The 115,343-nt window shown below is 62.7% G+C and carries 82 protein-coding genes, 4 tRNA genes and 1 pseudogene (2 of these 87 only partly in view); 36 read left to right on the forward strand and 51 right to left on the reverse strand.

Features of this window, described 5'->3' with window-relative positions:
• The 4 genes from BMZ10_RS06845 to BMZ10_RS06860 form a co-directional block, all read right to left on the reverse strand.
• A protein-coding gene (locus tag BMZ10_RS06845) for an MFS transporter (RefSeq protein ID WP_093459238.1) crosses the window boundary here: on the reverse strand, positions 1-1,006 show its 5' portion. The gene continues 308 nt to the left of window position 1, outside the view; the window shows 1,006 of its 1,314 coding nt (coding positions 1-1,006); the start codon lies at positions 1,004-1,006; the stop codon falls past the left edge of the window.
• 238 nt (positions 1,007-1,244) lie between these two features.
• Positions 1,245-2,393 (reverse strand): galactonate dehydratase, encoded by a 1,149-nt coding sequence (gene dgoD, locus BMZ10_RS06850; RefSeq protein ID WP_093459239.1) that lies wholly within the window; start codon positions 2,391-2,393, stop codon positions 1,245-1,247.
• Between the two features lie 53 nt (positions 2,394-2,446).
• A complete protein-coding gene (locus BMZ10_RS06855; protein ID WP_093459240.1) occupies positions 2,447-3,082 on the reverse strand; it encodes a 2-dehydro-3-deoxy-6-phosphogalactonate aldolase in 636 nt (211 codons plus the stop codon).
• A 1-nt stretch (position 3,083) separates the two neighbouring features.
• A complete protein-coding gene (locus tag BMZ10_RS06860) occupies positions 3,084-4,100 on the reverse strand; it encodes a 2-dehydro-3-deoxygalactonokinase (RefSeq protein ID WP_093459241.1) in 1,017 nt (338 codons plus the stop codon).
• Between the two features lie 444 nt (positions 4,101-4,544).
• Here BMZ10_RS06860 and BMZ10_RS06870 point away from each other — a divergent pair, with 444 nt between their 5' ends.
• Positions 4,545-5,705 (forward strand): acyltransferase family protein, encoded by a 1,161-nt coding sequence (locus tag BMZ10_RS06870; RefSeq protein WP_093459243.1) that lies wholly within the window; start codon positions 4,545-4,547, stop codon positions 5,703-5,705.
• A gap of 97 nt (positions 5,706-5,802) precedes the next feature.
• Here the strand turns inward: BMZ10_RS06870 and asd are convergent, their stop codons facing one another.
• From asd to leuC, 4 genes are all read right to left on the reverse strand, one after another.
• Positions 5,803-6,915, reverse strand: coding sequence for an aspartate-semialdehyde dehydrogenase (asd, locus tag BMZ10_RS06875; RefSeq protein WP_093459244.1), 1,113 nt, complete (start codon positions 6,913-6,915; stop codon positions 5,803-5,805).
• Between the two features lie 81 nt (positions 6,916-6,996).
• Positions 6,997-8,079, reverse strand: a complete 1,083-nt coding sequence (gene leuB / locus BMZ10_RS06880) for a 3-isopropylmalate dehydrogenase (protein ID WP_093459245.1) — start codon at positions 8,077-8,079, stop codon at positions 6,997-6,999.
• 138 nt (positions 8,080-8,217) lie between these two features.
• Positions 8,218-8,856, reverse strand: a complete 639-nt coding sequence (leuD, locus tag BMZ10_RS06885; RefSeq protein WP_093459246.1) for a 3-isopropylmalate dehydratase small subunit — start codon at positions 8,854-8,856, stop codon at positions 8,218-8,220.
• 10 nt (positions 8,857-8,866) lie between these two features.
• The gene (gene leuC, locus BMZ10_RS06890; RefSeq protein ID WP_093459247.1) at positions 8,867-10,291 is read right to left on the reverse strand and encodes a 3-isopropylmalate dehydratase large subunit; all 1,425 of its coding nucleotides are present in this window, start codon (positions 10,289-10,291) and stop codon (positions 8,867-8,869) included.
• Between the two features lie 156 nt (positions 10,292-10,447).
• Here leuC and BMZ10_RS06895 point away from each other — a divergent pair, with 156 nt between their 5' ends.
• On the forward strand, positions 10,448-11,326 hold the full coding sequence (locus BMZ10_RS06895; RefSeq protein ID WP_093459248.1) for a LysR family transcriptional regulator: 879 nt from the start codon (positions 10,448-10,450) through the stop codon (positions 11,324-11,326).
• Between the two features lie 99 nt (positions 11,327-11,425).
• Here the strand turns inward: BMZ10_RS06895 and BMZ10_RS06900 are convergent, their stop codons facing one another.
• The 9 genes from BMZ10_RS06900 to gltX all read right to left on the reverse strand — a co-directional run bounded on the left by BMZ10_RS06900 (position 11,426) and on the right by gltX (position 16,554).
• Positions 11,426-11,869: an Hsp20 family protein gene (locus tag BMZ10_RS06900; RefSeq protein WP_093460111.1), complete on the reverse strand. Its 444-nt coding sequence runs from the start codon at positions 11,867-11,869 to the stop codon at positions 11,426-11,428.
• A gap of 113 nt (positions 11,870-11,982) precedes the next feature.
• Positions 11,983-12,942: a tRNA dihydrouridine synthase gene (locus BMZ10_RS06905; RefSeq protein WP_093459249.1), complete on the reverse strand. Its 960-nt coding sequence runs from the start codon at positions 12,940-12,942 to the stop codon at positions 11,983-11,985.
• A gap of 75 nt (positions 12,943-13,017) precedes the next feature.
• On the reverse strand, positions 13,018-13,458 hold the full coding sequence (locus BMZ10_RS06910) for an acyl-CoA thioesterase (protein WP_093459250.1): 441 nt from the start codon (positions 13,456-13,458) through the stop codon (positions 13,018-13,020).
• 147 nt (positions 13,459-13,605) lie between these two features.
• Positions 13,606-14,145, reverse strand: a complete 540-nt coding sequence (locus BMZ10_RS06915; RefSeq protein ID WP_093459251.1) for a TetR/AcrR family transcriptional regulator — start codon at positions 14,143-14,145, stop codon at positions 13,606-13,608.
• A gap of 213 nt (positions 14,146-14,358) precedes the next feature.
• A tRNA-Glu gene (locus tag BMZ10_RS06920) sits at positions 14,359-14,434 on the reverse strand.
• A gap of 53 nt (positions 14,435-14,487) precedes the next feature.
• Positions 14,488-14,563, reverse strand: a tRNA-Ala gene (locus BMZ10_RS06925).
• Between the two features lie 51 nt (positions 14,564-14,614).
• Positions 14,615-14,690, reverse strand: a tRNA-Glu gene (locus BMZ10_RS06930).
• Between the two features lie 85 nt (positions 14,691-14,775).
• Positions 14,776-14,851 (reverse strand) — tRNA-Ala (locus BMZ10_RS06935).
• A gap of 221 nt (positions 14,852-15,072) precedes the next feature.
• Positions 15,073-16,554, reverse strand: a complete 1,482-nt coding sequence (gene gltX, locus BMZ10_RS06940; protein WP_093459252.1) for a glutamate--tRNA ligase — start codon at positions 16,552-16,554, stop codon at positions 15,073-15,075.
• A gap of 239 nt (positions 16,555-16,793) precedes the next feature.
• On the opposite strand from gltX, the gene BMZ10_RS06945 reads away from it, so the two are divergent.
• Complete coding sequence (locus BMZ10_RS06945) at positions 16,794-17,849, forward strand: HlyD family secretion protein (RefSeq protein ID WP_093459253.1); 1,056 nt, start codon at positions 16,794-16,796, stop codon at positions 17,847-17,849.
• Positions 17,850-17,898: 49 nt separating this feature from the next.
• A complete protein-coding gene (locus tag BMZ10_RS06950) occupies positions 17,899-19,389 on the forward strand; it encodes an MDR family MFS transporter (protein WP_177182080.1) in 1,491 nt (496 codons plus the stop codon).
• A 60-nt stretch (positions 19,390-19,449) separates the two neighbouring features.
• Here BMZ10_RS06950 and uvrB read toward each other — a convergent pair whose 3' ends face one another.
• Positions 19,450-21,465 (reverse strand): excinuclease ABC subunit UvrB, encoded by a 2,016-nt coding sequence (gene uvrB, locus BMZ10_RS06955; protein ID WP_093459255.1) that lies wholly within the window; start codon positions 21,463-21,465, stop codon positions 19,450-19,452.
• A gap of 337 nt (positions 21,466-21,802) precedes the next feature.
• On the opposite strand from uvrB, the gene BMZ10_RS06960 reads away from it, so the two are divergent.
• Entirely contained in the window at positions 21,803-22,999 is a 1,197-nt protein-coding gene (locus BMZ10_RS06960; protein ID WP_093459256.1) for an amino acid aminotransferase, read from the forward strand.
• A 214-nt stretch (positions 23,000-23,213) separates the two neighbouring features.
• On the opposite strand, the gene BMZ10_RS06965 is transcribed toward BMZ10_RS06960, so the two are convergent.
• Positions 23,214-24,194 (reverse strand): isopenicillin N synthase family dioxygenase, encoded by a 981-nt coding sequence (locus tag BMZ10_RS06965; protein ID WP_093459257.1) that lies wholly within the window; start codon positions 24,192-24,194, stop codon positions 23,214-23,216.
• A 368-nt stretch (positions 24,195-24,562) separates the two neighbouring features.
• Between BMZ10_RS06965 and BMZ10_RS06970 the strand changes: the two genes are divergently transcribed.
• The 10 genes from BMZ10_RS06970 to BMZ10_RS07015 all read left to right on the forward strand — a co-directional run bounded on the left by BMZ10_RS06970 (position 24,563) and on the right by BMZ10_RS07015 (position 34,527).
• The gene (locus BMZ10_RS06970) at positions 24,563-25,750 is read left to right on the forward strand and encodes an alpha-hydroxy acid oxidase (protein WP_093459258.1); all 1,188 of its coding nucleotides are present in this window, start codon (positions 24,563-24,565) and stop codon (positions 25,748-25,750) included.
• Positions 25,751-25,754: 4 nt separating this feature from the next.
• Positions 25,755-27,131: an FAD-binding oxidoreductase gene (locus BMZ10_RS06975; protein WP_093459259.1), complete on the forward strand. Its 1,377-nt coding sequence runs from the start codon at positions 25,755-25,757 to the stop codon at positions 27,129-27,131.
• Positions 27,132-27,235: 104 nt separating this feature from the next.
• Entirely contained in the window at positions 27,236-28,072 is an 837-nt protein-coding gene (locus BMZ10_RS06980; protein ID WP_093459260.1) for a transporter substrate-binding domain-containing protein, read from the forward strand.
• A gap of 204 nt (positions 28,073-28,276) precedes the next feature.
• On the forward strand, positions 28,277-28,936 hold the full coding sequence (locus BMZ10_RS06985; RefSeq protein ID WP_218147172.1) for an amino acid ABC transporter permease: 660 nt from the start codon (positions 28,277-28,279) through the stop codon (positions 28,934-28,936).
• Complete coding sequence (locus BMZ10_RS06990) at positions 28,933-29,604, forward strand: amino acid ABC transporter permease (RefSeq protein ID WP_093459262.1); 672 nt, start codon at positions 28,933-28,935, stop codon at positions 29,602-29,604. Before BMZ10_RS06985 ends, BMZ10_RS06990 begins: the two co-directional genes overlap by 4 nt.
• Before the next feature lie 62 nt (positions 29,605-29,666).
• Positions 29,667-30,506, forward strand: coding sequence for an amino acid ABC transporter ATP-binding protein (locus BMZ10_RS06995; protein WP_218147174.1), 840 nt, complete (start codon positions 29,667-29,669; stop codon positions 30,504-30,506).
• A gap of 132 nt (positions 30,507-30,638) precedes the next feature.
• Positions 30,639-31,376, forward strand: a complete 738-nt coding sequence (gene hutC, locus BMZ10_RS07000) for a histidine utilization repressor (protein WP_093459264.1) — start codon at positions 30,639-30,641, stop codon at positions 31,374-31,376.
• A 100-nt stretch (positions 31,377-31,476) separates the two neighbouring features.
• Entirely contained in the window at positions 31,477-31,758 is a 282-nt protein-coding gene (locus BMZ10_RS07005) for a hypothetical protein (RefSeq protein WP_143070267.1), read from the forward strand.
• Positions 31,759-32,093: 335 nt separating this feature from the next.
• Entirely contained in the window at positions 32,094-33,419 is a 1,326-nt protein-coding gene (locus BMZ10_RS07010) for an MFS transporter (RefSeq protein ID WP_093460114.1), read from the forward strand.
• 274 nt (positions 33,420-33,693) lie between these two features.
• The gene (locus tag BMZ10_RS07015; protein WP_093459266.1) at positions 33,694-34,527 is read left to right on the forward strand and encodes an oxidoreductase; all 834 of its coding nucleotides are present in this window, start codon (positions 33,694-33,696) and stop codon (positions 34,525-34,527) included.
• Between the two features lie 37 nt (positions 34,528-34,564).
• Here the strand turns inward: BMZ10_RS07015 and BMZ10_RS07020 are convergent, their stop codons facing one another.
• A complete protein-coding gene (locus BMZ10_RS07020) occupies positions 34,565-35,326 on the reverse strand; it encodes a FadR/GntR family transcriptional regulator (protein ID WP_093459267.1) in 762 nt (253 codons plus the stop codon).
• A 226-nt stretch (positions 35,327-35,552) separates the two neighbouring features.
• Here BMZ10_RS07020 and BMZ10_RS07025 point away from each other — a divergent pair, with 226 nt between their 5' ends.
• The 7 genes from BMZ10_RS07025 (at position 35,553) to BMZ10_RS07055 (ending at position 42,319) form a co-directional block, all read left to right on the forward strand.
• Complete coding sequence (locus BMZ10_RS07025) at positions 35,553-36,293, forward strand: SDR family oxidoreductase (RefSeq protein WP_093459268.1); 741 nt, start codon at positions 35,553-35,555, stop codon at positions 36,291-36,293.
• A 156-nt stretch (positions 36,294-36,449) separates the two neighbouring features.
• Positions 36,450-37,295, forward strand: a complete 846-nt coding sequence (locus tag BMZ10_RS07030; RefSeq protein ID WP_093459269.1) for a fumarylacetoacetate hydrolase family protein — start codon at positions 36,450-36,452, stop codon at positions 37,293-37,295.
• 188 nt (positions 37,296-37,483) lie between these two features.
• Positions 37,484-38,761 carry an L-fuconate dehydratase gene (locus BMZ10_RS07035; protein WP_093459270.1) on the forward strand — a complete coding sequence of 426 codons (1,278 nt, stop codon included), beginning with the start codon at positions 37,484-37,486 and terminating at the stop codon, positions 38,759-38,761.
• Between the two features lie 164 nt (positions 38,762-38,925).
• On the forward strand, positions 38,926-39,807 hold the full coding sequence (locus tag BMZ10_RS07040; RefSeq protein ID WP_093459271.1) for an amidohydrolase family protein: 882 nt from the start codon (positions 38,926-38,928) through the stop codon (positions 39,805-39,807).
• Complete coding sequence (locus BMZ10_RS07045) at positions 39,804-40,580, forward strand: L-fucose dehydrogenase (protein WP_093459272.1); 777 nt, start codon at positions 39,804-39,806, stop codon at positions 40,578-40,580. Before BMZ10_RS07040 ends, BMZ10_RS07045 begins: the two co-directional genes overlap by 4 nt.
• Positions 40,577-40,927, forward strand: coding sequence for an L-rhamnose mutarotase (locus tag BMZ10_RS07050; protein ID WP_093459273.1), 351 nt, complete (start codon positions 40,577-40,579; stop codon positions 40,925-40,927). Before BMZ10_RS07045 ends, BMZ10_RS07050 begins: the two co-directional genes overlap by 4 nt.
• A gap of 159 nt (positions 40,928-41,086) precedes the next feature.
• Positions 41,087-42,319: a sugar MFS transporter gene (locus BMZ10_RS07055; RefSeq protein WP_093459274.1), complete on the forward strand. Its 1,233-nt coding sequence runs from the start codon at positions 41,087-41,089 to the stop codon at positions 42,317-42,319.
• Between the two features lie 365 nt (positions 42,320-42,684).
• On the opposite strand, the gene BMZ10_RS07060 is transcribed toward BMZ10_RS07055, so the two are convergent.
• From BMZ10_RS07060 to BMZ10_RS07145, 18 genes and pseudogenes are all read right to left on the reverse strand, one after another.
• On the reverse strand, positions 42,685-44,046 hold the full coding sequence (locus BMZ10_RS07060) for a cytochrome c (protein ID WP_093459275.1): 1,362 nt from the start codon (positions 44,044-44,046) through the stop codon (positions 42,685-42,687).
• Between the two features lie 12 nt (positions 44,047-44,058).
• The gene (locus BMZ10_RS07065) at positions 44,059-45,834 is read right to left on the reverse strand and encodes a GMC family oxidoreductase (protein WP_093459276.1); all 1,776 of its coding nucleotides are present in this window, start codon (positions 45,832-45,834) and stop codon (positions 44,059-44,061) included.
• Positions 45,835-45,836: 2 nt separating this feature from the next.
• On the reverse strand, positions 45,837-46,577 hold the full coding sequence (locus tag BMZ10_RS07070) for a gluconate 2-dehydrogenase subunit 3 family protein (protein ID WP_093459277.1): 741 nt from the start codon (positions 46,575-46,577) through the stop codon (positions 45,837-45,839).
• A gap of 204 nt (positions 46,578-46,781) precedes the next feature.
• Complete coding sequence (locus BMZ10_RS28245) at positions 46,782-47,624, reverse strand: methyl-accepting chemotaxis protein (protein WP_371265951.1); 843 nt, start codon at positions 47,622-47,624, stop codon at positions 46,782-46,784.
• A 15-nt stretch (positions 47,625-47,639) separates the two neighbouring features.
• Positions 47,640-48,464, reverse strand: a pseudogene (locus BMZ10_RS28250) (cache domain-containing protein); the annotation flags it as partial.
• Between the two features lie 124 nt (positions 48,465-48,588).
• Positions 48,589-49,353: a siderophore-iron reductase FhuF gene (gene fhuF, locus BMZ10_RS07080; RefSeq protein WP_093459279.1), complete on the reverse strand. Its 765-nt coding sequence runs from the start codon at positions 49,351-49,353 to the stop codon at positions 48,589-48,591.
• A 42-nt stretch (positions 49,354-49,395) separates the two neighbouring features.
• Positions 49,396-50,229 carry a formyltransferase family protein gene (locus tag BMZ10_RS07085; RefSeq protein ID WP_093460117.1) on the reverse strand — a complete coding sequence of 278 codons (834 nt, stop codon included), beginning with the start codon at positions 50,227-50,229 and terminating at the stop codon, positions 49,396-49,398.
• Between the two features lie 11 nt (positions 50,230-50,240).
• Positions 50,241-51,227 (reverse strand): TauD/TfdA family dioxygenase, encoded by a 987-nt coding sequence (locus BMZ10_RS07090; RefSeq protein WP_093460120.1) that lies wholly within the window; start codon positions 51,225-51,227, stop codon positions 50,241-50,243.
• Positions 51,228-51,264: 37 nt separating this feature from the next.
• Positions 51,265-51,465, reverse strand: a complete 201-nt coding sequence (locus BMZ10_RS07095) for an MbtH family protein (RefSeq protein WP_093459280.1) — start codon at positions 51,463-51,465, stop codon at positions 51,265-51,267.
• 485 nt (positions 51,466-51,950) lie between these two features.
• Complete coding sequence (locus tag BMZ10_RS07105; protein WP_093459281.1) at positions 51,951-54,164, reverse strand: TonB-dependent siderophore receptor; 2,214 nt, start codon at positions 54,162-54,164, stop codon at positions 51,951-51,953.
• Between the two features lie 169 nt (positions 54,165-54,333).
• Positions 54,334-55,743, reverse strand: a complete 1,410-nt coding sequence (locus BMZ10_RS07110) for an aspartate aminotransferase family protein (RefSeq protein WP_093459282.1) — start codon at positions 55,741-55,743, stop codon at positions 54,334-54,336.
• Positions 55,736-69,910, reverse strand: a complete 14,175-nt coding sequence (locus tag BMZ10_RS07115; RefSeq protein WP_256214436.1) for a non-ribosomal peptide synthase/polyketide synthase — start codon at positions 69,908-69,910, stop codon at positions 55,736-55,738. The genes BMZ10_RS07110 and BMZ10_RS07115 overlap by 8 nt, the downstream gene beginning before the upstream one ends.
• Complete coding sequence (locus tag BMZ10_RS07120; RefSeq protein ID WP_093459284.1) at positions 69,793-71,922, reverse strand: condensation domain-containing protein; 2,130 nt, start codon at positions 71,920-71,922, stop codon at positions 69,793-69,795. The genes BMZ10_RS07115 and BMZ10_RS07120 overlap by 118 nt, the downstream gene beginning before the upstream one ends.
• A complete protein-coding gene (locus BMZ10_RS07125) occupies positions 71,922-81,662 on the reverse strand; it encodes a non-ribosomal peptide synthetase (protein WP_256214393.1) in 9,741 nt (3,246 codons plus the stop codon). The genes BMZ10_RS07120 and BMZ10_RS07125 overlap by 1 nt, the downstream gene beginning before the upstream one ends.
• A 129-nt stretch (positions 81,663-81,791) precedes the next feature.
• The gene (locus BMZ10_RS07130; RefSeq protein ID WP_093459285.1) at positions 81,792-83,117 is read right to left on the reverse strand and encodes a lysine N(6)-hydroxylase/L-ornithine N(5)-oxygenase family protein; all 1,326 of its coding nucleotides are present in this window, start codon (positions 83,115-83,117) and stop codon (positions 81,792-81,794) included.
• 162 nt (positions 83,118-83,279) lie between these two features.
• Positions 83,280-84,974, reverse strand: a complete 1,695-nt coding sequence (locus BMZ10_RS07135; protein WP_093459286.1) for a multidrug ABC transporter permease/ATP-binding protein — start codon at positions 84,972-84,974, stop codon at positions 83,280-83,282.
• 52 nt (positions 84,975-85,026) lie between these two features.
• Positions 85,027-85,596: a sigma-70 family RNA polymerase sigma factor gene (locus tag BMZ10_RS07140; RefSeq protein WP_177182058.1), complete on the reverse strand. Its 570-nt coding sequence runs from the start codon at positions 85,594-85,596 to the stop codon at positions 85,027-85,029.
• Positions 85,597-85,953: 357 nt separating this feature from the next.
• Entirely contained in the window at positions 85,954-86,532 is a 579-nt protein-coding gene (locus BMZ10_RS07145) for an NUDIX hydrolase (protein WP_093460126.1), read from the reverse strand.
• 164 nt (positions 86,533-86,696) lie between these two features.
• Between BMZ10_RS07145 and BMZ10_RS07150 the strand changes: the two genes are divergently transcribed.
• Positions 86,697-88,478, forward strand: a complete 1,782-nt coding sequence (locus BMZ10_RS07150; protein ID WP_093459288.1) for an OPT family oligopeptide transporter — start codon at positions 86,697-86,699, stop codon at positions 88,476-88,478.
• Between the two features lie 280 nt (positions 88,479-88,758).
• On the opposite strand, the gene BMZ10_RS07155 is transcribed toward BMZ10_RS07150, so the two are convergent.
• Together BMZ10_RS07155 and BMZ10_RS07160 are read right to left on the reverse strand one after the other, a co-directional pair.
• Positions 88,759-89,685: a Gfo/Idh/MocA family protein gene (locus tag BMZ10_RS07155; RefSeq protein WP_093459289.1), complete on the reverse strand. Its 927-nt coding sequence runs from the start codon at positions 89,683-89,685 to the stop codon at positions 88,759-88,761.
• Positions 89,686-89,771: 86 nt separating this feature from the next.
• Positions 89,772-90,959, reverse strand: a complete 1,188-nt coding sequence (locus BMZ10_RS07160; RefSeq protein ID WP_093459290.1) for a XylR family transcriptional regulator — start codon at positions 90,957-90,959, stop codon at positions 89,772-89,774.
• Positions 90,960-91,132: 173 nt separating this feature from the next.
• Here BMZ10_RS07160 and xylA point away from each other — a divergent pair, with 173 nt between their 5' ends.
• The 5 genes from xylA (at position 91,133) to BMZ10_RS07185 (ending at position 97,485) form a co-directional block, all read left to right on the forward strand.
• Positions 91,133-92,449 (forward strand): xylose isomerase, encoded by a 1,317-nt coding sequence (gene xylA, locus BMZ10_RS07165; protein WP_093459291.1) that lies wholly within the window; start codon positions 91,133-91,135, stop codon positions 92,447-92,449.
• A 340-nt stretch (positions 92,450-92,789) separates the two neighbouring features.
• On the forward strand, positions 92,790-93,791 hold the full coding sequence (xylF, locus tag BMZ10_RS07170; RefSeq protein ID WP_093459292.1) for a D-xylose ABC transporter substrate-binding protein: 1,002 nt from the start codon (positions 92,790-92,792) through the stop codon (positions 93,789-93,791).
• Positions 93,792-94,009: 218 nt separating this feature from the next.
• The gene (xylG, locus tag BMZ10_RS07175) at positions 94,010-95,581 is read left to right on the forward strand and encodes a D-xylose ABC transporter ATP-binding protein (RefSeq protein WP_093459293.1); all 1,572 of its coding nucleotides are present in this window, start codon (positions 94,010-94,012) and stop codon (positions 95,579-95,581) included.
• Positions 95,582-96,718 (forward strand): sugar ABC transporter permease, encoded by a 1,137-nt coding sequence (locus BMZ10_RS07180; RefSeq protein ID WP_093459294.1) that lies wholly within the window; start codon positions 95,582-95,584, stop codon positions 96,716-96,718.
• Between the two features lie 176 nt (positions 96,719-96,894).
• The gene (locus BMZ10_RS07185) at positions 96,895-97,485 is read left to right on the forward strand and encodes an eCIS core domain-containing protein (protein WP_093459295.1); all 591 of its coding nucleotides are present in this window, start codon (positions 96,895-96,897) and stop codon (positions 97,483-97,485) included.
• An 81-nt stretch (positions 97,486-97,566) separates the two neighbouring features.
• Here BMZ10_RS07185 and dusA read toward each other — a convergent pair whose 3' ends face one another.
• Both dusA and dhaL read right to left on the reverse strand, forming a co-directional pair.
• A complete protein-coding gene (dusA, locus tag BMZ10_RS07190; RefSeq protein ID WP_256214437.1) occupies positions 97,567-98,568 on the reverse strand; it encodes a tRNA dihydrouridine(20/20a) synthase DusA in 1,002 nt (333 codons plus the stop codon).
• Positions 98,569-98,869: 301 nt separating this feature from the next.
• On the reverse strand, positions 98,870-100,585 hold the full coding sequence (gene dhaL, locus BMZ10_RS07195) for a dihydroxyacetone kinase subunit DhaL (RefSeq protein ID WP_093459297.1): 1,716 nt from the start codon (positions 100,583-100,585) through the stop codon (positions 98,870-98,872).
• A 298-nt stretch (positions 100,586-100,883) separates the two neighbouring features.
• Between dhaL and tal the strand changes: the two genes are divergently transcribed.
• Positions 100,884-101,810 carry a transaldolase gene (gene tal / locus BMZ10_RS07200; protein WP_093459298.1) on the forward strand — a complete coding sequence of 309 codons (927 nt, stop codon included), beginning with the start codon at positions 100,884-100,886 and terminating at the stop codon, positions 101,808-101,810.
• Positions 101,811-101,894: 84 nt separating this feature from the next.
• Here the strand turns inward: tal and rssC are convergent, their stop codons facing one another.
• Together rssC and rssB are read right to left on the reverse strand one after the other, a co-directional pair.
• Positions 101,895-102,377: an anti-sigma factor antagonist RssC gene (gene rssC / locus BMZ10_RS07205; RefSeq protein WP_037009276.1), complete on the reverse strand. Its 483-nt coding sequence runs from the start codon at positions 102,375-102,377 to the stop codon at positions 101,895-101,897.
• A complete protein-coding gene (rssB, locus tag BMZ10_RS07210) occupies positions 102,377-103,558 on the reverse strand; it encodes a two-component system response regulator RssB (RefSeq protein WP_093459299.1) in 1,182 nt (393 codons plus the stop codon). Before rssB ends, rssC begins: the two co-directional genes overlap by 1 nt.
• Before the next feature lie 267 nt (positions 103,559-103,825).
• Between rssB and BMZ10_RS07215 the strand changes: the two genes are divergently transcribed.
• Positions 103,826-104,125 carry a PilZ domain-containing protein gene (locus BMZ10_RS07215; RefSeq protein ID WP_093459300.1) on the forward strand — a complete coding sequence of 100 codons (300 nt, stop codon included), beginning with the start codon at positions 103,826-103,828 and terminating at the stop codon, positions 104,123-104,125.
• Positions 104,126-104,224: 99 nt separating this feature from the next.
• On the opposite strand, the gene BMZ10_RS07220 is transcribed toward BMZ10_RS07215, so the two are convergent.
• Positions 104,225-104,926, reverse strand: a complete 702-nt coding sequence (locus BMZ10_RS07220; protein ID WP_093459301.1) for an MlaA family lipoprotein — start codon at positions 104,924-104,926, stop codon at positions 104,225-104,227.
• 205 nt (positions 104,927-105,131) lie between these two features.
• Here BMZ10_RS07220 and BMZ10_RS07225 point away from each other — a divergent pair, with 205 nt between their 5' ends.
• Entirely contained in the window at positions 105,132-105,767 is a 636-nt protein-coding gene (locus BMZ10_RS07225; protein ID WP_093459302.1) for an HAD superfamily inactivated hydrolase PcrP, read from the forward strand.
• 109 nt (positions 105,768-105,876) lie between these two features.
• On the forward strand, positions 105,877-106,140 hold the full coding sequence (locus BMZ10_RS07230; protein WP_093459303.1) for a DUF4404 family protein: 264 nt from the start codon (positions 105,877-105,879) through the stop codon (positions 106,138-106,140).
• A gap of 200 nt (positions 106,141-106,340) precedes the next feature.
• Here the strand turns inward: BMZ10_RS07230 and queF are convergent, their stop codons facing one another.
• Together queF and BMZ10_RS07240 are read right to left on the reverse strand one after the other, a co-directional pair.
• Positions 106,341-107,171, reverse strand: a complete 831-nt coding sequence (gene queF / locus BMZ10_RS07235; RefSeq protein WP_093459304.1) for an NADPH-dependent 7-cyano-7-deazaguanine reductase QueF — start codon at positions 107,169-107,171, stop codon at positions 106,341-106,343.
• 76 nt (positions 107,172-107,247) lie between these two features.
• A complete protein-coding gene (locus BMZ10_RS07240) occupies positions 107,248-107,778 on the reverse strand; it encodes a copper-resistant cuproprotein CopI (RefSeq protein WP_093459305.1) in 531 nt (176 codons plus the stop codon).
• Between the two features lie 159 nt (positions 107,779-107,937).
• Between BMZ10_RS07240 and BMZ10_RS07245 the strand changes: the two genes are divergently transcribed.
• Together BMZ10_RS07245 and BMZ10_RS07250 are read left to right on the forward strand one after the other, a co-directional pair.
• A complete protein-coding gene (locus tag BMZ10_RS07245) occupies positions 107,938-108,618 on the forward strand; it encodes a heavy metal response regulator transcription factor (RefSeq protein WP_093459306.1) in 681 nt (226 codons plus the stop codon).
• Complete coding sequence (locus BMZ10_RS07250; protein ID WP_093459307.1) at positions 108,615-109,976, forward strand: heavy metal sensor histidine kinase; 1,362 nt, start codon at positions 108,615-108,617, stop codon at positions 109,974-109,976. Before BMZ10_RS07245 ends, BMZ10_RS07250 begins: the two co-directional genes overlap by 4 nt.
• A gap of 193 nt (positions 109,977-110,169) precedes the next feature.
• On the opposite strand, the gene BMZ10_RS07255 is transcribed toward BMZ10_RS07250, so the two are convergent.
• From BMZ10_RS07255 to BMZ10_RS07265, 3 genes are all read right to left on the reverse strand, one after another.
• Positions 110,170-111,414 (reverse strand): lipoprotein-releasing ABC transporter permease subunit, encoded by a 1,245-nt coding sequence (locus BMZ10_RS07255; protein WP_093459308.1) that lies wholly within the window; start codon positions 111,412-111,414, stop codon positions 110,170-110,172.
• Between the two features lie 64 nt (positions 111,415-111,478).
• Complete coding sequence (gene lolD / locus BMZ10_RS07260; protein ID WP_177182059.1) at positions 111,479-112,162, reverse strand: lipoprotein-releasing ABC transporter ATP-binding protein LolD; 684 nt, start codon at positions 112,160-112,162, stop codon at positions 111,479-111,481.
• Positions 112,163-112,169: 7 nt separating this feature from the next.
• Positions 112,170-113,420 carry a lipoprotein-releasing ABC transporter permease subunit gene (locus BMZ10_RS07265; protein WP_093459310.1) on the reverse strand — a complete coding sequence of 417 codons (1,251 nt, stop codon included), beginning with the start codon at positions 113,418-113,420 and terminating at the stop codon, positions 112,170-112,172.
• A 126-nt stretch (positions 113,421-113,546) separates the two neighbouring features.
• Here BMZ10_RS07265 and BMZ10_RS07270 point away from each other — a divergent pair, with 126 nt between their 5' ends.
• Entirely contained in the window at positions 113,547-114,134 is a 588-nt protein-coding gene (locus BMZ10_RS07270; RefSeq protein ID WP_093459311.1) for a PilZ domain-containing protein, read from the forward strand.
• Between the two features lie 37 nt (positions 114,135-114,171).
• Positions 114,172-114,894 carry a glycerophosphodiester phosphodiesterase gene (locus tag BMZ10_RS07275; RefSeq protein WP_093459312.1) on the forward strand — a complete coding sequence of 241 codons (723 nt, stop codon included), beginning with the start codon at positions 114,172-114,174 and terminating at the stop codon, positions 114,892-114,894.
• 42 nt (positions 114,895-114,936) lie between these two features.
• On the opposite strand, the gene sthA is transcribed toward BMZ10_RS07275, so the two are convergent.
• Positions 114,937-115,343 carry the final stretch of a Si-specific NAD(P)(+) transhydrogenase gene (sthA, locus tag BMZ10_RS07280; RefSeq protein WP_093459313.1) on the reverse strand. The gene runs 988 nt beyond the window's last position, so 407 of the gene's 1,395 nt are visible here — the last part of the coding sequence; its start codon lies beyond the right edge, outside the window; its stop codon occupies positions 114,937-114,939.

Below are 115,343 nucleotides of genomic sequence, written 5' to 3' on the forward strand. Positions count from 1 at the left end.
CGATGATCGAGGTGGAGATCAGCAGTCCGGCGATGATCGGCAGCTTGCGCGCGAAGCCGACGGTGTGACCGCGACGGATCAGCCAGTCGGAGAAGAACCCGGAGCACAACACGCCGACGAACGCCGCCAGAAACGGCAGTGACGCCAGCAGGCCGGACTTGATGAAGTCCATGCCACGGTATTTAACCAGATAGGTCGGGAACCAGGTAAGGAAGAACCACAGTGTCGAGTTCAGGCAGAACTGGCCCAGGTAAATACCCCACAGCTTGCGCTTGCTCAGGACGATGCCCAGGTCCATCCAGCTGAAGCCGCGCTTGACGTTACCGGCGTCGTTCTGGATATCCACCAGACCGCCGCCCTCTTTGATCAGGTCGATCTCGCCCTGATTGACGCCTTTGAAGTCGCGCGGTTCGCGGTAGACCATGTACCAGATTGCAGCCCAGAGGACGCCGACGCCGCCGGTGGCCACGAAGACCATGTGCCAGCCGTATCGAGTCTGCAGCCAGGCAAGCACCGGAGTCAGAAATGCCAGGCCGACGAACTGCCCGGAAGTGTAGAAGCCGACGGCGGTTGCGCGCTCCTTTTCCGGGAACCAGGCAGTGACCACCCGGCTGTTGATCGGGTACGCCGGAGCCTCCAGTGCACCGACCGCCAGGCGCAGCACGAACAGGCCGATGAAGCTGCCGACAAAGCCCAGGAATATCGTCGCCACCGACCACAGGGCCAGCGCTACGGTGTAGAGAATACGCGGCGGAACGCGATCGACCAGCCAGCCACCCGGCAGCTGCATGGCGGCGTAGGTCCAGCCGAAGGCCGAAAACACCAGGCCGACGTGTACCGGATCGATGCCCAGCTCGCTGGTCAGTGCGGGCGCGGCGATGGACAGGTTGCTGCGGTCCAGATAGTTGATCACCACCGTAATGAACAGCAGGACCATGATGAAAAAGCGTTTACGGGTCGGCGTGACGGCAAGCGTCCCCGCTTCTGGCAACGTCTGTGTGCGCATGGGAAGTGCCTCTTTTTATGGTTGTCTGAGGTCTGGAATTGTTTTGCGTGTATGACCCATCGTTACTGCGCAGTTGATGCTTTGCACGCGCTGCGCGGAAACGATCAACAAGGCCTCGTGAGCAAGCTCTCCTCCACAGCGTTCCGGGTGTGCCCCCTTTTGAGCACGACGCAAAGTCTGTGGGCGTAAGCCTGCTCACGAATGAGGCCAACCCGGTATCAGGGTCGATCTCAGTCAATCACCACTCGGCAAAACTGCCGTCGGCATGGCGCCAGATCGGGTTGCGCCAGCGGTGGCCGATGGCCGCGCGCTCTTTGACGTACTCCTCGTTGATCTCGATGCCGAGGCCCGGTCCGTTGGGGATTTTGACCATGCCCTTGTCGTAGTCGAAGACTTCCGGGTTCTTGATGTAGTCGAGCAAATCGTTGCTCTCGTTGTAATGGATACCCAGGCTCTGTTCCTGAATGAACGCGTTGTAGCAGGCGGCATCCAGTTGCAGGCAGGCCGCCAGCGCGATCGGGCCCAAAGGACAGTGCAGGGCCAATGCGACGTCATAGGCCTCGGCCATGTTGGCAATCTTGCGGGTTTCGGTGATGCCGCCGGCATGGGACGCGTCCGGCTGGATGATGTCGACGTAGCCCTCGCTCAGCACGCGCTTGAAATCCCAGCGCGAGAACAGACGCTCACCCAGTGCAATCGGCGTGCTGGTCAACGGCGCCAGTTCCTTGAGCGCTTCGTAGTTCTCGCTGAGCACCGGCTCCTCAATGAACATCAGCTTGTAGGGATCGAGCTCCTTCATCAGCACCTTGGCCATCGGCTTGTGCACACGGCCATGGAAATCCACGCCGATGCCGACGTTCGGGCCGACGGCGTCACGCACGGCGGCCACGTTGGCCAGCGCCAGGTCGACTTTCTCAAAAGTGTCGAGGAACTGCAGCTCTTCGGTGCCGTTCATCTTGACCGCGGTGAAGCCCCGGGAAACGGCCTCTTTGGCCGCACGGGCGGTGTCGGCAGGACGATCGCCGCCGATCCACGAATACACGCGAATCTTGTCGCGCACCTGACCACCCAGCAAATCGCTGACCGAAACACCCAGCGCCTTGCCCTTGATGTCCCACAGGGCCTGATCGATACCGGCCAGCGCACTCATGTGAACGGCGCCGCCGCGGTAGAAGCCGCCGCGATACAGCACGGTCCAGATGTCTTCGATATTGCGCGGATCCTTGCCGATCAGATAGTCGGACAGCTCTTCGACGGCGGCGGCCACCGTGTGCGCACGTCCTTCGACCACGGGTTCGCCCCAGCCGGTCACACCCTGATCGGTTTCGACTTTCAGGAAGCACCAGCGCGGCGGAACGATGAAGGTCGTGAGTTTGGTGATTTTCATAAGGGTCTCTCTTATTCAATGACGCTTGTTCGGCGGCGCGACAAGCGCTCGATTCAAAGGTTGTTCGCAGGCTTGTGCTGGTTCCAGGCCGCGACGTAGGCCTTGGCACGCTCGGCGACCTGCTCTGCGCTCAGGCCTGGCTTGAAGAGGCCAGAGCCCAGCCCGAAGCCCGACACGCCGGCGTCGAGGAACACTTTCATGTTGTCAGGCGTGATCCCGCCCACCGGAATCAGCGCGGTCCCCGCCGGCAGGACGGCCAGCCAGGCCTTCACCACCGCAGGGCCCATTTGCTCGGCCGGGAACATTTTCAGAACGTCAGCGCCTTCCGCCAGCGCTGCGAACGCTTCGGTCGGCGTGGCCACGCCCGGCGACAGAAACAGACCGTGCTCCTTGGCGGCGCGCAGCACTTTCGGATCGCTGTGGGGCATGACGATGACCTGCCCGCCGGCTTCCTTGACGTGCTGGACTTGCTCGGGGGTCAGCACGGTCCCGGCGCCGATCAGGCAATCGGCGGGCAGGCTCTGACGCAGAAGGCGGATGCTGTCGTACGGCTGCGGGGAATTGAGCGGCACTTCAATAACCCGAAAACCGGCCGTGTACAGGACATCGCCGATGGCAGGTGCTTCTTCGGGGCGCAGGCCGCGCAGAATCGCAACCAGGCCGTTTTGCACGAGGGCTTGCTTGAGCATGTCAGTTCTCTACGTGAAGGGGCCGGGCAGCGGCCGCCGAAAGGGATGGGATCAAACCGGCCTGCACCGCGACCCGCCAGAGACCGCGCTCGGTGGCCTGCTCGGCCAGCGTGATTTGCGCAAAACCGCCAGCATCGAGCGCACGCTGATAACGAGCCAACAACGCATCGCTGCCGATCAGGATGACCGCTGGCAATGGAGCCGCGTCATCACGCAAAAGTTGCGCGAGGGCCGCGATCTCGTGACCAATCAACAGGCCGGACAAGTAATCGGATTGCGCCGCGCCAGACAGTGCCCCGGTGAGTCCGAGGGTCCGGCAGCTGAAGATGGTCGACAGCGGACCGGCCGCGCCGACGGAAGACAAGGCGACGCCGACGCCGCGATCGAAGGCGGCAGCGTCAAAGCCGTCGCCCCGCTGCAGGGTGCGCCCGAGAATGGTGTGACTGGACAGCGCGGCGTAGACCTCGCCGGTCATGAAGGTGTCGAAATGCACGATGCGGCCGTCCTGCGCCCTCACCCACTTGGAGTGGCTGCCAGGCAGGCCGATCAGCAGGGGGCTGGCGGCTTCGCCGGGCGGCAGTGCGTCGAGCACGCCAAGCACTTGAGTTTCTTCGCCGCGCATGACGTTGGGCAGCTCGGAGCGTTGCAATACGCCCGGAATGATGTGCACGTTGGTGCCGCGTACGCTGCGGACCGTCACCAGCGCCGAACTGAGCGCCGCGACGCTGGCCGGGGTTTGCTGATAAGCCGCTTCGCGCCAGCCCTGGGCGCTGCCGACCATGCCGCAGGCGATCACCGGGAGCGAGGGGTCGGCGTCCAGCCAGTCGCCGCAGGCCTCATCGAAGGCCAGTTCGAAACCGTCACTGACCTGTTGCCCGGCAATGCTGCGAGGGGTCGAAGGCAGTTGCATGATGCCCGCCGTGAGCGAACGGTGTTCCAGGACCCGGCCGTGTTCGCCGAGTCGATACGCACGAAGGGAAGTCGTCCCCCAGTCGAGCGCGATCAATTGCGCCTGCATGGCTTCACCTGATTGTTATTAATGAGTGAATGCGAGACGAACTATAAACCTGAGTGGGAAAATATCTCAATATATAAATTACAATCCCATATTGTGGGAAGCGCCATCAGACAAGCGCGCTCATTCGCGGGCGTTCATCGCTGGCCTCCACGCCCCAGGCTGAGTCATACTCGGAGCGCCCCGGTTTTCAGTTACAGCATCATTTGCTGGCGGTAGCGATCCTGCGAATCGTCCATGACCGGCGCCAGCGCCCCGTACACTGGTCCGTGCCATGCAAATGCATTGGCGTTCAGCCTCACTCGAAAGACCTGCCGCGCATTCGCCATCAGAGCGAAAGCGGTCACCACCCTGCCCCGTATCACTATCGTGGCGCGCCACGCCTGACGTGCCTGTGCCGCCCACTGCCCGACATTCCTGATACTCATCTACATAAGGACCCGTACGATGAAGCGATTCCTCGTGCTCGACAGTTTTCTCGGGCTCTGCGCACTGACGCTGATCGTCCACCACTCACATATCGAGCGGAGCATCAGCGAGCTTGTGTTTTTCCGGAACGCCAGCCAGTTCGCAGGCTTTTTCTTTGCGCTGAGCGGCTTTCTGATCTATCGCCACTACGTGGGTTCCCTTAGAACCCCACGACTGCTGCATGAGTTCGTGATCTCGCGCGTCTGCCGCGTGCTGCCATTGCACGTGGCGGTGCTGCTCTTCTTCATTGGATTCGAGTGCCTGAAGCTGCTGCTCGAGCGCCGCGGTCTGTCGCTTAACGCTTCAGCGTTCAGCGGCGACCGTGCGCCCGGCGAGATCCTGCCGAACCTGCTGCTGATACACGCCTGGTGGCCGGGATTCAACGCCTTGTCGTTCAACTACCCGTCCTGGCTGATCAGCGTTCAGTTTTATCTGTGGATCGTGTTCGGCGTCATCGCCTACGCGCTTCCCGGGACTGCACGCAAAGTGTTCGCGCTGCTCGGCCTGCTGGCGTTCGTGGCATTGTTCGAGGACTTCGGGGCGATTCCGCGCAACGTGCTCTTGGGCACTGCGTGCTTCTTCGCCGGGGCGATGACGTACCGGATTTATGCGCGGCTGCGCTCGACCCCAGGTCCGATCGTCGCCAGCGTGCTGGAAATGGCGATTCTCGCAAGCATCGGCTGGGTGATGACTGACGCCGAGCCGCCGTTGACCATCGAGCTGGGGCTGCTGTTCTGCGTCGCGATCCTGATCTTTGCCCATGAGGCCGGGATCGTTTCTCGGCTGCTTAAGCTGCGAATGTTTCCGGCACTGGGCAGGCTCTGGCTGTCGATCTACCTGACCCACGCCGCCGTGATTTTCGTACTGGCCACCGCCCTGACCGTCGCCGGGAGGTCCGGCGGTTTTGCACTGCTGGTCGACAGACCCGGAGACGCGCCAGGGACCACGCTGCGTTACCTGAGCACCGGCAGCGCCTTGAACGACAACCTGTTGATGCTGCTGGTGGTGGTCGCGGTGGTCGTTGTCTCGATGCTGACCCATCGTTACATCGAGGCGCCCGGCATCCGGCTGGGCGAGAACTGGAAGCACGGCACGCGTTTCCACCGCCGCAAGGATGATCCGCCACAGCAGCAGGCCTGACACGCGGCCACGCAGGCAGCGCGCTCACGACTTTTGCAGACGCCAAAAAAAAACCGCCCCGAAAGGCGGTTTTTTTACGTCTGGCACGCAGGCCGGATCAACGCTCCAGCAGGATCCGCAGCATGCGGCGCAACGGCTCGGCGGCGCCCCACAGCAGCTGATCGCCAACAGTGAACGCGCCCAGGTACTGCGAACCCATGTTCAGCTTGCGCAGGCGGCCGACCGGAATGTTCAAGGTGCCGGTCACTGACGTCGGGCTCAGTTCCTGAATGCTCGCCTCACGGTTGTTCGGCACCAGTTTCACCCACGGGTTGTGCTGGCTGATCATGCCTTCGATGTCGGCGATCGGCACGTCTTTGTTCAGCTTGATGGTCAGCGCCTGGCTGTGGCAGCGCATGGCGCCGATGCGCACGCAGATGCCGTCGACCGGGATCGGGCTCTTGAAACGACCGAGGATCTTGTTGGTCTCGGCCTGACCTTTCCACTCTTCGCGGCTCTGACCGTTCGGCAGCTCTTTGTCGATCCACGGGATCAGGCTGCCGGCCAGCGGCACGCCGAAGTTCTCGGTCGGGAAGCTGTCGCTGCGCATGGCTTCGGCGACCTTGCGGTCGATGTCCAGAATGGCGCTGGCGGGATTGGCCAGGTCATCGGCGACCGAGGCGTTGATGGTGCCCATCTGCTTGATCAGCTCACGCATGTTCTGCGCGCCGGCGCCAGACGCCGCCTGATACGTCATGACGTTCATCCATTCGACCAGACCGGCTTCGAACAGCCCGCCCAGGCCCATCAGCATCAGGCTGACGGTGCAGTTGCCGCCGATGTAGTTCCTGGTGCCGGCGTCCAGCTGCTGGTCGATGACCTTGCGGTTGACCGGATCGAGGATGATCACGGCATCGTCCTGCATGCGCAGGGCCGAAGCGGCGTCGATCCAGTAACCTTGCCAGCCCGCCTCACGCAGTTTGGGGAAAACCTCGTGGGTGTAGTCGCCGCCCTGACAGGTCAGTACCACGTCCAGGGTCTTGAGCTCGTCGATGCTGTAGGCATCTTTCAACGGCGCAACATCCTTGCCCACCGATGGACCTTGTCCACCGACGTTGGAGGTGGTGAAAAAAACCGGCTCAATGAGATCGAAATCCTGCTCTTCCAGCATACGCTGCATGAGCACGGAACCAACCATACCGCGCCAACCGACCAGACCTACACGTTTCATCGCAACTACACCTTAATTAAAAGTGGGGCCCTTTCTGCACGGAGCCGTCAGGCTCGACATTGCAGTCACGGGCCCGAGATATTACAGATTGCGCAGCGCGGCGACTACGGCGTCGCCCATTTCCTGTGTACCGACCCTCACAGTGCCTTCAGACCAGATATCACCGGTGCGCAGACCCTGATCGAGAACCAGGCTCACGGCCTTCTCGATGGCATCGGCCGCCGTGTGCTGATTGAAGCTGTAACGCAGCATCATCGACACCGACAGAATGGTCGCCAGCGGGTTGGCCACGCCTTTGCCGGCGATGTCGGGCGCCGAACCGTGGCAAGGCTCGTACATGCCCTTGTTGTTCGAATCCAGCGATGCCGACGGCAGCATGCCGATGGATCCGGTGAGCATCGACGCTTCGTCGGACAGAATGTCGCCGAACATGTTGTCGGTGACCATCACGTCAAACTGCTTGGGTGCGCGGACCAGTTGCATCGCGGCGTTGTCCACGTACATGTGGCTCAGCTCGACGTCCGGATAATCCTTGGCGACCTGCTCGACCACTTCGCGCCACAGCTGGCTGGACGCCAGTACGTTGGCCTTGTCCACCGAGCAGAGTTTCTTGCCGCGCACCCGCGCCATGTCGAAACCGACGCGCGCAATCCGACGGATTTCGCTCTCGCTGTAGGGCAAGGTATCGTAAGACTGACGCTCGCCGTTTTCCAACTCGCGGGTGCCGCGCGGTACACCGAAATAGATACCGCCGGTCAGCTCGCGAACGATGAGGATGTCCAGGCCCGCAACGATCTCAGGCTTGAGGCTCGACGCATCGGCCAGTTGCGGATACAGGATGGCAGGACGCAGGTTGGCGAACAGACCCAGCTGAGAGCGGATTTTCAGCAGGCCACGTTCCGGACGGATATCGCGCTCGATGGCGTCCCACTTCGGTCCGCCCACCGCGCCCAGTAGCACGGCGTCGGCCGCACGGGCGCGATCCAGCGTTTCATCGGCCAGCGGCACACCGTGCTTGTCGATGGCCGCACCGCCGATGACGTCGTGGCTCAATTCAAAACCCAGCTGATACTTCTCATTGGCCAGCTCCAGCACCTTGACCGCTTCGGTCATGATTTCCGGACCAATGCCATCACCTGGGAGAATCAGAATCTGCTTGCTCATAAAACCCTCGTTTCGAAATTGCGGTCGGCCTCTAGTGCGAGGCCGACTCGGAAGCTGCAAGTTTCAAGCGGCAAGCTGTAAGCAGAAGCCGCGCCGCGTTCCAACTTGCCGCTTGTCGCTGAAAACGTTTACCTGCTTCTATCGGAACAACCACGGCTGGCTTGCACGATGCTTGTTCTCGAACGCCGAAATCGCCTCGCCATCGACCAGCGTCAGGCCGATGTCGTCCAGGCCGTTGAGCAGGCAATGCTTGCGGAACGCGTCGATCTCGAAGCGGTACACCTTGCCATCTTCACGGGTCACGGTCTGCGCCTGCAGGTCGACGTTCAACTGATAACCTGGATTGGCTTCGACCACCTTGAACAGATCGTCCACATCGCTTTCGCTCAAAATGATCGGCAACAGGCCGTTCTTGAAGCTGTTGTTGAAGAAGATGTCGGCGTAGCTCGGCGCGATGATACTGCGAAAACCGTACTCCTCCAGCGCCCACGGGGCGTGCTCGCGGCTCGAGCCACAGCCGAAGTTCTCGCGGGCCAGCAAGACGCTGGCACCCTGATAACGCTCGGCGTTGAGCACGAAGTCAGGGTTCAGCGGACGCTTGGAGTTGTCCTGATAAGGCTGGCCGACGTCCAGGTAGCGCCACTCGTCGAAGAGGTTAGGGCCGAAACCGGTACGGCGAATCGACTTGAGAAACTGCTTGGGAATGATCTGGTCGGTGTCGACATTGGCGCGATCCAGTGGAGCGACCAGGCCGGTGTGTTGGGTAAAAGGCTTCATGGGAGGCTCCTTATTGCTGGCTCATGGTGCGAACGTCGACAAAACGGCCGTTGACTGCCGCTGCCGCCGCCATTGCCGGGCTGACCAGATGAGTACGACCACCGGCACCCTGACGGCCTTCGAAGTTGCGGTTGGACGTCGAGGCGCAATGCTCGCCGCTTTCCAGCCGGTCCGGGTTCATCGCCAGACACATCGAGCAGCCTGGCTCACGCCATTCGAAACCGGCTTCGATGAAGATCTTGTCCAGACCTTCCTTCTCGGCCTGTTCCTTGACCAGCCCCGAGCCCGGCACCACCATTGCCTGCTTGATCGTCGACGCCACTTTGCGGCCTTTGGCGATCTCTGCAGCCGCGCGCAGGTCTTCAATCCGCGAGTTGGTGCAGGAGCCGATGAAGACGCGATCGAGCTGAATGTCGGTGATCGCCTGATTGGCCTGCAGCCCCATGTACTTCAGTGCGCGCTCGATGGAGCCACGCTTGACCAGATCCGTTTCCTGCGCAGGATCGGGAACATTCTGATCGACGGCCAGAACCATTTCCGGCGACGTGCCCCAGCTCACCTGCGGTTTGATCTGAGCGGCGTCGAGCTCGACGACGGTGTCGAACACGGCGTCGGCGTCGGACACCAGATCCTTCCAGGCTTCAACCGCCAAGTCCCACTGCTCGCCTTTCGGTGCGAATGGACGACCCTTGACGTAGGCAACGGTCTTCTCGTCGGTCGCCACCAGACCCACGCGGGCGCCCGCTTCGATGGACATGTTGCAGATGGTCATGCGGCCTTCGACGGACAGGTCGCGGATTGCGCTGCCAGCGAACTCGATGGCGTGACCGTTACCGCCAGCGGTGCCGATCTTGCCGATGATCGCCAGCACGATGTCTTTGGCCGTGACGCCGAACGGCAGCTTGCCCTCGACTTTCACCAGCATGTTTTTCATTTTCTTGGCGACCAGACACTGCGTCGCGAGCACGTGCTCGACTTCAGAGGTGCCGATGCCGTGGGCCAGCGCACCGAAGGCGCCGTGAGTCGAGGTGTGCGAGTCGCCGCAGACGACGGTCATGCCCGGCAAGGTTGCGCCCTGCTCCGGGCCGATCACGTGAACGATCCCCTGGCGCACGTCGTTCATCTTGAATTCGGTGATGCCGTACTCGTCGCAGTTGTCGTCCAGCGTCTTGACCTGCAGGCGTGACACCTGATCGACGATGGCATCCACGCCGTCCTTGCGGTCAGGCGTGGTCGGCACGTTGTGGTCAACGGTGGCGACGTTGGCGTCGATACGCCATGGTTTGCGGCCCGCCAGACGCAAGCCCTCGAACGCCTGGGGCGAGGTCACTTCGTGAATGATGTGACGATCGATATAAAGCAGCGCCGAGCCATCGTCGCGCTGCTTGACCAAATGCGAATCCCAGAGCTTGTCGTAAAGCGTTTTGCCGGCCATCAGACGGTTTCCTCATCAGCTTGTTTCTATGCCCTGGGCTGCGACATCACGGTGATGCCCTAAAACCCTTTGGCTTGTGGGGAAGATGCTATGGAATATGCTTAAATAACTCAAATTCATATTTTTCATGCTTTGGATAACCAACAGGAATTCGAGATGGACTTGGCGAACCTCAATGCCTATATCGCGATCGCCGAGACCGGCAGCTTCTCTGCCGCGGGCGAGCGCTTGCACCTGACACAGCCTGCTGTCAGCAAACGTATCGCGGGCCTTGAGCAACAACTTGACGTGCGCCTGTTCGACCGGCTGGGTCGCGAGGTCAGCCTGACCGAGGCCGGTCGCGCCCTGCTGCCACGGGCTTATCAGATCCGCAATGTGCTGGACGACACGCGTCGCGCGCTGACCAACCTCACTGGAGAGGTCACCGGCCGGCTGACTCTGGCCACCAGCCACCACATCGGCCTGCACCGGCTGCCTTCTTTATTGAGGGCGTTTACGCGGACCTATCCGGATGTGGCGCTGGACATCCAGTTTCTTGACTCGGAAGTGGCCTACGAAGAAATCCTCCACGGTCGCGCGGAACTGGCCGTCATCACCCTCGCGCCCGAGCCGCACTCGCTGATCAAGGCAGTGATGGTCTGGGATGACCCGCTGGACTTTGTCTCCGCGCCCGAGCATCCCCTTGCCAGCACTGCGTCGGTGACCCTGGCGGACATCGCCAGCTACCCGGCGGTGTTTCCGGGCGGCAACACCTTCACCCATCACATCGTCAGCGACCTGTGCGAAGCACAGGGGCTCAAGCCGAACATCGCGATGAGCACCAACTATATGGAGACGATCAAGATGATGGTCTCGATCGGGCTGGCCTGGAGCGTGTTGCCCAGAACCATGCTCGACGAACAGGTCACGCGCATTCCTCTGCCGGGCATACAGCTGCGCCGCCAGCTAGGCTACATTGTCCACACGGAACGCACGCTGTCGAACGCCGCCCGGGCGTTCATGGCGTTGCTGGATGCACAGGCGCAAACCGGCTGAGCGGGTGCCGTTCACCGATTGACATGCCTTCTTCACTCTTTGAAGGCTCCTCCAACAAAAAAGGCGCCCCGAAGGGCGCCTCTTGGCTGGCTGGATGAATCAATGAGTCAGCGCTTTCTGACCGTTGATCTGAATGCGCTTAGGCTTGGCTTCTTCCGGCACCAGACGCAGCAGATCGATGTTCAGCAAGCCGTTTGCCAGCGCGGCGTCTTTCACTTCGATGTGATCGGCCAGGCGGAACGACAGCTTAAACGCACGCTGGGCAATGCCCTGGTGCAGGAAGGTCACACCTTCAGCGGCCTTTTCACGCTTGTTGCCGGTCACGGTCAGCACACCCTTCTCGACCTGCAATTCCAGGTCTTCTTCCTGGAAACCCGCAGCCGCGATGACGATGCGGTATTGGTCATCTGCGTGTTTCTCGACGTTGTAGGGAGGGTAGCTGCTGGCCGACTCGTTACGGGCCGCCGATTCGAACAGATCGTTGAAACGGTCGAAGCCGACGGAAGAGCGGAACAGTGGAGCCAGGGAAAATGCAGTAGTCATGTGAATCTCCTGATAAATCAGCAAGTGGTTGTCTCCGCGACCCGACTTCGGCATCGCGTAATCCCTAGATAAGGACAGTCACTTCTGTTTCAAGAGTCGCTATGAAAAATTTTTCAGGCCACTTCCTGCTCGACGATGCCGAGCATCCGGCTGATGCGCTCGCAATTGGTTTCCCGCCGCAACGCGTCGAACAACACAACGGCTTCGGGGTAGCTTTTGGTCAGCAGCACCACCCATTGCTTGAGTCGCCCGGGCGCCTGAATGCGGGTCATCTTGGCCATCGCCTGCAACCAGAATTCGCGCAGCAACGGCTGCAGTTCTTGCCAGGTCATCGCCACCACGTCGCGCCCGGCCTGCGCAGCGGCAATCTGCCGGCCCAGGTCCGGCCGCGCCACCAGGCCACGGCCGATCATGATGTCGCGCGCGCCGCAGATCTCCCGGCAACGGCGCCAGTCGTCGACCGTCCAGATTTCGCCGTTGGCGATGATCGGAATGCCGACCACGTCCTGAATCTTGCCGATCCACTCCCAGTGCGCGGGCGGCTTGTAGCCGTCGACCTTGGTTCGGGCGTGCACCACGATGTGCTCTGCGCCACCGGCTTCCAGCGCCCGGGCGCAATCCAGCGCCGGTTCGGTGCTGTCGTAGCCCAGGCGCATCTTCGCGGTGACGGGAATGTGTGCAGGCACGGCGCGGCGCACGTGGCTAAGGATCGAATGCAGCAGCTCGGGCTCCTTCAATAGCACAGCCCCGCCCCGCGACTTGTTGACGGTCTTGGCCGGGCAGCCGAAGTTGAGGTCGATTACCGGCGCGCCCAGCTCAGCGGCGAAGGCGGCGTTTTCCGCCAGGCACACTGGATCGGAGCCCAGCAATTGCACACGCAACGGCACGCCGGCGCGGGTCTTGGCGTCGGTCAGCAGTTCGGAAGCGAACTTGTGGAAGTAATGCGCCGGCAGCAGACGCTCGGTCACCCGGATGAATTCGGTCACGCACCAGTCGATGCCGCCGACCTGAGTCAACACATCGCGCAGAATATCGTCGACCAGGCCTTCCATGGGCGCCAGAGCAATTTGCATGGATCACACTCGAAAAAAAGTCCGGCAGTTTACGCAGTGGCCGCCGCAATGGGAACGGGTAAGCCCTACCGGGTATCAGGAGGTCGCCATCTGTAGCGCCGGCGCGTAACCGTCGATGAACTCTGTCGGCATCCGCTTGGGCTTACCGGTCGACAGCTCGATGCAGACGAACGTGGTCTGCGCACGCAACAGGGTCACGCCATCGCCCGGGCGTTTGAGCTGGAAACGTCGGGTCATCTTCAGGCGCTGGTCCCAGTCGACGATCCAGGTCGCCAGCTGTAACTCGTCATCCTGATAGGCGCTGGCGAGGTAATCGATCTCATGCCGCACCACCGCCATGGCCCTGTCCAGACGCCGGTATTCGGTCAGATCCAGGCCCAGATGCTGCGAATGACGCCAGGCGCACCGTTCAAGCCAGGTGACGTACACCGCATTGTTGGCGTGCCCCAGGCCATCGATGTCGTCCTCACTGACGTTCAAGTCGATGACGAATGGCGTTGCCAGATCCCAGACCATGCTCGTTCCTGCCCTCGTGGTTTCATTCGCGTTCAAACTGTAGGACCGGCTTTTAGCGGGAAACGCCGGGTATCACCCCGCAGACTGAGGGTGCTAGCACAGTGTAACGAAAAGCGTCAGGCGATGAAGCGCGATGTCCGTTCCGCTTTAAAGCATGGCCGATTTCGCAGCCCGCAGGACGCGGTCGGACAGCTCGCTGGGGCCCAAAGCGCGAGCCAGGGCCAGGCCGCCCAGCATCAGGGCAATGTCGGCCAGGGTCTTGTCGGTTTCCTCGGGGCTGGATGCCAGCTGCGCGATCATCAACTCGACGTGCTCGGCCAGCGCCCCGCGAAAATCGTCCGATAAACGCGCCATCTCACCGATTGCCGTAGGCAACGGACACGCGTGGTCTTCGGCGTCTCGGTGTTTGCGCGACAGATAAAACGCCGCGAGCAAGGCGCGGCGCTCTGCTCCCGGTAACTGATCGTCGATACTGGCGACCATCTCCCGGCGTTCGGCGAGCAAATGATTGAAAGCCTCCAGCATCATCGCTTCCTTGCTGTCGAAGTGGGCGTAGAAGCCACCCACGGTCAATCCGGCCGCGCCCATGATTTCATTGACGCTGGGTTCCACCGGACCGCGTGCGATCAACGCCATGCTGGCGGCAGTCAGGATGCGCTCGCGGGTTTGTGCCTTTTTATCGTTCATGTCCGCCTCCCGGATGATGGCAGTAATATTATCTGCATCATGCGCGATGGCAAGCAAAGAGAATGAATGTAAGGGGGGATGCGAAGGGCTGTAGCATGACTCAGCCTGCGGGACGGTCGGACGACCAGATAAGGGCTCGAGAATTGAAACCAAAAAAAACAAAAGGGCCATTCAATAATCGAATGACCCTTGGTCTCGCAGAGCGAGAAATCGTGGCGTCCCCTAGGGGACTCGAACCCCTGTTACCGCCGTGAAAGGGCGGTGTCCTAGGCCACTAGACGAAGGGGACGCAAAACCTTCAGTCAGATTCGTTAGAGACAACTCGACGAATCCTGGCAAATTTGGTGGAGCTAAGCGGGATCGAACCGCTGACCTCCTGCATGCCATGCAGGCGCTCTCCCAGCTGAGCTATAGCCCCGGATTTACGCCTCTCGGCGGAGATCAACCTTGCGGCATCACTCGGTAAAACTGGCGTCCCCTAGGGGACTCGAACCCCTGTTACCGCCGTGAAAGGGCGGTGTCCTAGGCCACTAGACGAAGGGGACGTAACCCTTGTGTACCTGATCGGTGCTGGTTCCGATTTGCGGTACAAACTTCAAGGCAGTGTAGCCGACCTTGAAGCCTCTAAATTGGTGGAGCTAAGCGGGATCGAACCGCTGACCTCCTGCATGCCATGCAGGCGCTCTCCCAGCTGAGCTATAGCCCCACATTACACCCTCAGATAACGCTGCGTTGCCGCTGTGTTTCTGTGTTGCCGTGTGGACGGGGCGCATATTAAGTGCGGTCCCGATACCTGTCAAACTCTTTTTCAACAAATTTCAAAAGAATTTTCCGGGATAACAATCACTTACCGCCCTCCCCCGGTCCGCCCCTTCGAATTCAGGGGACTTGTCGGCCCTGCGCATCGCGCTCAGGGCCGACAATGGCTCAGCCGATGGCGCCCAGCAGCTTTTCCCACTCTTTGTTTTCTTTCTTTGACACGCCGCCCAGCAGGTCCAAGGCCTGGCGCAGACGGAAACGGGTCAGGTCCGGCCCGAGGATTTCCATGGCGTCGGTCACCGATACCGAATTTGCCTGACCGGTGATGGCCGCGAACATCAACGGCATCGCGTCACGCAGCTTGAGCTCCAGATGCTCGACGACGGCCTGGATGCAGCCGGTGATTCGGTCCTTTTCCCACTGACGCAGCGACTCGAGCTTCCACAGGATCAGTTGCATGACCTGACGCACCTGCTCCGGCGACAGCTTCTTGTGCTCGAACAGTTTCGGGTCCGGGTTCACGCCGCCGGCGAAGAAGAACCCGCCCAGCGGTGCGATCTGGCTGAAGGTTTCGACACGGCCCTGGACGTGGGGCGCGATCTTCATCATGTAATCGCTGTTGAACGCCCATTTCTGCACGCGGGCCGCGAACGCCTCCACCGGCAGTTCGCGCAGCCACTGACCATTGAGCCAGGACAGCTTCTCGATGTCGAAGATCGGGCCGCCCAGAGACACGCGGTTCAGGTCGAAGTTGTCGACCATTTCCTGCAAAGAGAACTTCTCGCGCTCGTCCGGCATCGACCAGCCCATGCGGCCCAAGTAGTTAAGCATCGCCTCAGGCATGAAGCCCATGCGTTCGTAGAACGTGACCGAGGTCGGGTTCTTGCGCTTGGAGAGCTTGCTTTTGTCCGGGTTGCGCAGCAGCGGCATGTAGCACAGCGCAGGTTTTTCCCAGCCGAAATATTCGTACAGCAGGATCAGCTTCGGCGCCGAAGGCAGCCACTCCTCGCCGCGCAGCACGTGGGTGATGCCCATCAGGTGATCGTCGACCACGTTGGCCAGGAAGTACGTCGGCAGGCCGTCAGTCTTCATCAGGACTTGCATGTCCATGCGATCCCACGGGATTTCGACCTCGCCGCGCAAGATGTCCGGCACGATGCACACACCTTCGCTCGGCACCTTCATGCGGATCACATGCGGCTCGCCCGCGGCCAGACGGCGCGCGACTTCTTCCTTGGAAAGCAGCAGTGCGCGGCCGTCGTAACGCGGCGTTTCACCGCGGGCCATCTGTTCGGCGCGCATCTGGTCCAGTTCTTCGGCGGTGCAGAAGCACGGGAAGGCGTGGCCGGCGTCGACCAGTTCCTGAACGTACTTCTTGTAGATGTCGCCGCGTTCGCTCTGGCGATACGGACCATGCGGGCCGCCCACATCAGGGCCTTCGCTCCACTCGATGCCGAGCCAGCGCAGTGCGTCGAAAATCTGTTGTTCGGACTCGCGAGTCGAGCGCAGCTGATCGGTGTCTTCAATGCGCAGGATGAATTCGCCGCCGTGCTGCTTGGCAAAGCAGTAGTTGAACAGAGCGATGTAAGCCGTGCCAACGTGGGGGTCGCCGGTGGGCGATGGCGCGATGCGGGTACGAACGGTGGTCATGGAAAATTCCGAATAGATCGAACAAGCCGCGAATCTTAACAGGCGCAGCCGTCGCGGCTCCAGCGCCAGCTCGGCATGGCGGACAGAATCGGCTCGATGACATCCCGCAGCGTCAGCACGGCACGGCTCCACCCGACTGAATACCGAAATATCACTTCCAGTCATTATTCCAACGGTCGCTAGATGCCCGATCGCGAATGCTGATAAATTTGCTTACATTCTAATAATTCAGAACGACCATGCCCGCCCAACTCAAACGCCGCCTGCTCATCTTTCTCGGGGTGGTCCTGCTGATCGCCCTCGCCTTCTTCGCCCAGTGGTACTTCAAGGGCCGGTTCTACGAATCCACCGACAATGCTTACGTGCAGGGCGAGATCACGCGCGTCTCCAGTCAGTTGGGCGCGCGGATCAGCGAGGTGCTGGTGCAGGACAACCAGCCTGTGCAGCAGGGGCAATTGCTGGTGCGTCTGGAACCCGACGACTTCCGGCTGGCCATCGAGCGGGCGCAGGCCACCCTCGCTACGCGTGAAGCCGAGCGCCTGCAAGCGCAAAGCAAGCTGACTCAGCAGGCGAGCCTGATTGCCGCAAGCGACGCTCAGGTGCAGGCCAATCAGGCGACGCTGGGTCGTACGCAGCTCGACCTGGCCCGCCTGCAGAAACTGCGCACGCCGGGGTTCGTCTCCGAAGCGCAGGTGACGACCATGACCGCCGACAGCAGCGTCGCGCGCTCGCAAGTCACCAAGGCCCAGGCCGATGCGCAGAGCCAACGCCAGCAAGTCAATGCACTGAACGCCGACATCAAGCGCCTGGACGCGCAGATCGCCAACGCCCGCGCCGACCTGGCTCAGGCGCAGATCAACCTGCAGCGCACTGAAATTCATGCACCGATCAGCGGCCTGATCGGCCAGCGTGCCGCCCGCAACGGTCAGTACGTTCAGGCCGGCGCCTACCTGTTGTCGGTGGTGCCTGATGAGGACATCTGGGTGCAGGCCAATTTCAAGGAAACGCAAATCGAGCACATGGAAATCGGTCAGCCGGCCGAACTGACCTTCGACAGTTTTCCGGGCACGCCGATTCAAGGCCGGGTCGACAGCCTGTTCGCCGCCTCCGGCGCGCAGTTCAGCCTGCTGCCGCCGGACAACGCGACAGGCAATTTCACCAAAGTCGTGCAGCGCATTCCGGTGAAGCTGACGTTCGCGCCGGATAACCCTCTGCATGGCAAGGTTCGCCCGGGCATGTCGGTGACCGTTTCGGTCAACATCAAGCCGGCGAACGACCCGCACAGTGGCCGGTGACGAACTGATCCGCCCAGTCGGTGAGCCGACCCGGCGCGACTGGATTGCAGTGATGAGTGTGATGCTCGGCGCCTTCATGGCGGTGCTGGACATCCAGATCACCAACTCGTCCCTCAAGGACATTCAGGGAGCGCTGTCGGCGACCCTTGAAGAAGGCTCGTGGATTTCCACCTCCTATCTGGTGGCGGAAATCATCATGATCCCGCTGACCGGCTGGCTGGTGCAGCTGCTCTCCGCGCGACGTCTGGCGGTGTGGGTGTCGCTGGGGTTTCTGCTGTCTTCGCTGCTCTGCTCGATGGCCTGGAGCCTGGAAAGCATGATCGTGTTCCGCGCCATGCAGGGTTTTACCGGCGGCGCGCTGATCCCGCTGGCGTTCACCCTGACGCTGATCAAACTCCCCGAACACCACCGCGCCAAAGGCATGGCGCTGTTCGCCATGACCGCGACCTTCGCGCCCTCCATCGGCCCGACCCTGGGTGGCTGGCTGACGGAGAGTTTCGGTTGGGAATACATTTTCTACATCAATATTCCGCCTGGCCTGGTGATGATTGCCGGGCTGCTCTACGGACTGGAAAAGAAAGCGCCGCACTGGGAACTGCTCAAAAGCACCGATTACGCTGGCATCGTGACCCTTGGCGTCGGCCTCGGCTGCCTGCAAGTGTTTCTGGAAGAAGGGCATCGCAAGGACTGGCTGGAGTCGACGCTGATCGTGAGCCTGGGCGGCGTCGCCCTGCTCAGTCTGATCACGTTCGTGATCATCCAGTTTTCCAGACCCCGACCGTTGATCAACCTGAGCATTCTGGGTAACCGCAACTTCGGACTGTCGAGTATTTCCAGCGTCGGCATGGGCGTGGGATTGTACGGCTCGATCTATCTGCTGCCGTTGTACCTGGCGCAGGTGCAAGGCTACAACGCCCAGCAGATCGGCGAAGTGATCATGTGGATGGGCGTGCCGCAGCTGTTCTTGATTCCGCTGGTGCCACAGTTGATGAAGATCATCTCCCCCAAAGTGCTGTGCGCCCTTGGCTTTGGCCTGTTCGGCATTGCCAGCTTTTCGTCAGGCGTGCTCAACCCTGACTTTGCCGGGCCGCAGTTCAACCACATCCAGATTGTCCGCGCCCTCGGGCAGCCACTGATCATGGTCACCGTCTCGCTGATCGCCACGGCTTTCATTCAGCCGCAGGACGCAGGTTCGGCGTCGAGCCTGTTCAACATCCTGCGCAACCTCGGCGGTGCCATCGGCATTGCCTTGCTGGCAACGCTCCTGGATGCCCGCACCAAGACCTACTTCGATTACCTGCGAGAATCCGTCTCCCCCGCCAACCCGCAGGTGGCCGAGCGCCTGACGCAACTGACCGACCGATTGGGCAACGAGACGGCGGCACTGGGCAAGCTCAGCGAAATCGCCCACCAACAGGCCGCGATCATGGCCTATAACGACGCGTTTCACTTTGTCGGGATCGCGCTGGGGATTAGCATGGTGGCGGTGATGCTGACCAAAAAGCTGCCGTCGGGCGTCAAGGGTGGGGCTGCGCATTGACGCCATCCAGCTTATCGAGCCTTATGCCGCGCGTAGAACCGTGCGAGCAGCATCAAACACTCAAACCGCCAACAACCGCTCCCGCAGCTTGGTGATTTCATCACGCATCTGCGCCGCTGCTTCAAACTCCAGATCCCGAGCCAGTTGGTACATCTTCTCTTCCAGCTGGCGAATGCGCTTGGTGATTTCGCTGGGCGAGCGCAGTTCGGCTTCGTATTTGGCGTTTTCCTCGGCGGCCTTGGCCATGCCTTTGCGTTTTTTGCTGCGCGAGCCGGGGACGGTGGCGCCTTCCATGATGTCGGTGATGTCCTTGACCACGCCTTTGGGCGTGATGCCGTTGGCGAGGTTGAACGCGATCTGCTTGTCGCGACGGCGTTCTGTTTCGCCGATGGCCCGCTCCATCGAACCGGTCATGTTGTCGGCGTAAAGGATCGCCCGACCGTTGAGGTTGCGCGCCGCGCGGCCGATGGTCTGGATCAGCGAGCGTTCGGAGCGCAGGAAGCCTTCCTTATCGGCATCGAGAATCGCTACCAGCGACACTTCGGGCATGTCCAGGCCTTCGCGCAGCAGGTTGATTCCCACCAGCACGTCGAAGGTGCCAAGGCGCAGATCGCGGATGATCTCCACCCGTTCCACGGTGTCGATGTCCGAGTGCAGGTAACGCACGCGCACGCCATGGTCGGCCAGGTAGTCGGTGAGGTCTTCGGACATCCGCTTGGTGAGCGTCGTCACCAGCACGCGCTCTTCCAGCTCGACGCGTTTCTTGATTTCCGACAGCAGATCGTCGACCTGCGTCAGCGCTGGACGGATTTCGATCTGCGGGTCGACCAGGCCAGTCGGCCTGACGACTTGCTCGACCACCCGCCCCGCGTGCTCGCCTTCATAAGGACCGGGCGTGGCCGAAACGAAGATGGTCTGCGGGCTGACGGATTCCCACTCGTCAAACCGCATGGGCCGGTTGTCCAGCGCCGACGGCAGGCGGAAACCGTATTCCACCAGGGTTTCCTTGCGCGAGCGGTCGCCCTTATACATGGCGCCTACCTGCGGCACGCTGACGTGGGACTCGTCGATCACCAGCAGCGCATCGGCCGGCAGGTAATCGTAGAGCGTGGGCGGCGGCGCCCCGGCCGGACGACCGGACAGATAGCGAGAATAGTTTTCGATGCCGTTGCAGTAGCCCAGCTCAAGGATCATTTCTAGGTCAAAACGGGTGCGCTGTTCCAGGCGCTGCGCTTCCACCAGCTTATTGGCGCCGCGCAGGTACTCCAGCCGCTCCTGCAGCTCGACCTTGATCCCTTCCATCGCGTCCAGCAGCGTCTCGCGCGGCGTCACATAGTGGCTCTTGGGGTAGAAGGTAAAGCGCGGCAGCTTGCGAATCACCTCACCGGTCAGCGGGTCGAAGGCCGACAAGCTTTCGACCTCATCGTCGAACAGCTCGATGCGAATGGCCTCGAGGTCCGATTCGGCGGGGAAAATGTCGATCACGTCGCCGCGCACGCGAAAGGTCGCGCGGGCGAAGTCCATGTCGTTGCGGGTGTACTGCAGGTCCGCCAGGCGGCGCAGCAAGGCACGCTGGTCGAGTTTGTCGCCGCGATCGACGTGCAACACCATGCGCAGGTAGGTTTCCGGACTGCCCAGACCGTAGATGCACGACACCGTGGTGACGATGATCGCGTCCTTGCGCTCCAGCAGGGCTTTGGTCGCGGACAGGCGCATCTGCTCGATGTGGTCGTTGATCGACGCATCCTTCTCGATGAAGGTGTCGGACGAAGGCACATAAGCTTCCGGCTGGTAGTAATCGTAGTAAGAGACGAAATACTCGACCGCGTTGTTCGGGAAGAACGCCTTGAACTCGCCATACAACTGAGCGGCCAGGGTCTTGTTCGGCGCCAGCACGAGGGTCGGGCGCTGGACCTGCTGAATGACATTGGCAATGCTGAACGTCTTGCCTGAGCCGGTTACGCCGAGCAGGGTCTGGTGGGACAGCCCGGCGTCGATGCCCTCGACCAGCTGACGAATGGCTTCCGGCTGATCCCCGGCCGGCTCAAAACGGGTAACGAGTTGGAACTCGGACATAACGTACCTCTGTGTTCGCCCCCGCAGCATGACGTCTGGCCGGGGCGTAATGAGCGCGGACGACTGATCCCGCCAAAGGAAAAGACGCACGTGAAAGGAAGTGATGGGACCACAAATGGAGTCGTCATCGCCGGCTTTCAAGCCGTCATCAGGACATTAGTCCGCGCGACATGACTAACGGTCGGGAAATAATCGGAAATACCTCGAAAAAACCGCCCCCGCCCTGTCGCCCCCGTCCGCGATGGCCTCTATACTAGCTCCCCGTTTGTGCACCGCTCTAGTGCATTCGGCCGGAGCGATGCTACCCATTCACTCCCCATTCAGAGCTGCCGCAAAAATGAGCCTGTTCTCCGCTGTCGAAATGGCACCACGCGATCCTATCCTGGGCCTCAACGAAGCATTCAACGCTGATACCCGTACGACCAAGGTCAACCTGGGTGTGGGCGTTTACAGCAACGAAGAAGGGAAAATTCCGCTGCTGCGTGCCGTTGCCGAAGCAGAAGAGATTCGTGTCGCTCAACACGTACCCCGCGGCTATCTGCCGATCGATGGCATCGCAGCCTACGACAAGGCCGTGCAGACCCTGCTGTTCGGTGCCGAGTCGCCATTGCTGGCCTCGGGCCGGGTCATGACCGTGCAGGCCGTCGGCGGTACCGGCGCGCTGAAAATCGGTGCCGACTTCCTCAAGCAGCTTTCGCCAGACGCCGTCGTCGCCATCAGCGACCCGAGCTGGGAAAACCACCGCGCGCTGTTTGAAACCGCCGGCTTCCCGGTGCAGAACTACCGCTATTACGACGCTGCGACCCATGACGTCAACCGCGCGGGCATGCTGGAAGACCTGCAGAATCTGCCGGCGGGCTCCATCGTCGTGTTGCACGCGTGCTGCCACAACCCGACCGGTGTCGACCTGACCCTGGAAGACTGGAAAAAGGTCCTTGAGGTCCTGAAAACCAAAGGCCACGTGCCGTTCCTGGACATGGCCTATCAGGGCTTTGGCGATGGCATCGACGAAGACGCCGCCGCCGTGCGCCTGTTCGCCGACTCCGGCCTGACGTTCTTCGCCTCCAGCTCGTTCTCCAAGTCGTTCTCACTGTATGGCGAGCGCGTCGGCGCATTGTCGATCGTCACCGAGTCCAAAGAAGAAACCGCGCGCGTCCTGTCGCAGGTCAAGCGGGTGATCCGCACCAACTACTCCAACCCGCCGACCCATGGCGCGACCATCGTTGCCGCGGTGTTGAACAGCCCTGAGCTGCGTCAGAAATGGGAAGACGAGTTGGCAGAAATGCGCCTGCGCATTCGTGGCATGCGTGAAGAGATGACCCAACGTCTGGCGAACAATGCCGCGGGCCAGGACTTCAGCTTCGTCGCGCGCCAGCGTGGGATGTTTTCATACTCAGGCCTGACCACCGAGCAGGTGCATCGTTTGCGCAACGAGTTCGGCATCTACGCGCTGGACACCGGCCGCATCTGCGTTGCAGCGTTGAACACGCGCAACATCGAAGCGGTGACCCAGGCGATTCTGGCCGTGATCTGAAACAGCAGCCGCAAGCCGGAAGCGGCACGAGGGGAAGCAGATTGATGTCTGCTTCCCCTTTTTTGTGCTTGACACACAACCCTGTAGGAGCGCGCTTGCCCGCGAACGTGCAGCGTCAGGCAACCTGCCCTTCACAGACGTAGCCATCGCGGGCAAGCGCGCTCTTACATTTGCTCGCGTTCATCCAATCGAATCCATCGGCTCATGGCTTTAATCACTGCGCTTTCTTGCGATACGCCATGGAGTCGTCGATCCGCTTGAGGATGTAATCGCCTGCCGCCACGGGTGGATACAGGCTGGATCCGGGATCGATGCCCAGATCGCAGGGGTCGACCACCGCGCCATAGGTCGGGTCGTAAAAAGTCGCAATCGAATACCGCTCGTGCCCCGACGTGTTGATCACCCGATGCAGCGTCGATCGAAAACGGTCATTGGACCAGCGCGCCAGCAGATCGCCGACGTTGACCACCAGGCTGCCTTCCATCGGCGTGGCGTCGATCCAGCTGTTGCTGCCCAGCTCGCGCACTTGCAGGCCGCCGCTGTTGTCCTGATACAACAGCGTGATGCAGCCGTAATCGGTGTGCGGCGCCACGCCAAACTGATCTGTTTCAGCCCTCGGCGGATGCGGCGGGTAATAGACCATTTGCGTGCGTTGCAGGCGTTTACCGTACTTGGGCTCAAAAAACGCCGGGGCGATGCCCAGCCCCACCGCGACCGCCTTGAGCAGATCCGCGCCGGCCTGGCCGATCTCTTCGTAATACGCATCCAGCGCCAGACGCAGTTCGGGCATGAAATCCGGCCACTGGTTGGGTCCGCGCAGCGCCTCCCCCGCCAACACGCACGGATCGTCTTCCGGCAACTCCAGGCCCATGCTGAAGAATTCCTTGAAATCCGGCTTGGTCGCTTCGTACATCAGCGCTCCGCCCAGCGCGTGCCAGCCGCGATGGCGCCTGTTCACCGCAACCTGGCGTTTGACCTCTGCCGGGAAGGCAAAAAAAGTCCTCGCCGCGGCCATGGCGGTGTCGATCACCTTCTGCGGCACGCCGTGATTGATGATGTAGAAAAACCCGGTTTCGCTGCAGGCCTTCCGGATGGCCTCTCCGGCACGCGCGATCGCCGACGGGTCGCCTTCTCGGACACCGGCCATGTCGATCAGCGGAAGGCTGATGGCTGCGGGGTTGCTGTGAACGCTCATGCAAACTCCTGTCTACGAAAGGATCGGCAAGCTGTATAGACAGGTGAAGCATTTACTATGCCGGGCATAAAACACGTGAGTCGGCAGGAACGCGCGCGCCCGCGATTGCGGTGTGTCAGACCGGCAACCGGTGGCTGATCTCCCCAATCGCGGAGCCTCCCCCGCGCCTGTACAGGTGGAGCGAAACAGCTGGAATGAAGTTTCTGGACGCCCCATCAATGGGCACGGGAACGCAATCGGTGCAACTTTTGGTGACATCCTTTCAGCTTTTTTCTGCGGAGATCGATGGCAGCCCGAGACCCAGCCTCGCGCGCTGAGCTGGCCTGTATCTTGCGTTGGCTGTCTATACAGCTCGACCAAGGACATTCATGCGTCGCTATCACGCCGGCACTGATTTCACTCGTGCGCACAGCATTGCCGAACTGGCCCATATGGCCCGTCGTCGCTTGCCGCATTTTGCCTGGGAATACCTTGAGGGCGGCGCCGAGGAAGAACTGACCCTGGCGCGCAACCGCCAGGCGTTCGCCGAGGTCAGCCTGTTGCCCCGGACGCTGGTGCCGGGCGAGTCGCCGGACACGCGCCGCACGCTGCTCGGCGAGCAGAAAAAACTGCCGATGGCCATCGCGCCCACGGGCTACAACGGCATGCTGTTTCGCGACGCCGATATCCACCTGGCGCGCGCTGCCACCGAGCGCGGGCTGCCCTTCTCCCTGAGCACGGTTTCGACCAGCTCGATGGAGCAGATCGTCCAGGCCGTTCCGGACGTCGATCTGTGGTTTCAGCTTTACAGCATGAGCGACCCCGCCGTGCAGGAAGACTTGCTGCAGCGCGCAGACGCCTTGGGTTGCAAGACCTTGCTGCTGACCACAGACGCCGTTCTGCTCGGCAATCGCGAATGGGACCGACGTAATTTCGCCCGTCCGCGCCAACTGAGCCTGCGCAACAAACTGGACGTCTTGCGCCATCCGCGCTGGATCCGGCAGACGCTGTGGCCCCACGGCATGCCGAGCATGGCCAATCTGGATCGCTACTTGCCTTTCGATCAACGCAACGCTGCCGGCGCCGCGCATTTCATCGGCGCGAAAATGGAGAAGCAGCTGAGTTGGGAGTTTCTCGCCCGCCTGCGCGAGCGCTGGCCGTATCGGCTGCTGCTCAAGGGCGTGATGCACCCTGAGGATGCCGAACGTGCCGTGCAGCTTGGGCTCGATGGCGTCGTGGTGACCAACCATGGCGGACGCCAGCTCGATGGCGTGCCTGCCAGTCTCGATTGCTTGCCCGCCATCGCTGAGGTCGCGAAAGGCAAGCTGAGCATCCTTCTGGACAGCGGCATCCGGCGCGGCACCGACATTCTCAAAGCCTGTGCGCTGGGCGCCGATGCAGTCCTGCTGGGCCGCGCCACGCTGTATGGCGTCGCCGTGGGCGGCCAGGCGGGTGCCGGTCACGCCCTTGATCTGCTGAGTCATGAATTGCGTCTGGCCCTGACCCTACTCGGGCAGCCGGACCTGAACCAATTGCGCGCCAGCCGCCAGCGCGACGCGACCTTTTCCGTGAGTTGATGTCATGAACGACCTGCAACAGACCCTGACCCGATTGCGCGACGCCTTGGGCGAGGCGCAAGTGCTGACGGGCGACTCGATCAGTCAGCGCCACTACAGCGACTGGACCCGTCACGCCCCCACGTGCCCGGCAGCGCTGCTCCTGCCTGAAGACACCGAACAGGTCGCCGCCGCCCTGCGCATCTGCAACGCTGCAGGTCAACCGGTCGTCCCGCAAGGCGGCATGACCGGGCTGGCGGGCGGCGCAGTGCCGCGCGCGACCGACATCGCCCTGTCGCTGGACCGTTTGCAGGGCATCGAAGAAATCGATGCCGCGGCCGCCACGGTCACGGTCAAGGCCGGTACCGCTCTGCAGGACATTCAGCAGGCCGTCACCGACGCCGGCTTTCTGTTTCCACTGGACCTGGGCGCGCGCGGTTCCTGCCAGATCGGCGGCAACATCGCCACCAACGCCGGCGGCAACGCGGTGATTCGCTATGGCATGACCCGCGACCTGGTGCTGGGCCTGGAAGTCGTGCTGGCCGACGGTCGTGTATTGAACCTGATGAACAAGATGATCAAGAACAACTGCGGCTATGACCTGAAACAGTGCTTCATCGGCAGCGAAGGCACCCTTGGGGTGATTACCCGCGCGGTGCTGAAGATGGCGCCACAGCCGGGCCAGTCCACCACGTTGCTCTGCGCCCTGCCCGACTACCCCAGCGCAGTTGCCTTGCTGCGGCGCATCCAGCGCAGCGTCGGCACGCCCCAGGCGTACGAATTGATGTGGCGGGACTTCTTCCGCATGGGCGTGTCCTGGCTGGAAAACCCGGTTTCGCCCATGCCGGATCATCACCCGCTTTACGTCCTGCTCGAATCCCCGGCCAGCGATGAAACGCTGCAGCAGACACTGGAAGCCGCCCTCGAGGCGGGCGAAGTGGTCGACGCCATCCTTGCCAGCTCGCAGGCCCAGGCGCGCAGCTTGTGGAAGATCCGTGAAGCGACCGCAGAGTTTCCGCTCCGCCTGGCGCCGTTGAATTTCGACATCAGCCTGCCCATTGGCCAGATCGGTGACTTCGCAGACCTGTGTCGCGAACGCCTGGACTTGCGCTGGCCCGGTAACCGCAGCGTGTATTTCGGCCACATCGGCGACAGCAATCTGCACCTGACGGTGGACTGCCATTCGCTGCCTCAGCCTGCGCCCGTGTTCGAGATCGAAGAACTGGTCTACAGCGCGGTCGGCGAGCTGGGCGGCGCGGTGTCCGCCGAGCATGGCATCGGCCTGCTCAAGCGCGAGTTTCTTCACCACTCGGTCAGTGCGGACGCCATGCAGACGATGGTCGCGCTGAAAAACAGCCTGGACCCCAAGGGCATTCTCAACCCGGGCAAGATCTTCGGCTGAACGGCCGGCCGGTTGTATATACCGGTATGGCACGCTAACTGCAGCACCCGTAGCACATCTGCCCCACCTCACGACGACAACACTGCATCTGAAGGAGTTACACAATGCGACTCGATTCTCTTTTCAGTAAGACGTTCAAAAGCCTGAGCATCGCAGCGGCGCTGACGGCTTTCTCCATCGCGGCGCAGGCGGACCAGTTGGCCGACGTGAAGAAAGCCGGAGAGCTGGTTGTCGGCACCGAAATGCAATTTGCCCCGTTCGACTTTCTCGATGGGGGCAAACAGAAAGGCCTGAACGCCGAGTTGTTCCAGGAGCTGGGCAAGGAGCTGGGGGTCAAGATCAAGTTCCTCGATCTGCCTTGGCCGAGCGTGCTGCCAGGCCTGGAAGCGAAGAAATTCGATGTGGTTGCCGGCCCGATCATCGTCACCAAGGCGCGCAAAGAGCGCTATCACTTCGTTTCGCCCATTGCCGAAGCCACTGTAGCGCTGATGGCGGGGGCCAAGGACGACAGCATCAAGAAGCCTGAAGACATCGCCGGTAAGACCGTAGGTGCCGGTAAAGGGTCGGCGCAACTCGAAGAGCTCAAAGCCTTTGCCGCGACCCTGCCGGAGAAGGTCACTATTCGCGAATACGTCGACAACAACCAGGCTTACGCTGACCTCGCCGCCAAGCGCATCGTCGCCGTCGCCAACTCGCTGCCGAACATCTCTTACGTCGCTGCCCAGAAAGCCAATCTGTACAAAGTGGTGCAGCCGCCGTTCGGCAAGAAATCCTACTTCGCGTACCTGGGCCGCAAGGACGCCGATGCCGACAGCCTGATCGCGGCGCTGGACGCAGCCCTGACCAAGATGCACGACGACGGCCGCCTCGCCGCCCTGCAGAAAAAATGGCTCGGTGCGGAGATGGACGTGCCGAAGGGTGATTTCGAGCCGACGTGGTAAAGCGCGCGCTCAGCAACGCCACGCCCCTCCGCAGGAGCGCGGCTTGTCCCGCGACCGGCGACGAAGTCGGCGTAAAGTCTACCCATGCGGTGTTTCAGGTACCGCCGGGAGACATGGACTTGCGACTGCTTCGCAGCCGATCGCGGGACAAGCCACGCTCCTACACGTGCAACGCCACCCGTTCGAGATAGCTGGAGTCACAACGTGTTCGATTGGCCCTTGCTGCAGCAGAACGCACCTTTATTGCTCGGCGCCCTGTGGGTGACGTTGCAGGTGTCCATCGCCGCGCTGGCGTTCGGTTTCGTCATCGGCATCGTCGTCGGCAGCCTGCGTCTGTCCCCGATTCCCCTGCTCCGCCGTTTGGGCGGCGCTTACATCTTCGTGTTTCGCGGCATTCCGCTGCTGGTCCAGTTGCTGTTCATTTATTACTTCCTGCCGCGCATCGGCCTGCCCAACGTGTCGCCCACGGTGGCCGCGATCATTGGCCTGTCGCTGGCGGCGGGCGCCTACATTGCGGAAATCATGCGCGGCGGTTTCCTCGCCATTCCGGGCGGCCAGCTCGAAGCCGCTGGGTTGCTCGGCATGAGCGCCAGCCAGATGCTGATCCGCATCCGTGTGCCTCAGGCCGTACGCCTGACGCTGCCGGCGCTGGTCAATGAAATGATCCTGCTGATCAAGGCATCGTCACTGGTATCGGTGGTGGGCCTGGCCGATCTGACGCGCACCGCGCAGAACCTCGCCGCCAGCGACTACATGTTCGTTCAGGACTACCTGATGCTGGCCGGCTTCTATTGCCTGATCAACATTCCGCTGGCCTTCTGTGGCAGCGTGCTGGAGCGTCGGCTCAAGGAGCAGACCGCATGATCTTCGATCCGACCATCATCACCGACCACCTGGGCGACATCGGCTCGGGCTTCATGGTCACCCTTGCCACCTGGAGCAGCGGCGTCGTCCTCGGCATCGCGCTGGGCATGTTGATCGCCGTGGCACAGGTGTTCGGCAACAACGTCGTGCGCGCGCCGCTCAGGGTGTTCATCGAGCTGATCCGTAGCACGCCGTTTCTGGTGCAACTGTTTCTGGTGTATTACGGCGGCCCGTCCTTCGGGTTGAGCCTGGACCCCATTCCGGCCGGCATCCTGGGCCTGGGCGTCTATGGCAGCGTGTACTTCGCCGAAATCTTCCGTTCCGGTTTCGACTCGGTCGCCCGCGGGCAACTGGAAGCCGCCGATTGCCTGGGCATCACCCGCCTGCAATGCATCTGGCGCATCCAGGTCCCGCAGATGCTGGTGATCATCCTTCCGGCACTGGTGAACATGATCACCGTGCTGTGCAAGGAAACCGCCGTGCTGTCGATCATCACCATTCCGGAGCTGACCATGGTGCTCACCGGGATCGGCTCGGAGACGTTCGCGTTCGTCGAAACCCTGCTGATGCTGTGCATCGGCTACCTGATTCTGGTGGAGCTGTGCTCGCGGCTGGGCATGCTCCTGGAAACCCGCGTCGGCCGCTTCATGAACAAGCAACCACGATGAACAGTTTCCTGATTCCCAGCGGCCCCGTGTCCGCCAGCACACGCGAGAAACAAGGTGAAAGCATGAAGACTTCGGCAACAGCGCCCGGCGAGCAGCCACCCATTCTGACGCTGGACAGGGTCGGCAAAAGCTTCGGCAATCTGCGCGTCCTCAAAGGCATCGATCTGCAGGTGCGCCGCTCCGAAGTGGTGTGCCTGATCGGCCCTTCCGGGTCGGGCAAAAGCACCCTGCTGCGCAGCATGGCGTTTCTCGAGGAATACGACGAAGGCCAGATCCGCATCGAGGGCCAGCTGCTCGGCTGGCAGGACACCGACAAGGGTCGCCGTCGCGCACCGCAGTCGCAGATCAATCAGGTGCGGCGCAACGTCGGCATGGTGTTCCAACAGTTCAACCTGTGGCCGCACATGACAGCGATCGGCAACGTCTGCGAAGCCTTGCGCCGCGTGCGCAAACTGTCCGCAGACGAAGCGAACACCCGTGGCATGGCGATGCTCGACAAGGTCGGCCTGGCACACAAGGCCCAGGCCTATCCGGCGCAGCTGTCGGGCGGTCAGCAGCAGCGCGTGGCGATCGCCCGGGCACTGGCGATGGAGCCGCACATCATGCTGTTCGATGAACCGACCTCGGCGCTGGATCCGGAACTGGTGGGCGAAGTGCTGCAAGTGATGAAGACGCTCGCCAAAGAAGGCATGACCATGGTCGTGGTGACCCACGAGATGGGTTTCGCTGCGCAGGTGGCCGACTCGGTGATTTTCCTCGATCAGGGCGAGGTGGTCGCGCGCGGCACGCCGCAGCAGATTTTCCACAACGCGGAACAGCCGCGTTTGCAGCAGTTTTTGCAGAACTACCTGGACCGCAACGCATTCTGGCAGGACGGCAAACAGCAAGCGCTGATCTTGTAGGAGCGCGCTTGCCCGCGATTGGCCGGGAACCGGTCGGATCTTAAGACAGGCTGGGGCAGACCCGTCGCGATCGCGGGCAAGCGCGCTCCTGCAGGTGATCACCCGGCCCGTACTGCGTTAAGGAGGTCAATGATGGACAAGCCGGCACCGCAGGCCCTGTATCGGCAGGCCAAGGCGTTCGTGCACGGCAAGCTGGTGTCCGGGGAATGGAAGCCCGGCGACCTGATTCCTTCGGAAAACCGTCTGGTGCTGGAACTGGGCATGTCGCGCATGACAGTCAATCGCGCCCTGCGCGAACTGACGGAAGAAGGCCGGCTGCTGCGGGTGACCGGGGTCGGCACGTTCGTGGCCGAGAGCAAGCCGCAGTCCAACCTGCTGCACATCACCAACATCGCCGACGAGATCGTCGCGCGCGGTCATCGCTATCATTGCCAGGTGCTGCATCTGGGTCGGGAAGCCGCCTCGATGCCGATCGCCGCTGCGCTGTCCCTGACGACGGGCGCGTCGGTGTTTCATCTGCTGTGCGTGCATTACGAGGACGGCGTTGCGGTGCAACTGGAAGATCGCTACGTCAATCCGCAGACCGCTCCGGCGTTTCTCGAGCAGCCCTTCGGCGACACATTGCAGTCGGCGCGCTACCTGCTGCAGATCATTCAACCGGACGAGATGGAGCACATCGTCGAAGCCAGTCACCCGAGCGCCGAGGAGCGCAGGTTGTTGCAGATCGACGCCCGCGAGCCGTGTCTGGTGTTGCTGCGCCGGACGTGGAACAGCGGTCGCGTGGTCACCTTCGTGCGGCTGGTGCATCCCTCCTCGCGCTATCGCCTCGGCAGCCGCCTGCCGGTGACGGGCGCCTATCGAGACAGCTGAGCCGCGCTGGCAACCAGTCGGCAGATTGATCGAACGCTTGCAAGGCGCCGCCATCGATATCTGTAAGCCCTTTGAACAGGGCATGACCGAAGAGGTGGATATGGCTAACCCGAACAATCAGCAGAACGGCGAACGCAACGACCCGGCCATCGACCCGGATACCCCGGATAACCAGATGGGTCAGGACAATGCGCCTGCGCAGGGCGGCGCGCAGAGTCAGAGCAACAACGGTGCGCAGAGTCAGCAGAACAACGGCAACCTGTCCGGCGAAAACAGCTTCACGCCTGACTTCGAACCCGAAGAGCATGAGTCGCCGGATACGACCAAGGAAGAGAATCAGACGGGAGAGACTGACCGGGATATCGATGCGCCGGCGGGCTAAGCACCATCGCTCTGAACGACACGCTTGCCCGCACACAAGCTCATTGATTCGAACAGACGCAGCGTCACCCGCATCTGGTTGAAAGATATGAAAGCGTCGCGGGCAAGCTCGCTTGTACAGCCGTTCGCCTTCACCGCACCCCGCGAACCGCTCAAACTCAAGCATTGCCCATTGCCCATTGCACAGCCCCCTGCCAAACCGGCACCATCACGGTTTCGTCTGTGCTCGCAGACCCGTCTGTCGCCTCTCTCGGAGCGTTGTCGATAATGGTCCAGCCCGCCACTCAGGACTCCCCTCGCGTCAACGATAAGCTGACCTCTCGCGAATTTCGCGGCATGGTCGCGATTCTGCTGTCCATCGCCCTGGCGACACTGGACACGGCCATCGCCAATACCGCACTCCCCGCCATTGCCGCCGATCTGCACGCCTCGCCTGCCGCATCGGTATGGATCATCAACGCTTACCAACTCGCCGCCGTCGCCACGTTGTTGCCATTCGCTGCGTTAGGCGGCGTGCTGGGGCAGCGAAAAGTGTATCTGGGTGGCCTGATCCTGTTCGTGGTGTCGTCGGCGCTGTGTACGTTTTCGTGGTCGTTGCCGACGTTGACCATCGCCCGCGTACTGCAAGGCATTGGCGCCAGCGCGATCATGAGCGTCAATGCCGGGCTGATCAGCTCGATCTTCCCCCACGAACGCCTCGGTCGCGGTCTGGGCATGAACGCGCTGGTCGTCGGCACCTCGTTTTCCATCGGCCCGACCATCGCCTCGCTGGTGCTCTCGGTCGCCAACTGGCCCTGGCTGTTCGCGATCAACCTGCCGATCGGCGTGTTCGCGCTGGTCTTCGCCTGGAACTCCCTGCCTGCCACCCGGCCGGGCAGCCTGACCTTCGACCGGGTGACCGCGATCCTCAACGTGATCACCTTCGGCGCTCTGATTTTCGCGCTCAGCCAAGCGGCGCAGCTGGGCTCCATGAGCAGCGTGCTGATTGCGCTGGCGGTGTTTCTGGTGGGCGGCGCGGCGATGCTCAAGCGCGAGGCGGGCCATCCGGCACCGATGTTTCCGCTGGACTTGCTCAAGCGGCCGATGTTCGCCCTGTCGGCGCTGACCGCATTCTGCTCATTCGCCACCCAAGGGCTGGCGTTCGTGTCACTGCCGTTCTTTTTTGAAACCACGCTGGGCCGCGATCCGGTGCAGACGGGGTTTCTGATGACGCCATGGTCGGTGGTGGTGGCGATGATCGCGCCGTTCGCCGGGCGCATGTCGGACCGCTACCCACCCGGCCTGCTGGGCGGCATTGGCCTGGCCATGCTGTGCGGCGGGATGATTTCGCTGGCGACCATGCCGGCCGACGCCAGCGTCGTGTCCATCGTGCTGCGGATGATCCTTTGCGGCATCGGCTTCGGCTTCTTCCAGGCGCCCAACCAGAAAGCCCTGATGACCAGCGCCCCCAAGGAGCGCTCCAGCGGCGCCAGCGGCACCATCGCCACGGCACGGCTGATCGGTCAGGCGACAGGCGCGGCGCTGGTCGCGTTGAGCTTCGGCATCTCCAGCGCACACGGCCCGGTGCTGGCCTTGAGCATTGGCGCCGGTTTCGCCGCCGTGGGCAGCGTGGCGAGTGGGTTGCGGCTGGTGACCAAGAACTCGGCCAACCCCCGAACCTGAACGCTGCACGCCCGTTCGCAGGCGCGCGCACCCGCTCTGTCACTGCAGGAGCGCGCTTGCCCGCGAAGACTGATTTCCAGCCGCTGCATCTCCACCTAACGCACCGACCCCTTCCCGGCTAAAGCCGGTCCTGCAGTGTTCGCGCGCAAGGATCGGGCATGTCGTCCCGTGCAGGATCAGGCAATCATCCCGGAGGACTGGTACAGCGCTTCGCAGCCCGAGGTTTCTAATATGGCGTTATCGAGCAACGACATCTGCCTTGTGAGGAAACGATATGAGCACGTCCAAAACCCTGTTCATCACCGGCGTCAGCAGTGGCTTCGGCAAAGCGTTGGCGCAACAGGCGCTGGCCGCCGGACACACCGTGATCGGCACCCTGCGCACCCAGGAGGCACTGGCCGAATTTGAATCCGGGGCGAACGGCCGCGCTCACGGTGTGCTGCTGGACGTCACCGAATTCGACGCCATCGACACCGTGATCGCCAACGTCGACAAAGCCTTCGGCCCGGTAGACGTGCTGGTCAACAATGCCGGCTACGGTCACGAAGGCATTCTGGAAGAGTCGTCGCTGGACGAGTTGCGCCGCCAGTTCGATGTCAACGTGTTCGGCGCCGTCGCGATCACCAAAGCCTTCGTGCCGTTGTTTCGTCAGCGTCGCAAAGGCCACATTCTCAACATCACATCGATGGGCGGCTTCATCACCATGCCGGGCATTGCCTACTACAACGGCAGCAAGTTCGCGCTGGAAGGGATTTCGGAAGCCTTGGGCAAGGAGCTCAAGCCGTTCAACGTGCACGTCACGGCGGTGGCGCCAGGCGGTTTTCGCACGGATTGGGCGGGGCGTTCGATGCAGCGCTCGCCTCGCCAGATCGCCGATTACGACGAAACCTTCGACCCGATCCGCAAGGCCCGGGAGGAACGCAGCGGCAAACAGATCGGCGATCCGGTCAAAGCGGCGAACGCCATGCTGAAACTGATCGACAGCGAAAACCCGCCTGCCCACCTGTTGCTCGGCAGCGATGCGTTGAAACTGGTGCGGGACAAGTTGGCCTTGCTGGAATCGGAAATTGCCGCGTGGGAAGCGGTGACGCTCTCCACCGACGCATGACCGACAACGCTTGAATCGTCTGCAGCCGCGTCGACCTTTACACCCCGCCGCGGCTGAAGATCCGGATCACTTCATCCAGGTGATCGGTCATCGCCTGCCGCGCGGCGTGCGGGTCACGGTTCTGCAGCGCCTGCAGAACCAGACGGTGCTCGTGCTCCGAGCGGAACGGCATGTCGTCGGACGTGTAATGTGCCTGCAGGCGCTGGAACATGCTGCCGTATTGATGACCCAGCAAGTGCTGGATCATCAGCGCATAGGCCGGATTGCCCGACGCCTGGGCGATGCGGATATGGAACAGCCGGTCCCCCGGATGGGTGTGGGAATGTTCGCGGTTGTCGCGGGTGTTGCGCTCGAAGGCTTCGCGGATCGATTCCAGTTCTTCATCACTCGCGTTCAGCGCCGCCAGCGCCGCGGTCTCCGGCTCGATCAGACGGCGCGCCTGGAGCAAGGCGAACGGCGGAATTTCCGCACTGAAATCCACCTGGATGCCCAGCTCCGGATCGACGTCTTTCCATTGATCGCGGGTCGCCTGGGTCATCACCGGTTCATCCGACAGCGCCTGCACCGGTGGCTCACACACCAGTACGCCGTTTCCGACGCGCACATCGACAAGGCCGATGACTTCCAGCGCGATCATCGCCTCGCGCACTGACGCTCGGCTGACACCCAATAACTTGGCCAGCTCTCGTTCGGCGGGCAATCGGCTGCCGGGCGGGAATTCACCGCTGTCGATCAAGGCCCGAAGCTGATCGGCGATCTGGCGGTAAAGCCGTTGGTTATCAATAGCTTGGATTGGCATGGGCACTCGGCTCAAAGATGAAGATGGCTGTCCGGCATGAAAATGACCTTGTTGAGGCCGAAAACAAGTGCTAAAAACAGGACCAATGGCCTGACCATTGGACGCCTGTGACGAGCGGATGATAGCAAACCCGAAAGGGTTCGGCTCAACTCCCCTGCCGCGCGTCGAATGGCCTGACCATCAGACCAACCACGGTCTTCTCAACAATAAAAACAAAGGATGCATCATGGACCTCACCGGTAAGCGCGTGCTCATCACTGCCGCAGCTCAAGGCATCGGTCAAGCCAGTGTCGAGGCTTATCAGAATGCCGGCGCGGAAGTCTTTGCGGTCGATATCAACGGCGCCGCGCTGGATACCCTGCAGGGTGTGCACAAACACGTACTCGACGTCACCGACCATGGCGCCATCGAGCAACTGGCCGCTGGGATCGGCGCACTGGATGTGCTGTTCAACTGCGCAGGCGTGGTGCACAGCGGCAACATTCTGGAGTGTTCGGACAAAGACTGGAATTTCGCGTTCGACCTCAACGTCACGGCCATGTACAAGATGATTCGGGCGTTCCTGCCCGCCATGCTGGCCAACGGCGGCGGCTCGATCATCAACATGTCGTCGGTAGCCTCGGCCATCAAGGGCGTCCCCAATCGCTTCGCCTACTGTGCCAGCAAGGCCGCCGTGATCGGCATCACTCGCTCGGTCGCCGCCGACTTCGTCGGTCAGAACATCCGCTGCAACTGCATCTGCCCCGGCACCGTCGAGTCGCCGTCATTGCGTCAACGGGTGGCCGAACAGGCGGCCCGCGAGCAGCGTGACGAGGCCGACGTGTACGCTGCGTTCGAGGCCCGCCAGCCCATGGGGCGCCTGGGCACGCCGCAGGAAATCGCGCAACTGGCGTTATACCTCGGCTCCCCTGCCAGCGGGTTCACCACCGGTACGGCACAGATCATCGATGGTGGATGGAGTAATTGAACTCACCCACGCCTACCTGCCCCCTGTAGGAGTGAGCTTGCTCGCGATGCGATATGCCTGTTTCGCAAGCGGTGGCTGATACGACGCTCTCGCGAGCAAGCACGCCTACACGGGCTGACACCCCATGCTGATTCATCATTCAAACGAGGACATCCAATGAAACTGCTGCGTTACGGCGAACCAGGCAAAGAACTCCCGGCCCTGCTGGACAAGGACGGAGGCATTCGCGACCTGTCGGAATTCATCGATGACGTGTCAGGCCCGGCGCTGAGCCCGGAAAGCATCGCCAGGCTCAAGGCGCTGGACCCGGCCAGTCTGCCGCTGGTGCAGGACACACCGCGCATCGGTGCGTGCGTGGGTCAGGTCGGCAAGTTCATCTGCATCGGCTTGAACTACGCCGACCACGCGGCCGAAACCGGCGCCGACATCCCGAAGGAACCGATCATTTTCAACAAGTGGACCAGCGCGATCGTTGGCCCGAACGACAACGTCGAAATCCCGCGCAACTCCAGAAAGACTGACTGGGAAGTGGAGCTGGGCGTGGTGATAGGCAAGGGCGGGCGCTACATCGACGAAGCCAATGCGATGGATCACGTGGTCGGCTACTGCGTCATCAACGATGTCTCCGAGCGCGAATTCCAGATCGAACGCGGCGGCACCTGGGACAAGGGCAAGGGCTGCGACACCTTCGGCCCGACCGGCCCGTGGCTGGTGACCAAGGATGAGATCGCCGACCCGCATCAGCTCAACCTGTGGCTGGAAGTGGACGGCAAGCGTTACCAGAACGGCAATACCCGCACGATGATTTTCCAGATCCCGAAACTGGTCAGCTACCTGAGCCAGTTCATGAGCCTGCAACCGGGGGATGTGATTTCCACCGGAACGCCGCCGGGCGTGGGTCTGGGTATCAAGCCGGAGCCGGTATTCCTGCGCGCCGGTCAGCGCATGCGCCTGGGCATCGAAGGCTTGGGTGAACAGGAGCAACTGACCGTCGACGCTTGATCAGGATGGCGCCGTCGCACTGACCGACGGCACTGCACGGAGGGCAGTGAGCACGCTCACCAAGGCGTCGTCCGGACCGCGGAAAAGCGGTGGACAGACTGGCCTCGCGCTGAGCACTCACGCCCGCCGGATGACCACAGCATCCGAGACTCGCTGCCTCCCGACAACAATTCCAAAAGGGATTCGCCATGACGACCATCACCGCCCTGCGCGTTGAAGACATTCGCTTTCCCACCTCGCAGTCGCTGGACGGCTCCGACGCGATGAACCCCGACCCGGATTACTCCGCCGCTTACGTCATTCTTGAAACCGATGATCCCGCGCTGCAGGGCCATGGCCTGACCTTCACCATCGGCCGTGGCAACGAGATCTGCTGCGCGGCGATCAAGGCGCTGTCCGGCGTCATGGTCGGCCTGAAGCTTGAGTGGATCGCCGAAGACATGGGGCGCTTCTGGCGTCACGTCACCAGCGACAGCCAGTTGCGCTGGATCGGTCCGGACAAGGGCGCCATTCACCTGGCGACCGGCGCGGTGGTCAACGCCACGTGGGACTTGTGGGCCAAGGCCGAGGGCAAGCCGGTGTGGCAACTGGTGGCCGACATGAGCCCCGAGCAACTGGTGCGCTGCATCGACTTTCGTTACATCACCGACTGCATCACCCCGGACGAAGCACTGACCTTGCTGCGTGATCGCGCCAAGGGCAAGGCCGAGCGCCTGACAGCGCTGCAGGCCAAGGGTTATCCCTGCTACACCACCTCTGCCGGCTGGCTGGGCTACCCCGACGACAAACTGCGCTGGCTGTGCCAGGAAGCCGTCGACGGCGGTTTTTCGCACATCAAGCTCAAGGTCGGCCGCGACCTGCAGGACGACATTCGCCGGGTGCGCATCGCCCGCGAAGTGCTCGGTCCGGATCGGCATTTGATGATCGATGCCAATCAGGTCTGGGAAGTCGACGCCGCCATCGACTGGGTCCGCGAGCTGTCCTTTGCCAAGCCCTGGTTCATCGAAGAGCCGACCAGCCCGGATGACGTCGAGGGCCACCGCAAGATTCGACTCGGCGTACTGCCGGTAAAAGTCGCCACTGGCGAGATGTGCCAGAACCGCATCGTCTTCAAGCAACTGATCATGCGTGAAGCCATCGACGTGGTGCAGATCGACGCCTGCCGCCTGGGCGGGGTCAACGAGGTGCTGGCGGTCATGCTCATGGCTGCCAAATATCACCTGCCGGTGTGCCCGCATGCCGGCGGCGTCGGGCTGTGCGAGTACGTGCAGCACCTGTCGATGATCGATTACCTGTGCATCGCCGGGACTCACGAAGGCCGCGTGGTGGAGTTCGTCGATCACTTGCATGAACACTTCGAAGACCCCTGCGTGATCCGCGATGCAGCGTACATGCCACCCTCGGCGCCAGGGTTTTCGATCCAGATGAAAGAGGCCTCGAGGAAACAGTACGCCTATCGGGGCTGATCCTGCTTTTCCCTGATCAAACGCTTATCCCTTGTAGGAGTGAGCTTGCTCGCGATAGCGGTATATCTGCACCGCATCTATCGATTGACACGCTGCAATCGCGAGCAAGCGCATGCCTGCAGATGAGATGTGACAGGCAACGAAACGGACGGAGTACAACAATAATGTCGTCCCGACACTTGAGCAACCCGGCGTCCGCGTTACGCCTGGACGCTCATCAGCATTTCTGGCGTTACCGGGCGCAGGAGTATCCGTGGATTGATGATCGCCACGGCCTGCTGCGTCGTGACTTTCAGCCACAGGACCTGAAGCCGTTACTCGACGCGCACGGCCTGGACGGCTGCGTTGCCGTGCAGGCCCGCCAATGCAGCGATGAGACCGATGCGCTGCTGGCGCTGGCCGATGAGTATCCGTGGATCGTCGGTGTGGTCGGCTGGGTCGATTTGCGTGCGACGGATCTGGAACGTCAACTGGAAAGCTGGTCGCAGGCCCGCAAGCTGGTGGGCATGCGCCACCTGATTCAGGACGAGCCCTCGCCTTCGCTGTTCATGCAGGACCCGGCGCTTGCCCGAGGCATGCGTCTGCTGCAAGCCCGCGAACTGAGCTACGACCTGCTGATCAAGGACGCCGATCTACCGGCCGCTGCCGAGTTCTGCAAACGTCACGACGACCATCACATCATCCTCGATCACCTCGGCAAACCCGATCTGTCGCAGGAAAACCCGCTGGCCTGGGCCGACCGCATCAGCCCGCTTGCGGCCCTGCCCCACGTCAGTTGCAAGCTCTCGGGGCTGATCACCGAGGCGGACTGGCAGCAATGGCGACCCGTGCAACTGCTGCCGTATTTCTACCTGGCACTGGAGCTGTTCGGTCCGCAGCGTTTGATGTTCGGCTCGGACTGGCCGGTGTGCCAGTTGGCCGGCAGCTACGGCGACGTCCACCACTTATTCGAAAGCGCCCTGCGCGAGCTGTCTGCCGACGAACAGGCGGCGATCCGTGGCGGCACTGCCCTCCGCCTTTATGGCCTGCAAGGAAACTGTCCATGAATCTGCATCTGCAAGACAAAGTCATCATCGTGACCGGCGGCGGCTCGGGCATCGGCGCCGCCATCTCGTTGGGTCTGGCCGAAGAGGGCGCGATCCCGGTGATCTTCGCCAACCAGCCGCTGCCCCCGCCGTTGGCTGCACAGCTCGATCAGCGCCAGCCGCAAAGCCTCTTCGTCCAGGTCGAGCTGCGCGACGAAGCGCAATGTGCCGCCGCCGTCAGCAGCGTGCTCGAACGTTTCGGGCGCATCGACGGGTTGGTCAATAACGCCGGGGTCAACGACAACGTCGGGCTGGACGCGGGACGCGAGGCGTTCATCGAGTCGCTGGAAAAGAACCTGATCCATTACTACCTGATGGCGCATTTGTGCGTCGAGGCGCTGAAAGCGAGCCAGGGTGCGATCGTCAACATCGGTTCCAAGACGGCCCTGACCGGCCAGGGCGGCACCAGCGGCTACACCGCGTCCAAAGGTGCGCAGCTCTCGCTGACCCGCGAATGGGCGGCCTCGTTGCTCGAGGATGGGGTGCGGGTCAATGCGGTGATTCCGGCGGAAGTGATGACGCCGCTGTATGAGCGTTGGATCGACAGCTTTGCCGACCCACAGGCGAAGCTGGCGAGGATCGTCGAGAAAATCCCGCTGGGCAAGCGCATGACCACGCCAACTGAAATCGCCGACAGCGTGCTGTTTCTGTTGTCGTCGCGCGCCTCGCACACTACCGGGCAATGGCTGGTGGTCGATGGCGGTTATACCCATCTGGACCGGGCGCTGACATGAGCGCGCAGCGACTTTGCCTGGCGCTGGACCTGGCCGACGACCCCGCGTCGATTGCCGAATATCAACGCCTGCATGCGCGGATCTGGCCAGAGATCGCCACTCACCTGCGCGAACAGGGCGTGCTCGATATGCAGATCTGGCGGCTGGGCACGCGGCTTTTCATGGTCATGGAAACCACCAGAGATTTCAGTGCCGAAGCGATGGACAAGGCCGCTGTCGAGAACCCCAAAGTGCAGGAATGGGAAGACCTGATGTGGGCTTTCCAGAAGCCGACACCCTGGACCGAACCGGGCAACAAATGGCAGCCCATGGAGCGGATTTTCAGTCTGGCGGAGCAGCCCCGGTAACGTCTGACTCTGTAGCAGTGAGCTTGCTCGCGATGCACTCAACCTGACCCATCCATGTCGGCTGACACATTGATATCGCGGGCAAGCGCGCTCCTAGAGGAATCGATGCATCACCCACCGTCACGTTTCACGCCCCAACAAAAACAAAAGGAGAGCGTTATGTTGACTGAAAACACGAAAGTCCAGACCCGGGTATTGCGCCAGGCCGAGCCATCGGTGCGGATGGCGTTGATCCTGGTCACCAGCCTGTTTTTTCTCTGGGGCCTGTCCTATGGCCTGCTCGACGTCCTGAACAAGCACTTCCAGGAAACGCTGCATGTCAGCAAGGCGCAGTCCGGCCTGTTGCAGGCGGCGTACTTCGGTGCCTATTTCATCATTGCCCTGCCGGCCGGCTTTCTGATGGACCGCTTTGGCTACAAAGCCGGGATTCTCCTGGGACTGTGCCTGTATGCCGCGGGCGCGCTGCTGTTCATGCCGGCCGCCAGTGCCGCGAGCTTTCCGTTCTTCCTGTTCGCGCTGTTCGTCATCGCGCTGGGACTGGGATGCCTGGAGACCGCAGCCAATCCTTACGCCACGGTGCTCGGCGACCCCAAAGGCGCCGAGCGCCGGCTCAACCTTGCGCAGTCGTTCAACGGCCTGGGCCAGTTCGTCGGCCCGCTGCTCGGCGGCGCGCTGTTCTTCGGTGGCGCCCAGGCGGCCACCGACAACAGCTCGCTGCAGACGACCTACGTGGTAATCGCGGTGATCGTGTTGCTGGTCGCCGCCCTCTTCGCCCGCACGCCGATGCCCGACCTGCGTGAACAGGAGTCCGGCATTCAGCGCAGTGACAGCAAGACGCTGTGGCAGCACCGTGAATTCGTCGGCGGCGTCGTGACTCAGTTTTTCTACGTGGCGGCACAGGTCGGCGTCGGCGCGTTCTTCATCAACTACGTCACCGAGCATTGGGCGAGCATGACCAGCCAGACCGCTGCCTATCTGTTGTCGGTGGCGATGATCTGCTTCATGTGTGGGCGTTTCTTCAGCACTTGGCTGATGGGACGCATTCCCGCCCAGCGGCTGCTGATGGTCTATGCGTGGATCAACGTCGCGCTGTGCGCCGTGGTGGTCAGCGGTGTCGAGAGCGTGTCCGTGGTGGCGTTGATCGCGGTGTTTTTCTTCATGTCGATCATGTTCCCCACCATCTTCGCCATGGGCGTGAAGAACCTGGGCCCGCACACCAAACGTGGCAGCTCATTCCTGATCATGGCCATCGTCGGCGGCGCGCTGATGCCGTATTTCATGGGATTGGTCGCCGACCACTTCTCGACAGCGCTGGCGTATCTGCTGCCATTGGGGTGTTTTGTGGTGGTGGCGTTTTACGGGAAGAGCGGGTTGCGCGGGCGGGAAGTGTAATCGGGTCTTTGCCGGCGCGGTCAGCAGGACCGGCTTCAGCCGGGAAGAGGCCAGTGGCATCAGTCTCGCTTTTGCAGTGCGACGGCCGACGCCTTCCCGGCTAAAGCCGGTCCTACAAGGCGTTCACTCACGATACTGCCGCGTGGCGCGGTCAGTAGGACCGGCTTCAGCCGGGAAGAGGCCAGTGGCATCAGTCTCGCTTTTACAGCGTGACGGCCGACACCTTCCCGGCTAAAGCCGGTTCTGCAGGGTTATCAGCCACGACCGTGCAGCGTGATGCGGTCCTGCAGATCGAGGTTCCGGCCAATGATCGTTCCACGCAAGGCGTGGGAACGATCAGATTCAGGCTGAGTGAGAGCCGGACCTCAAGGCTTGGCGATGTCCGTGCGGCTCACCGCTGGCGATTCCTTGGGCAGGGTCGCCCGAAGCTTCGTCACCTCCTCGACGTTCACCGCCGGCGCCTGATTGCCCCAACTGCTGCGGATGAAGGTCAGCAGTTGCGCCACTTCCTCATCCGACAGTCGCCAGGCGAAACCCGGCATGCCCAGTTCCGACGGCGCCGTTGCAGTGGCCGGGAGCTTGCTGCCCGCCAGCACCAGACGGATCATCGACACCGGGTCTTGCGACAGCACCGATGAGTTGCCCGCGATCTTCGGGAACACCCGCTCGTAGCCCTGACCATTGGTGCGGTGACAGGCCGCGCAGTTGTCCACATACAGCTGGGCGCCGCGACTGTCTTCCTGCCCCGCTGCCAACGCCTTGGCCGTGGCCGGATCAGCGTTGAAGCTTGCGACCTGATCCTTGGTCGGCGGCAGGGTTTTCAGGTAGGCGGCGACGGCTTGCAGATCTGCATCGTTAAGGTGCTGGGTGCTGTGAACCACCACATCGCCCATCGCGCCACCCAGTACCGCGTGGGTGGTACTGCGTGCGCTGCGCAAGGTCGCCACGATGTCATCGCGGGTCCAGCTGCCCAGACCATCCGCGGGATTGCCCCGCAGGTTGACCGCCAGCCAGCCGTCGATCACCGGACCGCCCGACAGATAAGCCTCGCCCGACTCATCCAGCGCTTTCTCCTGCAAGGTCAACGCACGCGGCGTGTGGCAACTGCCGCAGTGTCCCAGTCCCTGCACCAGATAAGCGCCGCGTGCGATCTGCGGATCCTTGTAACGGCTGGCATCGAAGGCGACCGCTTGCGGCGCAGGTGCGAACACCTTGCGCCAGATCGCCAGCGGCCAGCGCATCGACAACGGCCACGGCACATCATTGGCGCGGTTCTGGGCAGCAACCGGCGCCACGCCCTGCATGAAGTAGGCATACAGCGCCCGCATGTCGTCATCGCGGGTCCGCGCATAGGCCGGATATGGCATGGCCGGGTACAGACTGCTGCCATTGGCAGCAATGCCATGGCGGACGGCACGGTCGAAGTCATCCAGCGTGTAATTGCCGATGCCGGTGGCTTTGTCAGGCGTGATGTTGCTGCTGTACAGCGTGCCGATGGGAGAGGCGATAGGCAGTCCACCGGCGAACGGCTTGCCTCCTTTCGCGGTATGACACGCCGTGCAGTCGCCTGCGTCGGCCAGATAGCGACCCTTCTCGATCAACGCGGTCGGATCGGCATCCCCGGCAGCCGCAAGCGTCGGGGTTGTGGTCGGCCAGAAGGCGAACACCAGCAGCGCGACGAACACCACCACCGCCAGTGATACCAGGCTCAAGAGAAACTTTTTCATGGCCGTTTCTCCTTATGCCTGAACCAGCGGGCCGGGGTTTTTCAGGTACTGCTCGCGAATGGCCTTGGCCGACCAGTACGCCAGCGCACCCACCATGCCGGTCGGGTTGTAGCCGTTGTTCTGCGGGAACGCATTGGCGCCGATGGCAAACACGTTGTGCACGTCCCACGATTGCAGGTATCGATTGAGCGCCGAGGTCTTCGGATCGCTGCCCATGATCGCGCCGCCGCAGGTGTGGGTGCTCTGGTACTTGGTGATGTTGTAGTGCTCGCTGGGTTTCTTGGCGTCCCCCGACAGCGCCGTCGGATTGAGCACCTTCGACATCTCCATGGCCTTGCCCACCAGGAACTGAGAGGCCTTGACCTCGTTGTCGTGCCAGTCGAAGGTCATGCGCAACAGTGGCCGGCCGAAGCCGTCTTTGTAGGTCGGATCCAGGCTCAGGTAATGCTGTTTGTAGGACATGCAGGCGCCCTGCACTTCGAAGTAGAACGAATGACGGAAGGCATCGCTGGCCGCCTGTTTCCATGCGGTGCCCCAGTTCGGCGTGCCCGGCGGTACGTTGATGCCACGCACCGGTCCGGCGCCCGGCTGACGGGCCCAGATGATCCCGCCACCGACGAAACCGGCCTGAGCGTTGTCCAGCTGGTTGCCGTTGAGGTTGTCCATCGTGGTGCCGGCGCCGCCGATGCCGATGAACTGATTGGCCTGCACGTCCTTGTTGAAAAACAGCACCACGCGGTTGAGGTTCTGGTACGAGTAGTTGCGCCCGACCGTGCCCTCACCGGTTTGCGGATCGTACGGTTTGCCGATGCCGGACAGCAGCATCAGGTGCACGTTGTACAGCGAGAACGCGCAGAGCAAGACGAGGTCAGCCTGCTGCTCGACTTCACGGCCCTGGGCGTCGAGGTAGGTCACGCCCGTGGCTTTCTTGCCGTCGCTGTCGAGGTTGACCTTGAGCACCTGCGCGTGAGTGCGCAGCTCGAAGTTCTTGCGCTGACGCAGCACCGGCAGAATGCTGATGTTCGGACTGGCCTTGGAATAGTTCAGGCAGCCGTAGTCGCTGCAGAAGCCGCAGGCGTTGCACGGCCCCATCTGGCAGCCGTAAGGATTGACGTAAGGCGCCGAGGCGTTGGATGCCGGGATCGGATAAGGGTCCCAGCCCATCTCGCGGGCACCTTTGTAGAACATCTCGGCGCCGAGGTAATTGGGGTTCGGGCCCAGCGGGAATTCACGCGAGCGTGAGCCCTCGAACGGGTTGCCGCCGAGCTGCTTGACGCCGTTGATGACGCCGGCTTTGCCGGAAGTCCCACAGACGTACTCGAAGTGATCGAAATGCGGTTCCAGGTCCTCGTAAGTCACCGGGAAGTCCTGAATGCTCATGTCCGACGGAATGAATTTCGCCCCGTAGCGTTGCTCGACGTTGCTGCGCAGTTTGAAATCTTCCGGCAGCGCGCGGAAATGGCAGCCGGACCAGTGACTGCCCGCGCCGCCGACACCGGTGCCGGGTTTGAACGAGCCCATCTGCCGATACGGCACGGCCGTCGAGGTCAGGTTGTGCCGGGCGGTGACGGTTTCCTGAGACAGGCTTTGCAGGTAGCGGCGATGCACCGAACCTTCGAGCTCATCGACCACTTTCGGATAGGCGAAATCGGGCTGCGTGTCGCGATCGGCACCGCGCTCCAGCACCACCACGTGCAGACCGGCATCGGTCAACTCTTTGGCCAGGATCGCCCCGGTCCATCCCATGCCGACGATCACGGCATCCACTTTCGGTTTTGCGTTCGCCATGATTATCCCCTCCGTCCGGCCAGATCGACAGGCGGCAGCGGGTACGGCTTGTCGCGCACCGTGACCCAGTCCATGTAATCGGCGCGCATGCCGGGGTAGCCGATCATCTTCCAGGCGCCCATGTTTTTGTTACCGCCGTGGGACGGGTCGGCGAAATAGCCGTTACGCACCTCGTTCAACAGGTTGGTGAAAAACAGCTTCGAGGAGATGTCTTCCAGCACCAGCTTGCCGCCCTCGGCCGCCTTGAGCAGTTCTTCCTGCTGGGCGTGGGACAACTCGGCGAACGCCTTGCCGGAGAACGTCTTCTTGCAACTGGCGTCCATTGCCTTGATGCCGATGCGCAGGGTTTCGCGCAGGTTCAGGCGGCCTTGATAACCGAATTCCGGCGCGGCTTCGAGGAACGGCCCCTGCATGTACCAGATGCCGCCATTGGCGTAAGGCGTCTGCATGTGGCGATCGAGAAACTCGGGGACGCCCAGCTCAACCGCGCCGGGGCCGACAGCGTCGGAGGGAATCAGACGGTCACAGGCGGCGATCACAAACGCCCACTCCTGCGGGGTAAAGAAGGTCGGTTTGTACTCACCGCCCGGGGCGGCGGAAGGCGTTTGCCCGGCATCGCTGGCCGGCGTCTGCGCGAATGAACTGGAAGGAAGGCCTGCACTGGCCAGGGTTACGACGGGGATGAGCGTCAGCGACTTGCGTAGAAAATCGCGACGCGCCGGGGAGGTGTCGTCATCGAACATCTTTCACTTCTCCTGAGACTGAACACGGGTGTGCTTCGTTTTTCTTGTGGTTTCTTCTTATGGATCGCCTGACGCTGCGAGCCTGAGAGGTCGCGCGCCGGGAAATTCGATTGCCAGCTAATCATTGCCTGGCTAAGTATTTGCGCGTCACTAAACCAGTTATTGCCGCCCGGTTCTACCCGAACGGCGGGGTTAAACGATTCATCAAATCTTGAACTGGCGGACCAGCGCGCTGAGGTTGCCGCCCAGCGCAGACACGTCGCGCATGGTGCGCGAGCTTTGTTCGGTTTCTTCGGCGAGGTTTTCCACGGCACCGGCGATCTGGTGCACGCTGCGGTTGATCTCTTCAGCGACCGAGGTCTGTTCCTCGGCGGCGCTGGCGATCTGCGCGTTCATGGCGTTGATGGTGCCGATCAGCGTGGAAATGGAATCCAGGGAGACGCCGACCTCGTTGGTCTTCTGATTGGCGCCCTCGCCGGCTTCGGTGGAGCGACGCATGGCTTCGACCGAGGCATGGGTGCCCGTTTCGAGACGGGTGATCATGCCCTGAATTTCCTGCGTGCTCTGCTGCGTACGGCTGGCCAGCGCGCGAACTTCATCGGCGACCACGGCAAAACCGCGCCCGGCTTCTCCGGCGCGCGCCGCTTCGATGGCGGCATTGAGCGCCAGCAGGTTGGTCTGCTCGGCGATCGAGCGAATCACGTCCAGCACCGAAACGATGGAGCGCACGTCCTGCTGCAGGCTGTCCAGGCTGGTGCCGCTGAGGCGGATGTCGTTCACCAGCGAGCTCATGCCGGTGATGCTGGTCCCCACCACTTTGCGCGCGGCCTGCCCTTGCTCGTCGGTCTGCGAAGCGGCCTCGGCGGCACGTTGCGCACTGCTCGCGACTTCCTGCGCGGCCGCAGACATTTCGTGAATCGCGGTGGCTACCTGATCGGTCTCCTCTCGCTGGCGCTGCATGGCCTGCTCCGAGCGCAAGGTCTGCTGCGTGGCCTGTTCCACCAGACCGGCAAGGTCGGTGGTCATCTGCGCGATCTGCCGAACCATGGCGTGAATCTTGTCGACGAACAGGTTGAACGAGGTCGCCAGATCGCCCAGCTCGTCGCGGCTGGTGACCACCAGACAATGGGTCAGGTCGCCGTCGCCGGCTGCGATGTCATCCAGGTTGGTCTTGAGCACGCGCAGCGGACGCACGATGCCGTTGGCGGTCCAGATGCCTGCCGCAGCGGTAACCAGCAACAGCACCAACGTGACGACGAACACGCTGGTCAGAATGGTGCGGGTGCGCTGAGTGACTGCCTGCTGTTCCTGCACCATGGCGGCATCGATGTCGTCCATGTTGATCGCGCTGCCAAGCACCATGTCCCACTTGTCCAGGTACACGGTGTAACCGAGCTTGGGCACCTGAACGGCTTCATCGCCTGGCTTGGGCGCAGCGTAATCGATGTAATGCTTACCGTTTTTCGCCACTTCCACGAAGGTCTGGTAATGGTAGGAGCCGTCCGGATCGCGCGTGTCCCAGAAGCTCTTGCCGACGCCGGCCGGGCTGTCGCCGCGGAAGATCCGCACGCCCTTGGTGTCGTAGCCGAAGAAGTAACCGTCATCGCCGTATTTCATCGGCTTGAGCAACTCCAGCGCCTTGTCCCGCGCGGCCATGTCACCGGCAGCGGATGCGTCGTGCAACGGCTTGATCGTGGTCAGCGCCACCTGCACGTAGTTCTGCAACACCTGGCGATTGCGCTCGACCAGTCGCTCGCGGGTTTCCTGCATTTCCTGATCGGCGCTGCTTTGCAGCATCCATGCGGCCACGCCACTGAGAATCAGCGCGAAAAGCAGGGCGGGAATGATGGCAAGACAGAGCAGCTTGCTCTTGACGGTAAGCTTCATGGGGGAAAATACCTTCCAGTCATGTGGTCTTTACCTATCGGCAAGAGGTCTGACAACTTGAAAGATTTTGATGGCTTTTTGACGTCAGATATTTCGACAGCGGCATTTTTATCACGCGTGTACGCTACAAAACGGTTGAGATCACGCGTGCCTCGGCATCGCCGGTCCGTCTGCTTGCGCTCAGTGGGCAGTTCTCGCAGTGAGGCAAATCATCCACTCGATAACGCACGCAGCACACGCGACGCTGGCGTTTCAGCGCTGAATGCCCCTCAACCGACATGTAGCGTACAGGCTGATACATCGGATTACGGCGGCCATCGGGCGTGGTCCGGGCGTTGAGCAACGCGTGCCCGTCTTTCAGGTCTGCTCCGGGCATAGCGCCAGCGAGCACCCCCAGCAGCCACTCGAAATAATTACCGGCATTGCTCCACAGCACTCGGGGCGAGACGCCAGCGTATCCGGCCAAGGCGTCGATCAGTGGCCGCAGATGGCCTTCGATCAACGCGTCAAAACGCTGAAAAGGATCGGCCGGCGCGGGTGTCCAGCGCTCACCTTCGTGGGGCAGTTTGAACGCCACGGGCAAATGTTCGTCGTCGAGCACCATCTGCAGGTGATCGAGGTGTAGCGGCAAGCGGCGGTCAAGCAGCAAGGAGGCCGCAACCACCGGCGGGATGAGTTTGATGAAGTAGTATTTGGACCAGATCGACGCCACCCCGCGCAGGTCAGGCACGTGGTAGCGGGCGCCGAAGCGGGTCAGCAGCGGGCCCAGGTACCCGGCGCTCGACAATGTGCGCAGCGGCACGCCCGGACGCGGGTCATCCTCGAGCACCAGCACGTCGCGATAGTGCTCGAAGTCGGCAATGAACAACGGCGCCAGCGCAGGGATCACGGCATGATCGCCCTGGCTGACGCCGCTCGGGCGCGACGTGAATTAATGAGGCTGACGCCGCGCCAACACCCACAACCCCTGCTCCAGTGCCGGAAACAGGCTGTTATTGAAGTTGTTCCAGCGCAGTTCCAGGATGGTGTCGTCCGGCGCGATCGGGGTGTCCAGCACATCGAAGATGACCTCACCCGAATCGATCCCGTTGTCGACGTAATGGAACGAGGCGCCGGTCATGTCCACCACCGGAATGTCGGTGGTTTCGCGGGTCGTCCAGTCGATCACCTTTTTGCCTTTCGCGCCGTACAAGGCATCGAGGGTCGCGTAAGCGCCGCGACGCTCATACGGCGACTCGAGACGGGTGATCCCCGGGTGAATATTGACGATGCGACGGTGGAAATCGGCGCCAGGCCGCACCAGCTCATCGAGGATCACCAGCAGCCCGTCAAGCACCACCACCTCGGCCTGCAGTGCGTGTAGCCGCTGGCCGAGGCGACGCTCGAAATCGGACTTGCCCGCCGGCCGCTGACTGTCTCCCAACGGCAACGCACGATAGGAGGACGGCACGTTTTCCAGCAGATCGTTCATCAGACGCCCCTGCACGGTCAGCTGCGGCGGGTAGAACCAGTGCTCGCCCTGCCCCGGCGTGAAGCCGTAGTCCTTGATGTTCTCTCGATCGCGGGCCGACGCCGGGTCATCGTCGCAAATCACGGCTTCCAGCGAGTAGTGATCGCCCAATGGTGTGTGATCCAGCGCATGGGCCAGATACTCCAGCGGTGACTTCATGTAGCGCCGTTCGCCATGGTAATCCACGTACTGGCCGGCCTTGTCGGCCGATGCGTTACGCAACGACCAGACGTAAACAAGTTTGGTTTTTTGCATGAATTCCGGACTCATGGGGTATTGATCAGCGTGTTGCCGTCGACGCCTTCGGCCATCGCCACCACCACCTTGCGCTCACCACTGAAAGGCTTGCGCGAATGGGCGGTGAGCATGTTGTCGAGCATCAGCACATCGCCCGTGCTCCACGCAAAGACCACTTCACACTCGGCGAGCACGCCGCGGATTTCCGCCAGCGCGTCCTCTTCCAGCGGGCTGCCGTCGCCGTAATACACGTTGCGCGGCAGTCCTTCTTCGCCGACGGTGTCCAGCAGGATTTCCTGCATTTCAGCGTCCAGGTTGGACAGGTGGAACAGATGCGCCTGATTGAACCAGACCCAGTCCCGGGTACGTGGATGCTGCGCCACGCCCTGCACCGACTGACGGGTGCGCAGGTCGCCGTCCTCGTTCCACTGACACTCGATGCCACGCTTGCGGCAGTAGTCTTCGACGTCACTGTGGCGGTCGGTGTTGAACACCTGTTGCCACGTCAGGTCCAGGCCGTTGCCGTAATTGCGCACGTACATCAGGCGTTTGTCCTGGAAGCGCTTGCGCAACGCCGGATTCACCCGACGAAAGACTTCGCGACTGTCGGCGATGGGGGTTTCGCCGCCGCTGGCCGCGGCTCTGGCGCAGTAGAACCAGATGCGCATGGGCCATTCGGTGGTGTAGGCCTGTTCGTTGTGAAGCGGGATCGAGCGGTGCGCCGGGTATTCGGTGGAGGTGTAGACGCCCTTGCCGTCGACCTGGCTGCGTGGGGTCGAGCCGAATTCATAGTTGAGCAAAGGATGCCCGAAGGCGGCGGCGAATCGTTGAAAGCCCTCGACGCCGTCGCTGGCAAACCCGCTGAACAGAATCGCACCGTCGCGTTCAAGCATCTGCTCGACCACGCCGCGCAGATTGTCGAACTCGGCCGCCAGCGTTGCACCGGTCTGGCCGGGATACACCCGCAGCGGGAAGCCGGTTTCGACATGAAGCTGATGTGGCGTAAGCATGCGCATATTCATGGGCAAGACGCTCCGCAGGGAATGGGTTCTATCAGGCCATGGCCTTGCGCAGGCTCAGGGGACGCATGTCGGTCCAGGTGGTTTCGATGTACTGGAGACAGGTCTGTTTGTCGCCCTCGACGCCGACGCTTTTCCAGCCATCGGGAATCGCCTTGTAGTCGGGCCAGATCGAGTATTGCTCTTCGTCGTTGATGACTACGCGGAACTGAGTGTTTTCGCCGTCAAAGCTCATGTGAGGACCTCGTCAATGTTGAATCGCCGCGTGCAGGCGGCCGTATCTAAAAGACGATCAAGCGAGCGGGATGATTAGTGGTTCGATGAAAAAATCAGAGAGCCGCCTCCATCGCCCAAACGACCATCCGCGCATAAATTCGCGCCACAGCCTTTGTTTTTGATTTTGATTTTGATCTTGATCTTGATCTTGATCTTGATCTTCGAACGCAAACGCCCAAACGCCACACATCGCGACTTGGGCGCAGGCCGAGCGCAGGCGACGCGCAGTGGGCCGAGCGGCATGGATGCCGCGAGAGCCGCCCCCCGCCATGGATGGCGGATGGCGGCGGGCCCACGGAGCGTCGTCGGAGTGAGGGAATTCCGACGAAGGAGGAACCCAGCCAGTAGCAAGCACCCTTGGTTACTTGGGGGTGCTTTTCCAAGTAACTCGCCAAAGGCGAAACCAGTCTGGCGTTAGCCAGACCATGCCCCCGAGCACTCACATCACCAACGAAACGCAACCGTCCCCATCACCGTGCGCTCCTCACCCCAGTAGCAACGCCCGGCATTGTTGCAACCACTGACGTACTCCTTGTCAAACAGATTCTTCGCGTTCACATCCACCGACCAATGCTTGTCGATGTCGTAACCCACCAACGCATCCACCAGCGTGACATCCCCGGTTTTCAGCTTGCCGTACAGCGTCGGCGCCGTATACGCGAACGTATTGTCGAAATAGCGCACACCACCGCCCAGACGGAAACCGCTCAACGGACCCTCGAGGAAACGATAAGTCGCCCAGGTCGACGCCTGATTACGCGGAATACCGGTCAATTGATGATCCTCGAACAACGACCCCGGCGCATCCTTGGTCACCCGCGCATCGGTGTACGTGTAAGACGCGGTCAGGCTGAGGTTCGGGGTGATGTCACTGTTCGCTTCAAGCTCCAGCCCCTTGGACTCGCTCTCCCCCACCTGACGGCTGAAACCGTTGCTGCCGGCCACCACATCGTGGGTCTTGGTCAACTGGAACACGGCGGCGCTGAAGGTGGTATTCCAGCCAGCCGGTTCATACTTCAACCCCACCTCGTACTGGTGGCTGAGGATCGGATCGAGCAGTTCGCCGTTGGGCTGCGAAGACTGCTGGACCGGCGTGAATGCCGTCGAGTAACTGACGTAAGGCGAGATACCGTTCTCGAACTGATACATCACGCCGGTCTGCCAGCTGAACCGGTGATCCCAGCCGTCCAGATCGGTAGCAGGCACCGCTGCGCTACCCACGCGCGCAGCGCTGGCGCGGTTGCGGTATTCGCTGTGTACCCAGTCCTGACGCCCGCCCAACAGGAAGATCCAGTTGTCGTACTTGCTCTGCAGCTGACCATAGGCACCGTACATGTGCTGGTCGAGCTGGGAGTTTTGCACGTACTGCGTAGTGTCCGGACGTCCGGTGAACACCGGATCGAATACGTTAAAGGTGCCACCCGCACCTGCGGCCCAATCCTGATTGTAAGAGGTACGATCATAGCTCGCACCGAGCAACACAGTGTTGTCCAGCGCGCCGCTGGTGAAGTGCCCTTCGAACTGGTTGTCCACCGAATACGCCACGGACTTGTTGTCGCGATCGTACGCAAGGCTGCTCAGCGTGCTGCCAAAACCTCCATCGTTAAGGTTGTTGGGCCAGGTCTCATGCCTATCCACGCGCGACTCCATGTAGCGCGAGTTCTGCCGGAACTGCCAGTTTTCATTCAGCTGATGGCTGAACTCATACCCCAGTGTCCAGGACTCACGCTCGAAGTCGTCCCAGTTCGGGTTGCCGTTGAACTGGTCCTTGCCGATCTTGCCGTTCGGGTTGTTCAGCAAAGTGCCTGCGGCCGGATAGCCCAGCAGCAGCTTGGTGCGATCCCGCTGGTACGACGACAGCAACGTCAGGGCGGTGTCTTCATCGAAATTGAAGGTCATCGAGGGGGCGATGTAGAGACGGTCGTCCGGTACCGAGTCAACCTGGGTATCGGCATTGCGACCCAGCATGACGATGCGCCCCAGAATGCGGTTGTCATCGGTCAGCGGGCCGGACACGTCCAGGCCCAATTGACGGCGGTTGTTGCTGCCGTAACTGAACTTGGCCTCGCCCTGCGCAGTTTCGGTCGGCCGTTTGCTGACCAGGTTGACCAGGCCACCCGGCGCGTTTTCACCGTACAGAATCGAACTCGGGCCACGGAACACCTCGGTGCGTTCCAGACCATAGGGCTCGGTGGTGGTGTCATAACGGTTGCCTTGCAGACGCAGGCCGTCTTTGAGCAACCCGTAGCCGTAGTCGGTGGCGTTGTAACCGCGGATGGAAAACAGGTCGCCGGCCAGACCGTCGCCGACCGCAAACGGCGGCGCGAAGATGCCCGGCACATAACCGAGGATATCGGTGAGGGTCTGCGAGCCCTGATCCTGAATGCGTTGACGTGTCACCACCGATACAGAGCGCGGCGTTTCTGATAATGGAGTGCTGGTTTTAGTGCCGGCGGTGCTGTTCCTGGCCTGGTAACCGACGTCCTGTTCTTGCACCGGCGCTTCGCCGCTCACCACCGAGTTCTGCAATTGAATCGCTGATCGCTTCACGGGCGTGCCAGGTGCCTCTTCAGCCCATGTCAACCCCTGACACGCGACCGTGGCAACCAGCGCTGCCAAGGCCTTTACCCTGAATTGTCCCTTGTTGTTGCTCGCCATCCGAACGCCCCCTCCCTTTGAAAATCACACGAGGCACTCGCCTCAAAGTTTGACCAAACGTGTCAAAAAAGCGTGAAAAATGTAACAAAGAAACATTCTCATTACTATTAATATTATGGGTAACGGCAAAAAGCCATCCCTGCTGTCATTGCTGTTACAAACGAAGGGGTCAGCGTTGATGAACGGCGGCGTGGACGGCAGCGCCGAAGATGTCGGCGATCTGGTCGATCTGCGCGGCGGCGACGATCAGAGGCGGCAGGAAACGGATCACCGAGGAGCGACGGCCACCGACCTCGATGATCAGGCCGCGTTGCAGGCACTGACGCTGGATTTGCGAAGCCAGTTCGCCGCTCTGCGGGAAGCGACCGAGCACGTCCGGGCGCCCTTCAGGGTCAACCATTTCGACGCCCAGCATCAGCCCCATGCCGCGCACGTCGCCCATCTGCGGATAGTCCTTCTGCAAAGCCCGCAGATGGTTGCCCAGGCGCTCACCCATGGCAGCGGCATGCAGGTCCAGTTGCTGCTCGCGCACGATGCGCAAGGTGGTGGACCCGGCCACCATCGCCAATTGGTTGCCGCGGAATGTCCCGGCATGCGAGCCCGGTTTCCAGACGTCCAGCGATTTGTTGTACACCACGACGGCCATCGGCTGGCTGCCGCCGATGGCCTTGGACAGCACCAGCACATCGGGAACGATGTCGGCGTGCTGGAAGGCAAACGGCTTGCCGGTCCGCGCCACGCCACACTGGATCTCGTCAAGGATCAGCGGCACGCCTGCGTCGCGGGTGATGCGGCGCACTTCGCGCAGCCAGTGGGCCGACGTCGGCACCACGCCGCCCTCCCCTTGCAAGGTTTCGAGGATCATGCCGGCCGGCGGCAGCACACCGCTTTCGGGGTCGCTCAGCTGGTTTTCGATGTAGTGCAGACCGATGCGTTCACCGGCCTCGCCACCGACGCCGAACGGGCAGCGGTAGTCGTACGGGAACGGCAGAAACTGGGCGTTCGAGGCCAGGCCGTCCAGGTACGCCTTGGGCCCGAGATTGCCCATCAGTCCCAGCGCGCCTTGGGTCATCCCGTGATAGGCACCGTGGAACGCCATCAGATTGCTGCGCCCGGTGGCGGTGCGCACCAGTTTCAGTGCCGCTTCCACCGCATCGGTGCCCGCGGGCCCGCAGAACTGGATGCGGGCGTCCTTGGCGAACGCCGGCGGCAGCAAGGCGAACAGCTCGTTGATGAAGTCGTCCTTGGCCTCGGTCATCAGATCCAACGTGTGCAGCGGGCGTTGCCCGTCGAGCAGGCTGCGCATCGACTGCACCACTTCCGGGTGGTTATGGCCTAGGGCAAGCGTACCGGCGCCGGCCAGGCAATCGATGAACCAGCGCCCCTGGCTGTCTTGCACGTGAATGCCCTGGGCACGCTTGAGCTCCAGGGGAATCCGCCGCGGGTAGCTGCGGGCGTTGGACTCCACGGCGGCCTGACGCTCCAGCCGCGGGGTCGGCGCGAACTGGTAGTCGGCATGGGCCAGCGCCGCATCCGGCGTCAGTTCGGTGATCGGCGTCACGTTGTGTGGGCTATGCATATTCCTGCTCCTGGAAATCATGTGACTGAGGGCGTTCGTTGACCTGCGCGAGGGACTCGGCAAGCTGAGTGATGAACTGCTGATCACGGACGATCGAAAGGTGGTCGGCGTCGATCCAGGCCGAAACCTGCAGGCGCCCACCCATGCCCTGCTCCAGAAGAGCCGGTGCGTTATCGTTATTTTCCGGGGACCGCTCGGCCCACCAGGCGTAGACCGGCACGCCCGAGGTGTGGATTTCCCGGCATTGATTGGCCAGCTGGCGCATGTGCCGCTCGACGCCAAGCAGTTGTTGCCAGTGCTCGTCGGCCTGGCTGTCGTCATGACCGCCCACTGCAGGCGCTGTCGATTCCGGCACCGGAGGACGCGGCTGACCGGCGCCCGGCACGTAGCCGTCGATCAGGCCGACGAAGGCCACGCGCTTGCCCAGACGCACCAGCAGACGGGCCATCTCCAGCACCAGGGTCCCGCCCATCGACCAGCCGATCAGCCGGTAGGTCCCGGCAGGTTGGTGTTCGAGCAAGGCCTTGACGTAGTCGCGGGCCATTTGCTCGATGGAGCTGTCGCGCCAGTTGCCGTCGAGCACCTGACGGTTCTGGATGCCCCACACATCCCACTGGGCCGACAGGCGTCGCGCCAGGGCGTAGTAACCCACCACCGTGCCGCTGACCGGGTGCACGCAGAACACCGGCGGCTTGTCGCTGGCACCGCTGCTCAGGCGAATCAGCGGATTCGGCGCGCCATTGCGCAAGACCGGTTGCGTGTGAGCCGGGGCATCTTCAGCCACGGGCAGGCCGTCCAGCAACTCAACCAGCGCCGTGCGGTAGGCGGCCTGCAGGCGCTCGATGGTTTGGCGCTGATAGCGCTGACCACTGAAGCGGAAGGTCAGACCCAACTGCCCGGCGAACACCTGACCGTTGATTTCCAGCTCGCGATTCAGCGGCGTGGACGGGTCGATCAGGTCACCGGCCGAGACATTCGCCGGTGCAAAACGGCCATCGCCCAGATCCTGATCGAACTGGCCGAGGTAGTTGAACACCACCTTGGGTTCAGGCAGAGCCGCCAGTTGCTGGCGAACCCGGTCGGGCCCCAGATAACGCAGCAGACCGAAACCCACGCCCTTGTCCGGCAGACCGCGCACGGTGGCGCGCACGTTCTGCAGGGTGTGCCGGATGTCCTGCGCTGCCTTGACGCGCAGCGGGAACAGGCTGGTGAACCAGCCCACCGTACGCCCGACATCCAAGGCTTCGGACAGTGCTTCGCGACCGTGGCCTTCGAGCGCGACGAGGTGGCCGGTCTGGCCGTTCCAGCCGCTGAGGGCCTGCGCCAGTGCCGCCAGCAGGATTTCGTCCATTCGCGCATCCAGTGCCGCTGGCGCTTCACGCAACAGACGACGGGTCATGTCCGCGTCCAGCAACAGCTCGCACTGCTCCAGGTCCTGCTGCGTCGCGCGCCCCTGGGCATTGTCCACCGGCCATGCGTCATCACCCTGGCCGATCTGCGCCAGCCACTGTCCGGCCTCGGCTTCACGTTCCGGCGAGCGTGCCACGAGCGCAAGTTGCTGCGCCCAACGCTGGTAGCTGCCGGGTTTCGGCCCCAGGTTCACGGCGCTGGCCGAAGCCAATTGCGCATACGCGCGGGCCAGATCCTCCAGCAGCACACGCCAGGACACGCCATCGACCACCAGGTGATGCGCGACCAGCAACAGACGCTGGCCGTGAGGCAGCTGCGCCAGTACCACTCGCAGCAACGGGCCGTGCTCCAGATCAAGGCTGCGCTGCGCCTGTTCGCACACCGCTGACAGCGCGGCGTCATCGGCCACCTCGCGGACCCACAGGCTGTCGCCCGCCGGCGCTTCGCGGTAGACCTGCTGCCAGCGACCGTCGGCGTGCTGACTGAAACTCAGGTTCAGCGCATCGTGATGCCGCTGGACGACCTCAAGCGCACGCTCCAGCACATCGGCTTCCAGCGGACGTTGGACGTCCAGCAACAACGCCTGATTGAAGTGCGCGCGATGGGTCATCGGCTGCTCGAAGAAGTGCGCCTGAATCGGCGTGAGCGGCACCTCGCCCCTTGGGGTTTCATCGATCAGCACCGTGGCACTCGCCTCGACCACGCTCAGACGCAGCGCCAGATCCTTGAGCCGCGGATGGCTGAACACGTCCTTGGGCACCAGCTTCAGGCCGAGGTGACGCAAGCGAGTGATCACCGCCAGCGATTGAATCGAGTCGCCACCCAGCTCGAAGAAACTGTCCGAGCGCCCAATGGCTTCGACGCCCAGCAATTGCTGCCAGACCCGCGCCAGTTGCTCTTCCCGCTCGCCTTGCGGTGCTTCGAACGTCTGGCTGTTGAGCTGCGGATCTGGCAGCGCATTGCGATCAAGTTTGCCGTTCGGCAGCTGAGGCAGACGCGCCATGACGATGATGTGATGCGGCACCATGTATTCGGGCAGCGTGCTTGCCAGTTGTTGTTTCAGGCTGTCCTCGCTCAACTCATTGCCGCCGACATAGCCCAGCAGGCGTTTGCCGCTCGGCCCCTCGCGGACGATCACCAGCGCCTCGCGCACGCCCTCGCAACCCTTCAGCGCCGCTTCGATTTCACCGGCTTCGATGCGGAAACCGCGGATCTTGATCTGGTGGTCGATACGGCCCAAATATTCCAGCAGCCCTTCGCTGTTCAAACGCACGCGGTCGCCGCTGCGGTAGAGGCGCTCGCCGGGGCGGAACGGGTGCGGCAGAAAACGCTCGGCGGTGGCGCCCGGACGATCCAGATAACCCCGCGCCACTGCGCCGCCCAGATACAACTCACCGGCGATGCCTTGAGGCAGCGGGTTCAGGTCGGCGTCCATCACGTAACCCTGACGGTCGCCCACCAGATCACCGATCGGCGCATACGCGGTGCTGAAATCCGCCGTTTGCGCAGCGGCCAGCCACAACGTCGGCGTGACCACCGTTTCGGTCGGGCCATAGCCGTTGATGATCCACAGCGGCTGCAGGTTGCGGATGACGTCGCGCAGCATTTCGCGGCTGAACGCTTCCCCGGCGAAGCAGTAGGTTTTCACGCCGGGTCCCTTGCCCTGCAGCCCGGCCCAATCGGACAACTGGCGCAGGTAGCTCGGCGGAAACGACGCCACGGTGATGCCTTCACGAATCAGCGTGTCGTAGGTCTGCTCGACGCTCCACAGTTCCTGATCGCGCAGCACCACGCGGGCGCCGTAACACATCGGCATCATCCAGCCTTCGTGGGCGCCGTCGAAGCTGATCGACAGGAAGTGGAACTTGCGGTCTTCTGCGGTGAAGCGGTAACGCTCGCCGATGGTCTGGATGTGCATCGAGATGTCGCCGTGGGCGATGGCCGCGCCCTTCGGCTTACCGGTCGAACCCGAGGTGTAGATCAGGTACGCCAGTTGCTGCGGATGAATCACTACCTCCGGCGCGGTGTGCGGTTCAGCCGAGACGTCCAGCTGATCCAGATTGAGCAGCGGCACGTCGCCCACCGGCACGCGATCCAGCGCCGCGTCGTGAGAAATCAGCAGCTTCACACCGCCGTCTTCGAGCATGTAGCGCAACCGTTCGGTCGGGTAATCCGGATCGAGCGGGATGTACGCGCCGCCTGCCTTAAGCACCGCGAAGAACGCCAGCCACAGGTCGACGCCGCGCTCCATGGCAATGGCCACGCGCACTTCGGTGCCGATGCCGCGCGCCCGCAGGGCATGGGCGAGCTGGTTGGCACGACGATCGAACTCGGCAAAGGTCAGGCGCTGCTCGCCATGCACCAGGGCGATGGCGTCGGGACGCAGACGCGCGTGGTCGGCGATCAGTTCGTGGATCGGGCGATCGACGTAGGGCGAGAACGGCGGCGTATTCCACTGATCCAGCGCGGCGAGGTCGACCTCACTGAGCAGCGGCAGGTCGCCGATGGCGGTCTGCGGTTGCGCACAAACGGCGCGCAGCACGGTCAGCAACTGGCCGAACAAACGCTCTACGGTCGAGGCGTCGAACAGGTCGGTGGCGTAGTCCAGATAGCCACTGATGCGGCCGTCCTGATGTTCGAAAGTGCCGAGCACCAGGTCGAACTGCGCACCCTTGATGTCCCACTGTTGCGCCTCGATGCTCAGGCCGTCGAACTGCAGCAGCGACATGTCCGGTTGCTGCTGGTGGTTGTAGCTGACCTGGAACAACGGGTTGACGCTCAGGCTGCGGGCCGGTTGCAGCGCCTCGACCAATTGCTCGAACGGCAAATCCTGATGAGCATGGGCGCCCAGCAGGTTGTCCTTGACCTGCGCCAGCAACCGGGTGAACGGCTGGTCGCCGCTGACCTGTGCACGCAGCACCAGGGTGTTGACGAAGAAGCCGATCAGGCCTTGCGTCTGCACCTCGGCACGCCCTGCCACCGGTACGCCGACGCGCAGATCGCGCTGACCGCTGAGGCGATACAGCAACGTGTCGAAGGCGGCCAGGAACAGCATGAACAGCGTGGCATCCTGCGCCCGGGCGGTAAGCCGCAACTGGTCGGCCAGGTCCTGCGGCAGCACGAAAGCATGCCGCCCGCCTTTGCCGTCGCGTTCGGCCGGACGTGGCCGGTCAGCCGGCAGCTCCAGCACCGGCTGCTCATCACCCAGCGCCGCTCGCCACCAGTTCAACTGACGCTCGCGTTCGCGGCCACTGAGGTACTCGCGCTGCCAGCTGGCGTAGTCGGCGTACTGCACGGTGAGCGGCGGCAACTGCGCGTCTTCCCCGCGCGAGAAGGCGCGATACAGCGCGGCGAAATCTTCCAGCATCACTTGCACCGACCAGCCATCGGAAATGATGTGGTGCATGCACAGCAACAGACGCCATTGGTCATCGGCGAGCTGCACCAGAGCGACCCGCCAGGACGCGCGCTCGGCATCGAGGTCGAACGGCTGGCTCATGAAAGCGTGGGCCAGCGTGACGAAATCTTCCTGCGCGGTGACGCGATCACGCAGATCGTGGCGAGCGACAGTGACGCTGCCGATGGGCAGAATGCGCTGCAAGGGAACGCCGGCCTCACCGGGAAGCAGACATGTGCGCAGGCTTTCATGGCGCTCAGCCAGGGCGTCGAAGCTGCGTTGCAGGGCATCGAGCTGCAGCGTGCCGTCGAGGTTCAAGACGCACGGCAGGTTGTACGCCACGCTCTCCGGTTCCAGCTGCGCGAGGAACCACAGGCGCTGTTGCGCAAACGACTGCGGCGCGAACTCACGCTCGCTTCGCGGCAGCAGCAGCGGCATGGCGGCCGGCTCGGCGCGACAGGTGAGGTCATGCGCCAGATCCGCCAGCATCGGCGATTCGAACAGCGCCCGCAGCGGCAGCTCCCGCTTGAGATCGCGCCTGATCTGCGCCACCAGTTGAATGCCGAGCAATGAATGCCCGCCCAGTTCGAAGAAGTTGTCCTGACGCCCCACCTGCTTGACGCTGAGCAGGTCCTGCCAGAGCTCGGCCAATGCGCTTTCCACGCCGGCCAGTGGCGCTTCGAAGGCGCGTTGTTGCAGCTGAGGTTCGGGCAACGCCTTGCGATCGAGCTTGCCGTTGGCCGACAGCGGGAATCGCTCCAGCATGACCAGATGCGCCGGGACCATGTAGTCCGGCAGGCGCTGTTTCAACTGGCTGCGCAGCTGTTCTTCGTCGAAGGCGTCGGCGCCCACGCTTTCCAGGACCAGGTAGCCGACCAGCTGCATGCCGGTGCTGAGTTGACGCGCGACCACGACCGCTTCGCTCACCGCCGGATGATCCAGCAGCGCCGACTCGATCTCGCCGATTTCCACGCGCAGACCGCGCAGCTTGATCTGGTGATCGAGCCGGCCGAGGTAATCCACCGCGCCGTCGGCACGCCAGCGGGCCAGGTCGCCAGTGTGATACAGTCGCTCGCCGTGGCCGAAGGGACTCGCGACAAAACGCTCGGCGGTCAGGCCAGGGCGCTGGTGGTATCCCCGGGCCAGGCCGGCGCCGCCGATGTACAGCTCGCCCGGCACGCCGATCGGTTGCGGGTTCAGGCGGCTGTCGAGGATGTGGATCTGCAGGTTGGCAATCGGACGCCCGATCGGCACCGCCGCGCCGGGCTCGTCGCGGCAGGTCCAGTGGGTGACGTCGATGGCCGCTTCGGTCGGGCCGTAGAGGTTGAACAGGCCCGCGTTCGGCAGGCGCTGCAAGGTGTCGCGGGCAAGGTCTGCAGGCAGCGCTTCACCGCTGCAGACGATGCGTTTGAGCGAGGCACAGCCGGACAGATCGTCCTGGGCCATGAACGCAGCGAGCATCGACGGCACGAAGTGCAACGTGCTGATCTGATGGGTTTCCACCAACGCAGTGAGCAACGCCGGATCGCGATGATCGCCCGGTTGCGCCATGACCAGACGCGCACCCACCATCAGCGGCCAGAAGAACTCCCAGACCGAAACGTCGAAGCTGAACGGGGTCTTTTGCAGCACGGCATCGGACGCGTCGAGGGCATAGGCGTCCTGCATCCAGGCCAGCCGGTTGAACAGCGCAGCGTGGGTGTTGCCCGCGCCCTTCGGCTTACCGGTCGAACCCGAGGTGTAGATCATGTACGCCAGTTGCTCAGGATGAATCTCGACGTTCGGCGCGGTGGTGGGCTGATCGGCGAGATCCAGACGATCCAGGTTCAGCACCTGCAAACCGTCCACGGCCGGCAGATCGTCGATCACCGCGTCATGACTCAGCAGCAGCGCAATCCCGGCGTCTTCGAGCATGTAGCGCAGACGATCCAGCGGGTATTCCGGGTCCAGCGGCACATACGCAGCACCCGCTTTGACCACGGCGTACAACGCCACGACCATCTCGACGGAACGCAACGCCGCAACGCCGACCAGCGATTCCCGACCCACGCCCTGCGCGCGCAGGTAATGCGCCAGCTGATTCGCACGCTGATCCAGCTGCCGATAGGTCAGCACCTGATCGCCACAGCGCAGGGCTTCGCGGTCCGGGTGCTGCTGCGCCAGGCGTTCAAACACCCGATGCACAACGCAATCATCCGTCGCCCAATCCTGAGCCGTGTCGTTAGCGTGCGCCAGTTGTATGCGGTCCTGCGCATCGAGCAGTTCAAAATCACCAATCGCCGCGTCGGGCTGCTCGAGCAGCTGCGCAAACAGCTGCACGAAACGCTGATGCAGGCGCTCGATACTGGCGTGCTCGAACAGGTCGGTGGCGTAATTCCATGAGCCACCGAGCGCACCGTCCGCGTCTTCGTGAGTGTTCAGGGCCAGATCGAACTGGCTGCTGCCATCGTCCAGCGGCAGCACCTCGGCCTGCACACCAGGCAGTCCGGACAGCGGCTCGAAATCACGTTGCTGATGGTCGTAAGCCACCTGAAACAGCGGGTTGTGGCTGAGGCTGCGCTGCGGTTGCAGGGCCTCGACCAACTGCTCGAAGGGCAAGTCCTGATGGGCGTGCGCCCCCAGCGTCAGCGCCTTGGCGCGCTGCAGCACCTCGTCGTAGGACAGCTCAGCCGACACCTCGGTGCGCAACACCTGAGTGCTGACGAAGAAGCCGATCAGGCCTTCCACTTCCAGGCGTGAGCGCCCGGCAATCGGCACGCCGATGCGCAGATCGTTCTGCCCGCTCAGGCGATGCAGCAACACCTGATACGCCGACAGAATCACCATGAACGGCGTGACGCCCCGGGCCTTGGCGAAAGCGCGCAGGCGCTGGCTGAAGTCGCCATCGAGACTGAACAGCAGGCGATCACCCTGATAGCTCTGCTGCGCCGGACGCGGACGATCGGTCGGCAGCTCCAGCACCGGGTGCTCGTCGCCCAATTGCTGTTTCCAGTAGGCCAGTTGACGCTCGCCCTCGCCCGCCGCCAGCCACTCGCGCTGCCAGACCGCGAAGTCGGCGTATTGCACCGGCAACGGCGTCAACTGCGCTTCGCGCTGCTCAACGGCGGCCCGGTACAGCTCGCTGAACTCCTGCAACAGCACGCGCACCGACCAGCCGTCGGAGATCATGTGGTGCAAGCACAGCAGCAGGCGCTGTTCACCCGCGCCCATGCGCACCAGCGCCAGGCGCCAGAGCGGGTCGTGGGAGAGGTCGAACGGACGCTTGACGAAATCCTGCGCCAACACGCTGAACGCCGCTTCCTGATCGGCTTCCAGGCGGCCCGGAGCGCTGAGGTCGATGCGCTCGATCTCTACGGCACGGGCGGCCTCGATCTGTTGCAGCGGCACCTCACCGCCCGCCACAAATCGTGTGCGCAGCACTTCGTGCCGCTCGGTCAGCGCGTCGAATGCTGATTGCAACGCCGCTTCGTCGAGTTCACCCCGCAGACGCACCGCGCCCGGCAGGTTGTAGGCATGGCCGCCCGGTTGCAGTTGATCGAGGAACCACAGGCGCTGTTGCGCGAACGACTGCACCGCGCTCGTGGCGTGACGGGCTATAAGCTCCAGTGGCTTGCCCGGCTGTTCGTCGGCGAGATCAAGCTGTGCGATGCGCGACGCAAATTCGGCCAGGCGCGGCGCCTCGAACAGCGCCCGCAGCGGCACGCTCACGTCGTGTTCGTGACGCAGGCGCGAGATTAACTGCATCGCCAGCAGCGAGTGGCCGCCGAGTTCGAAGAAATGATTGTTGCGGCCTACCGCGTCGATGCCCAGCAGGATCTGCCAGAGCGACGCCAACTGCTGTTCCAGAGCATTCTGTGGCGCCTGATAATCGCTGGAACTGACTTGCGGATCTGGCAGCGCATTGCGGTCCAGCTTGCCGTTCGGCAGCTGCGGCAAACGCGGCATGATGACGATATGCGCCGGGATCATGTATTCCGGCAGGGTCAGCTGAAGTTGCTGCTTGATCGATTCTTCGTGCAGATCGTTGCCACCGACATAGCCCAGCAGACGCTTGCCGCTCGCCCCCTCGCGGACGATCACCAGCGCCTCGCGCACGCCTTCGCAACCCTTCAGCGCCGCTTCGATCTCACCGGCTTCGATGCGGAAACCGCGGATCTTGATCTGGTGGTCGATGCGGCCCAGGTATTCCAGCAGTCCTTCGCTGTTCAAGCGCACGCGGTCGCCACTGCGGTAGAGGCGCTCGCCGGAGCGGAACGGGTGCGGCAGGAAACGCTCGGCGGTGGCGCCCGGACGATCCAGATAACCCCGCGCCACTGCGCCGCCCAGGTACAACTCGCCTGCAATCCCTTGAGGCAGCGGGTTCAGGTCGGCGTCCATCACGTAACCCTGACGGTCGCCCACCAGATCACCGATCGGCGCGTATGCGGTACTGAAATCCGCCGTTTGCGCAGACGCCAGCCACAGCGTCGGCGTGACCACGGTTTCGGTCGGGCCATAGCCGTTGATGATCCACAGCGGCTGGAGGTTGCGGATGACGTCGCGCAGCATTTCGCGGCTGAACGCTTCCCCGGCGAAGCAGTAGGTTTTCACGCCGGGTCCCTTGCCTTGCAACCCAGCCCAGTCGGACAACTGGCGCAGGTAGCTCGGCGGGAACGAGGCGACGGTGATGCCTTCACGAATCAGCGTGTCGTAGGTCTGCTCGACGCTCCACAGCTCCTGATCGCGCAGCACCACGCGGGCGCCGTAACACATCGGCATCATCCAGCCTTCGTGGGCGCCGTCGAAGCTGATCGACAGGAAGTGGAACTTGCGGTCTTCTGCGGTGAAGCGGTAACGCTCGCCGATGGTCTGGATGTGCATCGAGATGTCGCCGTGGGCGATGGCCGCGCCCTTCGGCTTACCGGTCGAACCCGAGGTGTAGATCAGGTACGCCAGTTGCTGCGGATGAATCACTACCTCCGGCGCGGTGTGCGGTTCAGCCGAGACGTCCAGTTGATCCAGATTGAGCAGCGGCACGTCGCCCACCGGCACGCGATCCAGTGCCGCGTCGTGGGAGATCAGCAGCTTCACGCCGCCGTCTTCGAGCATGTAGCGCAGGCGTTCGGTCGGGTAATCCGGATCGAGCGGTATGTACGCGCCGCCCGCCTTGAGCACCGCGAAGAACGCCAGCCACAGGTCGACGCCGCGCTCCATGGCAATGGCCACGCGCACTTCGGTGCCGATGCCGCGCGCGCGCAGGGCATGGGCGAGCTGGTTGGCACGACGATCGAACTCGGCAAAGGTCAGGCGCTGCTCGCCATGCACCAGGGCGATGGCGTCAGGACGCAGACGCGCATGGTCGGCGATCAGTTCGTGGATCGGGCGATCGACGTAGGGCGAGAACGGCGGCCGGTTCCAGGCGTGCATCTCACGGACGTCACGCTCGGTGAGCATCGACAGATCGCCGACACTCGCCTCGGGGAAGCGGCAGATGCCATTCAGCAGTTTCTGGAAATGGCCGCACAGACGGTCGATCTGGTCGGCGCTGAACACGTTGCTGTGGTAGTTGACGTGGATGTGTGCCCGCTCCCCCGCCACCACTGCCAGGCTCAACGGGTAGTGGGTCTTGTCGCTCAACTCCACCGAGCCAAGGTTGACGCCGCCTGCCTGCTTGTCACGCAGCACGGCATCCACCGGGTAGTTCTCGAACACCACCAGGCTGTCGAACAGGTCACGCCCGGCGTGCCCGGCGTAGCGCTGCGCTTCGAACAGCGGCGTGTGTTCGTGTTCACGCAGTTCGAGGTTGTGCGCTTGCAAGGCATTGAGCCAGTCGCCGACCTTCTGCTGCGATTCCGGCGCCTGCACCAGCGGCAGCGTGTTGATGAACAGACCGAGCATGCGCTCGATACCCGGCACCTGCGCCGAACGGCCCGACACCGTAGCGCCGAACGCGACGCGCTTTTGCCCGGTGTAACGCTGCAACAGCAAGACCCAGACCGCCTGGATCAGCGTGTTGACGGTCACGCGTTGACGACGAGCTGCGCTGTGCAACAGCGCGCTGTCCAGGTCCATCGACCTGACCAGCACCTGCGCGGGCAGTGGCTCGCCGGTGGCCGACGTCGGCGCGGTCAGGGCTGCGGCCATCAGGGTCGGCTGCTCAAATCCGGCCAGATGCTGCTGCCAGAAATTCGCGCTGTGCTGCGCATCGCGGCTGAGCAACCACTGCACGTAGTCGCCGTAGTGCCCGGCCGGCATCGGCGCGGTGTCGGACATGGCCGTCTGGATCACTTCGCCCAGCACCGCCGCGCTGCTCCAGCCATCGAGCAGGATATGGTGGAAGGTCCACACCAGTTTCCACAGCGTTTCGTTCTGACGCACCAGCAGCACGCGCAACAGCGGCGCTTCGTGCAAGTGGAACGGCGTCTCCCGCTCCGCCGCGAGCACCTCGGCCAACGCCCGCGAACCGCTGCGCAGGTCCAGTTCGCGAACCACCAGCGCCGCATCACGGCGAATCAGTTGCACGGGCTGTTGACTGCCGGCCAGACGCAGGAAGGACGCGCGCAGAATCGGGTGACGCTGAACGGCAGCGGCCCACGCCGATTTGAAGCGCGTCAGCGGCAGGTGATCGATGTCCAGCGCCACCTGGTTGATGTAGAGATCTCGGGCATCATCGGCGCCTTGGGTCTGGGCCAGTTCGCTGTGGAACAGCAGGCCTTGCTGCATGGGCGTCAGCGGGTACAGCTGCTCGATGTCGCGCGCCGCGCCCGGCAATGCATCCAGTTGCGCCTGAGTCAGGTCCAGCGACGGGAAGTCCGACGGCGTCACCGCCGAATGGCTGCGGCAGTGCTCGATGACCTCGTCCAGTGCGTCGGCGTAGGCATCGAGCAGGCGCTGAATGGAGGCCGCCTCGTGACGCTCGCCGCTGTAGCTGCACGTCAGGCTGAAACGGCCATCGCGCACCTGGGCGTCAATGGACAGCTCGCAGCCCAACGGCGCATCGGCGGCGCGCTGTGCGCCGCTGCTCTCCTCGGCGAGCATGAACAGACCGCTGCTGCTCTGCAGACGGCCCATGTAGTTGAACAGCACGCAGCCGTCCAGCGCCGGCAAGGCTTCACCGCGCAGGTGACGCAGCAAGCCATAACCGAGGCCGCCGTGAGGCACCGCGCGCAGGGTTTCCTTGGTGTGTTTGAGCGCCGCATCGAGATCGTCGTGGGCTTGCAGACTGACCGGGTACAGGCTGGTGAACCAACCGACGGTGCGCGACGGATCGAGGCCCTCGAACAGGTCCTCCCGACCATGCCCCTCGAGCGCGATCAGCGCGCGGGATTCACCACTCCAGTGGGCCATCGCCCGCGTCAGCGCGGTCAGCAGCAAGTCGTTGATCTGCGTGCGATAGGCTGCCGGCGCTTCGCTGAGCAGCGCCTGACTGCGCGCCTCGTCCAGCTGCAACTGAAGCTGTCGCACCACGCTCTGCTGCGCACCGCCACTCGGGTTGGCGCACGGCAGTGGCGGCGCGGCAGGCAGGTCACGCCAGTAATCGGCTTCGGCCAGAACGGCATCGCTGTAGGCGAAGTCCAGCAAGCGATTGGCCCAGCGCTGAAACGACAGGCCCTTGTCGCCCAGATCGATATCCAGACCGGCCTGGGCCTGATGGTAGGCGTTGTGCAGGTCCTCGAGCAGGACGCGCCAGGACACGCCATCCACCACCAGATGATGCACCACCAGCAACAGACGCTCGCCGCCGTCGGCCAGTTTGAAATGCACAGCGCGCAGCAACGGACCGTCCTTGAGATCAAGGCTGGCCTGGGCTTCGTCGCAGGCGTCGGTCAGTTGATCAGCGCTCACTTCACGCTGCCACAGCAGCGCATCGACGGGTTCTGCGCGATCAGCATCCGGATGAGTTTCAGGGCGATAACGCTGCTGCCACTGACCGTTGTCCTGACGCACGAAGCTCATGCGCAAGGCATCGTGCCGGCTGATCAGCGCGTGCAGCGCCTGCGCCAGAGCGGGCACTTGCAGGGCTTCGCCCGGCGTCAGCAGCAACGACTGGTTCCAGTGGGCGCGGCGACGCATGGGTTGCTCGAAGAACCCGTGCTGAATCGGCGTCAGCGGGATGTCGCGGTTGAATTCGATGCGCGCCTGCGCCACCGCTGCGCCGCGGTCCAGCACCTGAGCGACCTGCGCCAGTTCGGCGATGGTCTGGCGCTCGAACATCTGCCGTGGCGACAGTTGAATCCCGCGTTTCTTGGCGCGGGAGATGATCTGCAGACTGAGGATCGAATCGCCACCCAGCTCGAAAAAGTTGTCCTGACGCCCCACCTGTCTGACGCCGAGCAGGTCCTGCCAGAGCTCGGCCAGCGCGCTTTCCACGCCGGCCAGTGGCGCTTCGAAGGCGCGTGGTTGCAGCTGAGGTTCGGGCAATGCCTTGCGATCGAGCTTGCCGTTGGCCGACAGCGGGAATTGCTCCAGCGTCACCAGATGCGCCGGGACCATGTAGTCCGGCAGGCGCTGTTTCAACTGGCTGCGCAGCTGTTCTTCGTCGAAGGCGTCGGCAACCAGATAGCCGACCAACTGCATGCCGGTGCTGAGTTGACGCGCGACCACGACCGCTTCGCTCACCGCCGGATGGTCCAGCAGCGCCGATTCGATTTCGCCGATTTCCACCCGCAGACCGCGCAGCTTGATCTGGTGATCGAGCCGGCCGAGGTAATCCACCGCGCCGTCGGCACGCCAGCGGGCCAGGTCGCCAGTGCGATACAGCCGCTCGCCGTGGCCGAAGGGGCTGGCGACGAAGCGTTCGGCGGTCAGGCCGGGACGCTGGTGATAACCCCGGGCCAGGCCGGCGCCGCCGATGTACAACTCGCCCGGCACACCGACGGGTTGCGGGTTCAGGCGGCCGTCGAGGATGTGGATCTGCAGGTTGGCAATCGGACGCCCGATCGGCACCGCCGCGCCTGGCTCGTCGCGGCAGGTCCAGTGGGTGACGTCGATGGCCGCTTCGGTCGGGCCGTAGAGGTTGAACAGGACCGCGTTCGGCAGGCGTTGCAAGGTGTCGCGGGCAAGGTCTGCGGGCAGCGCTTCACCGCTGCAGACGATGCGTTGGAGCGAGGCACAGCCGGACAGATCGTCCTGGGCCATGAACGCGGCGAGCATCGACGGCACGAAGTGCAACGTGCTGATCTGATGCTGTTCGATCAACGCAGTGAGCAACGCTGGATCGCGATGATCGCCCGGTTGCGCCATGACCAAACGCGCACCCACCATCAGCGGCCAGAAGAACTCCCAGACCGAGACGTCGAAGCTGAACGGGGTCTTTTGCAGCACGGCATCGGACGCGTCGAGGGCATAGGCGTTCTGCATCCAGGCCAGCCGGTTGAACAGCGCAGCGTGGGTGTTGCCCGCGCCCTTCGGCTTACCGGTCGAAAAGACAGAACCTGCTCGGGGTGGATTTCGACGTTCGGCGCGGTGGTGGGCTGATCGGCCAAAGCCAGGCGATCCAGGTTCAGCACCTGCAAACCGTCCACGGCCGGCAGATCGGCGATCACCGCGTCGTGACTCAGCAGCAGCGAGATACCGGCGTCTTCGAGCATGTAGCGCAGACGATCCAGCGGGTATTCCGGGTCCAGCGGCACATACGCAGCACCCGCCTTGACCACCGCGTACAGCGCCACGACCATCTCGACGGAACGCAACGCCGCAACGCCGACCAGCGATTCCCGGCCCACGCCCTGCCCGCGCAGGTAATGCGCCAGCTGATTCGCACGCTGATCCAGCTGCCGATAGGTCAGCACCTGATCGCCACAGCGCAGGGCTTCGCGGTCCGGGTGCTGCTGCGCGAGGCGTTCGAACACCCGATGCACAACGCAATCATCCGTCGGCCAATCCCGCGCCGTGTCGTTGGCCTGCGCCAGTTGCGTGCGGTCCTGCGCATCAAGCAGTTCGAAGTCACCGATCGCCGCGTCGGGCTGCTCGAGCAGTTGCGCAAACAGCTGCACGAAACGCTGATGCAGGCGCTTGATGCTGGCGTGCTCGAACAGGTCGGTGGCGTAATTCCAGTTACCCGCCAGTTCACCCGCGGCGTTTTCCCACGTGTGCAAAGCCAGATCGAACTGCGCGCTGCCGCTGTCCAGCGGCATCAGGGTCGCCTTCAGGCCGGGCATCAATTGCAGGGCTTCGTCCTGACGTTGCTGATGGTTGTACAGCACCTGGAACAGCGGGTTGTGGCTCAGGCTGCGCTCAGGCGCCAGGGCATCGACCAACTGCTCGAAAGGCAGGTCCTGATTGGCCTGCGCGCCTTGGGATGTGACGCGCACGGTGTCGATGATCTGATTGAATGTGGCGTCGGCGATGACCTCGCCGCGCAGGATCTGGGTGTTGACGAAGAAGCCGATCAAACCTTCGGTTTCGGCGCGCTGCCGGCCGGCAATCGGTACGCCGATGCGCAGATCGGTCTGCCCGCTCAGGCGCTGCAGCAGCACCTGATAAGCCGCCAGCATCACCGTGAACACGGTCACGCCACGCTGTTTCGCCAGCTCACGCAGGCGGCCGGACAACGCTGCTTCGAAGCTGAACGGCAGGCGCGCGCCGCGAAAACTCTGACGGGCGGGGCGCGGCCGGTCGGCGGGCAGCTCCAGGACGGGAGGCTCATCGCCGAGCTGCTGCTTCCAGTATTCCAGCTGGCGATCACCCTCACCTGCGTCCAGGCATGCCCGCTGCCACAGGGCAACGTCGGCGTAGTTCAGGGCCAGCGCGGGCAGCGCTTCATCGTCACCCTGAAGTGAGGCGCGATAGGCCTGAACGAAGTCGAGCAACAGCACCTGAATCGACCAGCCATCAGCGATGATGTGATGCAGACAGACCAGCAAGACATGCTCATCGACAGCGCGCCTGACCAGTGCCACGCGCCAGAGCGGCCCTTGCGCCAGATCGAACGGGCGACGGGCGAAGGCCTCCGCCAGTCCCTGCAACGCCTCTTCGTCAGCGGCGTCGAGCTGCTCGAAGGGCAACGCCTGGCGCGGCTGAATCACTTGCTCCGGCGTGCCATCTTCGGCCGTGGCAAATACCGTGCGCAGGCTGGCGTGCCGCTCAGCCACGCGCTCGAACGCTGACTGCACGGCCGCGATGTCCAGCATGCCTTCGAGCCGCAGCGCACCCGGCAGGTGATAAGTGCTGTTACCCGGTTCCAGCTGTTCGAGGAACCACAGGCGTTGCTGGGAAAACGACGTCGGGCTGCGCTCGCCGGCCTCGCCTGAAGGAATCGGCAAGGCCGACGCATCCAGCCCCTGTTCGCGCAGCTTGCCCAGAAACACCCGGCGCTGGGCCGCGCCCAGGCTGAGGAAGCGGGTGGCCAGTGCCTGCAGCTTGCTTTGCGAAGTCATGCTCGGTTGCGACATCAGTTGCTTTCCTCCAGCTCATTCATTAACTCGTCCAGGGCATCGAGCCGGTCGAGTGTCAGGGTCTGCCCCTGCAAGGTGTCGATCAGGGCGGCCTGCGCGGCGATGGTGGTGGCCTCGAAGGCCTGGGCCAGTGGAATGCTCACGCCCAGGCTCTCGCGAATGCGCGACAACAGCCGTGTTGCCAGCAGCGAATGCCCGCCCAGTTCAAAGAAGTTGTCGTCGCGACCGACCTGCTCGACTTTCAGCAGGCTTTGCCACAGCTCGGCGAGAATCTCTTCGCGCTCACCGCGAGGCGCCTCGAAACGGCGGCCTTGCCAGTCAGGCGCCGGCAGCGCCTTGCGGTCGAGCTTGCCGTTGGCGTTGCGCGGCAGGCGTTCGAGCAGCATCAGTTGGGCCGGGACCATGAACGCTGGCAGCTCCAGTGCCAGCGCGGTCTTCAGCACGTCGGCCGACAGGCGCTGCTGCGGCTCGCCGACCACATACGCCACCAGTTGCGGACCGTGGGGAGTCGGCTGCGCGCTGACCACCGCGTCGCGCACGGCCGGTTGCGCCAGCAGCACGCTTTCGATCTCGCCCAGCTCGATACGCTGACCGCGGATCTTCACCTGGAAGTCGGCACGGCCGACGTACTCCAGCACACCGTCGGCATTCCAGCGGGCCAGATCGCCACTGCGATACAAGCGTGTGCCCGGCTCGCCGAAAGGATCGGGCAGGAAACGCTCGGCGGTCAGCCCGGGACGAGCGGCATAACCGCGACCCACACCGATGCCGCCGATGTACAACTCACCCACCACACCCGGCGCCGCCAGTTGCAGGCTGGAATCCAGTACATACAAACGGTTGTTATCGGTCGCACGCCCGATCGGCATGTTCGCCTTGGCCGCAGGTACGGCGGTCAGCGTATGCAAGGCGACGTCGTCGGCGCATTCGGCCGGGCCGTAGGCGTTCACCAGCGGCACGTTCGGGTAGCGGGCAAACCAGCGCGTGGCCAGATCCACGGTCAGTGCTTCACCGGTCGGCAGCAACCAGCGCAGCGCATCAAGCTTGTGCGGCGCCACGGCGAGCATGCCGTCGATCACCGCGGGCACGCATTCGAGCACCGTGATCTGGTTGACAACCACCTCGTCCAGCAGGCGCTGCGGGTCGTGCACCACGGCGTCCGGAAGGATCTCCACGCGCCCGCCGAACAGCGGTGCGGTGAGGAACTGCCAGACGGAAATATCGAAACCGGTGGCGGCGGTCTGGGCAATCACGTCGCCCTCGCCCAGGCGCAAATACGGCAGCTTGGACATCTGGTTGTTGAGCATGCCGCGCTGGTTGACCATCACCCCTTTCGGCTCGCCCGTGGAGCCGGAGGTGTAGATCACATAGGCCAGTTGCTCGGCACTGGCGTAGCGGCCCGGATTGCTGTCAGCGCTGCTGTCGGCGGTGCTGGCGAGCAGGTCTTCGAGAATCAGCACGCGCGGCCTGGCCTGTGCCAGCGCCAGAATCGCCTCGACCTGAGCCAGGCAGTCACGGGGCGTCAGCAACACCGGCGCGGCACTGCTGCCCAGCATGCGCGCGCTGCGGCCGGCCGGGTGACGATCGTCCAGTGCCAGATAGGCACCGCCGGCCTTGAACGCGCCGATGATCATGCTCAGCAGCGGCAAACCGCGCGGGGCGAACAGCGCCACCACGTCATCGCCCTGCACACCGGCGGCGATCAGGCCGTGACCGATGCGGTTGGCATCGCGGTTGAGTTCATCGTAGGTCAGGCTCTGGCCCAGACAGCGCGCCACTTCCCGCGCCGGGTGGGCGAGCACGCGCGCCTCGAAACGCTCCAGATAACTGATGCCGTACCAATGCGTCTCAAGCGGTCCGCGCCCCTGCTCCAGCAACTGCTCGCGCTCGGCCTGTTCCAGCACCTGCAACTGATCGAGGGTCTGCTGCGGATCGTCGATCAGCTGCGTGAGCAGGCGTCGGAAATGCCCGACCAGCGAGGTCATGTCGGCGTCGTTGAAGTGTCGGCTGTCGTAGGTGAGCTGCAATTGCAGCGACTCGCCGGGCAGCAGCACCACCGTCAACGGGTAGTTGGTGTGAGTACGGTTTGCCAGCGGATTGATTCGGTATTCGTTCACGGCCTGCTGAACCTCGGCGCCCAACGGAACGTTTTCGAAGACGAACAGGCTGTCGAACAACGGATGCCCGCGCGGTGTGTCGGCCAGCAGCTGGATGTCTGCCAGGGACAGGTGTTCGTGCTGACGCATCTCGGCGTTCTGGCCTTGCAGTGCGTTGAGCAGTTCAAGCGCCGAAGCCCCGACGCCCGGACGCTTGATGCGCAGCGGCAAGGTATTGATGAACAGGCCCAAGGCCCCTTCGATCCCCTCAAGCTCGGTCGGACGACCGGCGACCGTGACGCCGAACAACACTTCGTCGCGGTCGGCATGGCGCATCAGCAACAGCGCCCAGGCGGCCTGCACGAAGGTGTTGGCGGTCAGACGAAACTGCCGCGCCTGCTCGGCCAGCTTCGTGGTTTGCCCGCTGCCCAGCGCCAGCGTGACGTCGCGCATCTGCGATTCGCGCTGCAGGTGACTTTGCGGGCTGTGGCGGTAGGGCAACGGTGTGACGTCGGTGAAACCGGCCAGGGCGTTGCGCCAGTAATCGCGGCTGAGCGCTTCGTCCTGCTCGGCCAGCCAGGCAAGAAAGTCACGGTACGGCCGCGCCGCCGGGAGGCTGACCTGGCGATCGTCGAGGAACGCGCGGTAATGGGCGAAGAACTCAGTGAGCATCAGGCCGCGGCACCAGGCGTCGATCAGCGCGTGGTGATGGCTTTGCACGATGCGGAAATCCGCCTCGCCGAACTTCACCAGACGCAGGCGCAGCAACGGCGCCCGGGCGAAATCGAAGCCCTGCTCACGCTCGGCGGCGAGCAATCCGTCCAGCTCCGCTTCGGCAGCCGCGCGAGGCAAATGACTGAGGTCGATCAGTTGCGCCACCGACGGCACGCGACGCATCACCACCTGACGCTGCACGCCACTTTCCAGGCCATGGAACGCCGTGCGCAGGGCCGGATGACGCTGCACCACTTGCTGCCAGGCGAACTTGAATGCATCGAAATCCACATGGCTGCCGACGGCGTACTGGTCCTGCATCAGATAGATGCCGTTGCCCTGTTCCAGCAGGCTGTGCAACAGGATCCCCTGCTGCATCGGCGCCAGCGGCAGGATGTCTTCGATGTCCCGCGCAGCAATTGCCAGCGCATCGAGCTGGCCTTGAGTGAGCCCTGCCAGCGGGAAGTCCGACGGCGTCACGCCGCCGTGGCGCTCATCGCTGCAGTGGGCGATGAGCAGCGACAATTGCTCGCGGTACAGCGCCACCAGATGCTCGATGGTGTCGCGACTGAAACGCGCATGGCTGAACGTCCAGTGAAGCTGCAACTGGCCGTCGCGGACCTGACCGTCCACCGCCAGCGCGTTGGCCAATGGCCCTTGCGGGTCGCGCAGATGGCCGGGTGTCTGCTCCGCTCGTGCAAACCGCGACCCTTCGGCGTCGTCGAAACGACCCAGATAGTTGAAGGTCACGCCCTGCCCTGTGAGTTCAGGCAAGTCGGCACCCGCCAGGTATTTGAGCACGCCATAACCCAGGCCTTTGTCGGGCACGGCACGCACGGCCTCTTTGACCGACTTGAGCGTGGCGACCACGTTATCACCGGCTTGCAACGCCACCGGATACAGGCTGGTGAACCAGCCGACACTGCGGCTCAGGTCCAGCGCGCCGCTGGCATCTTCGCGGCCATGACCTTCGAGAGTGATGAGGTGACGACGGCGACCGGTCCATTGCTGCAGCGCCTGAGACAGCGCCGCCAGCAGCAGGTCGTCGATGCGTGTGCGATACGCCGCCGGGGCTTCACTGAGCAGGCGCCGGGTGTCGTCCGCGCTCAATGTCAGGTCGACGGTCTGACCGTCGCCGACCCGGCTTTCAATCGAGGTGTCGCCTGGCAGGCAGGCTTCGGCGGCGTCCAGCGCTTGCCAGTACGGCAATTGAGCAGCCAGCTCCGGGCTGCGGGCCCATGCGTGGAGGGCGTTTGACCAGCCCTGAAAGCTTGCGGTCTTCTCCGCCAGCGCGGCGCCACGTCCGGCGGCCAGATGGCTGTAAGCGTGTTGCAGGTCTTCCAGCAGCACGCGCCACGACACGCCATCAACGGCCAGGTGATGAATCGCCAGCAGCAGACGTCCCTCGCCTGACGGCAGTCTGGCATGAATCACGCGCACCAGCGGACCGATCTTGATGTTCAGGCTGCGCTGGGCTTCGTCGCTCAGTGAGGCAAGGTCTTCTTCACGGCTCAGCTCACAGGTCCAGAGCACGCGGTCGACGGTTTCGCTGTCGCGATAGCGCTGCAGCCACTGCCCGTCGTCGCTCTGATGGAAGCTCAGGCGCAGGCTGTCGTGCTGCACCAGCAACAGCGCCAGTGCTTGCCCCAGCACCGTCACGTCCAGCGCTTGCGGCAGGTTCAGCAGCAGTGACTGGTTCCAGTGCGAGCGCTGGGCCATCGGCAGGCTGAAGAAACGTGCCTGAATCGGCGTCAGGGCGAAATCCCGAGGGGCAACCGCTGGCGCGGGTACGGCTGCGACAGGCTTGGCATCGGCCAGCACCGCCACCTGCGCCAGCTCGGCGATGGTCTGCTTTTCGAAGAGCTGTTTGGGTGTCAGGCGAATCCCCTGACGGCGAGCCCGGGCGATGATCTGCAGGCTGAGAATCGAGTCGCCGCCCAAGGTAAAGAAGTTGTCGTGACGGCCTACGGACTCGACGTTCAGGGCCTTTTCCCAGAGCGCAGCGAGGGTCGCCTCGACGCCATCGTGGGGGGCTTCGAAAGTCGGCGACGTCACGTTCGGCATCGGCAATGCGTGGTGATCGAGCTTGCCGTTGGCCGTCAGCGGGAAAGTCTCCAGCGTCAGCACATGGCTGGGCAGCATGTAATCGGGCAGGTGCTCCGCGAGGCGCGCCCGCAGGCTGTCGCCGTCGGTGTGTGCCGCCTTCTCGGTCAACGCATAGGCGATCAACTGGCCGCGATCGTCGACCCGCACGTGCGCATCACGCACGCCATCCAGCTGGCGCAGGCGCTGGGCAATTTCACCCAGTGCCACACGGTAGCCACGAACCTTGACCTGATCGTCGGCGCGACCGAGGAACTCGATCTGCCCGTCGGGCAGCAGGCGCGCGCGATCACCGCTGCGGTAGAGACGACGGCCCGAGCCACCTGGATCGGGAATGAACACCGCTGCCGTCATGCCGGGTCGGTCGTGATAGCCGCGAGCCAGACCCGGTCCGCCGATGTACAGCTCGCCGATGTCGCCCTGCACCACTGGCTCCAGCTGATCGTTGAGGATCAGCGACAGCGCATTCGGCAGCGGGCGGCCAATCGGCGCGGTTTGCGCAGCGCCACCGGCGTGCGTCAGTTCATTGCTCAGCACGCCGACCGTGGTCTCAGTCGGGCCGTAATGGTTGATCACGCGGCAGCCCGGTTTCAGGCGTTGGACCTGCGACACCAGCGCCCAGGGCAACGCATCGCCGCCGAGAATCAGAGCCTGTTCGGGCAGAACGTCGGCGGCATTCGCGGCCTGCAGCAGACCGCTCAGGTGCGTCGGCACGATCTTCAGCACGCCCACCGAGTGCTCGGCCATGTAAGCGGCGAAACGGTCGGCGTCGTTGGTGCGTTCAGGGCTGATCAGGTGCAGCGTGCGCGCCGAACACAGCGCGCCGAACAACACGGTATGGCCCAGATCGGCACCGACCGTGGAGACCATCGCCATGCTCGCCTCAGGTGACAGGTCCAGACGTTTGAGCAGGCCCTGAACGTAATCGGCCAGTGCAGCGTGGCTGATGACCACGCCTTTTGGCGTGCCACTGGTGCCGGAGGTGTAGATCAGGTACGCGGCCTGCTCGGGATGCAGACGGCCATTCAGCGCTGCAGCAGGCAGTGAACGCCATGCAGCGTGGGCGTCCATGCCGATGACTTCGCCGGTGAAACCGCCAGGCGCCGGGTCATCACTGAGCAACCCGCGCGCATCGCTGTCGGCCAGCACGAAGGCCTGACGTTCTGCCGGCCATTTCGGGTCCATCGGCACATAGGCCGCGCCAGTCTTGAGGATCGCCAGCAGACCGACGACGAACTCTATCGAGCGCTCCAGCACCACGCCGACGCGGCTTTCGGGACCGACACCGACCGAGCGCAGGTACTGAGCCAGTCGATTGGCGTCGGCCTCTACGGTCTGGAAATCCACGCTGTGTGCATCGCTGCGCAGCGCCGGATGGCCGGGCTGCGAGCGGACACTGGCGTCCCACAGCGTCAATACGTCGTTGCTGGGAAACGCCTGCGTTTCGGCCTCCAGGCGCGACGGCACGGCCGCCACCTGCAAGTCGCCCAGACGACGCTGTGGCTGAGCCACCACCTGCGCGCAGATGCGCAGCAGATCGGCGGCGAAACCTGCAATGCGAGGCTCATCGAACAGGTCGCAGGCGTACGTGAATACCGCCTGTATGCCTTCGGCGGTGTCAGTGATGTCCAGCCCCAGATCGAAGTGCGCCGAGAAGTCATCCAACTGATTGACGTCCATGCGCATGCCGGCCATTTCCAGGTTCTGCGGCAGCGGGAACTGCTGAGTGAACTTCACCTGACACAGCGGGTTGTGGCTGAGATCTCGCGTCACGCCCAAGGCTTCGACGAGTTGCTCGAACGGCAGGTCCTGATGATTCTGCGCGCCCAGCGCCGCGTCCTTGACCGCCTCGATCAGCATACTGAAGGGCTGCTGCGCAGAGACGTCCGTGCGCAGCACCAGCGTGTTGACGAACAGTCCGATCAGCCCCTCGGCCTCGGTGCAGGTGCGTCCGGCGACCGGCACACCAACGCGCAGATCGGTCTGGCTGCTGTAGCGATGCAACAGGGTCTTGTAGGCCGCGAGCATGACCATGAACAAGGTGGCGCCGTGGCTCGCCGCCAGCTCGCGCAGGCCCTGACTCAACGCAGCATCGAACGCGAGGGCGTAACGCGCGCCGCGATGGCTTTGCTGCGCCGGACGGGGACGGTCGCTCGGCAGGGTCAGCACCGGATGGGTGTCGCCCAGGCGCTCACGCCAATAGTCGAGTTGACGCTGGCCTTCGCCCCCCGCCAGGCGCTCACGTTGCCAGGCGGCAAAATCCGCGTACTGAATCGGCAGCGGCGTCAGTGCCGGAGTTCGGTCCTCGGCGTAGGCGCTGTACAGCGCGGCGAAGTCCTTGAGGAGGACCTGCACCGACCAGCCATCCGAAATGATGTGGTGCAACACCAGCACCAGTTGCTGCCGGTCCGACGCCAGACGCACGTTGATCACCCGCCACAACGGCCCGGTCTGCAGGTCCATGGGCTGCTCGACGGCGGCCCTGGCCAGTTCGCCCAAGGCTTCGAGCGGTTGCGCGTGCAGGCTCAGGTCATGGCGCTCGACGGTCACCGGCTGCGCCGCGTGAACGTGCTGCACCAGGCGCTCATCGGCATCGATGGCGAAGGTGGTGCGCAGGCTTTCATGCCGGGCGACCAGGTCGTCGAGGCTGCGCTGCAGGGCAATGTCATCGATGGCGCCGCTCAGACTCAACTGGCCACACAGGTGATAGGCGCTGCTGTCGGGTTCCAGCTGGGCAAGGAACCACAGACGCTGCTGCGCGAAGGACTGCTCCGCAGGCGTCTCACGGGAAATCCGCGCCACGGCCTGCGGGCGTTCAGGGCTGCGCGTCTGGCTGGCGACATGGGCACTGAAGGCGCCCAGCGTCGGGTGCTCGAACAGGTGAGCAGGCGCAAGTTTCAGGCCCAGTTCGGCGTTCAGGCGCGACAGCACCTGCACCACGCTCACCGAGTCACCGCCACGGGCGAAGAAATGATCGTCGGCGCCCAGGCCCTGTTTGCCGAGCACTTCGGCCCACGCCGCAACCACCTGCGGCAACAGCGGCGTCGCCTCGCCGGTGCCCTCTTCAATCGGCGCATCGAGCAGACGCCCGTCCTGCCAGATCGAGAAACTGTCGAGGCTGCCGTCCTGCCAACCGCTGCGGCAGGCGGCGCGCTGCAGCTTGCCGCTGGTGGTGCGCGGCAAGGCGCCGGGCTCCAGCAGGAGGATGACTTTCGGCGCCACCAGAAACAGCTCGGAGACCGCGTCGCATACCGTTTCGCAAATCATCTGCGGCTTCATCAGACGGCGCACGTTGCGGCTGATTTCCAGCGCCAGGCCCACCCCTTCGGCGCCCTGCCCGTCGGTCACCGGGAACGCCGCAATGCGGCCACGGCGCAGCAATTCCACGCTCCTCTCCAGCGCCTGCTCGATATCCTGCGGGTAAAGGTTCTGGCCGTTGAGAATGATCAGGTCCTTCAGGCGGCCAGTGATGAACAGCTCGCCTTCACTGGCGATCGCCAGATCGCCGCTGCGCAGCCAGCGCTTGCCGTCCGCCTGCACGAAGGTGGCGGCGGTGGCTTCGGCGTTCTGCCAGTAACCCTGAGCGACGCTGGGGCCTGCGATCCACACTTCGCCGACCTGTCCGGTGGGCAGAACCCGCTGAGTCGCGGGATCGACAATGCGCAGGTCGTGATCCGGGCGGCACCAGCCACAGCCGGGCAAGCGACTGGTGGAACGCTGCCGGGCGAACAGCGCTTCGTCAGCGTCTCCTGCCGCCAACTGGCTGCCATCGAAGTGCCTGATGCCGAACGGCACCTCACGTTCTGCGGCGCTGACATACAGCGTTGCCTCGGCCAGACCGTAGCTGGGCGTCAAGGCGCGGCGATCGAAACCGGCCGGGGCAAAGTGCTCGCTGAAGGCGTCCAGGGTCGCGATGCGGATCGGCTCGGAACCGGAAAACGCCAGGCTCCAGTCTTGCAGATCGAGATGCTTGACCGCCGCTGGCTTGATGCGCTCCACACACAGGCGGTAAGCGAAATCCGGGCCGCCGGAGAAGGTGCCGTGGTACCGGCTCATTGCTTCGAGCCAGCGCGCCGGACGGCCGAGGAAGTAGTTCGGCGACATCAGGGTCAGCGTACCGCCGTAGTACAGCGGCAAAAGAAGCCCGCACATCAGGCCCATGTCGTGATACAGCGGCAGCCAGCTGACCCAGCTTTCTGTCGAGGCGTCGGTGACGAAGTGCCGTGCCATCGCCAGTTCGTTGGCCATGAGGTTGTCGTGGGAGACCATCACGCCCTTCGGCGCACTGGTCGAACCCGAGGTGTACTGCAGGAACGCCAGCGACGACGTGTCGATCAGCGATGGCTGAAATCGGCCCTGCCAGCCGTGCACCTCTTCGATGGCGACGAATCGCCCGCTGGCCGGCATGAAGGGCTGCAGCGAGTGCTGAAATTTATCCAGATCCTCGCGACGGCCCAGCACCATGCCCGGCGCCGCGTCGTGAAGGATGCCGGTCAGGCGGTCCAGATGCGTCTGGCGGTTGTACTCCGGCGCGAATGCCGGCACCGCGATGACATTGGCATACAGGCAACCGAGAAACGCCGCTGCGTAATCCGCACCGGTCGGAAGCATGAGCACACATCGCTCGCCGCCACGGGTTCCCAGGTGGTGCTGCAACAATCCCGCAATCGAGCGCGCCTGCGTATCCAGCTGCGCGTAGCTGGTCAGCAACGGTTCCTGGTCCTCGTGGACGATGTGACGAAGGGCAATCCGGTCCGGCTGGCTCTGCGCATAAAGGCCCGCCAGTTCGGGAAAATGCGCGGCCTGATCTCGTATGGATTTCATTCTTTCACCTATTTGTTTCGGCAAGGCTCAACCCACGGACGGCCCGACGGCCTGGCCCGCAACGTTGTGAAAAGGAATTCGGTGGCCTGGACGGCCACCGTCATGACGGCTCTGACGTGGCGCGCCGACTCAGCGCGCCAGCTTCAGCGCCACCCGCTCGGTCTGCGCCGGTCGGCTCGAACAGGGCTGCTCGCAATCGGCGAAGATCGACTCGACCACTTCCTGAGAGCGCACCGCCAGTACCGACAGCAGCGTGTCGCTCAGGCCGTGACTTTCCTCGCAGCAACCCTGCAGGAAGATCCCCGCCTCGCTGCCCGGACGCAGTGGCAGGCGGTAGTGACGGTCGACGCTGGCGCCTTGCACGTAATCCTGCAGACCGGCCAGCAGCTCCAGGTGATAGTCGCGTCGGTACCCGGTGGCCAGCACCACGACGTCGAACGACTCGCTGTGCGTCTGGTCATGGGGCGCGTCGCGCAGGAACAACTCGATGCCGCCGGCGCCCACTTCGGCGTGCGCCACTTCGCGATTGGTCAGCAACCGGTGACGCTGCTCACCACGCACTTTCTGCTGATACATGCGCTGGAAAATGGTCTCGATCAGGTCGGTGTCGACCACCGAATAGTTGGTGTTGCGGAACTCGTTGAACAACGCACCGCGACGCTCTTCGCTGTGGTTGAAAATGGTGTCGGTGAACGACGGATTGAAGATCTGGTTGACGAACGGGCTGTCATCCGAGGGCTTCAACGCGCTGCCGCGGATGATCAGCGAGGCCTCGACGTTATCGAAGCGGGTGGCCAGGTCCTCGAAGATTTCCGCGGCGCTCTGACCGCCGCCGACCACCGCCACGCGCACCGGACCGGGGCGATTGGTCAACAGTTTCTCGATACCGCCGCGATACCCGGCCGAGTGCAGGACACGCGGATCATCCAGGCCATCGAACGCTGCCGGCGCCTGCGGAACGCCGCCGATACCGAACACCAGATTGCGCGCGCGGCGGCGCGAGACATTGCCGCTCGGGCCCCGCGACAGCACGTCCACGGCCACGAAACGGCCGTCGTGAAAGTGCGGTTCGACCGACATCACTTCCTCACCGTAATGGGCCTGTTCGCCGAAATGCGACGCCGCCCAGCCGAGGTAATCGGTGTACTCCTCACGCGTGGGGAAGAAGGTCTTGAGATTGATGAAATCCTGCAGACGGCCGCGCTCCTTGAGGTAATTGACGAAGGTAAAGCGGCTCGCCGGATTGCGTAAGGTGACCAGGTCCTTGAGGAAGGAAATCTGCATGGTGGAGCCGTCGATGAGCATGCCTTCGTGCCAGTTGAACGCTGGCTTTTTTTCGAGGAAACACACCTGGGGCGCCAGACCGTTGCGCAGTGCATGCTCCTGGGTGGCGATAGCCAGCGCCAGGTTCGACGGGCCGAAACCGATGCCGATGTAGTCGTAGACGAGTTCCATGCTTCCCTCTCGTAAGGAGCGATGCGCGATCGGTTCCGGCAAGGCAGCCACGACAATTGCCGGCGCCAGTAGCGGCTCACACGCATCGAGAATGAGTAAGACTGATTATCATTACAAAGACGCCTGAGCCTTCCGGCTGTTTAGTCTCTGCGGATGAAAAATTTACAAAGTGCTTACATTTTCCAGGCGATAGGCGCCGCCGATTTCTTCCACCGCATCGCGGCTGGCGTTGTCGCGGCGATCGCCCTGCAATTCGCTGAGCTGGCCGGACTCCATCTTCACCAGACGGTCCGCCAGGTCGAAGTACTGATCGTCGTGGCTGATGGCGAATACGGTGACACCCGCCTGCTTGAAAATCGGCAGAAGCTCGCGATAGAAGAAGCGGCGAAACAACGGATCCTGATCTGCGGCCCATTCGTCGAGCAGCAGAATGTCGCGTTTTTCCAGCAGCGCCAGCAGCAGCGCGAGACGCTTGCGCTGCCCTTGCGAGAAGCGCGTGTCGAGCAGATGACCGGCGCCGATCTGCACCTTGTGCTTCATGTGCAGCTGGTCCAGCCAGTGCTCGACCTGCACCGCGTCGGCATCCTGGCCGTCGGCGCCCAGCAGCTGGGAAAACAGATGGAAGTCAGTGAAGACGCTGGCGAACAAATGCCGGTACGCGAGCCAGTCGCCTGAGGCAATCACCTTCCCGTCGATCAGAATCGAACCCGCCGACGGTCGATACAACCCACTGAGCAGACGCGCCAGACTGGATTTTCCGCTGCCGTTGCCGCCCATCAGGAAAACGGTTTCGCCACGGTGCAGGGTCAGACTGACCGGGCCGACATCGAACCCCGGCTCATCGCCCTGCGCCGGGTAGTGGTACTCGACGTCGCGCAGCTCCAGCGTCTGCCAGTTGCCGACGATGTGACTGGGCGCGACTTCAAAACTGTCGTGATGCTCGGCGAGCGCCAGCGATTCGACCTTGTCCAGCGCCACGCGGCCGGAGATCTGCGCGGGAATCGCTGCCACCGCCAGCACCAGCGGCGTGCGCATGAACAGCACGGTCAACGCATACGTCGCCGCCACCTCGGTGGGCGCCCAGCCCAGGCCGTTGGCCAGGTAGAACGCCAGACCGATCGTGCCCAGCACCATGATGTTCGCCCAGTTGCTGGCAAGCCCGTGATAACGGTCGGCCAGGGTGAAATGCTCGCGATAACGCAGGGCCGCGGTGTCGAAGGTTTCTTCGTACAGACGCCGGGCGCGGTCGCGATTGAGGGTCAGTTCCTTGCGGCCATCGATCACCGCCTGATAGCTCTGATAGAGCTTGTCCTCCGATTCGCGCAGGGCGCGGATGTGCGCGTTGAGCTTGCCGACCAGCAGCCAGCCGACGCCCAGCGTGAAAGCCATCCAGCACAACGTGGTGATGAACAGCGAAGGCGACAGCCAGGCCAGGTAGCTGAACGCGGCCACGCTCAGGACGGTGCCGTAGATGAGGTCCGGCAGCTGCACGAACGCCATGGTCACGGCGCGGATGTCGCTGGACAGGCTGGCGAAAATCTTCGCGCCACCGATGGATTCGATGCGCTCGATGTTAGTGTCCAGCAGACGTTTGACCATCACCCGGCGCAGCCCGTAAACGAAGCGATGGCCCAGCGCGGTCAGCGACAGCGAAGCGCCCGAGGCCAGCGCCAGGAGCAACACGAGCATCAGGCCGAACTGCCACAACGCGGTGCCCAGACCGTCATGGGTGCTGATCATGCGTTGATTGACGAAGGCAATGACGCCTACGCTCAACAGGCCGCTGCTGATGCTCAGCAGCAGCACCATCGCGAGCGGCCAGCGGTATTGCTGGAAGACCAGACGAATTAATTTCATGGATGACTCCGGGCAATTAAGGCAGAAACAAGTGCAGTCGATTCAACGAGACCTAGATCTCGCCCACGCGCGCTCGGCAGTGGGACAGGGTGTCGCGCAGGAGGAAATTGACCATCGTGGGCGAAGTGCCGATGACCTTGGCGACGTCACGCTGGGTGTAGCCCTGAATCTGGCTGAGGTTGAAGACAATGCGCATACGCTTGGGCAGCTCGTTGAGCGCACCGACCAGCTGGGTGAGCGATTCGCGTCCGGCCAGCACGCGCTCGGGGGAGACCTCGAAGCGCGGCTGCTCTTCCAGCTCGCTTTCGCTTCCGTGGTAACGCTCCAGGCGCTGGCGACGCAGGCGGTCGATCGCCAGGTTGCGCACCACCCGGTACATGTACCGCGAAGGCTCGGTGGAGGCCAGGTCGCTTTCGAGCATCTTCACGAAGGCGTCCTGAACCACGTCTTCCGCGCGGGCGCGACAGCCGAGGAATTTCGCAGCCAGCCGCATCAGCCCTTCGCGATGGGTGTGATAGGTCCCCATCAACGCATCCAGACGAGGATCGACCGATGCGCAGGCCTCTGCGGCACAGGCACCTCGCAGCTTGGCAGGCCGGCTCATTGCAGGACGAAAATCCATCTTGTTCGACATCCCTGGTTACAAAGGAACGCGAAGAATAACGCAAACGATTCTCATTGCAATGTAAGAAATTTTACCGATTAGTGAAACTTTGGATATATGGGAATTGTCGCGGAGAGGCGGCCAAGATGGCGGCGAAACAGTGGCAGAACGGCCGGAACGCCCGGAATTAGAAGCTCGCGCGGGGATGGCCATTGCCGCCACGATGCGGCCCACTCAGCGGACGGCGGGATTTTTTGCGGTCAAAAAAATGTGTCGATGTCGATACAGTCGTCTCAGCGCGGGGGGACGCGAGCGCTGCTGAGCGTAGGACTCTGCTCCTGCAGGCCCTCAGTCAGCGCTCGCTACGACCGGCATTCAGCGCATCAATCGCAGCTCCAGGTACTGCAGGAGCATGATGGTCTTGCCGTCGGCAATTTCGCCGCTGTCGACCATCGCGATGGCCTGGTCGAAGCCCAGCTCGAGCACCTCGATGTCCTCGCCCTCTTCCTGAAGACCGCCGCCGTCACTGACCCGGTCGTGGGGCTGGTATTCGCCGATGAAGAAGTGAATCCGCTCTGTGACCGATCCGGGGCTCATGAACGCGTCGAAGATTTTCTTGACGGAACGGACCGCGTAACCGGTTTCCTCTTCTGCTTCCAGACGGATCCGCTCCTCGGGACTGGCGTTGTCCAGCAGGCCGGCCGCCGCCTCGATCAGGTAGCCCTCGTGTTCGTTGACGTACGCCGGCAGGCGGAACTGCCGCGTCAGGACCACCGTGCGCCGGGCCAGGTTGTACAGCAGGATGGTCGCGCCATTGCCGCGGTCGTAGACCTCACGTGTCTGCGGCTGCCAGCTGCCGTCCCGGCGTTTGAGGTCGAAGCTGTACTTTTTCAGCACGGCCCAGTTGTCAGAGAGGGTCTGTTCGGCGGTGATGCGGATCGGTGCGGAGGGCATGAAGGTCCTTGAAAGCAGGTCGTCGAAAACGCCCATACCGTAGCAGCACCGGCCAGCTGGAGCGAGCCTTCGGGCGCGACCCGGTCATCGGCTGGCTGAACCTTCCGCCGCAACGGGGCTCCCTAGTTCAAGACCCGCTCCCGACCTCCCGCACAGGATTTGACATGGGCCTTTACCCCGCCGCAACCGCTTCGACGTCCGGCTCGACCCGCGCGCTGCCCCTGCGCGTCGAGCGTGAACTGAGCCCTCGCGCCGTGTTGACCGGTGCCGTGTTAGGCATCCTGCTGACGCCTTCGAACGTTTACGCGGGGCTGAAAATCGGCTGGTCCTTCAACATGTCGATCATCGCCCTGCTGGTGGGTTTCGGCATCTGGCAGAGTCTGGGACGCAACCGCAATATGGCGCCCTGGACACTTCACGAGAGCAACATCAACCAGACGGTGGCGTCGGCGGCGGCATCGATCATCTCCGGCGGGCTGGTCGCGCCGATTCCTGCATACACGCTGCTGACCGGTCAGCAACTGGACCCGTTGGCGATGATGGCGTGGGTGTTTTCCGTCAGTTTTCTCGGCATCTGGATCGCCTGGTACCTGCGTCCCACGCTGCTCAATGACCATGGCCTGAAGTTTCCCGAGGGCATGGCGACGCTGGAGACCCTCCAGCACATCTACCATCACGGCCGCGAAGCCGTGTCCCGGATCAAGGTGCTGTTCGGTGCTGCGCTGTTGTCGGGCTTGCTCAAATGGGTCGATGACTTTGTGTGGGCGATACCGCGCTGGGCGCCGACGGCACATCTGGAGCGGCTGACCTTCACCCTGGATCCGTCGCTGCTATTGATCGGTTTTGGCGGCATCATCGGCATTCGTGTCGGGCTGACTTTGCTGCTGGGGGCATTGCTGGCGTGGGCGGGTCTCGGACCGTGGTTGATCGACAGCGGTCTGGTCACCCTCGCCCCGGATGCCAGCGGGCCGCAATTCGCCCGGCTGGTGGAATGGCTGCTGTGGCCAGGCGTGAGCCTGATGGTTTGCGCAACCCTCACATCCCTGGGCGTGCGGCTGTTCCACAGCCCGCCGGCACGCTCGACCGAACCTGGCGCCGACGCAACGATGCCGCAGGCCCGGGCGCCCTTCGCCTGGCCGCCGGCGCTGGGGCTCGTCCTGTCGATTGCGTTGGTCGTGACGCTGCAGGCGATGCTGTTCGGCATCGACGTGTGGATGGCGCTGTTGAGCATCCCGCTGGCGATCTGTCTGGCCGTGGTGGCGGCGCGGGTGGTCGGGGCCACGGGCATCGCTCCCATAGGCGCGATCGGCAAGTTGTCGCAACTGACCTTCGGCCTCGTCGCGCCGGGCCAGGTGGGCATCAACTTGATGAGCGCCAATACCGCAGGCGGCGCGGCCGGACAGTCCACAGACCTGATGAACGATTTCAAGGTGGGCCTGGCGATTGGCGCGACACCGAAGAAGCAGGTCATCGCTCAATGCATCGGCATCGCCATCGGCAGCGTGGTCGGCGTGCTGGTCTACATCACGCTCATTCCCGATCCTCAGCACATGTTGCTGACCGAGCAATGGCCGGCGCCCGCCGTCGCGACCTGGAAGGCCGTCGCGCAGACGCTCACCCACGGTTTGCAGTCGCTGCCGCCGGATGTTCGCTGGGCCATTTTTGTCGGCGGATTCGTCGGCGTGCTGTTGGGTGCGCTGGACAGCCTGCTGCCTCAGCGCCTGGCCCGCTGGCTGCCCAGTACGGCAGCGCTGGGGCTGGCATTCGTGCTGCCTGCGTCGACATCGCTGATGATGGGCCTTGGCGCGGTGCTGACCTGGGCGATCAGCCGCCGGTGGCCAAGCGTGACCGAGCGTTTCGCGATCACCGCTGCCGCAGGATTGATCGCCGGCGAGAGCATTACCGGCGTCGGCGCGTCGTTCTGGGAGATGCTGAAAAATCTCTAGCGGCGTTCGCGGGCCCCTCAAGCACAGGCGCTGCGACGCGCTCAAGTCCTGAACTATCGATTGTGTCGATAGCCATCATCCGCGCGGGCGCCGTTCAATTCAGGGCGGCAAACCGGGATCATGGCGCCATTGAATCGAAACCGGACAAGGATTTTCACCCATGACAGTCAACATGACCCTTCTGCTGATGCTGATCGTATCGTTTTCCATTGCACTGGCAGGCGTCGCCCAGTTCTGAAGCCCGGCAGGTCACCTCACGGGGCCTGCCGGCGCTGACCCGTTACTCGTGAAACTCAGCCACCGTCTGTTTGCTGCCGACGAAAAAACTGTCGGCGACGATGCGCAGCGGCTGCAGGTCCAGATCACTCTTCCGATCGGCGATCAGCTGCGCGAAGTGCCGGTACATCGCCGGATACTCGCCCTCCTCGGCCACCGGCTGGCTGACTCCGTCGATAGCCACCTGCGCGCCACCGGCGTCCAGGCGCATCACACCCTCCTCGCAGTGCAGCTCGATGCTCCATTGCTCATTCACGCTGTGATCGAAATCCAGCTCGGCCACCACGTGCACCGCTGGGCCTGAACGCATCTGCAACGAGGCGGCAATCGGCGACTGACAATTGCTCGGCACGCTCAGCGCAGCAGCTTCGACGAACAGCGCCTCAGGCAGCAGATCCGTGACGATGGACAGCGCATTGATTCCCGGATCAAACACGCCAAGGCCGCCCGCCTGCCAGATCCACGCCTGACCGGGGTGCCACTTGCGCACCTGTTCTTTCCAGTCCACGCGCACCTGCTTCAGGGTCTTGCCGTGCAGCCAGTCTCTGGCATTCGACACGCCCGGGGCGAACCGCGAATGCCAGGCGAACAGGCCGCTGACCCCCGCCGCGTTGACCTCATCGATCAGCGCCAAGGCCTCGCCTAGGGTCGAGCACGGCGGCTTTTCCACCAACACATGCTTGCCTGCTTTGAGCGCTTGTTGCACCAGCGCGAAGCGACCTTGAGGGGGCGTGCAGAACGCGATGGCATCCACCGGCGGGCCGTTTTCCAAGAGGTCGGCCAAGGAGCTGAAATTATCGACGCCGGGGCACGGCGCGCCCAGCGTGGCGACGGACACCAGCGTGAACTGCTCACTGGCGTTGATCGCCGGCACATGCTGGTCCTGCGCGATCTTGCCGTACCCCACCAGCCCTAAACGAATCGGATGCATCGATGACTCCTGTGATGTTGTCTTTATTTGCAGTCGTATGTTGTCGTCCGACGCCGCGCTCGCGGGGCGTCGTTTAATCAATCTGATCAGTGAATCGCTACTCCGCCGCCTTGCTGATACTCGCGCGGCGTGCAGCCAAACTCGCGACGGAACACGGTGTGCAGGTACTGCGCCGACTTGAAACCGCAATGCTGGGCAATGTCCGCGATGGCAGCGTCTGTCTTTTCCAGCCGTGTCGCAGCGGCGGCCAGTTTGAAGCGCAGGATTTCATCATGCACGCTGCAGCCTCGTTCCTTGCGGAAATGCGCCTCGAGCGAAGATCGTGAGACACCGACGTAGCCCGCCACCTGAGCGGTCTTGATGCCTTGGCAAGCGTACTGGCGGATGAAATGCAGCGCCTGCATGACGTAGGGATTGCCCAATGGCTGATGCAGACTCGAAGCCTGCACATTGATCGCCTCCGGCGGCACCAGAATCTGACTGCCCGTCGAGGGCATGCCGTGCAGCATCTGGTGCAGCAGACGCGCCGCCGTGCGGCCCATGCTCTGAGTACCTTGAATCACCGAACTGAGCGGCACGCGGGTGAGCGTGCGGGTCAGCGGATCGTTGTCGATGCCGATCAGCGCGACCTGCTCCGGCACCGCGATGCCGGCGGTCAGGCAGGCCTGCAACAGCTGACGCGCACGGGCGTCGCTGACGGCGATGATGCCGATCGGCTTGGGCAGGCTCTGCAGCCAGGCGATCTGCTGTTCAACGGCGCTGTCCCACAACGGCGCGCTGGTGCTCAGGCCTCGATACACCTCGCCAGTCAACCCATCGCGCTTGAGCAATCGGCGAAACGCCTTCTCGCGTTCCTGTGCCCAGCGATTGCTTTGCGCCTCGGGCAGGCTGAAACAGGCGAAGCGGGTCAGTCCGGCCTCGATCAAATGCTCGTACGCCAGTTTGATCAGCGCGAAATTGTCGGTGGCCACGTAGGGGATGTGGCTGGGATAGGCCCGCTCGTCCTCGTAGGAGCCACCCACCGCGACCACCGGCAAGCGGCTGCCGGCCAGGGCCTCGCCGATCAGCGGGTCGTCGAAGTCGGCAATGATGCCGTCGCCCTGCCAGCGCTCGATGCCCTTGAGACGGCAGAGGAAATCTTCTTCCAGAAACAGATCCCACGATGCGCGGGTGCTGCTCAGGTAGTTGCCGATACCTGTGATGATGCCGCGATCGTAGATTTTGCCGCCGTTGAACAACAGGGCAATACGGTGAACGGGCGGGACGGTTTTCATTGTTGTTTCCCCGAGCCTGTGAAACAGGTCGGCACAGACTAGGCCTGCGCCGAGGGAATCTCAATACTCAAAATCGAACACCGAGTTGGTGATTTTCGTAATCGGCGGGCATCGGGCCGTTGCTAGTATCCAGGCAGCCTCAGATCAAAAACAGAACAACAAGGAAACGTCCGATGCCCTGCTTTCCCGATATCGACAGAATTCGCTACGAAGGCCCTGCCAGCCAGTCGCCCCTGGCCTTCCGTTACTACGACGCCGACAAGGTCATCCTTGGCAAGCCCATGCGCGAACACCTGCGCATGGCCGCGTGTTACTGGCACACCTTCGTCTGGCCGGGCGCGGACATGTTCGGCGTCGGCACCTTCAAACGGCCCTGGGTCAAACCCGGCGATGCGATGGAGCTCGCGCGCCTGAAGGCTGAGGCCGCGTTCGAGTTTTTCTCCAAACTCGGCATCGACTATTACAGCTTCCATGACACCGACGTAGCCCCGGAAGGCGCGTCGCTCAAGGAGTACAGCGATAACTTCGCGCAGATGGTGGACGTGCTCGAGGGGCACCAGGAGCAGACCGGCATCCAGCTGTTGTGGGGCACCGCCAACTGTTTCAGCAACCCGCGTTTTGCCGCTGGCGCGGCCAGCAATCCGGACCCGCAGGTCTTCGCTTACGCAGCCGCTCAGGTGTTCAATGCGATGAACGCCACGCTGCGTCTCAAAGGCTCCAATTACGTGCTGTGGGGTGGCCGCGAGGGCTACGAGACGCTGCTCAACACCGACCTCAAACGCGAGCGCGAGCAGCTGGGGCGCTTCATGCGCATGGTGGTCGAACACAAATACAAAATCGGCTTCAAGGGCGATCTGCTGATCGAGCCCAAGCCGCAGGAGCCGACCAAGCATCAGTACGATTACGACAGCGCGACAGTGTTCGGCTTCCTCCACCAGTTCGGGCTCGAGAACGAGATCAAGGTCAACATCGAAGCCAACCATGCCACCCTCGCCGGTCACAGTTTCCATCACGAAATCGCCACGGCCGCCTCGTTGGGCATCTTCGGCAGCATCGACGCCAACCGCGGCGATCCGCAGAACGGCTGGGACACCGACCAGTTCCCCAACAGCGTCGAAGAGCTGACCCTGGCGACCTACGAGATTCTCAAGGCCGGGGGATTCCGTAACGGCGGCTATAACTTCGACTCCAAAGTCCGCCGCCAGAGCCTGGACGAGATCGATCTGTTCTACGGCCACGTTGCCGCCATGGACGTCCTCGCCCTGTCCCTGGAGCGCGCCGCCGCCATGATCGAAAACGATGTCCTGCAACAGTTCAAGACCCAGCGCTACGCCGGCTGGGACACGCCGTTCGGCCAAGGAGTGCTCTCCGGCGACTTCAGCCTCGAATCACTCGCGCAACATGCATTGGCAAACGCGTTCGACCCCAAAGCGGTGAGCGGACGGCAAGAAATGCTCGAGGGCGTAGTGAACCGGTTTATTTATCCCTGACCGGTGGTGGACCGAAAAGCTTCCCGGCTGAAGCCGGTCCTGCAGGCGAACGCCAGACGGATGGATTGACGCGGTGCTTTTCGTAGGACCGGCTTTAGCCGGGAAAAGGCCGGTGCATGCGGCATAAGCCTCGTGGTTGATGCCAAGAGCTTTACGGCTGAAGACGATCCTGCAGGTCAATGCGAGTCTTAAGGCCAACGCCGGTCTCTGCACGTGAAGAGGCCGGTTACATTCTCGCGACAATTCCCTGCTCGCGGCGCGCGGCAGCTATCTACAGTTCTATCGGCAACACGTACACGCTCATGAAGTGCCCCAAACAAAAATAAAAGGACGCACCACAATGAAAAACCTGAAAGTCACCCTGCTCGCCAGCGCTCTGGCCCTGCTCAGCCTTCCGGTCATGGCCGACTCGGCCCATCCGAAAATCGGTTTCTCCATCGACGATCTGCGCCTGGAACGCTGGTCGCGAGACCGCGATTACTTTGTGGCCGCCGCAGAGAAAATGGACGCCAAAGTCTTCGTCCAGTCTGCCGATGCGAACGAACAGAAGCAGATATCGCAGATCGAAAACCTGATTTCCCGGGGCGTGGACGTCATCGTTATCGTGCCTTTCAACGCCACCGTGCTGACTAACGCCGTCGCCGAAGCGAAGAAGGCCGGCATCAAAGTCGTGTCTTACGACCGGTTGATTCTAAACGCCGACATCGACGCCTACATCTCTTTCGATAACGAGAAAGTCGGCGAGATGCAGGCCTCGGGCGTCCTCAAGGCGGCGCCCAAGGGCAATTACTTCCTCTTGGGCGGCGCGCCGACCGACAACAACGCCAAAGTGCTGCGCGAAGGCCAGATGAAAGTCTTGCAGCCGGCCATCGACAAGGGCGACATCAAGATTGTCGGTCAGCAGTGGGTCAAGGAATGGAACCCGACCGAGGCGCTGAGCATCGTCGAAAACGCCCTGACCAAAAACAGCAACAAGATCGACGGTATCGTCGCATCCAACGACGCCACGGCCGGTGGCGCGATCCAGGCGCTGGCCGCACAGAAACTCGCCGGCAAAGTGCCGATTTCCGGGCAGGATGCCGACCTGGCAGCCGTCAAGCGGGTCATCGACGGCACTCAGACCATGACCGTCTACAAGCCGCTGAAACTGATCGCCTCGGAAGCCGCCAAGCTTTCGGTGCAGCTGGCGCGAAACGAGAAACCGGCGTTCAGCTCGCAGTACGACAACGGCACCAAAAAGGTCGACACCATCCTCCTGACTCCGACGCCGTTGACCAAGGACAACATCGACCTGCTGGAGAAAGACGGGTTCTACACCAAGGATCAGATCGCCGGCAAGTGATCACCGTCTGCTGGCTGCCATAGCTGCAGCGTGAGCCCTGCACCGACACCTGCAGGAGCGTGGCTTGTCCCGCGATCGGCGGGGACCCCGTCGTAAACCCTGCCGCTGTGGTTTGCCTGACACAACGCGTCGGTTGAATTTACGACTGCGTCCCAGCCAGTCGCAGGGCAAGCCCCGCGCCTGCACGAGAACTCCGGTCTGTCCTGGAATACCCCGCAATGTCCGATTACCTGCTGCAAATGAACGGCATCGTCAAAGCCTTCGGCGGTGTCAAAGCCCTCAACGGGATCGATATCAAGGTGCGCCCCGGCGAGTGCGTCGGCCTGTGTGGCGAGAACGGCGCCGGCAAGTCCACGCTGATGAAAGTCCTGTCCGCGGTGTACCCATACGGTACCTGGGAGGGTGAAATCCTCTGGGACGGCGAACCGCTCAAAGCCCATTCCATCAGTGAAACCGAAGCGGCCGGCATCGTCATCATCCATCAGGAACTGACCCTGGTGCCCGACCTTTCGGTGGCTGAAAACATCTTCATGGGCCACGAACTCACGCTGCCCGGCGGGCGCATGAATTACCCGGCGATGATTCATCGCGCCGAAGCCCTGATGCGCGAGCTGAAGGTGCCCGACATGAACGTCGCGCTGCCGGTTTCCCAGTATGGCGGCGGCTATCAGCAACTGGTCGAAATCGCCAAGGCGCTGAACAAGAAGGCGCGCCTGCTGATTCTCGATGAACCCTCTTCGGCCCTGACCCGCTCGGAAATCGACGTGTTGCTCGACATCATCCGCGACCTCAAGGCCAAGGGCGTGGCGTGCGTCTACATCTCCCACAAACTCGATGAAGTCGCGGCGGTGTGCGACACCATTTCAGTGATCCGCGACGGCAAGCACATTGCAACCACGGCCATGGCCGACATGGACATCGCGCAGATCATCACGCAGATGGTCGGCCGTGAAATGAGCAACCTCTATCCCACCGAGCCTCACGACATCGGCGAGGTGATATTCGAGGCCAGACACGTCACGTGTCATGACGTAGACAATCCGAAACGCAAGCGCGTCGACGACATCTCGTTCGTACTCAGGCGCGGGGAAATTCTCGGCATTGCCGGCCTGGTCGGTGCCGGTCGCACCGAGCTGGTGTCGGCCCTGTTCGGCTCCTATCCCGGCCGCTATCAGGCCGAAGTCTGGCTGGACGGCAAGCCGATCGACACCCGGACGCCGCTCAAGTCGATTCGCGCCGGGCTGTGCATGGTCCCTGAGGACCGCAAGCGTCAGGGCATCATTCCCGACCTGGGCGTCGGTCAGAACATCACCCTGGCGGTGCTCGACAGCTTTGCGCACCTGACGCGCATCGATGCTGAAGCCGAACTGGGCAGCATCGACAAGGAAATCTCGCGCATGCACCTGAAAACCGCGAGCCCGTTTCTGCCCATCACCAGCCTCTCCGGCGGCAACCAGCAAAAGGCCGTGCTGGCGAAAATGCTCCTTACCCAGCCCCGCGTGCTGATCCTCGACGAGCCCACCCGCGGCGTCGATGTCGGTGCCAAGTACGAGATCTACAAGCTGATGGGCGCGCTGGCCGCCCAGGGTGTGTCGATCATCATGGTGTCGTCCGAGCTGGCCGAGGTGCTGGGCGTTTCCGACCGCGTGCTGGTGATCGGCGACGGCCAGTTGCGCGGCGACTTCCTCAATCAGGGGCTGACTCAGGAGCAGGTCCTCGCTGCCGCACTCAGCCAGCCCCAAGGACATAACGATAATGATCGACCGGATGCCGTGGGGAGAAGCGCGTAAATGAATCAGGTCAAACAACTCTTCACCCGCTACAAGATGCTTGCGCTGGTCATCGCCATTGCGCTGATCTGGGTGTTTTTCAGCTGGCAGACCGAGGGCGGTTTCGTCACGCCGCGCAACCTCTCCAACCTGCTGCGGCAGATGTCGATCACCGGAATTCTCGCGTGCGGCATGGTGCTGGTGATCATCAGCGGCGAAATCGACCTGTCCGTCGGCTCGCTGTTGGGTTTGCTGGGCGGCGTCGCGGCCATCCTCGACGTGGTCTACCACGTACCGCTGCCGCTGAACCTGGCCATCGTCGCGGCATGCGGGTTGGTGATCGGCCTTGCCAATGGCTGCATGACGGCTTACCTGCGCATCCCCTCGTTCATCGTCGGTCTGGGCGGAATGCTGGCGTTTCGCGGGATTCTGCTGGGCATCACCGGCGGCACGACGATCGCCCCGGTTTCGCCGCAACTGGTGTATGTCGGTCAGGGCTACCTGCCGCCGCTGGCGGGCGTCACGCTGGGTGTGCTGCTGTTCGCCCTGACGCTGTTCCTGACCTGGCGCCAGCGTCGCAACCGTGCGCTGCACGGCCTCGCTGCGCATGCCCTGACGCGCGATGTCGTGCGGGTGCTGGCCATCGGCGCCGTGCTGGCGGGCTTCGTCTACACCCTGAACAGCTACGACGGGATTCCCGTGCCGGTGCTGTTGCTGCTGGTGTTGCTGGGGGTGTTCAGCTACATCACCAGCCAGACGGTGTTCGGCCGCCGCATCTATTCGGTGGGCAGCAACATGGAGGCCACGCGCCTTTCCGGCATCAATGTGCAGGCCGTGAAGCTGTGGATTTTCGGCATCATGGGCGTCATGTGCGCACTGGCCGGTCTGGTCAACACTGCGCGGCTGGCAGCCGGCTCGCCCTCGGCGGGCAACATGGGCGAACTCGACGCGATTGCCGCGTGCTTCATCGGCGGAACGTCCATGCGCGGCGGCTCCGGCACCGTCTACGGCGCGCTGCTCGGTGCACTGGTCATCACCAGCCTGGACAACGGCATGTCGATGCTCGACGTCGACAGTTACTGGCAGATGATCGTCAAAGGCAGCATCCTGGTGCTGGCTGTGTGGGTCGATGTGAGCACGCGTAGCGGACGGCGCTGAGGCCAAAAGGGACCCAGTGCAAGCAGGCTGGCTTCTGCAGAAAACGTGGTCGGCGACAGACACGGCTTCTGCAGAAGCACGCTTGCACCCACCGGGTCGAAATCCCGATCGACATCGGTTCTGAAATCCCGCACAAAGCGCTACGCTGACGCCCACGCCCCTTCTGCGGAAACCCGATGCGCCCACGTCTATTCGCCCTGCTCCTGGCATGTCTATGCGCAAGCGCAGCCGCCGAACCCACCACCTGCCCTGCCGGCGAAAAACTCATCTGCCTGAACGGTTGCTTCTGTCTGCCGGACATCGGCCAGGTACTGGGCAGCGGCATGCCCACCGACATCACCCGGATCGCCGGGCCAGCCCTGGCGTTGTGGCTCAGCCAGTCTCGCGCCGAAGCCGCAACCGGTCTGACCCAACCCATTCCCGAACAGATTCGCGAGAAACTGCTGCGCTGGTACCCTGCCAGCGTCCTCGATGCAGCGCTGTACAAGGTCGGCGACGACGGTGAGCTCAGCGCAGCCCACGCCATGATGCAAAACCCCGATATCGGCGCCGTCACGCTGATCGACATCATCGTGTTCCGCAGCGCCAGTGACGCCGAAAACAACGTTGCCCTGTGGGCCCACGAGCTCAAACACGTGCAGCAATATCAGGAATGGGGCGTCGACGGATTCGCCCAGCGCTACACCCAGGATTTCAACGCCGTGGAAGCACCGGCGTACGAGATACAGACGACCGTCAGCCGGGTGGTGCGTGGGCTGGATCCGTGAACCGGCTGTCGCCGCAAGCTGCGCGTGGCAGGAGCTGAATCGCTCGTCTGCCGGAGTGCCATGTCGCCTGCAAAACGCCAATCACCGCCCTTCCAGCAACTCCCCGGCCTTGTCCAGCAAGCCCAGCGGATCATCGGTTTTGTGGATGTCCACCGAGAGCAACTGGCGGAATTTTCGTGCGCCGGGGAAGCCGGTGCCCAAGCCCAGCACGTGGCGGGTGATGTGGTGCATTGCCCCGCCGTCGCGCAGGTGCGCGGCCACGTAAGGGCGCATCTGCGCCAGGGCTTCGGCGCGCGAGATGGGCGGTCGGCTGTCACCGAACAGTTCGCGGTCGACATCAGCCAGCAGGTACGGGTTGTGGTACGCCTCGCGGCCCAGCATCACGCCATCGAATGTCTTGAGGTGGGCCTGGCACTGCTCCAGGGTCTTGATGCCGCCGTTGAGGATGAACTCAAGATCAGGGAAATCCTGCTTCAGACGCGCGGCCACGTCATAGCGCAAGGGCGGGATTTCGCGGTTTTCCTTGGGCGACAGGCCCTCAAGAATGGCGATGCGGGCATGCACGGTGAAGCTGGTGCAGCCAGCGTCGCGTACCGTACCCACGAATTCGCACAGCTGCTCATAGCTGTCGCGGCCGTTGATGCCGATGCGATGTTTGACGGTGACCGGGATCGACACCGCGTCGCGCATGGCCTTGACGCAGTCGGCGACCAGCTGTGGATGACCCATCAACACCGCGCCGATCAGGTTGTTCTGCACCCGATCGCTTGGGCAACCGACATTGAGGTTGACCTCGTCGTAGCCCGCTGTCTGAGCCAGGCGAGCGCTGGCCGCCAGGTCCACCGGATTACTGCCACCCAATTGCAGGGCCAGCGGGTGCTCGGTCTGGTCATGGCGCAGGAAACGTTCGGCGTCGCCATGCAACAGCGCACCCGTCGTCACCATCTCCGTATAGAGCAGCGCATTCTTCGACAGCAGGCGCAGGAAGAATCGGCAGTGACGGTCAGTCCAGTCCATCATGGGCGCCACGCAGAAGCGCCGCGAAGGGTGAACTGGCTGACTGGCGTTGGAAGAGGCGGTCATCGGCAACATGGAATCGATCAGACGGTCAGGCGTAAAGGGCGCGTAGTTTACCAGTTCGCGGGGAATTAGCAGTCAGCCATAAAAAAACCCGCCGAAGCGGGTTGTTTTTTCAGTTCATGGCCATCCCGAGATCCGTTCGGTAGCGCTCCGCGCGATGGCTGATCATCCTTGATCTCTGAAGCGGGTCCTTTGCTTCAGTTGATGGATCCAATCTACCGCCCCCGCCCGACGTTTCATAGGGCAAGTTTTCGTCATCGCGTGTAAGCCTTTCGCTATGGCTGCAGCGCGAAAATAACCTCTGTCAGTCAGCTACAAGCGCATTGGCGACCGCCTGCATCCACAGCGCAACTGCGAAAGCGCCCGGATCCACGTGGCCCAGGACCCGCTCGCCGAGATAAGACGAGCGGCCCTTGGCTGGCAACAGGTGGCGCGTCTGTTCGGCACCCGCCTGCGCGGCGCTCGCCATCTCAGTCGCGGCGCGCAGCGAGGTCACGTCCTGAGGCTGGCTGGCGAGAGCGGTCGCTGCCGGAATCAACGCATCGAGCATCGTCCGATCGCCAGCGTTGGCTCCGCCGAGTCTGATCATCGCCTCGCAACCGGCCTGCAACGCCTGCGCCCACGCCGCTATCGTATCCGGATGAGGATGCGCGGCCAGGGTGACGCCCGCGCGCAGGGCGAACACGGAATACAGTGGACCGGACGTGCCGCCTAACACCCGCCGCAGAATCGCCGACAGCTGCTGAAGCGCCACTCCGGGGCGGTCGAGGGCAAGCGAGTCCAGGGCGTCGTCGATTGCCCTGGCGCCACGGGCGAGGCTGATGCCGATATCGCCGTCACCCACCCGTGAATCCAGCTCAGTCAACACGGACTCGTTGTCCTGCAGCGCATGACTGACAGCCTGAAGGACAGCGCGCATTGCATGCTCGTTGCGCTGCGGCCACCCGCTGCCCTGAAGCGTGTCCTGCTCGGCGGTCTTGACGCGAGGAATCCGTCGGATAGCCGCGACAGGTACGGTCATCCCGTGCCAAGCACTGGCGTCGCTGGGCGCCTGCAGGCGCTTCAATGTCCGGTCATCGACCCGCATCAGGGAAAGGGAGCAGCCGGCCATCTCCAGCGCCGTCAGAAACGTGCCCACCATCGCCGCCTCGACGTTGATCCCGCGAGACGTACATCCCGCCAGGACATGCCGCGCAACAATGTCGAGTTCCTGCACGGCGCTGCCACCCAGGTTGTTGACCATCAGGGCGACACGATCTCCACGTTCCAGCGACCCTCGCTCGACAATCCGCTGCAGCAGAACCTCGACCATGGCGTCCGCTGGCTGAATCCGGCCGCGCCGCACGCCGCTTTCGCCATGAATTCCCAGGCCATATTCAACGTCGTCCTCTGCAATCGCGAAGCCCGGTTGACCCGCCGCAGGGACGGTGCACGGGCTGAGCGCCAGGCCCATGCTGAACAGGCCGGCCGCAGCGTCCTGCGCTTCAGCCTTGACCTGCGCGAGGGACAGACCGGCCTCGGCAGCCGCCCCGGCGACCTTGTGAATGAACACCGTGCCGGCAATCCCTCGTCGCCCGACGCGTCCTGCGTCGTCATCCAGTGCCACGTCATCGCCGACCACTAGCATCTCGACCCTGACGCCGGCGGCAGAGGCGATTTCTGCTGCCAGTCCGAAATTCAGCCGGTCGCCGGTGTAGTTCTTCACCACCAACAACACGCCCGCCGGACCGGCCACGGTCATGATCGCGCTGAGCACCGCATCCACGCTCGGCGATGTAAACACCGGCCCCGCCACCGCCGCAGTGAGCATGCCCCTGCCAACGTAGCCACCATGCGCCGGCTCGTGACCGGCGCCGCCGCCGGAGACGATGCTCACCTTCCCGGCCATCATCAGGTCCTGATAATCGCTGCGCACGACGATGTTCTCGCCCTCCAGCAGAACCCGGCGCTGATCCGCCATAACGACGCCTTCAAGCATCTCGTCGACCACGCGCAGCGGATCGTTGATCAGTTTCTTCATGGTGGTTGCCCCTTGTCCCGAATCGGTCCTCAGCACAATAGACGAAGGTGGCGGGAACAACCTGCCGCGCCCATGCTCCAACCAGTCTGGATCGAGCGTCCGCCCTTCTCGGCTACCGACAACCCTGCCACTTGGCAGCCCGCGAACAGGGCTGTTCAATCAATCGCCCGGCGAAAACGCTGGCAGGCTGTTTGCGCAAACGCAGGCCGCTGAATCAGCGGGTTTGTTGCGGTTTACGCCCTTGAGTGACCGGCGACGCTCGGGTAATGTCATCAAACCCACAGGACAGAGCACGCTCATGACTTCCAAGCTGGAACAACTCAAGCAATTCACGACCGTCGTTGCCGACACCGGCGATTTCGCCGCCATCGAAAAGCTCAAGCCGGTCGATGCAACGACCAACCCTTCCCTGCTGCTCAAGGCGGGTTCGAGCGACAGCAACGCTGACCGCCTGAAAGAAGCCTTCACCGGCGCCAAGGGCGACATCAATCTGGCGAGCGACCGTTTCGCCGTCGCCATCGGCCGCGAAATCCTCAAAGTGGTGCCGGGCCGCGTTTCCACCGAAGTGGACGCCCGCATCTCGTTCGACACCCAGGCTTGCATTGCACGCGCCGAGCGTATCGTCGGCCTGTATGAAGAGTTCGGTATCGGTCGCGACCGCATCCTGATCAAGCTGGCCTCGACCTGGGAAGGTATCAAGGCGGCCGAGCAACTGGAAAAGAAAGGCATTCAGTGCAACCTGACCCTGCTGTTCTCCTTCGCTCAGGCCCAGGCGTGTGCCGACGCTGGCGTGTTCCTGATTTCGCCATTCGTGGGCCGCATCTACGACTGGTACAAGAAAGCCGAAGGCAAGGATTACGTCGGTGCAGAAGATCCGGGCGTGAAATCCGTGACCCGCATCTACAACTACTACAAGGCCAATGACTACAAGACCGTCGTCATGGGCGCCAGCTTCCGCAACCTGAGCCAGATCGAGCAACTGGCCGGTTGTGATCGCCTGACCATCAGCCCTGACCTGCTGCAGAAACTCTCCGAAGACACCGGCACGCTGGAACAGAAACTCAAGCCAGGCAACGGCGGCGAGCCTCGCGTGACGCTGAACGAAAGCCAGTTCCGCTGGGCGTCCAACGAAGATGCGATGGCCACCGAGAAACTGGCCGAAGGTATCCGCCAGTTCGCCCGCGATCAGGAAAAACTCGAAGCGCTGCTGTCCGCCAAGCAGTAACGCATAGAGCACAAAAAGGGCGGCACCTTCACAGGTGCCGCCCTTTTTCATGCCCGCATTTCAGAGACCGGGCGAATGCCGAGCTTACTGATGCTCCAGCGCGTTGACCAGGTCGCGAAACGCTTCGCGATTGGAGTCGTTCAGCCCCATGAGGATCTTGTGCGCTTCCAGCACCTTGGCCTTGACCACATCTTCGCACTGATCCTGCGACGGAAGATCGCTCAGCGCCTCGGGCCGCGGAATCGGTCGGCCGACGATGTTGAACACCTGATCGAAGCCCATCGACTGCAACAGGCGCGTGATGTCTTCGTGGGTGGTCACGACGGTCGGCAAGAGCCCTGCTTTCTGACGTGACAGAATGGACAGCTTGGCCAGCAGGCCGAGTGTCGTACTGTCAATGCTGCGGGTTTCGGTCAGATCGATCACCACGGTCGAAAAATTCATCGAGGTGAAGATCCGCTCAATCGTCGCATCCAACGCCGAGCATAGAGTCAGACGCACTTCACCCACGAATTTCAGGACGAAAGTGCCATCTTGCTCGGCAAACTGGATTCTACCGGTACTCATTAAAGGTTCCTGCTCAACACTAACAAGGCGATATCATCCGGCATCTCCCCGAGTGTGGCCAATCCAAACTTACGACGCAGGCCATCCAGGCTGCCGCCCGCCGACTTGACCAGTTCGGGCAAGTTGGCTTCTTTCTCTTTCAGTGTATCACCTGGCAAAAGATCCAGAATGCCATCAGACAGCAGGGTCAGACTGAAGGACTCGGGCAGATCCAGCACGTGGTCCGAGTAAGTCGCTTCATTGAACAGCCCCACCGGCAAACCGCGGCCTTCGAGATAACGGGTCTCGGCAGGCGTATACAGCACCGGAAGCGGCAGATGGCCGCCGACACTGTAGGTCAATTGCCCGGATTCTTCATCGATCACCCCGCCCACCATCGTCACATGCTTGCCCAGCTTGCAGCTGATCAGACCGCGATTGATGTGGCCGAGGACCTCCGAAGGCTTGAATTCCGGCAAGCTGCCGCCGCGCTTGGATTCGAACAGCAAGCGCGTGGTCATGAACTTCAGCAGCACGGTAATGAATGCCGATGAAGCGCCATGACCGGAGACATCCGCCAGATAAAATGCCACGCGGCGCTCGTCGACCCGGAAATAATCGACGAAATCGCCGGAAAGGTACAGTGACGGGATGATTTCATGTTCGAATTCGAACGCGTCGATCGCCCAGGGACTGGTCGGCAGCATGTTCATCTGCACCTGGCGACCGGCATCCTGATCTTCCTGAAGCAGGTGCAGGCTGGCCTCGAGCTCGCGATTGGCGGTCTCCAGCTTCTGTCGGTACTGCTTGTTCTCCTGCAGCAGCCGGGCACGGTCCAGCGCGCGTCGCACCGAGTGCTCCAGCACGGCAAGGTCTTCCAGCGGTTTGATCAGGTAATCGGCCGCACCCAGACGCAATGCCTCGACGGCATCGCTCATGACACCCGCACCGGACACCACGATGACCGGTGTTTCCGGCGCAAGGCTGGTGACCTGGCGAATCAGCTCAAGGCCGCCGACTTGCGGCATGCGCAGGTCGCAGATCACCAGATCGGGCTTTTCCTGCTCGAATGTCTGTAGACCCTGCTGGCCGTTTCCGGCTTGCAGGACGCTGAACCCACTGTCTTCCAAATAGGCCGCGAGACTCGCGCGCACTACTTCGTCGTCATCGATAATCAGCAGCGTGGCACTGGTTTTTTGCATGTGGGCAAACGGCGCCAGATTAGGTTGGCGTAAACGGTCGGATTCTGTCAGACCGTTTACTGGATTCGCTTCTAGCCTCTCTGGTTCCAGGCGGCGGACTTTTGGTCAAACGCTTCACGTGTACAGAGGTGCCCTTCAAGGCGCAGACGGTACTCCCATCCGACGGGCGTTTCAAGCTCGCTCCAGCGGTCGGCCAACGTCTTTACACCGCAAATCGCCGAGAGTTATAAGAACCCTCAAATCAGCAACGAAAACGAAGGATGAGCCATGGGCCAGATCGATCGCGACTACGCCGAGAAACGAGACTACATCCGCATGCGGGTCGACGCCGACATCAGCCTGATCTACGCCGGCCAGATCATTCCGGCCGTGTGCGTGGATTTATCGAGCTCCGGCATGCAGATACAGGCGCCGCGCACGTTCAAGGTCGGGGACAAGATCAGCGTGCGCATCGACTCCGAACACGCAGCGCTCAAAGGTCTTGAGGCCGATACCGAAGTCGTCTGGATTGCCGATGTCGACGGCGGCGAGCAGAAACTGGGCCTCACCATCCTTGCAATGAAGTGATGGCACTGCGGAACTGCTTCACAGTTTCGAAAAAATCCGAAAAAAGAAAAAGGCGACCCGAAGGCCGCCTTTTTTGCATCTCGCAACCGCCGGCAACGATTAAAAATCGTCGACGACCTTGCCATCCTTGACCTTGAACTCGCGGTTCTGCAGGTATGCGTTGCGGATGAAAATGTACTTGTCGCCGTTGATCAGCTTTTCAGCCGACAACAGGCTGGCGCGTGTATCGACCACGCTCACGCCGAGCGCCGTATTACGGGTCGGCACGTGATTGATGTAGCGGTAAGGCAGCGTATAGGTGTCAGGGTATTTCGCCACGGCATCACGCACGGTGCTTGGGCCGAAAAACGGCAGCATCACGAACGGACCGCTTTCGACGCCCCAGTGGCCCAGCGTCTGGCCGAAGTCCTCATCATTGCGTTGCAGGCCCATCTTGGTGCCGACATCGAAGAAGCCCAGCAGGCCGAAGGTGGTGTTGACGATCAGGCGGGCCGTGTCGACGCCGGCCGCTTCTGGCTTGGCCTGAAGCACATCGTTGGCGAAGTTGGTGACCTCACCGATATTCTTGAACATGTTGTGGATGCCGTCTTCGAGGAACTGCGGCGTGATGAACTCGTAACCCTGGGCAATCGGTTTCAACGCATAGGTATCAAGCGTGTCGTTGAAACGGAAAATTGCGCGGTTGACGCCTTCCCATGGGTCTTCTTCAGCCGCTTGAGCGGCCATCGGCATGACGGCCAGGCCGGCCCAGAAACATGTTCGTACCAGACGATTGATAAAGCCTGCACCGGTCACGGGCATAGCTGAGACTCCCAGTCAAAGTAATGAAGCGGGCGCTACGCCCCCAAACCAAAGGCTGGGAGTATAAAGCGTTCTGCGATTATTTACCCCGCCCAATACAGGGTGAGTTCTGTCAGGCATAAACATTTGCCTATCAAGTCATCTTCCGGTCATCGCATTGTCATGCAAATCCCTTAGCGTCATTCCCCATTTGAGAGGGAATTCCATGCTTGCCCCCGTTGCTTCCCCCGTCCCGTCGTTTACCGCCGTGCTGTTCGGCCTGAGTGGCTGCCTGGTCGACTTCGGGGCGCAGACGCGGACGTTGCGCAGCGTCGATGGCAAATCCTTTCATTCCCACAATGCACAGCCGTTCGCCACACCTACTCCCGGCGCGCTGCATGCGCTTAAACAGCTCAAGCAGCAGGGCATCCCGTGTGCCTGGATCGATGAATATCCCGCCGCTATTGCAGAACAACTGGCCGAGCCGCTGCACGGTCTGATTCAGCCGACGCCGGTACCGAACCACCACTGGCCCGCGCCGGACGCCTGCTGGCAGGCGCTGATGACACTCAACGTGGGCCAGCTCGATGGCTGCGTACTGGTCAGCGGCGACCCGCGCCTGCTGATGGCTGGTCTCAACGCAGGCCTGTGGACGGTCGGTCTGGCCTCGTGCGGCCCGTTGTGTGGCCTGTCGCCTGCGCAGTGGGAAAACCTCAGCGACCTGGATCGCGAACGCCGTCGCGCCAGGGCCACCCTTGAGTTGTACGCCAGCGGCGCGCACTCGGTCATAGACCACTTGGGCGAACTGGATTCCTGCCTCGCAGACATCACCCTTCGCCGTCAGAAGTCAGAGAAGCCTTAGCACGAAGGTGTCATGCAAGCTCGCCAAGAGTGGATTAGTCTTACGATGTAAAGGACCTTTGCCCACACGCTGCGGTCCATGCTGAGACTATCAATGAAGGGAGCACCCTATGCCCGCCCGCGAACTGCAAGCACAACTCGACACCCTGCGCGAGCAACTGGAGCAGAACCCGCCGCTGACTGAAGAAGAACGCGTGCATTTGAATGAGCTGATGGCGCAGATACAAGCCGAGATCGCCGTCGAAACCGCGACGCCGGACAACAACCTTGCCGATGGCGTCAACCTGGCGGTCGAGCGCTTCGAACTGGAACACCCGGGAATTGCCGGCACCCTGCGCAACATCGTGCAGACACTGGGCAATATCGGGATCTGAAGCGGCCCTTTGGCAAGCGCTTACGGGGCGCGAACTCATTTGCAAAGGGCCGGCAGAGGCGACACGCGTGTCGCCTGCCAGATTTTCTGCGAATGAATTCGCTCCCAGAGCATCTTGCCCAGTCAATCGCTGGTGACCGGCGCCGCGAGTACAAACTTGCTTACAGAACGGCTTCCCACCTTCTGATCACTGCGGCTTGATCACTGCCGCGCCAGGCGGCCATTTTCCAGCGTGAGTGTCTCGGTGCTGCGATAAGGGTTGATGTCCAGTCCGCCGCGACGCACATACCGCGCATACACCGTCAGCGTTTCAGGCTTCAGCAAACGCTGCAGGTCCATGAAGATTCGCTCCACGCATTGCTCGTGGAAATCCGAATGCTGGCGAAAACTCACGATATAAGCCAGAAAACTCGCATGATCCAGCGCCGCGCCCCGGTAGTGCACCGCTACACTGCCCCAGTCCGGCTGACTGGTCACCGGGCAGTTGGACTTGAGCAGATGACTGTGCAGCGCCTCTTCGATCACCTGCGATTCGTCACAGCGCAACAGCTCCGGCTGAGGCCGGTCATAGCTGCTGATGGACACGTCCAGGTCATCGACGCAGACACCGGGTACCGCCTCGATGCCCGCGGCCTCGATGTCCTTGAGCGAACGGATGCGCACGCCCACCGGTTTGCCGGCAGCTGTCGACAGGTCCTGTTCCAGTGTGGCTACCAGATCGGCCTGGGAAGCGAACGGCGTCTGGTTCAGCGAGTTGAGATACAGCTTGAAGGACTTCGATTCGATGATATTCGGCGAATCGGCGGGAATGCTGAATTCCCCGATCGCCACCACCGGCTTGCCCGACGGCAACAACCAGGACAGCTCGTAGCAATTCCAGAAATCGACGCCCTTATACGGCAACGTCTCGGCAGTCAGCCCCAGTTCCGCCCACTTGGCGGTGCGCGAAATGGGAAACAGCAGAGACGGCGTATAGGTGGCAATGTATTCACTGGACTTGCCCAGCGGCGAGTGTTCGGCTGCGGGATGCATGACGGGACCTGAACCTGAAAACGGATGTAATGACCAAGGCCAGGAGTTTATAGGTTTTGTCCCGCGCTTTCAGCGATTACTCGGCGATGGCGATTTTTCCGACCATGCCCGCCTGATAATGCCCCGGAATGTTGCAGGCGAATTCAAGATCGGTGGCTTTGCTGAACGTCCAGGTGAGCTCGGCGGTCTTGCCCGGTTCGACCAGCACGCTGTTGGGATCATCGTGCTTCATGCCTGCGCCGCCGTGATCCATGCCCGGCATGTCATCGTGTTTCATCGCATCGTGGTTCATGCCTGTGGAGGTCAGCATGCCGCTGGCGACCATTTTCAGCATTTCCTGTTGATGCGCCGCGTGCATCGCGGCGTCTCCCAGATTGAACTCGTGCAACAGCTGGCCCTTGTTGACCAGTACAAAGCGAACCGTTTCGCCTTCTTTGACGGTCAGCGTCTTGGGTTCGAAATACATATCGCCCAAGGTCAGCTCGACCGTGCGCGTGGCCTGTTCCGCTTTTGCCGGATGACCGAAGGCGAAATGCTCACCCGGTGAGGCCTGCGACGACAGGCTCGCGCCCAGCAACAGGGCAGCAGCGACAAAACGAGCGAACATGTGGATCTCCAGTCAACGACAATCGATGGGGATACCTTAGGCCTTCGCCGCTGGCAATGAGCTGACCGCAGGATTACAACTTTGTAAGCTTGGCCCCTGCCCTGTCCGCTCACGCTATAAAGCGTGCCTGCCAGGCGTTCCCATGAATACGAGCCACCCATGAAATTACTGATCATCGAAGATCAAGCGAAAACCGGCCAATACCTGCGTCAGGGCCTGAACGAAGCCGGTTTCAACACTGAACTGGTCGCAGACGGGACGACCGGACAGCACCTGGCGCTGACCGGCGAATATGCGCTGCTGATTCTCGACGTCATGCTACCCGGCCGCGACGGCTGGCAGATCCTGCAAGCCGTGCGCGGCGCGGGCCTGGACACTCCGGTGCTGTTTCTGACCGCTCGCGACGCCGTGGCTGACCGGGTTCGCGGTCTGGAACTGGGTGCGGACGATTACCTTGTCAAGCCGTTCGCGTTTTCCGAGTTGCTGGCCCGAGTGCGCAGCCTGCTGCGGCGCGGCAGCAGCAGCCATCAAGAAACCCATCTGCAACTTGCCGACCTGCGACTGGACCTGCTCCGGCGCCGCGTCGAGCGTAATGGCCAGCGCATCGACCTGACCGCCAAGGAGTTCGCTCTGCTCGAGTTGATGCTGCGCCGTCAGGGCGAAGTGCTGCCCAAGTCGCTGATCGCTTCGCAGGTCTGGGACATGAATTTCGACAGCGACACCAATGTCATTGAAGTGGCGATCCGGCGTCTGCGCCTCAAGGTCGATGACGATTACCCCGACAAGCTGATCCACACTGTGCGCGGCATGGGCTATGTGCTCGAAGAGCGCGGCCTGTGAGGCTCAGGCGTATTTCACTCGGCAGTCGGCTGGCGCTGCTGTTCGCCGCCTGCACCTCGGTGGTCTCACTCACCGCAGGCATCCTCTTCAATCAGGCCAGTGAAACCCACTTTCTGGAGCTCGATCAGCAACTGCTGGACAGCAAACTGCCGACCTTGCGCGGGGCGTTGGCCGACGTCTCCAGCGTCGAACAGCTCACTGCACGCAAACCGGCGCTGCAGGCCGAGCTGAGTCACTCGCCCGACCTTGCGCTACAGGTCCGCAGCCCCGACGGCTCGCTGTGGTTCGACAGCCTGAACAGCGCGCTGCCGGACACGGCGGCCCACACGGGCCTGCACACCCTGAACGACAACCAGACGTCTTACCGCGCTTACACCGTTGCCCTGCAACCCGACCGGCCCGAATCGCCAACGCTGACATTGCTGCTGGACATTACCCATCACCAGCACTTCCTCGAACGCATGCAGCGCCTGATCTGGCTGACCGTCGGCCTGTCTGCGCTGGCCACTGCGCTGCTCGGTGCCTGGGCGGCTCGCAGTGGTCTGCGGCCCTTGCGCAACATGAGCGAAATCGCCGCCAGCGTTTCCGCCAGTTCGCTGACCACGCGCCTGCCTCATCAGGAAATGCCTGCGGAGCTTGCGGAGTTGAGTCAGGCTTTCAACGCGATGCTCGGGCGCCTGGACGATGCCTTCCAGCGGCTGTCGGCGTTTTCAGCCGACATCGCCCATGAACTGCGCACGCCGCTGTCGAATCTGCTGACGCACACCCAGGTCACCCTGACCCGTCCGCGCGACCGTGAGGAATACCGCGAGGCGCTGCTGGGCAATCTGGAGGAGATGCAATGGATGGCGCAGATGGTCAACGACATGCTTTACCTGGCCAAGGCCGAGCACGGTTTGCTCAATCCCGACCGCGAACGGCTGCAACTGGCGGATGAAACCGACGCGCTGCTGGAATTCTTTCTGCCGCTCGCCGAAGAGGCCGACGTGAGTCTGAGCCGCGAGGGCGAAGCGACACTGGCGGGCGACCGCCACATGCTGCGCCGCGCCCTGTCGAATCTGCTGGACAACGCGTTGCGCTTTACGCCCGCACAGGGCCGGGTGGCGGTGAAACTGGAATCATCTGTCCAGCGCGTGCGGATTGGTATAGAAAACACAGGCCCAACCATTCCGGCGGAGGCGCTCCCGCGGCTCTTTGATCGGTTTTATCGCGCTGACCCGGCACGTCATGAGGGCAGCAGTGAACATGCGGGGTTGGGGCTGGCGATTACCCAGTCGATCATCAAGTCCCATGGCGGGACGATCCGTTGTGAATCGCGGGAGGGCGTGACGCGGTTCTTGATTGAATTGCCCATCTGAAACCGCCGTCCCCTGTAGGAACGTGGCTTGTCCCGCGATCTTCCGGGAACCGGCAGCAAACCCATACGCCACAGCAGTGTCAGGAGAAGCGCATCGACAGGACTCACTGACGCTGCGAGTCAGATCGCGGGACAAGCCACGCTCCTACAGGTCAAGCGCGAGCGTTAGCTGAAGTCTGCGAGACCCCAGCGTCTTACTCATACCGCAGCGCATGGGCCGGCTGAATCTGCGAGGCGCGATACGCAGGGTAGATCGTCGCCAGAAAGCTCAGGATCAACCCTGCCGCACAGATCATCACCACGTCACTCCCCTCGAGCTGCGACGGCAGATTGCTGATGAAATAAACGTCGGACGTGAAGATATGTTGCCCGGTGATGCGCTCCACCCAGCCGACCAACTGGCTGACATTGATGGCGGCAATCACCCCGAGCACGCCGCCGATGATCGTGCCGACGATGCCAATGACCGTGCCCTGGACCATGAAGATGGTCATGATCTGCCGAGGCGTGGCGCCGATGGTGCGCAGAATCGCGATGTCGGCACCCTTGTCGTTCACCACCATGATCAGCGTCGCGATGATATTGAACGCCGCGACCGCGACGATCATCAGCAGCAACAGGCCAATCATGGTCTTTTCCATTTTCATCGCGCTGAACAGACTGCCCTGCGTATGGGTCCAGTCATCGGCCTTATAGTCCGCGCCCAGCCCGCCGGCAATCGCCGTCGAGACCTGCGGCGCGGCGTACAGATCGGTGAGCGCCAGACGCACACCTTGCACCTGATTGGGTTGCCAGCGTTGAATCACGGCAGCATCGGCAACGTTGACCAGCGCCATGGAACCGTCAAGCTCGGCGCCGACCTTGAAGACGCCCACCACGGTCAACCGCTGCAGGCGCGGCGTGATGCCACCCGGCGCGCTGCTGATCTCGGGGACGATCAGGGTAATTTTGTCGCCAACGCTCAAGCGGAAGCGTCGCGCTGTGATTTCGCCGATCACCACGCCGAACTCACCCGCTTTGAGGTCCTGCAGACGGCCCTGGACGATGTGCTGGGTGACGATCGAGACTTGCGATTCCAGCGCCGGGTCGACACCGTTGATCTGGATCGGCTGCATGGCGCCCTTGTACGACAGCATGCCGTCCATTTCAGTGAACGGCACCGCGGCGGTGACTTGTGGATCCTTGAGCGCCGCCCTGGCCGCCGGCTGCCAGTCGTCCAGCGGCTTGACCCCGGAGATGACCGCGTGCGGCACCATGCCCAGGATGCGCGAGCTCATTTCCTTCTGAAAGCCGTTCATCACGGACAACACGACAATCATCGCCAGCACGCCCAGCGCCAGCCCGATCATCGACGTCATCGAAATGAACGAGATGAAGTGGTTGCGGCGCTTGGCCCGGGTGTAGCGCGTGCCGATGAAGATGGATAACGGTCTGAACATTCGTGGAGCACCGTAGCTGAATAGGATCACCCCGGCACCCCATAGGAGCGCCGGGTTCAATGCATCACGCCTCGACGAGGCGGCCTTCTTCCAGACGCCAGACGCGGTCCATCTGCCGGGCCAGCGCCATGTCGTGAGTCACCACCAGAAACGCGGTGCGCGACGACGTGCTGAGCTCCAGCATCAGGTCCTGAATACCTTGCGCGGTGTGGGAGTCGAGGTTGCCGGTCGGTTCATCGAGCATGACCAGCCCGGGCTGATTGACCAGCGCGCGCGCGATCGCCACGCGCTGACGTTCGCCGCCGGAGAGTTCGGAAGGCTTGTGCGCCAGACGGTGCTTGAGGCCGACCCGCTCCAGCAAAGCGGTCGCGCGCTGACGGGCTTCAGGGATCGGCGTCTTGCCGATCAGCAGCGGCATGCAGACGTTTTCCAGCGCGGTGAACTCCGGCAGCAAGTGGTGGAACTGGTAAACGAAACCCAGCGCCCGGTTGCGCAACAGGCCACGGGCCTTTTCATTCAACGCGGAGAGCTCCTCGCCCGCCAGCCAGACGCTGCCTTCGGTGGGCGTGTCCAGGCCGCCGAGCAGGTTGAGCAAGGTACTTTTGCCGGAACCGGAGCTGCCGACGATGGCCACGCGCTCGCCCGCGTGCAGTTCAAGTTGCAGGCCCGAGAGGACTACCACGGACTCCGGCCCTTCCTCGTAGGATTTGCCCAGATTGCGGCAACTCAATACAGCTTTATCACTCATGCCCGACTCACTCATAACGTAGCGCCTCCGCCGGCTGGGTGCGCGCCGCACGCCAGGCTGGATACAGGGTCGCGAGGAAACTCAGGACCAGGGCCGCACCACACACCAGCAGCACGTCCTCGGCCATCAATTGCGAAGGCAGATAGTCGATGAAATAGACATCCGCGTTGAGAAACTTGTGACCGATCAGGCCCTCCAGCGCGGAGATCGCCGAGCTGACGTTGAGCGCGGCGAGAATGCCCACGCCCGCGCCGATCAACGTGCCGACCACGCCGATCACGGTGCCCTGGACCATGAAGATCGCCATGATCTGGCCCGGTGTCGCGCCCAGCGTACGCAGGATGGCGATGTCGCCGCGCTTGTCGTTGACCACCATCACCAGCGTGGAAATGATGTTGAACGCTGCCACCGCGACGATCAGCAACAACAGCAGGCCGATGATGGATTTTTCCATGCCGATCGCCTGATACAGGTTACCGTGGGTTCGGGTCCAGTCGCGGGAATAATACTGGTGCTCGCCCAGGCTCTGGGCGATTTCGTAAGCGGTGCGCGGCGCCTTGAACAGGTCGGTGAACTTCAGGCGCAGGCCTTGCACCTGCTCAGGCTTCCAGCGGTGCAGCCGGGCCAGGTCCTGCAGGTTGGTCACGCCAAGATAACCGTCCAGTTCGCCTGCGCCGACGTGGAAAATCCCCACAACCGTGAAACGCTTCATGCGCGGAAACATCCCGGCTGGCGTGACCGTGACTTCAGGTGAAACGAAGGTCACTTTGTCCCCGACCCCGACGCCCAGTTTGGTCGCGGCCTTGTCCCCGATCACCACGCCAAAAGCGCCCGTGACGAGGTCGTCGAGGCTGCCCTGCTTCATGAAGCCGTCGATGATCGAAACTTTGCGTTCCTGAACCGGGTCGATGGCATTGAGCAGGATCTTCTGAACATTGCCGTTATTGGTGAGCAGGCCCTGCATCTGCGTGAACGGCGCAACGGCTTCGACCTGCGGGTTGCGTTTGACCTTGTCCGCCAGCGCCTGCCAGTCGCCGATAGGCTCACCGGATTCGATGGTCGCGTGCGGCACCATGCCCAGGACGCGGGTACGCATTTCATGATCGAAGCCGTTCATGACCGATAACACGACTATCATCACGACTACGCCCAGGGCGAGACCGATCATCGATGTCAGGGAAATGAAGGAGACAAAATGATTACGGCGTTTTGCACGGGTGTAACGCGTGCCGATGAATACAAAAAGAGGTCTGAACATTTAGGGGCTTGTTCGGAGGAATGGGAACGTCCTTGTGGCGGGCCTGGGCCTGCGGCTTTACACTCGAATCACTAGGTTACGATTCTGAGCAATCACTCTGACAACCGCCGCTACCATGGGTTCGCCATGCCGACACTAGATGATGAAGAACGCCGCGAATACTACCGTATCGAGGACAGCGTCGCACTGGAAATTAACCGCATTCCCGGTCCCGGCGCCCTCGACGAACCTGGTCTGCACGACACCTCCACGCTGTTCGATCTGCTGAGCGAACTGCACGTCGCCGAGTTCGAATCCCAGCACCTGCTGCGCCAGCTCGATGATCGCGACCGCACCACCAACAGCTTTCTGCGGGCCATGAGCAAGCGCATCGATCTGCTCGGTCAGGTCGTGGCTCAAACCGTGCTCGGCAAGCTGGGCGCGCCGCAGCGGGTGATCATGTCGGAGGGTGGTCTGCAATTCGAATCCCATCAGCCCTTCTCCGTTGGCAGCCTGCTGTCGGTGAAAATGGTGCTGATGCCGCAGGCCTCCGGGATGATGTTGCGGGCCAGAGTGACGCAATGCCAGTCGCTGACCATCGGCGACTTCGAGGTCGGTACCGAATGGATCGACCTGAGCGATGCGCAGCGCCAGTTGCTGGCCCGACACATTCTGCAACGACAGGCTGCGCAACGGCGCCAGGCCCGTGAGCAAAACGACCCTGAAGTGAAATGAACCGATTCCAGCCTTAGCGCGCATTCGAGGAACAATTGTGACCTTAATTTACGGCCACCGCGGCGCCAAGGGCGAAGCACCGGAAAACACCCTGACCAGCTTTCAGGAATGCCTCAAGCACGGGGTCAAGCGTTGCGAACTGGACCTTCATCTCTCCCGCGACGGCGAGCTGATGGTGATCCACGACCCGACCCTCAAACGCACTACCGACAGGCGCGGCAAGGTGGTCGAGCACGACGCCGCCGACCTTGTGACCTATGACGCGCGCAAGGGTGGCCCGGGTTGGGTGCAGCCCTGCCCCATCCCGCGTCTGGAGGAATTGTTCGAGCAATGCGCCTTCGACCACTGGCAGCTGGAAGTCAAAAGCGCCTCGCGCACGCGCGCAGCGACCACGGTGCTAGCGATACGCGAACTGGCTCAGCGCCACGGCCTGCTGGACAAGGTGACCATTACATCGAGCTCGCGGGAAGTGCTGCGCGCCGCCCTTGAGCTGACGCCGGATCTGTCCCGAGGGCTGGTGGCGGAATATGCATGGCTGGACCCGCTGAAAGTCGCGGTGGGGTATGGCTGCGAGATACTGGCGCTGAACTGGACGCTCTGTACGCCCGAACGCCTGAAGAAAGCGCAGGCGCTGGGCCTGCATGTGTCGGTGTGGACGGTCAACGAGCCTGCGCTGATGCGCAGACTCGCCGACTTCGGCGTTGACAGCCTGATTACAGACTTTCCCGGTTTGGCCAGCGCCACGCTCGGGAATTACTGAAATCGGTCTCCCCGGCCGGCTCAGGCCACCGGCCGGAGCCGCTCAAAAAAGCCGGTTGAGGCCGTCGTAGGCCGCGACCCGGTAGGCCTCGGCCATGGTCGGGTAGTTGAACGTGGTATTGACGAAGTACTTGAGACTGTTCAACTCGCCCGGCTGATTCATGATTGCCTGACCGATGTGCACGATCTCCGACGCCTGGTCGCCGAAGCAATGCACGCCGAGGATCTGCAACGTCTCGCGGTGGAACAGGATCTTCAGCATGCCGACCGGCTCGTTGGAGATCTGCGCGCGCGCCATGCTCTTGAAGAACGCCTTGCCCACTTCGTACGGCACCTTGGCCACGGTCAGGTCGTGTTCGTTCTGGCCGATGGAGCTGATTTCCGGAATGGTGTAAATGCCCGTCGGCACGTCATTGACGAAGCGCCATGCGCCATTGTCGACCGCGCTGC

The sequence above is a fragment of the Pseudomonas sp. NFR16 genome, from assembly GCF_900108875.1.
Classification (GTDB): domain Bacteria; phylum Pseudomonadota; class Gammaproteobacteria; order Pseudomonadales; family Pseudomonadaceae; genus Aquipseudomonas.

Excerpts from the sequence above, each read along its gene's own strand:
- dgoD (WP_093459239.1), bottom strand. The coding sequence starts at position 2,393 with ATGAAAATCACCAAACTCACGACCTTCATCGTTCCGCCGCGCTGGTGC.
- BMZ10_RS06855 (WP_093459240.1), bottom strand. The coding sequence starts at position 3,082 with ATGCTCAAGCAAGCCCTCGTGCAAAACGGCCTGGTTGCGATTCTGCGC.
- BMZ10_RS06860 (WP_093459241.1), bottom strand. The coding sequence starts at position 4,100 with ATGCAGGCGCAATTGATCGCGCTCGACTGGGGGACGACTTCCCTTCGT.
- BMZ10_RS06870 (WP_093459243.1), top strand. The coding sequence starts at position 4,545 with ATGAAGCGATTCCTCGTGCTCGACAGTTTTCTCGGGCTCTGCGCACTG.
- asd (WP_093459244.1), bottom strand. The coding sequence starts at position 6,915 with ATGAAACGTGTAGGTCTGGTCGGTTGGCGCGGTATGGTTGGTTCCGTG.
- leuB (WP_093459245.1), bottom strand. The coding sequence starts at position 8,079 with ATGAGCAAGCAGATTCTGATTCTCCCAGGTGATGGCATTGGTCCGGAA.
- leuD (WP_093459246.1), bottom strand. The coding sequence starts at position 8,856 with ATGAAGCCTTTTACCCAACACACCGGCCTGGTCGCTCCACTGGATCGC.
- leuC (WP_093459247.1), bottom strand. The coding sequence starts at position 10,291 with ATGGCCGGCAAAACGCTTTACGACAAGCTCTGGGATTCGCATTTGGTC.
- BMZ10_RS06895 (WP_093459248.1), top strand. The coding sequence starts at position 10,448 with ATGGACTTGGCGAACCTCAATGCCTATATCGCGATCGCCGAGACCGGC.
- BMZ10_RS06900 (WP_093460111.1), bottom strand. The coding sequence starts at position 11,869 with ATGACTACTGCATTTTCCCTGGCTCCACTGTTCCGCTCTTCCGTCGGC.
- BMZ10_RS06905 (WP_093459249.1), bottom strand. The coding sequence starts at position 12,942 with ATGCAAATTGCTCTGGCGCCCATGGAAGGCCTGGTCGACGATATTCTG.
- BMZ10_RS06910 (WP_093459250.1), bottom strand. The coding sequence starts at position 13,458 with ATGGTCTGGGATCTGGCAACGCCATTCGTCATCGACTTGAACGTCAGT.
- BMZ10_RS06915 (WP_093459251.1), bottom strand. The coding sequence starts at position 14,145 with ATGAACGATAAAAAGGCACAAACCCGCGAGCGCATCCTGACTGCCGCC.
- gltX (WP_093459252.1), bottom strand. The coding sequence starts at position 16,554 with ATGACCACCGTTCGTACCCGCATCGCGCCATCGCCCACCGGCGACCCC.
- BMZ10_RS06945 (WP_093459253.1), top strand. The coding sequence starts at position 16,794 with ATGCCCGCCCAACTCAAACGCCGCCTGCTCATCTTTCTCGGGGTGGTC.
- uvrB (WP_093459255.1), bottom strand. The coding sequence starts at position 21,465 with ATGTCCGAGTTCCAACTCGTTACCCGTTTTGAGCCGGCCGGGGATCAG.
- BMZ10_RS06960 (WP_093459256.1), top strand. The coding sequence starts at position 21,803 with ATGAGCCTGTTCTCCGCTGTCGAAATGGCACCACGCGATCCTATCCTG.
- BMZ10_RS06965 (WP_093459257.1), bottom strand. The coding sequence starts at position 24,194 with ATGAGCGTTCACAGCAACCCCGCAGCCATCAGCCTTCCGCTGATCGAC.
- BMZ10_RS06970 (WP_093459258.1), top strand. The coding sequence starts at position 24,563 with ATGCGTCGCTATCACGCCGGCACTGATTTCACTCGTGCGCACAGCATT.
- BMZ10_RS06975 (WP_093459259.1), top strand. The coding sequence starts at position 25,755 with ATGAACGACCTGCAACAGACCCTGACCCGATTGCGCGACGCCTTGGGC.
- BMZ10_RS06980 (WP_093459260.1), top strand. The coding sequence starts at position 27,236 with ATGCGACTCGATTCTCTTTTCAGTAAGACGTTCAAAAGCCTGAGCATC.
- BMZ10_RS06990 (WP_093459262.1), top strand. The coding sequence starts at position 28,933 with ATGATCTTCGATCCGACCATCATCACCGACCACCTGGGCGACATCGGC.
- BMZ10_RS06995 (WP_218147174.1), top strand. The coding sequence starts at position 29,667 with ATGAAGACTTCGGCAACAGCGCCCGGCGAGCAGCCACCCATTCTGACG.
- hutC (WP_093459264.1), top strand. The coding sequence starts at position 30,639 with ATGGACAAGCCGGCACCGCAGGCCCTGTATCGGCAGGCCAAGGCGTTC.
- BMZ10_RS07005 (WP_143070267.1), top strand. The coding sequence starts at position 31,477 with ATGGCTAACCCGAACAATCAGCAGAACGGCGAACGCAACGACCCGGCC.
- BMZ10_RS07010 (WP_093460114.1), top strand. The coding sequence starts at position 32,094 with ATGGTCGCGATTCTGCTGTCCATCGCCCTGGCGACACTGGACACGGCC.
- BMZ10_RS07015 (WP_093459266.1), top strand. The coding sequence starts at position 33,694 with ATGAGCACGTCCAAAACCCTGTTCATCACCGGCGTCAGCAGTGGCTTC.
- BMZ10_RS07020 (WP_093459267.1), bottom strand. The coding sequence starts at position 35,326 with ATGCCAATCCAAGCTATTGATAACCAACGGCTTTACCGCCAGATCGCC.
- BMZ10_RS07025 (WP_093459268.1), top strand. The coding sequence starts at position 35,553 with ATGGACCTCACCGGTAAGCGCGTGCTCATCACTGCCGCAGCTCAAGGC.
- BMZ10_RS07030 (WP_093459269.1), top strand. The coding sequence starts at position 36,450 with ATGAAACTGCTGCGTTACGGCGAACCAGGCAAAGAACTCCCGGCCCTG.
- BMZ10_RS07035 (WP_093459270.1), top strand. The coding sequence starts at position 37,484 with ATGACGACCATCACCGCCCTGCGCGTTGAAGACATTCGCTTTCCCACC.
- BMZ10_RS07040 (WP_093459271.1), top strand. The coding sequence starts at position 38,926 with ATGTCGTCCCGACACTTGAGCAACCCGGCGTCCGCGTTACGCCTGGAC.
- BMZ10_RS07045 (WP_093459272.1), top strand. The coding sequence starts at position 39,804 with ATGAATCTGCATCTGCAAGACAAAGTCATCATCGTGACCGGCGGCGGC.
- BMZ10_RS07050 (WP_093459273.1), top strand. The coding sequence starts at position 40,577 with ATGAGCGCGCAGCGACTTTGCCTGGCGCTGGACCTGGCCGACGACCCC.
- BMZ10_RS07055 (WP_093459274.1), top strand. The coding sequence starts at position 41,087 with ATGTTGACTGAAAACACGAAAGTCCAGACCCGGGTATTGCGCCAGGCC.
- BMZ10_RS07060 (WP_093459275.1), bottom strand. The coding sequence starts at position 44,046 with ATGAAAAAGTTTCTCTTGAGCCTGGTATCACTGGCGGTGGTGGTGTTC.
- BMZ10_RS07065 (WP_093459276.1), bottom strand. The coding sequence starts at position 45,834 with ATGGCGAACGCAAAACCGAAAGTGGATGCCGTGATCGTCGGCATGGGA.
- BMZ10_RS07070 (WP_093459277.1), bottom strand. The coding sequence starts at position 46,577 with ATGTTCGATGACGACACCTCCCCGGCGCGTCGCGATTTTCTACGCAAG.
- BMZ10_RS28245 (WP_371265951.1), bottom strand. The coding sequence starts at position 47,624 with ATGGTTCGGCAGATCGCGCAGATGACCACCGACCTTGCCGGTCTGGTG.
- BMZ10_RS07085 (WP_093460117.1), bottom strand. The coding sequence starts at position 50,229 with ATGCAAAAAACCAAACTTGTTTACGTCTGGTCGTTGCGTAACGCATCG.
- BMZ10_RS07090 (WP_093460120.1), bottom strand. The coding sequence starts at position 51,227 with ATGCGCATGCTTACGCCACATCAGCTTCATGTCGAAACCGGCTTCCCG.
- BMZ10_RS07095 (WP_093459280.1), bottom strand. The coding sequence starts at position 51,465 with ATGAGCTTTGACGGCGAAAACACTCAGTTCCGCGTAGTCATCAACGAC.
- BMZ10_RS07105 (WP_093459281.1), bottom strand. The coding sequence starts at position 54,164 with ATGGCGAGCAACAACAAGGGACAATTCAGGGTAAAGGCCTTGGCAGCG.
- BMZ10_RS07110 (WP_093459282.1), bottom strand. The coding sequence starts at position 55,743 with ATGCATAGCCCACACAACGTGACGCCGATCACCGAACTGACGCCGGAT.
- BMZ10_RS07120 (WP_093459284.1), bottom strand. The coding sequence starts at position 71,922 with ATGTCGCAACCGAGCATGACTTCGCAAAGCAAGCTGCAGGCACTGGCC.
- BMZ10_RS07125 (WP_256214393.1), bottom strand. The coding sequence starts at position 81,662 with ATGAAATCCATACGAGATCAGGCCGCGCATTTTCCCGAACTGGCGGGC.
- BMZ10_RS07130 (WP_093459285.1), bottom strand. The coding sequence starts at position 83,117 with ATGGAACTCGTCTACGACTACATCGGCATCGGTTTCGGCCCGTCGAAC.
- BMZ10_RS07135 (WP_093459286.1), bottom strand. The coding sequence starts at position 84,974 with ATGAAATTAATTCGTCTGGTCTTCCAGCAATACCGCTGGCCGCTCGCG.
- BMZ10_RS07140 (WP_177182058.1), bottom strand. The coding sequence starts at position 85,596 with ATGGATTTTCGTCCTGCAATGAGCCGGCCTGCCAAGCTGCGAGGTGCC.
- BMZ10_RS07145 (WP_093460126.1), bottom strand. The coding sequence starts at position 86,532 with ATGCCCTCCGCACCGATCCGCATCACCGCCGAACAGACCCTCTCTGAC.
- BMZ10_RS07150 (WP_093459288.1), top strand. The coding sequence starts at position 86,697 with ATGGGCCTTTACCCCGCCGCAACCGCTTCGACGTCCGGCTCGACCCGC.
- BMZ10_RS07155 (WP_093459289.1), bottom strand. The coding sequence starts at position 89,685 with ATGCATCCGATTCGTTTAGGGCTGGTGGGGTACGGCAAGATCGCGCAG.
- BMZ10_RS07160 (WP_093459290.1), bottom strand. The coding sequence starts at position 90,959 with ATGAAAACCGTCCCGCCCGTTCACCGTATTGCCCTGTTGTTCAACGGC.
- xylA (WP_093459291.1), top strand. The coding sequence starts at position 91,133 with ATGCCCTGCTTTCCCGATATCGACAGAATTCGCTACGAAGGCCCTGCC.
- xylF (WP_093459292.1), top strand. The coding sequence starts at position 92,790 with ATGAAAAACCTGAAAGTCACCCTGCTCGCCAGCGCTCTGGCCCTGCTC.
- xylG (WP_093459293.1), top strand. The coding sequence starts at position 94,010 with ATGTCCGATTACCTGCTGCAAATGAACGGCATCGTCAAAGCCTTCGGC.
- BMZ10_RS07180 (WP_093459294.1), top strand. The coding sequence starts at position 95,582 with ATGAATCAGGTCAAACAACTCTTCACCCGCTACAAGATGCTTGCGCTG.
- BMZ10_RS07185 (WP_093459295.1), top strand. The coding sequence starts at position 96,895 with ATGCGCCCACGTCTATTCGCCCTGCTCCTGGCATGTCTATGCGCAAGC.
- dusA (WP_256214437.1), bottom strand. The coding sequence starts at position 98,568 with ATGACCGCCTCTTCCAACGCCAGTCAGCCAGTTCACCCTTCGCGGCGC.
- dhaL (WP_093459297.1), bottom strand. The coding sequence starts at position 100,585 with ATGAAGAAACTGATCAACGATCCGCTGCGCGTGGTCGACGAGATGCTT.
- tal (WP_093459298.1), top strand. The coding sequence starts at position 100,884 with ATGACTTCCAAGCTGGAACAACTCAAGCAATTCACGACCGTCGTTGCC.
- rssC (WP_037009276.1), bottom strand. The coding sequence starts at position 102,377 with ATGAGTACCGGTAGAATCCAGTTTGCCGAGCAAGATGGCACTTTCGTC.
- rssB (WP_093459299.1), bottom strand. The coding sequence starts at position 103,558 with ATGCAAAAAACCAGTGCCACGCTGCTGATTATCGATGACGACGAAGTA.
- BMZ10_RS07215 (WP_093459300.1), top strand. The coding sequence starts at position 103,826 with ATGGGCCAGATCGATCGCGACTACGCCGAGAAACGAGACTACATCCGC.
- BMZ10_RS07220 (WP_093459301.1), bottom strand. The coding sequence starts at position 104,926 with ATGCCCGTGACCGGTGCAGGCTTTATCAATCGTCTGGTACGAACATGT.
- BMZ10_RS07225 (WP_093459302.1), top strand. The coding sequence starts at position 105,132 with ATGCTTGCCCCCGTTGCTTCCCCCGTCCCGTCGTTTACCGCCGTGCTG.
- BMZ10_RS07230 (WP_093459303.1), top strand. The coding sequence starts at position 105,877 with ATGCCCGCCCGCGAACTGCAAGCACAACTCGACACCCTGCGCGAGCAA.
- queF (WP_093459304.1), bottom strand. The coding sequence starts at position 107,171 with ATGCATCCCGCAGCCGAACACTCGCCGCTGGGCAAGTCCAGTGAATAC.
- BMZ10_RS07240 (WP_093459305.1), bottom strand. The coding sequence starts at position 107,778 with ATGTTCGCTCGTTTTGTCGCTGCTGCCCTGTTGCTGGGCGCGAGCCTG.
- BMZ10_RS07245 (WP_093459306.1), top strand. The coding sequence starts at position 107,938 with ATGAAATTACTGATCATCGAAGATCAAGCGAAAACCGGCCAATACCTG.
- BMZ10_RS07255 (WP_093459308.1), bottom strand. The coding sequence starts at position 111,414 with ATGTTCAGACCGTTATCCATCTTCATCGGCACGCGCTACACCCGGGCC.
- lolD (WP_177182059.1), bottom strand. The coding sequence starts at position 112,162 with ATGAGTGATAAAGCTGTATTGAGTTGCCGCAATCTGGGCAAATCCTAC.
- BMZ10_RS07265 (WP_093459310.1), bottom strand. The coding sequence starts at position 113,420 with ATGTTCAGACCTCTTTTTGTATTCATCGGCACGCGTTACACCCGTGCA.
- BMZ10_RS07270 (WP_093459311.1), top strand. The coding sequence starts at position 113,547 with ATGCCGACACTAGATGATGAAGAACGCCGCGAATACTACCGTATCGAG.